Annotated in this window: 83 protein-coding genes and 2 pseudogenes; 58 read left to right on the forward strand and 27 right to left on the reverse strand. The window is 67.4% G+C overall.

Annotation, left to right across the window (positions count from 1 at the left end; genetic code table 11):
• Positions 1–67 precede the first annotated feature (67 nt).
• Positions 68–1,003 (reverse strand): alpha/beta hydrolase, encoded by a 936-nt coding sequence (locus DIE22_RS18925; RefSeq protein WP_124605855.1) that lies wholly within the window; start codon positions 1,001–1,003, stop codon positions 68–70.
• Between the two features lie 281 nt (positions 1,004–1,284).
• Between DIE22_RS18925 and DIE22_RS18930 the strand changes: the two genes are divergently transcribed.
• The gene (locus tag DIE22_RS18930; protein WP_124498864.1) at positions 1,285–2,475 is read left to right on the forward strand and encodes a helix-turn-helix transcriptional regulator; all 1,191 of its coding nucleotides are present in this window, start codon (positions 1,285–1,287) and stop codon (positions 2,473–2,475) included.
• Between the two features lie 183 nt (positions 2,476–2,658).
• Here DIE22_RS18930 and DIE22_RS18935 read toward each other — a convergent pair whose 3' ends face one another.
• On the reverse strand, positions 2,659–3,324 hold the full coding sequence (locus tag DIE22_RS18935) for a cation diffusion facilitator family transporter (RefSeq protein ID WP_124498863.1): 666 nt from the start codon (positions 3,322–3,324) through the stop codon (positions 2,659–2,661).
• Between the two features lie 382 nt (positions 3,325–3,706).
• Here DIE22_RS18935 and DIE22_RS18945 point away from each other — a divergent pair, with 382 nt between their 5' ends.
• The 12 genes from DIE22_RS18945 (at position 3,707) to DIE22_RS19000 (ending at position 17,084) form a co-directional block, all read left to right on the forward strand.
• Positions 3,707–4,684 (forward strand): chromate resistance protein ChrB domain-containing protein, encoded by a 978-nt coding sequence (locus tag DIE22_RS18945; protein ID WP_124498862.1) that lies wholly within the window; start codon positions 3,707–3,709, stop codon positions 4,682–4,684.
• Entirely contained in the window at positions 4,681–5,859 is a 1,179-nt protein-coding gene (locus DIE22_RS18950; protein ID WP_124498861.1) for a chromate transporter, read from the forward strand. The genes DIE22_RS18945 and DIE22_RS18950 overlap by 4 nt, the downstream gene beginning before the upstream one ends.
• Positions 5,860–6,119: 260 nt before the next feature.
• On the forward strand, positions 6,120–6,548 hold the full coding sequence (locus DIE22_RS18955) for a chromate resistance protein ChrB domain-containing protein (protein ID WP_124498860.1): 429 nt from the start codon (positions 6,120–6,122) through the stop codon (positions 6,546–6,548).
• A complete protein-coding gene (locus DIE22_RS18960) occupies positions 6,535–7,803 on the forward strand; it encodes an MFS transporter (protein WP_124498925.1) in 1,269 nt (422 codons plus the stop codon). Before DIE22_RS18955 ends, DIE22_RS18960 begins: the two co-directional genes overlap by 14 nt.
• Positions 7,804–7,936: 133 nt before the next feature.
• A complete protein-coding gene (locus DIE22_RS18965; protein ID WP_124605922.1) occupies positions 7,937–8,947 on the forward strand; it encodes a DNA-binding protein in 1,011 nt (336 codons plus the stop codon).
• Between the two features lie 123 nt (positions 8,948–9,070).
• Entirely contained in the window at positions 9,071–9,691 is a 621-nt protein-coding gene (locus DIE22_RS18970; protein WP_124605856.1) for a TetR/AcrR family transcriptional regulator, read from the forward strand.
• Between the two features lie 202 nt (positions 9,692–9,893).
• Positions 9,894–10,952, forward strand: a complete 1,059-nt coding sequence (locus DIE22_RS18975; RefSeq protein WP_124605857.1) for an NADP-dependent oxidoreductase — start codon at positions 9,894–9,896, stop codon at positions 10,950–10,952.
• An 83-nt stretch (positions 10,953–11,035) separates the two neighbouring features.
• A complete protein-coding gene (locus tag DIE22_RS18980) occupies positions 11,036–11,335 on the forward strand; it encodes a putative quinol monooxygenase (RefSeq protein ID WP_124498857.1) in 300 nt (99 codons plus the stop codon).
• Positions 11,336–11,464: 129 nt separating this feature from the next.
• The gene (locus tag DIE22_RS18985) at positions 11,465–11,920 is read left to right on the forward strand and encodes a (2Fe-2S)-binding protein (protein WP_124605858.1); all 456 of its coding nucleotides are present in this window, start codon (positions 11,465–11,467) and stop codon (positions 11,918–11,920) included.
• 1 nt (position 11,921) lies between these two features.
• Complete coding sequence (locus DIE22_RS18990; protein ID WP_124605859.1) at positions 11,922–14,141, forward strand: xanthine dehydrogenase family protein molybdopterin-binding subunit; 2,220 nt, start codon at positions 11,922–11,924, stop codon at positions 14,139–14,141.
• 15 nt (positions 14,142–14,156) lie between these two features.
• The gene (locus tag DIE22_RS18995) at positions 14,157–15,476 is read left to right on the forward strand and encodes a cytochrome c (RefSeq protein WP_124605860.1); all 1,320 of its coding nucleotides are present in this window, start codon (positions 14,157–14,159) and stop codon (positions 15,474–15,476) included.
• Between the two features lie 162 nt (positions 15,477–15,638).
• A complete protein-coding gene (locus DIE22_RS19000; protein WP_124498853.1) occupies positions 15,639–17,084 on the forward strand; it encodes an NAD-dependent succinate-semialdehyde dehydrogenase in 1,446 nt (481 codons plus the stop codon).
• A gap of 174 nt (positions 17,085–17,258) precedes the next feature.
• On the opposite strand, the gene tagH is transcribed toward DIE22_RS19000, so the two are convergent.
• Both tagH and DIE22_RS19010 read right to left on the reverse strand, forming a co-directional pair.
• The gene (gene tagH / locus DIE22_RS19005) at positions 17,259–18,665 is read right to left on the reverse strand and encodes a type VI secretion system-associated FHA domain protein TagH (protein ID WP_124605861.1); all 1,407 of its coding nucleotides are present in this window, start codon (positions 18,663–18,665) and stop codon (positions 17,259–17,261) included.
• Positions 18,666–18,712: 47 nt separating this feature from the next.
• The gene (locus tag DIE22_RS19010) at positions 18,713–19,099 is read right to left on the reverse strand and encodes a TssQ family T6SS-associated lipoprotein (RefSeq protein ID WP_124605862.1); all 387 of its coding nucleotides are present in this window, start codon (positions 19,097–19,099) and stop codon (positions 18,713–18,715) included.
• Between the two features lie 631 nt (positions 19,100–19,730).
• Between DIE22_RS19010 and tssJ the strand changes: the two genes are divergently transcribed.
• The 18 genes and pseudogenes from tssJ to DIE22_RS19100 form a co-directional block, all read left to right on the forward strand.
• Positions 19,731–20,246: a type VI secretion system lipoprotein TssJ gene (tssJ, locus tag DIE22_RS19015; RefSeq protein ID WP_124498850.1), complete on the forward strand. Its 516-nt coding sequence runs from the start codon at positions 19,731–19,733 to the stop codon at positions 20,244–20,246.
• Entirely contained in the window at positions 20,243–21,631 is a 1,389-nt protein-coding gene (gene tssK / locus DIE22_RS19020) for a type VI secretion system baseplate subunit TssK (RefSeq protein WP_124605863.1), read from the forward strand. The genes tssJ and tssK overlap by 4 nt, the downstream gene beginning before the upstream one ends.
• A gap of 15 nt (positions 21,632–21,646) precedes the next feature.
• Positions 21,647–22,966 carry a DotU family type VI secretion system protein gene (locus DIE22_RS19025; RefSeq protein ID WP_124605864.1) on the forward strand — a complete coding sequence of 440 codons (1,320 nt, stop codon included), beginning with the start codon at positions 21,647–21,649 and terminating at the stop codon, positions 22,964–22,966.
• Position 22,967: 1 nt separating this feature from the next.
• Positions 22,968–26,597: a type VI secretion system membrane subunit TssM gene (gene tssM, locus DIE22_RS19030; RefSeq protein WP_124605865.1), complete on the forward strand. Its 3,630-nt coding sequence runs from the start codon at positions 22,968–22,970 to the stop codon at positions 26,595–26,597.
• Entirely contained in the window at positions 26,579–27,271 is a 693-nt protein-coding gene (tagF, locus tag DIE22_RS19035; protein WP_124498846.1) for a type VI secretion system-associated protein TagF, read from the forward strand. Before tssM ends, tagF begins: the two co-directional genes overlap by 19 nt.
• 43 nt (positions 27,272–27,314) lie before the next feature.
• Positions 27,315–29,558 carry a serine/threonine-protein kinase gene (locus tag DIE22_RS19040; RefSeq protein ID WP_124605866.1) on the forward strand — a complete coding sequence of 748 codons (2,244 nt, stop codon included), beginning with the start codon at positions 27,315–27,317 and terminating at the stop codon, positions 29,556–29,558.
• Positions 29,545–30,666, forward strand: coding sequence for a type VI secretion system protein TssA (gene tssA / locus DIE22_RS19045; protein ID WP_124498844.1), 1,122 nt, complete (start codon positions 29,545–29,547; stop codon positions 30,664–30,666). The genes DIE22_RS19040 and tssA overlap by 14 nt, the downstream gene beginning before the upstream one ends.
• Positions 30,667–30,725: 59 nt before the next feature.
• Positions 30,726–31,280 (forward strand): type VI secretion system contractile sheath small subunit, encoded by a 555-nt coding sequence (gene tssB / locus DIE22_RS19050; RefSeq protein ID WP_124605867.1) that lies wholly within the window; start codon positions 30,726–30,728, stop codon positions 31,278–31,280.
• Positions 31,273–32,790, forward strand: coding sequence for a type VI secretion system contractile sheath large subunit (gene tssC, locus DIE22_RS19055; RefSeq protein WP_124498842.1), 1,518 nt, complete (start codon positions 31,273–31,275; stop codon positions 32,788–32,790). Before tssB ends, tssC begins: the two co-directional genes overlap by 8 nt.
• Positions 32,791–32,849: 59 nt before the next feature.
• A complete protein-coding gene (locus tag DIE22_RS19060; protein ID WP_057927224.1) occupies positions 32,850–33,341 on the forward strand; it encodes a type VI secretion system tube protein Hcp in 492 nt (163 codons plus the stop codon).
• A 16-nt stretch (positions 33,342–33,357) separates the two neighbouring features.
• Positions 33,358–33,906, forward strand: a complete 549-nt coding sequence (gene tssE / locus DIE22_RS19065) for a type VI secretion system baseplate subunit TssE (RefSeq protein WP_124498923.1) — start codon at positions 33,358–33,360, stop codon at positions 33,904–33,906.
• Positions 33,907–33,910: 4 nt separating this feature from the next.
• Complete coding sequence (gene tssF / locus DIE22_RS19070) at positions 33,911–35,782, forward strand: type VI secretion system baseplate subunit TssF (RefSeq protein WP_124605868.1); 1,872 nt, start codon at positions 33,911–33,913, stop codon at positions 35,780–35,782.
• Positions 35,779–36,903, forward strand: a complete 1,125-nt coding sequence (gene tssG, locus DIE22_RS19075) for a type VI secretion system baseplate subunit TssG (protein ID WP_124498840.1) — start codon at positions 35,779–35,781, stop codon at positions 36,901–36,903. The genes tssF and tssG overlap by 4 nt, the downstream gene beginning before the upstream one ends.
• Positions 36,904–36,915: 12 nt before the next feature.
• Positions 36,916–39,585, forward strand: coding sequence for a type VI secretion system ATPase TssH (gene tssH, locus DIE22_RS19080; RefSeq protein ID WP_124605869.1), 2,670 nt, complete (start codon positions 36,916–36,918; stop codon positions 39,583–39,585).
• On the forward strand, positions 39,582–41,786 hold the full coding sequence (gene tssI, locus DIE22_RS19085; RefSeq protein ID WP_124605870.1) for a type VI secretion system tip protein TssI/VgrG: 2,205 nt from the start codon (positions 39,582–39,584) through the stop codon (positions 41,784–41,786). Before tssH ends, tssI begins: the two co-directional genes overlap by 4 nt.
• Before the next feature lie 15 nt (positions 41,787–41,801).
• On the forward strand, positions 41,802–43,067 hold the full coding sequence (locus DIE22_RS19090) for a hypothetical protein (protein WP_124605871.1): 1,266 nt from the start codon (positions 41,802–41,804) through the stop codon (positions 43,065–43,067).
• 12 nt (positions 43,068–43,079) lie between these two features.
• Entirely contained in the window at positions 43,080–47,663 is a 4,584-nt protein-coding gene (locus tag DIE22_RS19095; RefSeq protein ID WP_124605872.1) for an RHS repeat-associated core domain-containing protein, read from the forward strand.
• 157 nt (positions 47,664–47,820) lie between these two features.
• Positions 47,821–47,988: pseudogene (locus DIE22_RS19100) on the forward strand (helix-turn-helix domain-containing protein); the annotation flags it as partial.
• Here the strand turns inward: DIE22_RS19100 and DIE22_RS19105 are convergent.
• The 6 genes from DIE22_RS19105 to DIE22_RS19130 all read right to left on the reverse strand — a co-directional run bounded on the left by DIE22_RS19105 (position 47,967) and on the right by DIE22_RS19130 (position 51,032).
• Entirely contained in the window at positions 47,967–48,158 is a 192-nt protein-coding gene (locus DIE22_RS19105) for a MerR family transcriptional regulator (protein ID WP_124605873.1), read from the reverse strand. The pseudogene DIE22_RS19100 and the gene DIE22_RS19105 overlap by 22 nt on opposite strands.
• A 4-nt stretch (positions 48,159–48,162) precedes the next feature.
• Positions 48,163–48,426, reverse strand: coding sequence for a thioredoxin family protein (locus DIE22_RS19110; protein ID WP_124605874.1), 264 nt, complete (start codon positions 48,424–48,426; stop codon positions 48,163–48,165).
• Positions 48,427–48,536: 110 nt separating this feature from the next.
• Positions 48,537–49,019: a DoxX family protein gene (locus tag DIE22_RS19115; protein ID WP_124605875.1), complete on the reverse strand. Its 483-nt coding sequence runs from the start codon at positions 49,017–49,019 to the stop codon at positions 48,537–48,539.
• On the reverse strand, positions 49,016–49,840 hold the full coding sequence (locus DIE22_RS19120; RefSeq protein WP_124605876.1) for a DNA-binding domain-containing protein: 825 nt from the start codon (positions 49,838–49,840) through the stop codon (positions 49,016–49,018). Before DIE22_RS19120 ends, DIE22_RS19115 begins: the two co-directional genes overlap by 4 nt.
• A complete protein-coding gene (locus tag DIE22_RS19125; protein WP_124605877.1) occupies positions 49,837–50,700 on the reverse strand; it encodes a DUF692 domain-containing protein in 864 nt (287 codons plus the stop codon). The genes DIE22_RS19120 and DIE22_RS19125 overlap by 4 nt, the downstream gene beginning before the upstream one ends.
• A gap of 11 nt (positions 50,701–50,711) precedes the next feature.
• Positions 50,712–51,032, reverse strand: a complete 321-nt coding sequence (locus DIE22_RS19130) for a DUF2282 domain-containing protein (protein WP_124495978.1) — start codon at positions 51,030–51,032, stop codon at positions 50,712–50,714.
• Positions 51,033–51,162: 130 nt separating this feature from the next.
• On the opposite strand from DIE22_RS19130, the gene DIE22_RS19135 reads away from it, so the two are divergent.
• The gene (locus DIE22_RS19135) at positions 51,163–51,813 is read left to right on the forward strand and encodes a sigma-70 family RNA polymerase sigma factor (RefSeq protein WP_124495980.1); all 651 of its coding nucleotides are present in this window, start codon (positions 51,163–51,165) and stop codon (positions 51,811–51,813) included.
• Positions 51,810–52,469 carry an NrsF family protein gene (locus tag DIE22_RS19140; protein ID WP_124495982.1) on the forward strand — a complete coding sequence of 220 codons (660 nt, stop codon included), beginning with the start codon at positions 51,810–51,812 and terminating at the stop codon, positions 52,467–52,469. The genes DIE22_RS19135 and DIE22_RS19140 overlap by 4 nt, the downstream gene beginning before the upstream one ends.
• 431 nt (positions 52,470–52,900) lie before the next feature.
• Here the strand turns inward: DIE22_RS19140 and DIE22_RS19145 are convergent, their stop codons facing one another.
• Together DIE22_RS19145 and DIE22_RS19150 are read right to left on the reverse strand one after the other, a co-directional pair.
• A complete protein-coding gene (locus tag DIE22_RS19145; protein ID WP_124605878.1) occupies positions 52,901–53,791 on the reverse strand; it encodes an AidA/PixA family protein in 891 nt (296 codons plus the stop codon).
• A 65-nt stretch (positions 53,792–53,856) separates the two neighbouring features.
• Positions 53,857–54,360 carry an inclusion body family protein gene (locus tag DIE22_RS19150; RefSeq protein WP_124605879.1) on the reverse strand — a complete coding sequence of 168 codons (504 nt, stop codon included), beginning with the start codon at positions 54,358–54,360 and terminating at the stop codon, positions 53,857–53,859.
• A gap of 643 nt (positions 54,361–55,003) precedes the next feature.
• Here DIE22_RS19150 and DIE22_RS19155 point away from each other — a divergent pair.
• Positions 55,004–56,506 carry a catalase gene (locus DIE22_RS19155; RefSeq protein ID WP_409410197.1) on the forward strand — a complete coding sequence of 501 codons (1,503 nt, stop codon included), beginning with the start codon at positions 55,004–55,006 and terminating at the stop codon, positions 56,504–56,506.
• An 89-nt stretch (positions 56,507–56,595) separates the two neighbouring features.
• Positions 56,596–57,237 (forward strand): ankyrin repeat domain-containing protein, encoded by a 642-nt coding sequence (locus tag DIE22_RS19160; protein ID WP_124605881.1) that lies wholly within the window; start codon positions 56,596–56,598, stop codon positions 57,235–57,237.
• 72 nt (positions 57,238–57,309) lie between these two features.
• Here the strand turns inward: DIE22_RS19160 and DIE22_RS19165 are convergent, their stop codons facing one another.
• The 3 genes from DIE22_RS19165 to DIE22_RS19175 all read right to left on the reverse strand — a co-directional run bounded on the left by DIE22_RS19165 (position 57,310) and on the right by DIE22_RS19175 (position 62,342).
• Positions 57,310–59,226: a serine hydrolase gene (locus tag DIE22_RS19165; RefSeq protein ID WP_124605882.1), complete on the reverse strand. Its 1,917-nt coding sequence runs from the start codon at positions 59,224–59,226 to the stop codon at positions 57,310–57,312.
• Between the two features lie 9 nt (positions 59,227–59,235).
• Positions 59,236–60,117, reverse strand: a complete 882-nt coding sequence (locus DIE22_RS19170; RefSeq protein WP_124605883.1) for a sterol desaturase family protein — start codon at positions 60,115–60,117, stop codon at positions 59,236–59,238.
• Between the two features lie 455 nt (positions 60,118–60,572).
• The gene (locus DIE22_RS19175) at positions 60,573–62,342 is read right to left on the reverse strand and encodes a hybrid sensor histidine kinase/response regulator (RefSeq protein ID WP_124605884.1); all 1,770 of its coding nucleotides are present in this window, start codon (positions 62,340–62,342) and stop codon (positions 60,573–60,575) included.
• 139 nt (positions 62,343–62,481) lie between these two features.
• Here DIE22_RS19175 and DIE22_RS19180 point away from each other — a divergent pair, with 139 nt between their 5' ends.
• Complete coding sequence (locus DIE22_RS19180; RefSeq protein ID WP_124605885.1) at positions 62,482–63,162, forward strand: response regulator transcription factor; 681 nt, start codon at positions 62,482–62,484, stop codon at positions 63,160–63,162.
• A gap of 74 nt (positions 63,163–63,236) precedes the next feature.
• On the opposite strand, the gene DIE22_RS19185 is transcribed toward DIE22_RS19180, so the two are convergent.
• The gene (locus DIE22_RS19185; RefSeq protein WP_124496029.1) at positions 63,237–65,321 is read right to left on the reverse strand and encodes a hypothetical protein; all 2,085 of its coding nucleotides are present in this window, start codon (positions 65,319–65,321) and stop codon (positions 63,237–63,239) included.
• 239 nt (positions 65,322–65,560) lie between these two features.
• Between DIE22_RS19185 and DIE22_RS19190 the strand changes: the two genes are divergently transcribed.
• Entirely contained in the window at positions 65,561–66,679 is a 1,119-nt protein-coding gene (locus tag DIE22_RS19190; RefSeq protein WP_124496031.1) for a helix-turn-helix transcriptional regulator, read from the forward strand.
• A gap of 38 nt (positions 66,680–66,717) precedes the next feature.
• Here DIE22_RS19190 and DIE22_RS19195 read toward each other — a convergent pair whose 3' ends face one another.
• On the reverse strand, positions 66,718–79,059 hold the full coding sequence (locus tag DIE22_RS19195; protein ID WP_124605886.1) for an LWXIA domain-containing protein: 12,342 nt from the start codon (positions 79,057–79,059) through the stop codon (positions 66,718–66,720).
• A gap of 286 nt (positions 79,060–79,345) precedes the next feature.
• On the opposite strand from DIE22_RS19195, the gene DIE22_RS38270 reads away from it, so the two are divergent.
• The 3 genes from DIE22_RS38270 to pal all read left to right on the forward strand — a co-directional run bounded on the left by DIE22_RS38270 (position 79,346) and on the right by pal (position 81,804).
• Positions 79,346–79,612, forward strand: coding sequence for a hypothetical protein (locus DIE22_RS38270; RefSeq protein WP_185640650.1), 267 nt, complete (start codon positions 79,346–79,348; stop codon positions 79,610–79,612).
• Positions 79,613–79,714: 102 nt separating this feature from the next.
• On the forward strand, positions 79,715–80,971 hold the full coding sequence (locus DIE22_RS19205) for a porin (RefSeq protein ID WP_124496035.1): 1,257 nt from the start codon (positions 79,715–79,717) through the stop codon (positions 80,969–80,971).
• Between the two features lie 341 nt (positions 80,972–81,312).
• A complete protein-coding gene (pal, locus tag DIE22_RS19210) occupies positions 81,313–81,804 on the forward strand; it encodes a peptidoglycan-associated lipoprotein Pal (RefSeq protein WP_124496441.1) in 492 nt (163 codons plus the stop codon).
• Positions 81,805–81,974: 170 nt separating this feature from the next.
• Here the strand turns inward: pal and DIE22_RS19215 are convergent, their stop codons facing one another.
• On the reverse strand, positions 81,975–82,454 hold the full coding sequence (locus DIE22_RS19215) for a hypothetical protein (protein ID WP_124496037.1): 480 nt from the start codon (positions 82,452–82,454) through the stop codon (positions 81,975–81,977).
• A gap of 207 nt (positions 82,455–82,661) precedes the next feature.
• Here DIE22_RS19215 and DIE22_RS38275 point away from each other — a divergent pair, with 207 nt between their 5' ends.
• Positions 82,662–82,829: a hypothetical protein gene (locus DIE22_RS38275; RefSeq protein ID WP_185640651.1), complete on the forward strand. Its 168-nt coding sequence runs from the start codon at positions 82,662–82,664 to the stop codon at positions 82,827–82,829.
• A 92-nt stretch (positions 82,830–82,921) separates the two neighbouring features.
• On the opposite strand, the gene DIE22_RS19220 is transcribed toward DIE22_RS38275, so the two are convergent.
• From DIE22_RS19220 to DIE22_RS19230, 3 genes are read right to left on the reverse strand one after another with little or no spacing between them, the layout of a single operon-like run.
• Positions 82,922–84,184 (reverse strand): cytochrome c, encoded by a 1,263-nt coding sequence (locus DIE22_RS19220; RefSeq protein ID WP_124605887.1) that lies wholly within the window; start codon positions 84,182–84,184, stop codon positions 82,922–82,924.
• On the reverse strand, positions 84,181–84,864 hold the full coding sequence (locus DIE22_RS19225) for a (2Fe-2S)-binding protein (protein ID WP_124496041.1): 684 nt from the start codon (positions 84,862–84,864) through the stop codon (positions 84,181–84,183). Before DIE22_RS19225 ends, DIE22_RS19220 begins: the two co-directional genes overlap by 4 nt.
• Positions 84,861–87,737 carry a xanthine dehydrogenase family protein molybdopterin-binding subunit gene (locus DIE22_RS19230; RefSeq protein ID WP_124605888.1) on the reverse strand — a complete coding sequence of 959 codons (2,877 nt, stop codon included), beginning with the start codon at positions 87,735–87,737 and terminating at the stop codon, positions 84,861–84,863. The genes DIE22_RS19225 and DIE22_RS19230 overlap by 4 nt, the downstream gene beginning before the upstream one ends.
• A 280-nt stretch (positions 87,738–88,017) precedes the next feature.
• Between DIE22_RS19230 and DIE22_RS19235 the strand changes: the two genes are divergently transcribed.
• The 11 genes from DIE22_RS19235 (at position 88,018) to DIE22_RS19285 (ending at position 99,335) form a co-directional block, all read left to right on the forward strand.
• The gene (locus DIE22_RS19235; protein ID WP_124496044.1) at positions 88,018–89,568 is read left to right on the forward strand and encodes a sensor domain-containing diguanylate cyclase; all 1,551 of its coding nucleotides are present in this window, start codon (positions 88,018–88,020) and stop codon (positions 89,566–89,568) included.
• Positions 89,569–89,846: 278 nt separating this feature from the next.
• A complete protein-coding gene (locus tag DIE22_RS19240; RefSeq protein WP_124496046.1) occupies positions 89,847–90,122 on the forward strand; it encodes a hypothetical protein in 276 nt (91 codons plus the stop codon).
• Between the two features lie 230 nt (positions 90,123–90,352).
• The gene (locus tag DIE22_RS19245) at positions 90,353–91,390 is read left to right on the forward strand and encodes a succinylglutamate desuccinylase/aspartoacylase family protein (protein WP_124496048.1); all 1,038 of its coding nucleotides are present in this window, start codon (positions 90,353–90,355) and stop codon (positions 91,388–91,390) included.
• A 108-nt stretch (positions 91,391–91,498) separates the two neighbouring features.
• Positions 91,499–91,795 (forward strand): type II toxin-antitoxin system MqsR family toxin, encoded by a 297-nt coding sequence (locus DIE22_RS19250; protein WP_124605889.1) that lies wholly within the window; start codon positions 91,499–91,501, stop codon positions 91,793–91,795.
• A gap of 2 nt (positions 91,796–91,797) precedes the next feature.
• Positions 91,798–92,199 carry a type II toxin-antitoxin system MqsA family antitoxin gene (locus tag DIE22_RS19255; RefSeq protein WP_124605890.1) on the forward strand — a complete coding sequence of 134 codons (402 nt, stop codon included), beginning with the start codon at positions 91,798–91,800 and terminating at the stop codon, positions 92,197–92,199.
• 309 nt (positions 92,200–92,508) lie between these two features.
• Entirely contained in the window at positions 92,509–93,069 is a 561-nt protein-coding gene (locus DIE22_RS19260) for a GNAT family N-acetyltransferase (protein WP_124605891.1), read from the forward strand.
• 56 nt (positions 93,070–93,125) lie between these two features.
• On the forward strand, positions 93,126–94,067 hold the full coding sequence (locus DIE22_RS19265) for an ABC transporter substrate-binding protein (protein ID WP_124496056.1): 942 nt from the start codon (positions 93,126–93,128) through the stop codon (positions 94,065–94,067).
• 41 nt (positions 94,068–94,108) lie between these two features.
• Entirely contained in the window at positions 94,109–95,158 is a 1,050-nt protein-coding gene (locus DIE22_RS19270) for an LLM class flavin-dependent oxidoreductase (RefSeq protein WP_124605892.1), read from the forward strand.
• Between the two features lie 7 nt (positions 95,159–95,165).
• On the forward strand, positions 95,166–96,524 hold the full coding sequence (locus DIE22_RS19275; RefSeq protein WP_124605893.1) for an LLM class flavin-dependent oxidoreductase: 1,359 nt from the start codon (positions 95,166–95,168) through the stop codon (positions 96,522–96,524).
• A 59-nt stretch (positions 96,525–96,583) separates the two neighbouring features.
• A complete protein-coding gene (locus DIE22_RS19280) occupies positions 96,584–98,368 on the forward strand; it encodes an amino acid ABC transporter permease/ATP-binding protein (RefSeq protein ID WP_124605894.1) in 1,785 nt (594 codons plus the stop codon).
• A 34-nt stretch (positions 98,369–98,402) separates the two neighbouring features.
• Positions 98,403–99,335, forward strand: a complete 933-nt coding sequence (locus DIE22_RS19285; protein WP_124605895.1) for an ABC transporter substrate-binding protein — start codon at positions 98,403–98,405, stop codon at positions 99,333–99,335.
• A gap of 114 nt (positions 99,336–99,449) precedes the next feature.
• Here DIE22_RS19285 and DIE22_RS19290 read toward each other — a convergent pair whose 3' ends face one another.
• Positions 99,450–100,544 carry an LLM class flavin-dependent oxidoreductase gene (locus tag DIE22_RS19290; protein ID WP_124605896.1) on the reverse strand — a complete coding sequence of 365 codons (1,095 nt, stop codon included), beginning with the start codon at positions 100,542–100,544 and terminating at the stop codon, positions 99,450–99,452.
• A 61-nt stretch (positions 100,545–100,605) separates the two neighbouring features.
• Entirely contained in the window at positions 100,606–101,571 is a 966-nt protein-coding gene (locus DIE22_RS19295) for an ABC transporter substrate-binding protein (RefSeq protein WP_124605897.1), read from the reverse strand.
• Positions 101,572–101,871: 300 nt separating this feature from the next.
• Between DIE22_RS19295 and DIE22_RS19300 the strand changes: the two genes are divergently transcribed.
• From DIE22_RS19300 to DIE22_RS19310, 3 genes are all read left to right on the forward strand, one after another.
• A complete protein-coding gene (locus DIE22_RS19300; protein WP_124496070.1) occupies positions 101,872–102,789 on the forward strand; it encodes a serine aminopeptidase domain-containing protein in 918 nt (305 codons plus the stop codon).
• Positions 102,786–103,217, forward strand: coding sequence for a MarR family winged helix-turn-helix transcriptional regulator (locus DIE22_RS19305; RefSeq protein ID WP_124496072.1), 432 nt, complete (start codon positions 102,786–102,788; stop codon positions 103,215–103,217). The genes DIE22_RS19300 and DIE22_RS19305 overlap by 4 nt, the downstream gene beginning before the upstream one ends.
• Before the next feature lie 493 nt (positions 103,218–103,710).
• Entirely contained in the window at positions 103,711–105,162 is a 1,452-nt protein-coding gene (locus DIE22_RS19310) for a sialidase family protein (protein ID WP_124496073.1), read from the forward strand.
• A gap of 64 nt (positions 105,163–105,226) precedes the next feature.
• Here the strand turns inward: DIE22_RS19310 and adhP are convergent, their stop codons facing one another.
• Positions 105,227–106,255 carry an alcohol dehydrogenase AdhP gene (gene adhP, locus DIE22_RS19315; RefSeq protein ID WP_124605898.1) on the reverse strand — a complete coding sequence of 343 codons (1,029 nt, stop codon included), beginning with the start codon at positions 106,253–106,255 and terminating at the stop codon, positions 105,227–105,229.
• Positions 106,256–106,710: 455 nt separating this feature from the next.
• On the opposite strand from adhP, the gene DIE22_RS19320 reads away from it, so the two are divergent.
• Entirely contained in the window at positions 106,711–108,738 is a 2,028-nt protein-coding gene (locus DIE22_RS19320; RefSeq protein WP_124605923.1) for a TonB-dependent receptor, read from the forward strand.
• Between the two features lie 482 nt (positions 108,739–109,220).
• Here the strand turns inward: DIE22_RS19320 and tnpA are convergent.
• Positions 109,221–109,631: pseudogene (tnpA, locus tag DIE22_RS19330) on the reverse strand (IS200/IS605 family transposase); the annotation flags it as partial.
• A gap of 25 nt (positions 109,632–109,656) precedes the next feature.
• Between tnpA and DIE22_RS19335 the strand changes: the two are divergent.
• Together DIE22_RS19335 and otsA are read left to right on the forward strand one after the other, a co-directional pair.
• Positions 109,657–110,859, forward strand: a complete 1,203-nt coding sequence (locus DIE22_RS19335) for an RNA-guided endonuclease TnpB family protein (protein ID WP_124605899.1) — start codon at positions 109,657–109,659, stop codon at positions 110,857–110,859.
• 253 nt (positions 110,860–111,112) lie between these two features.
• Entirely contained in the window at positions 111,113–112,519 is a 1,407-nt protein-coding gene (gene otsA / locus DIE22_RS19340; protein WP_124605900.1) for an alpha,alpha-trehalose-phosphate synthase (UDP-forming), read from the forward strand.
• Positions 112,520–112,526: 7 nt separating this feature from the next.
• On the opposite strand, the gene DIE22_RS19345 is transcribed toward otsA, so the two are convergent.
• The gene (locus tag DIE22_RS19345; protein WP_124605901.1) at positions 112,527–112,994 is read right to left on the reverse strand and encodes an OsmC family protein; all 468 of its coding nucleotides are present in this window, start codon (positions 112,992–112,994) and stop codon (positions 112,527–112,529) included.
• Between the two features lie 121 nt (positions 112,995–113,115).
• The gene (gene ftsH / locus DIE22_RS19350; RefSeq protein WP_124496443.1) at positions 113,116–115,083 is read right to left on the reverse strand and encodes an ATP-dependent zinc metalloprotease FtsH; all 1,968 of its coding nucleotides are present in this window, start codon (positions 115,081–115,083) and stop codon (positions 113,116–113,118) included.
• Between the last annotated feature and the right edge of the window lie 260 nt (positions 115,084–115,343).

Below are 115,343 nucleotides of genomic sequence, written 5' to 3' on the forward strand. Positions count from 1 at the left end.
TGCCGTTGGCCCGCGAGGATCCACCTCCTGCTTCTGCTCTCACGTTCACGGGTGGGACGCGTTCATTTCAATTCTCCGTCGCGTCGAAGGCGCGGCGCAGCGCGTCGGCGCCGAACGTCAGCACGCGCTCGGCCGCATCGAGCGCGCCGAGCATGCTCGCGAAACCGTGCAGCTGGCCCGGCCAGCGCACGAGCGACACCGGCGTGCCGGCCTGCGCGAGACGCAATCCATACGCTTCGGCCTCGTCGCGCAGCGGGTCGAATTCCGCGCTGACGATCGTGGCCGGCGCCACGCCCGACAGGTCCGCCGCGGCGAGCGGGCTGGCGAGCGGCGATGCGCGGTCGGCACCGTCTTCGAAATACTGGCGCTTGAACCAGCGCATCGCGTCCGCCGTCAGGAAATAGCCTTCGCCGAGCGATTCGTACGATGGATGCTCGGTCGCGCAATCGACGACCGGATACAGCAGCAACTGGTGCGCGATCGCGATGCCCGAACCGCGCAACTGCAGCGCGGCGACCGCGGCCAGGTTGCCGCCCGCGCTGTCGCCGGCCACGGCAATCGCATCGGCGCGCGCGCCGAGATCGCGCGCACTGGCGGCGGCCCAGCGCACGGCATCGCATGCGTCCTGCGCGGCCGCCGGGAAGCGTGCTTCGGGCGCGAGCCTGTAGTCGACCGACAGCACGAGCGTGCGCGCCCGTTTGGCGAGGCTGCGGCACAGATTCGCGTGCGAATCGATACCGCACGCGACGAAGCCGCCGCCGTGGAAAAACACGGTCAGCGGCAATCGCCCGTCGGCGTCGGGCCGATACAGTCGTGCGGATAACTGGCGACCCGGGGCGGGAATCTGCCAGTCCTCTTCGGCGGCGATCGCATCGCCGGGCGCGAAGGCGCTGCCGCCGGCGAGGCTCGCGCGGTACGCGGGCACGGTCAGTCGATCGAAATCGATCGCGGGCGCTTGGGCGAGCGCGGCGAGCAGCGCCTGCGCCTGAGGGTCGAGCGGCATGGGAACTCCTGTCTGAATCTGATGCGGTCTGAATCAGGTAAACCCGCGTCGCGGTTTTCCCTGAGCCCGAGCCGGACGCTTGCCGGCACGGCCTGACGGGCATTCCAGCGCAGCGGGCAGGGCGCCACATCATCCGATTGGACGATGGTTCGCGCGTCCGGATGGCCAAAGCTCACCATTCAGTGAATGTCCCGATGACGCCGGAATTAAGACGCGTCTTAATCATGGCGGCGCGGATGAGTCGCACCGACAACGAGTTGCATGGAGGATGGAGCGTGCTGATGGAGACGAGATGGGCTCCGCAAGAGAGCCAGCCAACAAGCGAGGAGGCCGACATCGGCGTCGCGGATTTCAGCGAGCTGATGGCGCGCATCTACCAGGGGCCGATGGAAACGCCGCCGTGGGCGGGCGCGCTCGAGATGGTTCGCCGGCTGCTGCAGGCCAACTACGTGACGCTGATCCTGCGCGCGGCCGCGAGCGACCGCCGCGCGCCGCTGTCCGTGCACGCATCGGAGTTCGGCCCGGTCGTGCCGGTCGACGGCGAGGCGTCGTACAACAACTACTACTATTCGCTCGATCCGTTCGTCGGCCTGCCGGCCGATCGCGTGGTCACGGTCGACGATGTGTTCGGCGATACGGGCTGGCTGTCGAGCGAACTGTACAAGCAGTTCCTGAAACCGCAGGACGTGCGCTACATCCTCGGCGCGGACCTGCGCACGCCGTCGGGCGTCGAGTGCCGGTTCCGCGTGTGCCGCAATCATGCGTCCAAGCAGTTCTCCGCGCGCGACAAGACGCTCTGCGCGCTGCTGCTGCCGCATCTGAAGCGCGCGGTCGAGCTGCATTCGCGGCTCGACACGGCCGAGGTCGAACGATCGATCTACGCGAACGCGATCAACCGGATGCAGATCGGCACGATCACGCTCGACGAGAACGGCACGATCATCGACATGAACAGCGTCGCCGACGAGATCCTGAAGCAGAACAACGGTCTGACGATTGCGCGCGGCACGATCGAGGCGACCGATGCGCAGGAGAACCGCACGCTCAAGCGGCTGATCCGTCACGCGGTGATGGGACACCACGGCACGGCCGCGGCGATCGTCGAGGCGATGCCGATCACGCGCGGCTTCGACAAGCCGCGCCTCGGGCTGCTGGTGCGCACCGTGCTGCTGTCCGACTGGTCGGAGGACAACAAGCGCCGGCCGGCCGTCACGCTGTTCCTGCGCGATCCCGACCGCAAGCCGCAGGGCGCGCAGGAAATCATCCGCAAGCTGTTCGACCTGACGCCCGCCGAGACCTCGCTCGCGCTGCTGCTGACGAACGGATTGACGCTCGAGGAGGCGGCGGAGGAGTCGGGGATCAGCAAGAACACGGCACGCACGCACTTGCGCGCGATCTTCTCGAAGACGGGTGTCACACGCCAGGCGACGCTCGTGCGGATCCTGCTCGGGAGCGTGGTGCCGCTGGGGTGATCGGGGGCGGTACGTCGCATGCCGCCGCATCGATATCGAATGGATTCGTCCCCAGATACATCGACTGCGGTCGACGCGCATGCGGAACAGCGATCACGGCATCATGAACGAGAGGCTCGTGCGCAGCCGATGGCAGGTATCGGGTGTGTCAGGTCATCGCGCGGGCCGATGTCGCATGCATCGTCACGACCCGCGCGTCGAACGGCTCACCCACGCCGCCAATGCCGGCCATTGCGCGCAACCGCGCCGGATGAACCCGGCACCCGTGCGGATCACGATCGCACCGATCGCAAGCGCGGCGAGATCGTCGAGACGGCCGAGGCCGACCCACGCCGCGCTCATCGCGAGCGCCGCCAGCAACGCCGACAGTGCGTCGGCGCGCACATGCCAGCCGCTTGCTTCGAGCAGGGCCGAGCCGGTTTCGCGCGCCTTGCGCAACATCCAGCGCGACAGCGCGGCCTTGCCGGTCAGCGTGAGGACGATCAGCGCGAGCGTCATCGCGCCGGGCTGCACGACGGGCGGTGCGTCGAACCGGTTTGCCGCTTGCCAGATCATCTGTACGCCCGTCGCGACGAGCAACGCGCCGAGTCCTGCCAGCGCGAGCGGCTCGTAGGTCGGGCGCCGCTCGGGCGGCAGCCGCGCGTCGAGCCGGCACGCGACCAGGATCAGCGCGTCGGCCGCGAAATCGATCGCCGCGTGCGCGACGTCCGCAAACAGGCCGGACGAATGCGCGGACCACGCCGCGACCGCCTCGGCGGCGAGCAACAGCAGGTTGATCGCGAGACTGGCGGCGAGGGCGCGGGACGTGGCCGCATAAACGTGGGGCGTGGCGCGCGACGTGCGCTGCATGGCGTATTCGTCTGTCGAAAGCGTGGGCAGCCTCGAACGCTACCGGCCGACGATTGCAGATACGTGACAGCAGCGGGCATCGCGTGTTGACCCGCTAAACGGTCGCGCAAATCCTGCTTGTTGGAGGTGTAATAGCCAACACCGTCCGGCTGCCGGCATGCACGCAAGCGGCAAGCCGACCTCGATCGATGTGAGCGAGCTCGGCCATGGCGAAATCAGCTCAAGGCGGTGACGCCCTGATAACCGACAAACAGACCCACGACCATGATCAGCGCGCTTGAGAAGTACGGCGCCTCTCGCGCGAAATCGCCGAACCCGCCCCGGGTGGCGCGCCCGAAAAGTTAACTTGTAGAGTTTGAGACACGAAAGTAGCATTTGCTACATGAACACTGTCTCCACCTGGTCGCTCCTCGTCCTGACCCTGCCTACGGAAAACGCGACGGCCCGCATGCGGTTCTGGCGTGCGCTCAAGGCAAAGGGCTGCGCGGTGCTGCGTGACGGCATTTATCTGCTGCCGTACACGGAGGCGCGCGAAAGCATGCTGCGTGAACTCGCTGGCGCGATCGCCGAAAGCGGCGGCACCGCCCACCTGTTGCGGGCGCCAAGCCTCGACGCGTCTCAGGAGCTGGAATTTCGCGCGCTGTTCGATCGCGACGAGGATTACGCCAGCTTCATCCAGGCGCTCGCGGAAGCCCGCAAGACGCTTTCCGGCCAGTCCGCGACGGAACTGACGCGCCTGCTGCGCCGCCAGCGCAAGGATTTCGACACCATCCGGACGATCGACTATTTCCCGGGCGATTCGGCAACCCGGGCCGAAGTCGCGTTGCAGGACTTCACCGCACTCGTCGACACCGTGCTGTCGCCGGGCGAGCCGCATGCCGCGGAGCGCGCGATCCGCCTGCTCGCGATCGACGAATATCAAGGGCGCACCTGGGCGACACGTCAGCGCATGTGGGTCGATCGCGTCGCCAGTGCATGGCTGATTCGCCGTTTCATCGATGCGCGAGCCCGCTTCAACTGGCTCGCGTCGCCGGCGGATTGCCCGCCTGACGCGCTCGGCTTCGATTTCGACGGCGCCGCATTCACGCACGCCGGCGAGCGCGTGACGTTCGAGGTATTGCTCGCGAGTTTCGGGCTCGACAAGGATCCGGCGCTGCTGCGGCTCGGCGAGATCGTGCATGCGCTCGACGTCGGCGGGCCTGCCGCGCCCGAGGCGGTCGGATTCGAGGCGGTGATGGCCGGCACGCGCCAACGCACCGAAAACGACGACCAGTTGCTGGAGCAGATGGGCGCGGTGCTCGACGCGCTGTACGCACACTTCGCATCGAATGGAAAGGGAGAAACCGGGGGACGTTCATGACCACGACCATCGCCACCAACGCACCGGCCTACTCGCTGGGCCAGTTGGTCGCCTACATGCTGCGGCTCGGTACCTTCGGCTTCGGCGGCCCGGTCGCGCTCGCCGGCTACATGCGCCGCGATCTCGTCGAACGGCATGGCTGGATCACGGAAGCGGACTACAAGGAAGGGCTCACGCTTGCCCAACTCGCACCGGGGCCGATGGCCGCCCAGCTCGCGATCTATCTCGGCTTCGTCCACTACCGGATTCTCGGCGCGACCCTCGTCGGGCTCGCGTTTGTCCTGCCGTCGTTCCTCATGGTCCTTGGGCTCGGCTTCGCGTACGCGCACTTCGGCGGCCTGTCGTGGATGCAGGCGGTCTTCTACGGGGTAGGCGCCGCCGTGGTCGGCATCATCGCGATGAGCGCCTACAAGCTCACCACCAAGACCGTCGGCCAGGACAAGCTGCTTTGGGCCATCTTCCTGACGCTTGCCGCCGTGACCTTCATCACGGAGTCGGAAATCGCGTGGCTGTTCATCGTCGCCGGCCTGATCGGCTGGCTCTGGCGCGCCCCGCCAAAATGGCTGCACAAGGGCGGGCTGAACGCGCTCGCCGGCGTCAACCTGCCGGCAGCCAGCGGCCTGCTGAGTGGCATCGATCTGCCGCAACTCGCGCAGATCGGCGTGTTCTTCGCCAAAGCGGGCGCGTTCGTGTTCGGGTCGGGGCTCGCGATCGTGCCGTTCCTGTACGGCGGGGTCGTGACCGAACATCATTGGCTCAACGACAAGCAGTTCGTCGACGCCGTCGCGGTCGCGATGATCACGCCGGGGCCGGTCGTGATTACGGTCGGCTTTATCGGGTACATCGTGGCGGGCCTGCCCGGCGCGTGCGTCGCCGCCCTCGGCACGTTCCTGCCTTGCTATCTGTTCACCATCATTCCTGCGCCTTACGTGAAAAAGTACGGGCACCGGCCCGACGTCAAGGCGTTCGTCGACGGCATCACGGCGGCGGCCGTCGGCGCGATCACGGGTTCCGTGCTCGTCATCGCGAAGCGCTCGATCGTCGACATACCCACCGCCGCCGTCGCCGTGGCGACCGTCCTGCTGCTGTGGCGCTTCAAGAAGCTGCAGGAGCCGGTGATCGTGACCGCCGCGGCACTCTTCGGGCTGGTGGCCTACCCGCTGCTCCACCATTGACTCGCATTTCCGGGAGTTGACCATGACGTACGAGATGAAAGCGTTGTCGTGCGATCCGACTCGTGGCTGACGATGGCAGGCTGATCGTCAGCCGCCCGGCCGGCGACGAGGACGAAGAGGACGACGACTGACCGTTCGGGCACATCGTCCACGTCCTCCGCACCGCCAGACAGGCGCAGTGCCGTGCAATGGATTGTGCGCGTGAACGACTGATGAGCGATTGCACGGGAACTTCCCTGCATTCGGACAGGAGGAGCGCCATGAAATGGATCACGCGTGAACGGCCGAAGATCGATCGAATCGCCTGCCCATGGCTGATCGCCCGGTTTATCGACAAGGCCCCCGAGTTCCTCTACGTCCCGGGGACGGACGTGTTGCGCATGGCGGAGGAAACGGGCGCGATTCCGTACGACGTGCCTGGTGTCGAACTCGGGCACCATGATGAGTTCTGCAGCTTCGATGCGTTCCTCGACAAATACCAGCTGCATGAGCCGGCCTTGCTCAAGCTTGCCACGATCGTGCGCGGTGCGGATACCGGGCGGCTCGATCTCGCGCCGGAAGCGACGGGCCTGTATGCCATCTCGATCGGGCTTTCCGGGAACTTCGCCGACGATCACGAGCAGCTACGGCACGGGATGGTGATGTACGACGCGCTCTACGCGTGGTGTCGGCGTGATGCACGTGCCTAGCGGCCGCGTGGCCATCTCGTTCGCAATGCGTCTTTCGCGCCGGCTCCTTCCGGCCGGTGTCGAGCATGCCGCGTGGATCATCCTCGCGAGTCGTGGTCTGCGCGGGTTCTGTGACGGCTTCATCGCGGTGCTGCTCCCCGCGTATCTGCTGTTGCTCGGCTTCGCGCAGGTCCACGTGGGCTTGATCAGCACCTCGACGTTGATGGGGTCGGCTGTCGCGACGATCGCGGTCGGCATGGTGGCCAGCCGCTTTCCGCACCGCCGGGTGCTGACGCTCGCCGCCGTCCTCATGGCCGCGACCGGCATCGGCTTCGCCAGCCTGTCGACCTTGTGGCCACTGCTCGTGGTGGCCTTCGTCGGCACGCTCAACCCGAGTTCAGGCGACGTCAGTCTCTTCCTGCCGCTCGAGCAGGCCCGTCTTGCCGAAGCGGCGACCGGCGACGCGCGAACCGCGCTGTTTGCACGCTACAGCCTGGTCGGCGCCGTGTCGGCCGCATTGGGCGCACTCGCTGCAGGCCTGCCGCTCTGGCTTGCCTCGCACACCGGGATGTCGCCGCTGGCCGCGATGCGCGCGATGTTTCTCGTTTATGCGGTGACGGGCCTCGCGGTGTGCGCGCTGTACGCCCGATTGCCGCGTACGGCATCGCACGCGGCCACGGTCACGCCTCCGCTCGGGCCATCGCGGCGCATCGTCACGCGGCTTGCGCTGCTGTTCAGTGTCGACGCGTTCGCGGGTGGCCTCGTCGTCAACTCTCTGCTGGCGCTCTGGTTGATGCAGCGCTTCGGATTTTCCGTGAGCGCGGCGGGCCGGTTCTTCTTTTGCACCGGACTGCTTGCCGCAGGCTCCCAGCTCGCAGCGGCACCGCTCTCACGCAGGATCGGCCTGCTCAACACCATGGTCTTCACGCACATCCCGTCGAGCGTCTGTCTGATCGGCGCGGCGCTGGCACCGTCGCTGCCGCTGACGTTGACGCTTCTGCTCATGCGCAGCGCGTTGTCGCAAATGGACGTGCCGACGCGAACCGCTTATGTGATGGCCGTCGTCACGCCGATGGAGCGCCCGGCCGCCGCCAGCTTCACGTCCGTGCCGCGCAGCCTCGCGGCCGCGATCGCACCGACGCTGGCTGGCGGCTTGTTCGGCCTTGGCTGGCTTGGCGCGCCGCTGGTCGCATGCGGTGTGCTGAAGATCGTATATGACCTTTCGCTGCTGGCCGCTTTCCGCCACATCAAACCGGACGAAGGGGGCAGGCCATAGGGGATATCCGATCAAGACATCGGCGCTCCACGAATCTCAACATTATAGAAATAATGTCAAATTCATCTCGGCTGGTGATTGGATATCAAACGGTTTACGTTATATTATTCACGAAATTCCAGACCAAACCGCCATGTCCGACCTCGTTGCCGACGAATCCCGCCTGATCGCCGAAATCGATCGCCTGAAGGCTGATTTCCCGAAAACCCGCGAGCTGTATCGCGAGGTCTGCGCGTTGATGTTCTTCCGCTTCGGCATCACGCCCACCGCGAACCGCCTGTATCAGCTCGTGCGCAAGGGCAGCATGAGCACGCCGACGGCGGTGCTCGGCGAGTTCTGGGTCGAGTTGCGGGAAAAGAGCCGCATGCGCATCGAGCATCCGGACTTGCCGGCCGATCTGCAGGCGGCGGCGGGCGAACTGGTCGCTGCGTTGTGGAGCCGTTCGAGTACCGATGCCGCCGCGGCACTCGATGCACTGCGCGCCGAAGTCGAAGCCGAGCGGACGTCGGCGAAAGCGGAAGTCGCCGCACTGCAAGCCGACCTGTCCCGCACCGAAACCGCGCTGGAGCAACGCACGAGCGCGTTGCTGGCGGCCCAGGTGCGCATCCAGGAACTCGAGCAGGCAAGGGCGGCCGACGAAGCGTCGCGCCGCGCGCTGCAAGCGGAAGTCGAACGGCTGAAGCTGGACAATGCAGAAGCCGATCGCGCGCTCGCGCAGGCGCGCGCCGATTTCACGTCGCAGCTCGACCGGCTGCGCGACGATGCAGGCCGGGCCGAGGAGCGCTTGCGCGCATCCGAGAAACGGGCGCTTCAGGAGATCGACCGCGAACGGCTCGCGGCCGCACGGCTGCAAAAGGAACTCGACGCGGCCACCACGCGCGCCGAACAGCGCGATTCGCTGCACCGCAAGGATCTCGCGGCGCTGCAGGCGCAACTGGCCGACACGCAACACCGCAGCGGCATGCTCGAAGGCCAGCTCGACGGCGCTCGCGCGGCCAATGCCGCGTATGTCGGCGAGCTCGACGCGCTGCGAGCCGAACGCGCGGCTCGCGCGCCCGTGCGCCGGGCGCCGGGTCGACCTGCCGGAGGCAGCCTGCGTGCGGCGAAACCGGTCGCCAGGAAGCGCGCTCCGAAGCCTGCGTGACATGGGCGCGACGGTGCGGCGACAACGCATCCGCGACGCGGCGCGATTCAGGTAAAGTGCCGCTCAATTCGCCGGCTCGACGTTACTAGACGACCGGTCTAATCGTTGCTAACATACGCCATCATGAATGCATCTTCAGGCGCCGAAGTCCGCCAGCACATCCTGAATATCGCGAAGCCGATCATGCTCCACAAGGGGTTCTCGGCGGTCGGTCTGAACGAGATTCTCGCCGCGGCGGGCATCCCGAAGGGCTCGTTCTACCATTACTTCGGCTCGAAGGAGGCATTCGGCGAGGCGCTGCTCGAATCGTATTTCGAAGGCTATCTCGAGCATCTCGACAACCTGCTCAAGCATCAGGCCGGCACGGGCGCGCAGCGGCTGATGACGTACTGGGGCAACTGGCTGCACACGCAGTGCGCGGACGATCCGGAAGGCAAGTGCCTTGCGGTGAAGCTCGGCGCGGAAGTGTCCGACTTGTCGGAGGCGATGCGCGCGGTCCTGCGGCGCGGCACCGGCCAGATCATCGAGCGGCTCGCGGGCGGGATCGAGGCCGGGCTGGCCGACGGTTCGCTGAGCGGCGTCGACGATCCGGCCCATTCGGCGGCGATTCTCTACGAACTGTGGCTTGGCGCAACGCTGCTGGAGAAGATTCACCGCAACCGCGCGCCGCTTGAGCGCGCGATGCTCGAAACACGGCGGATGCTGAACCTGCCGCCCGTCGAGCCAGGTGGAGCGCAGTCGTAACCCGGGCGAGCACAGGCGCGCCTTGTTTTTACGTGAGCCCTAGACGACTGGTCTACTCACGCAGAAGTCCCATTGCGTGACCCGCGAGGCTGCGGCTCCGCCGGCTGATTCGCCGGCACGGCCGCGGCCGCGCGCATCACGGTGGTCGAACGTTGATCCGATCGTGCCCGTGGCACGTCCATTCCTGTTGACGGAGGTTCCCATGCCGCAAAGCAAGGCAGCAAACCGCAGAATCATCCTGAACGCGCGCCCGGTCGGCGCACCCACCCCGAACGACTTCCGTAGCGAGACCGTGGCCGTGCCGGCGCCCGGCGCCGGCCAGGTGCTGTTGCGCACGGTCTGGCTGTCGCTCGATCCGTACATGCGCGGCCGGATGAGCGACGCGCCGTCGTATGCGCCGCCGGTCGAACTCGGCGACGTGATGGTCGGCGGCACGGTCAGCCGTGTCGTCGCCTCGAACCTGAGCGCGTATCGCGAAGGCGACCTGGTCGTCGCGGGCGGTGGCTGGCAGGACTATTCGCTGTCCGACGGCAGCGATCTGATTCCGCTCGGCCCCGACTTCGCGCATCCGTCGCAGGCGCTCGGCGTGCTCGGCATGCCGGGGTTCACCGCGTACACCGGGTTGCTGAAGATCGGCGAGCCGAAGCCCGGCGAAACCGTGGTCGTCGCCGCCGCGAGCGGGGCGGTCGGCGCGGTGGTCGGCCAGATCGCGAAGCTGAAGGGCTGCCGCGTGATTGGTGTCGCGGGCGGCGCCGACAAGGTCGCGTACGTGAAGGACACGCTCGGCTTCGACGCCAGCATCGATCATCGCGATCCGCAATTCGCGATCAAGCTGAAGGAAGCCTGCCCGAACGGCATCGACGTCTATTTCGAGAACGTCGGCGGCGCCGTGTTCGACGCGGTGTGGCCGCTGCTCAACGATCATGCGCGCGTGCCGGTGTGCGGAATCATCGCGCATTACAACGACGCGGCATACGACGACACCGCGGTGTCGAGCGGCCGTGACCGCGTGCCCGCGCTGATGGGCACGATCCTGCGCAAGCGCATCCGGATGCAGGGTTTCATCATTCTCGATCATTATGCGACCGGCTACGCGCCGTTCCTGAAGGAAATGAGCGAGTGGATCGCGCAGGGCAAGATGAAGGCGCTCGAGGACGTGGTTCCCGATCTCGCCGATGCGCCGAATGCGCTGATCGGCTTGCTCGCCGGCAGGAATTTCGGCAAGGTCGTCGTGCGCGTGGGGCCGGACGAACTGGCCTGACGCGACGCGTCCGTTTGCACGCTGGCGTCACCCGACGCCGGCCTATGGCATGCTCGATTCCATTTCCCCAAGGAGTGAAAAACATGGCGCTTTATGTGATGGCCTCGGTGTTTCCGAAACCCGAACACGCGCAGGCCGTCGAGGCCGAATTGCGCAGCATGGTCGCGGCGACCCGCGTCGAACCCGGCAACCGCCGCTACGACCTGTTCCGCGAACAGGACGGCTCGCCGGCACTGCACCTGTTCGAAATCTACGACGACCAGGCCGCGTTCGACGCGCACCTCGCGAGCCCGCACTTCACCGCGTTTCGCATCAAGTCGGCCGACTGGTTCTCGGTGCCGCCCGTCATCAAGGTGCTGTCGGGCATCGACGCGGCCGAATAACCCGCATTGAATCACCGCCGCGGCTCGTCCGACGGGCCGCACGGCAGCCGCTGCGTGCCGAGCAGTGGCGATGAACAACCCGGCGCGCCGGTCGCGCCGCTTCCCCGATACACCGGCCCCGGAGGCTGAATGGTCACCCTCAACATCAACGGCGAGAACCGCACGGTCGACGCCCCCGACGACATGCCGCTGCTGTGGGTCCTGCGCGACGTCGTCGGCCTGACCGGCACGAAATTCGGCTGCGGGATCGCGCAATGCGGCGCGTGCACCGTGCATCTCGACGGCGTTGCGGCGCGTTCGTGCGTGCTGCCGGTCGCGGCCGTCGCGGGCCGCAGGATCACGACGATCGAAGCCGTCGGCGCGACGCCGGCCGGGCAGAAGGTCCAGGACGCGTGGCGCGAGCTCGACGTCGTCCAGTGCGGCTACTGTCAGTCGGGGCAGGTGATGGCGGCCTCGGCGCTGATCGCCTCGAACCCGAACCCGAGCGACGCCGACATCGACGCGGCGATGGCCGGCAACATCTGCCGCTGCGGCACGTACAACCGGATTCGCGCGGCCGTGAAGCACGCCGCCAAGGGGAACTGACATGTCGCGAGGACTGATCGACGCAGGTCGGGCCGGCGCGGGCGTGTCGCGCCGTTCGTTTCTCAAGGCGGGCATGTCGCTCGGCGCGGCCGCGGGCGGCGGCTTGCTGCTCGGCTTCAGCATGCCGGCGGCGGGCGATGACGCGCGGCGCTCGGTGATCGGCGGCGATGCGGACGAAAGCGCGCGCGCCGGCGTATTCGCGCCGAACGCGTTCGTGCAGATCGACCGCGGCGGCAAGGTCACGCTGGTGATGCCGAAAGTGGAAATGGGCCAGGGCGTCTATACGGCGCTGCCGATGCTGATCGCCGAGGAACTCGAGGTGCCGCTGTCGAACGTCACGCTCGACCATGCGCCGCCGAACGAGAAGCTGTTCCTCGATCCGCTGCTCGGCGGCCAACTGACGGGCGGCTCGACATCGGTGCGCTACGCGTGGGAGCCGCTGCGCCGTGCAGGCGCGACCGCTCGCACGCTGCTGGTCGCGGCGGCGGCGAAGCAATGGCATGTCGATCCGGCCGCCTGCCGCGCGGAAAACGGCGAAGTGCGGCACCCGCCGAGCGGCCGGCGTGCTTCGTACGGCCAGCTCGCCGACGCCGCGTCGAAGCTGCCGGTGCCGAAGGACGTCGCGCTGAAGCAGCCGGCCGATTTCAAACTGATCGGCAAGCCGGTGAAGCGGCTGGATTCGCCGGAGAAGGTCGACGGCACCGCCCGGTTCGGGCTCGACGTGCGCCTGCCCGGCATGCTGTACGCGGTGATCGTGAACAGCCCGGTGTTCGGCGGCACGGTCGCGAGCGTCGACGAGTCGGCGACGAAGAAGATTCCGGGCGTGCGCCAGGTGGTGCGCGTCGACAACGCGGTCGCGGTGGTCGGCGATCACACGTGGGCGGCGAAGCGCGGCGCGTCGGCGCTCGTCGTCAAATGGAACGAAGGCGCGGACGCGAAGGTGTCGATGAAGGACATCGTCGCGGATCTCGCGCAAGCCGCAGCCAACGGCAAGGGTGCCGTCGCGCGCAAGGAGGGCGACGTCGGCAAGGCGTTCGCGAACGCGAAGACGCGTGTCGATGCCGTCTACGAACAGCCGTTCCTTGCACACGCGACGATGGAGCCCGTCAACTGCACGGTGCAGGTGCGCGCCGACGGCTGCGAGATCTGGGTCGGCACGCAGGTGCCGACACGGGCGCGCGATACGGTGCAGCGGCTCACGGGGCTGGCACCCGACAGGATCGTCGTGCACAACCATTTGCTCGGCGGCGGCTTTGGCCGGCGGCTCGAGACGGACATGATCGGACAGGCCGTGAAGGTCGCCAGGCAGGTCAACGCGCCCGTGAAGGTCGTGTGGACGCGCGAGGAAGACATCCAGCACGACATGTACCGTCCGTACTACTACGACCGGATCTCGGCCGGCCTCGACGCGAACGGCAAGCCGGTCGCATGGCAGCACCGGATCGTCGGTTCGTCGATCATCGCGCGCTTCGCGCCGCCCGCGTTCAAGGACGGCGTCGATCCCGACGCGGTCGAGGTTGCAAACGACCTGCCGTACGACCTGCCGAACCAGCTCGTCGACTACGTGCGGCAGGAACCGCGCCATGTGCCGACCGCGTTCTGGCGCGGCGTGGGCCCGACGCGCGGGACGTTCGTCGTCGAGAGCTTCATCGACGAACTGGCCGCGCAGGCCAGGACCGACCCCGTCCAGTATCGCCGCGCGCTGCTCGACAAGACGCCGCGTGCGCGCAACGTGCTCGACGTCGCGACGAAGGCGGCCGGATGGGGCGCGCCGCTGCCGAAGGGGCAAGGGCGCGGCGTATCGGTGATGCACGCGTTCGGCAGCTTTTTCTCGATCGTCATCGACGTCGCGGTGGAGGATGGCGAAGTGCAGGTCAGGCGTGCCGTGTGCGCGGTCGACTGCGGGATGGCCGTCAATCCGGGCACGATCGAGGCGCAGGTGCAGGGCGGCATCATCTTCGGGATCACGGGCGCGCTGTATGGCGAGATCACGATCGAGGACGGCCGCGTCGTGCAGAGCAACTTCACCGACTACCGGATGATGCGCATCAACGAGACGCCGCCGATCGAGGTTCACCTCGTCAAAAGCGGCGAGGCGCCGGGCGGAATCGGCGAACCCGGTACGGCGGCTACCGCGGCGGCCCTGTCGAACGCGATCTTCGCCGCGACCGGCAAGCGGCTGCGCAAGCTGCCGGTCGGCAGCCAGCTGAAGACGGCCTGAGGAGAGGGTCGAACCATGCGAAACCCCACCCTGAACCGCTTGAACCGCGTCGCTCATACGCTCCGCGCATCGATGATCGCGCTCTCCGCGCTGATGGCCGGCCCGGCGGCGCATGCCGCGCAATCGGCGCCGGCCGACGGCGCGCTGGTTGCACGCGGCGCGTATCTCGCGAAGGCGGGCGACTGCGTGGCGTGCCACACCGCGCCGCGCGGCACGCCATTCGCCGGCGGCCTGAGGATGGTCACGCCGATGGGCGCGATCTACACGACCAACATCACGCCCGACCCGGAAACAGGCATCGGCGGCTATACGGAAGCCGAGTTCGCGGGCGCGCTGCGCCTGGGCGTTGCGAAGGACGGCCATCGCCTGTATCCGGCGATGCCTTATCCGTCGTATGCGAAGCTGCGCGACGACGACGTGAAGGCGCTGTACGCGTACTTCATGCACGGCGTCGAGCCCGTGAAGCAGGCGAACCGTGCGTCCGAGATTCCGTGGCCGCTCGACATGCGCTGGCCGCTGGCGCTGTGGAACGCGGTGTTCCTTGACACGAAGCCGTACACCGACAAGGCGTCAAGGGATGCGATGTGGAACCGCGGCGCGTATCTCGTGCAGGGGCTCGGGCATTGCGGGTCGTGCCATACGCCGCGCGGCGCCGGCTTCCAGGAGAAGGCGCTGGACGAAGGCGGCGCGGCGTTCCTGTCGGGCGCGCCGATCGACAACTGGTTCGCGTCGAACCTGACCGGCGAGCCCAATACGGGGCTCGGCCGCTGGAGCGACGCGGAGGTCGCGCAGTTCCTGAAGACCGGCGCGAACCGGCATGCGACCGCGTTCGGCTCGATGGTCAGCGTGATCAACCACAGCACGCAGGCGCTGACCGGCGACGATCTGGCGGCGATTTCCCGCTACCTGAAGTCGTTGCCGGCGGCGGGCGGCACGGGCGCGCCGCCTTACCGCTATGATCCGAAGGCGACGCAGGTCGCGCTGGGCCGGCCGGCAAACGATCCGGGCGCAAAGGTGTATAACGCTTACTGCCTGCATTGCCATGGCGCGGACGGCCGCGGCTACGCGCCGCTGCTCGCGCCGCTCGCCGGCAACCCGAACGTGCTCGAGGCCGATGCATCGTCGCTGATCAACGTGACGCTGAACGGCAGCGAGTCGCTCGTGATCGGCGGCGTGCCGTCCGCGTACCCGATGCCGGCGTTCGCGAACGAGCTGAACGACCGGCAGATCGCCGACGTGCTGACGTTCATGCGCGCCGGCTGGAACAACAACGCGCCGGCCGTGCAGGCGGCGGACGTCGCGAAACTCCGCAAGGCGACGGCGGCCGCGCGCTGAGCGCGGCCGAACATGGCGGATGACGACGGGCAGGCGTGCCGCGTGCCCCGTCGTCGAACATTGCCGGATGCAGCGCACCCGGCAACGCGGCTCTTTCTGTCAACCGGCGCGCGGCCGTTTGCGGCAGCGCGCGTTTTATCGACGTAAAACTGGGGTGTCTGGATGGCTAACGTGACTTATACGGATACACAACTGCTGATCGACGGCGAGTGGGTCGATGCCGCGAGCGGCAAGACGATCGACGTCGTGAATCCGGCGACGGGCAAGACGATCGGCAAGGTGGCCCACGCGGGCATCGCCGATCTCGATCGCGCGCTGGCTGCGGCGCAGCGCGGTTTCGAAGCATGGCGCAAGGTGCCCGCGCACGAGCGCGCGGCGACGATGCGCAAGGCCGCGGCGCTGGTGCGCGAACGCGCCGACACGATCGCGCAGCTGATGACGCAGGAGCAGGGCAAGCCGCTGACGGAAGCACGCGTCGAAGTGCTGTCGGCAGCCGACATCATCGAATGGTTCGCCGACGAAGGCCGCCGCGTGTACGGCCGGATCGTGCCGCCCCGCAATCTCGGCGCGCAGCAGACGGTCGTGAAGGAGCCGGTCGGCCCGGTCGCGGCGTTCACGCCGTGGAATTTCCCGGTCAACCAGGTCGTGCGCAAGCTGAGCGCCGCGCTCACGACCGGCTGCTCGTTCCTCGTGAAGGCGCCGGAAGAAACCCCGGCATCGCCGGCCGCGCTGCTGCGCGCGTTCGTCGATGCGGGCGTGCCGGCCGGCGTGATCGGCCTCGTGTACGGCGATCCGGCGGAAATCTCGTCGTACCTGATTCCGCATCCGGTGATCCGCAAGGTGACGTTCACGGGCTCGACGCCGGTCGGCAAGCAGCTCGCCGCGCTCGCCGGCCAGCACATGAAGCGCGCGACGATGGAACTGGGCGGCCACGCACCGGTGATCGTCGCCGAGGATGCGGACGTCGCGCTGGCGGTGAAGGCCGCCGGCGGCGCGAAGTTCCGCAACGCGGGCCAGGTGTGCATTTCGCCGACGCGTTTCCTCGTGCACAACAGCATCCGCGACGAATTCACGCGCGCGCTGGTCCAGCATGCCGAAGGGCTGAAGGTCGGCAACGGCCTCGAGGAAGGCACGACGCTCGGCGCACTGGCAAACCCGCGCCGGCTGACCGCGATGGCGTCGGTCGTCGACAACGCACGCAAGGTCGGCGCCAGCATCGAGACCGGCGGCGAACGGATCGGCTCGGAAGGCAACTTCTTCGCGCCGACCGTGATCGCGAACGTGCCGCTCGAAGCGGACGTGTTCAACAACGAGCCGTTCGGCCCGGTCGCCGCAATCCGCGGTTTCGACAAGCTCGAGGACGCGATCGCCGAAGCGAACCGTTTGCCGTTCGGGCTGGCCGGCTACGCGTTCACGCGTTCGTTCGCGAACGTGCACCTGCTGACGCAGCGCCTTGAGGTCGGGATGCTGTGGATCAACCAGCCCGCGACACCGTGGCCGGAAATGCCGTTCGGCGGCGTGAAGGATTCGGGCTACGGGTCGGAAGGCGGGCCGGAAGCGCTGGAGCCGTATCTCGTCACGAAGTCGGTGACGGTGATGGCGGTCTGACGACCGTTCGACCGCATGCGTGCCGCCGTTTGCGCGGCGCGCACGGCAGGTTGCTCCTGGCCGGGCGTGCTGCCCGGCCTTGTTGTTTCTGGTCCTTTCTGCTTCGTTCGCTGTCGGTTTTGCCCGGTAATGGCGGTCGCCCCCGTCGAGCACGGGACACACGGCGCCCGCCGCTCAATGCCGGCTGCTGCCGCGATAGCTTTCCACCTCCGCGTCGTACGCCGCGAGAAACGCCTTGCCGAATACCGACGCGAAATCGTCCTCGATCGCGAACACCGTGTCGCGATGGGTCGCCGCGTAGCGATCCCACATCCTCGCCTTGTAGAGCGCGGGCACCCGCTTCTCGTACCAGCGCATCGCATCGTCGCGCTCGCGCAGCCGCTGCGGCGAAAAGCGCGTCAGCAGGTCCATGAGCGCGGCGCGCATGCCCGCGACCATGCCGATCTGGTGCGCATGCAGATCCTGGAACGCGTCGCTGACCGCGCTCTGCGGCGACATGAAGCCCGGCAGCGGCAGTCCGAACATCTGGCGCAGCACGGCGCCGCCGTCCGGCAGCAGCTTCAGCGGGTTGTTCTCGCGATCGAGCAGCATCGTCATGTGCGCCTTCACCTCCCGCTTCAGGATGCTGCGCGACGACAGCAGCTCGACCGTGCCGTTCGCGAACAGCGCCAGCAACTGCCCCGCGATGTACAACTGTTCAGCCGACCACTGATGCGATTCGGCGGCGGTATCGAGTCCGGCGCCTTCGAAGAACGCGTTCAGCAGTTCGTCGGGCGTCGGCACGCGGCTAGCCTGCGGTGCAGGTGCGTCGGCCGGCCGCGGCCCGGCGTGCGCTGCCGCCGGTTGCACGCGCACATGCTGCGTCCACTCGGGCGCGTGGTCGGCCTGCGTCGCGGACGATGCGTCGCGATCCGCCTTGCCGCGTTCGGCCGGTGACGCCGAACCCGATCCAACGATATCGGGCGACGACTGCGCGAACAGGTCGAGCGGATCAGTCGACAGCTGATTCAGGTCGCGCTGCGATGGCGCCGATGGCGCGGTGCGGCTTGCCGGCTGCCCAGCCTCCCTGCGCGCCGTGCCGGACCGGGTGCCGGCGTCCGCCGCCTTGCCGCGCGGGACGAGGCGATCCTGCAGCAGGCCCCACAGCCGGTTGCCGGCGCCTTTCGTCTCGCCGTGTGCGCGAGCGGCCATCTCCGGCGCGCCTGGCTGGGCGGGGCTGGCGTTGGAAGCGGAGGGCATGTCGACGACCGGCGCCTCATGTCCGTCGTCACGCTCGGCCCGCAGCACGTACGGCCCGATGCGGATGATGTCGCCGGTATTGAGCGGGCGCTCCTGCGCATAGCCGACGGGCTCGCGATTCACCTCGATCGTCGACACGCTGCTCAGGTTCTTCAGCAGGCACGCATCGTCGCCGACCTGCAGCAGGGCCTGCAGCCGGGAGACCTGCCGGGTGTCGTCGCGCAGCACGAGATGGTTGTCGGTGGCCCGCCCGATGGTGCCGCCGGGCGGGTGGAACACGACGGCGTCATAGGAGTCGCTTTCGACCGGCTCGCCGGCGTGTTCGATCACGATCAGTTGCATGTCATACGTCGCTCGGTCATGAAGCGCTCGCAGGGAAACCGGTTCGGTCAGGATGACGACGCATGTCTGCGGCGCGTGAATTCGAACGCGGGCCCCCAGATCGGATGTCCCTTCTCGGCGGGGGACAAGTCGAAGCGCGGGTTGAGGTCCAGAATCTTCGAGAATTCCGCGCGGCACGGCGCGATACGGTTCGTCACGCAGTAGCTGAACGCGAGCAGCTTGTGCGCGGCGACCTGCGTGTCGGTATCGGCTCCGTCGATTTCCTTCGCATGGCTCAGGATCGCGATCGTGCGTCCGTAGTCGCCGGCGCCGTAGGCCGCACGCGCGCTGTCGACCGCGGCGCGCGCCGCCGACTGCGTGGGAGACGTGCTGCACCCGCCGATTCCCAGCAACAAGGCGCCGAGACAAATCACGATCGATGAGCGGCCTTTCATGTTGAAATGAAATATTTGCGTAATTGGAAGGTGGCGCACAAGCGCTGTTGGATTTTAGTGCCAATCATGCCGGCCGATGCCGCCGTTACTTTTTGTTTCAATTGGCGAATTGCGTTCGAGTTACCACTCAAATCAATTCCGGATTTTCGACTTGTTAATCCATAAAATCGATTCTATAGTTCGCTGTGCTTTTGGGATTCGTCAGTTGTTTGCTCTGCGCCCGTCAATGGTCGAAACGGCGGGCCGTCCATTCGGGCAATGCAAACAGCCGCGCACGACCCACGGGGCGTAAGCCACCCACCGTCGACAGCCGGCGAGCCTGGGTTCCGCGTCCATACAGCAAGTGTCCATGCAATAGAACCGGGCCGCCGCGGCGAACCGGTCGGATTAACACGTCTTCTCAAAGTGACTGAAATCAATTCAACCCATCGTCATCTCCCCAATTTCGATCCCGGCTCGTAATTGGCGATTTGACCCGGCTTTTCACAAGAATAAGTTGCCGAATACAATTTCAGCGGAAGGGTATGCAAGCCACATAATTACCGGTCAATTAATTGTCCCCTTTTAATCAGGAACTCCGGTTTCGCGTATGGAAATCGGCGGGGGGATTATTGCGCTGCGAGGGTGAAATATGCGATGGCGGTCGAGCGGGTTCATCGTATTGGGATGTGCATTGCTGTTGCCCGGATGCGGCGCGACGGAGCGTGCCGCCGCGGTGCCGTATGCGATCACGGTCGACGTTGCGCCGGACGTCAACCCTGACCTCAACCGCAAGCCTTCGCCGATCGTGCTGAAGGTGTTCCAGCTGCGCGCGGCGTCGGCGTTCGATGGCGCGGACTTCTTCTCGCTCCAGGACAAGCCGGAGAACATCCTCGGCGCGGACCTGCTCGGCACCGATCGCGTGATCCTGCGGCCGGGCGAGTCGCGCACGCTGCACTACCGCGGCAATGTCGAGGCCGGTGCGATCGGCGTCGTCGCCGAATACCGGATGCTCGACAGGAACCGCTGGCGCCTGACGGTGCCGCTGCCGCGCGCCAAGCAGCTCAACGCATACAAGTTCTGGCAGACGTCGCCCGGCGAGCTGAAGCTGTCGATCGCGGTCAGGAACGGCGGTCTCGCGTTGAACGACGCGCGGGGGCGCCCATGACGGAACCGACCATGTCCGCAACGCCGGTCGCCGCACTGCGTCAGCGCGTGGTGTGGACCGAGGGGATGTTCCTGCGGCCGCAGCATTTCCAGCAGCTCGAACGGCACTGGGAACGCTACGTCGCGCTGCGTTGCGTGCCGCTGCAGGGGTTCTACTGGGGTTTCGACACGCTCGAGATCGACCGTGAGCAGCTCGCGCTCGGCAAGGTCGCATTGCGCGCGGCGGCGGGCGTGATGCGCGACGGCACGCCGTTCGACCTGTCGCATCCCGATGATCTCCCCGAACCGCTCGACGTGCCGGCCGATGTGAAGGACCCATTGGTCGTGCTCGCGCTGCCGCTGTGGCGCGGCGGTGGCGAGGACGTGTCGTTCGGTGCCGACGCGGCCAGCGGCGGCGGCGGCGGCCCGGACGTCGCACGCTACGTGGTGCGCGAGTACGAAGTGGCTGACGCGAACGCGGTCGCGCTCGGCCCCGCGCTGCTGCAGACAGGGCGCCTGAACGTCCGGCTGATGCTCGACACCGAGCTGACCGGCGACTGGCATGCGCTCGGCGTCGTGCGGATCGTCGAGCGGCGTACCGACGCGCGGCTGCTCGTCGACGACGGCTACATTCCGCCGCGCCTGGTCGCGCAGCGCGATGCCGCGTTGCTGGCGTACACGCGCGAACTGCACGGACTGCTGACGCAGCGCAGCGAAGCGCTGGCCGAGCGCCTGTCGGAACCGGGGCGCGGCGGCGTGTCGGAAGTCGCGGATTTCCTGCTGCTGCAACTCGTGAACCGCTATCTGGCGCTGACCTGGCATGCGCAGCAGGATGTCGCGACGCATCCGGAGGCGCTGTTCCGTGACTGGCTGAAGCTCGCGTGCGACCTCAGCACGTTCACGGCGGCCGGCCGGCGCCCGCAATCGCTCGCGGTCTACGTGCACGACGACCTGCGCACGAGCTTCGCCGAACTGATGACGGAGCTGCGCCGGTCGCTGTCGACGGTGCTGGAGCAAAACGCGATCCAGATCGAGCTGCGCGACGCGGGCAACGGCATCCGGGTCGCGACGCTCGCCGATCCCGCGCTGCGCGACACGGCCGGCTTCGTGCTCGCGGTGCGCGCGGACGTGCCGGCCGACAGCCTGCGCGCGCGGTTTCCCGCGCAGGCGAAACTCGGCCCGGTCGAGCGGATCCGCGACCTGGTGCAGTTGCAGCTGCCGGGCATCACGATGCGCCAGTTGCCGGTTGCGCCGCGGCAGATCCCGTATCACGCGGGTCATACGTACTTCGAGATCGACAAGGGCGGCGACCTGTGGAAGCAGCTGGCGCGCTCCGGCGGTCTCGCATTTCATTTCGCCGGCGAATTCCCCGGGCTCTCGATGGAGTTCTGGGCGATACGCGGGTGAGGGCGGGGCAGCGCGATGAATTCTTCCTCCGATTCGATTTCCGCCGGCGCCGGCGGATTCGTGCCGCCGAATCCGGGCGGCATGCATCCGGCCGCGGCGTCCGGCGCGGCCGGGCCGACGGCCACGCAGCCGCGCCCGGGCCGCTGGGCCGCGAGCGGCACGAACCCGCTCGTCGCGGCCGCGAACCCGCTGCTCAACCTGGTGCCGCAGATCCGCTCGACCGTCCATCATCCGAATCCGGCGTGGCTGCGCGAGCATCTCGTCGTCGAGATCCGCCAGTTCGAGGCGCGCGCACAGGAAGCCGGCGTGCCGTCGGAGGCGATCATCGGCGCGCGCTACTGTCTGTGCACGGCGCTCGACGAGGCGGCCGCGCTGACGCCGTGGGGCGGCAGCGTGTGGTCGTCGCACAGCCTGCTCGTGTCGTTCCATAACGAAACCTGGGGCGGCGAGAAGTTCTTCCACCTGCTCGAACGCCTGTCGCAGCAGCCGCGCCAGCATCTCGACCTGCTGGAGCTGCTGTATTTCTGTCTCGCGCTCGGTTTCGAAGGCCGCTACCGGGTGCTCGACAACGGCCACGCGGAGCTCGACGCGCTGCGCCGGCAGCTGGCCCACACGATCCGCTCGGTGCGCGGCGAATTCGATCCCGCGTTGTCGCCGCACTGGCGCGACGTCGTCACACGCGACGTGGCGCGCCGCTTCGTCGTGCCGCTGTGGGTGTGCGCGGCGCTCGCGTTGCTGATCGGCTTCGGCGTGTTCGTCGGTCTGCGCGTCGCGCTGGCCGGGCATTCGGACCAGCTGTTCGCGTCGATCGACGGGCTGCACGTGCCGAAGCTGCAGCCCGCGCAGGCGCCGCCGCGCCCGGCGCCGGTGCCGCGCGTCGCGAAGTTCCTGGCGCCCGAGATCGCGGCCGGCCTCGTGGCGGTGCGCGACGACGCCGATCGCAGCGTGATCGTGCTGCGTGGCGACGGGCTGTTCAAGTCCGGCTCGACGTCGGTGATCGACCGTTACGCGCCGGTGCTCGCGCGGGTCGCGGATGCGCTGAACCAGGTGCCCGGCAACGTGCGCGTGACCGGCTATACCGACGACACGCCGGTGCATACGGCACGCTTCGCATCGAACTGGGACCTGTCGCGCGAACGCGCGGAGGCCGTGCGCGGCATGATCGCCGCGCGCCTCGACCATCCGGAGCGGCTCGCGGCCGAGGGGCGCGGCACGCTCGATCCGGTCGCGCCGAACGATACGCCCGCGAACCGCGCGCTGAACCGGCGCGTCGAGATCACGCTGCTGCCGGCGCCCGGCAGCGCCGCCGTCGGCGCGACGCAGGGGGCGCACTGACATGAACCAGGCTGTCGCCCGTTTCGTCCGGCCGTTGCCGTCGCGGGAGATCTGGACCGTTGCCGGTCTGGTCGTGCTCGCGTGCTTCGTGTGGCTCGCCGGGCCGCTGTTCGCGTTCGCCGAGGTCCGGCCGCTCGAGAGCGCCTGGGCGCGCGCGGTGACGATCGCGGTGCTGTTCGGCGCGTGGGGCGCGCGCGTCGCGTGGCGAAGCTGGCACGCGAGCCGCCTGAACGCGCAGTTGCTGAACCAGCTGCGTGAAGCCGCGCCCGGGCCGGCCACCGCCGACGATCCGGCGAAGGCCCAGCTCGACGAGCTGCGCAGCCGCTTCGACGAGGCCGCGACGCTGCTGAAGAAAGTCCGCTTCGGGCAGGCCGATACCGCGCGCAAGGGGCGGGCGCGCTGGTTCGACCGGATGTCGCGCCAGTATCTGTACCAGCTCCCGTGGTACGTGTTCATCGGCGCGCCGGGCTCGGGCAAGACGACCGCGCTCGTCAATTCCGGGCTCAGCTTTCCGCTCGCCGAGCAATTCGGCCGCGCGGCGATTCGCGGCGTGGGCGGCACCCGGCACTGCGACTGGTGGTTCACGAACGACGCGGTGCTGATCGACACGGCCGGCCGCTATACGACGCACGAAGGCAATCGCGCTCTCGACGAAGCCGAGTGGAAGGGCTTCGTCGAGTTGCTGAAGAAATACCGCACGCGCCAGCCGCTGAACGGCGCGATGCTGACGATCAGCGTCGCCGACCTGGTCGGCGCGTCGGAAGCCGAGCGTACGCAGCACGCGATGGTGCTGCGCAAGCGGCTGCTCGAACTGCGCGCGCAGCTCGGCATCCGGTTTCCGGTCTACCTGCTCGTGACGAAGGCCGACCTGCTGGCCGGCTTCGCCGAGTATTTCGGCGGCTTCGGCCGCGCGGAATGCGCGCAGGTGTGGGGTTTCACGTTCCCGCTCGCGCAGAGCGAGGCGCCGGGCTTCGACCTGCGCGCCGCGTTCGACCGCGAATACCGGCTGCTGCACCAGCGGCTGAATGACGGGCTGCCCGAGCTGCTCGCCGCGCAGACCGATGCGCGCCAGCGCGAGATGGCGTACCTGCTGCCGCAGCAGGTGGCCGACCTGCAGGACATGCTCGGGCAGTTCGTCGCCGAAGTGTTTTCCGTGTCGAGCTTCGAGCCGATGCCGATGCTGCGCGGCGTCTACCTGACGAGCGGCACGCAGGAGGGCACCGCGTTCGACCGCGTGATGAGCGGCATCAAGCGCTTCCTGAAGATCGAGGGCGTGCCGCCGGTCGCACAGGTCGGCTCGACCGGGCGCAGCTTCTTCCTGAAGTCGCTGCTGCAGGAGCACATCTTCCGCGAAGCCGCGCTCGCCGGCAGCGACCTGCGCTGGCATCAGAAGCGGCGCGTGCTGCAGATCGCCGGCTACGCGCTGCTTGCGCTCGTGAGCGTGGCCGTGCTGGCCGCATGGCTGCGCAGCTATTCGAACAATCGCGCGTATCTCGACCGGATCGCGCAGCGCGTGCCCGCCGTCGATGCGCAGATCGCCGGCGCGAAATTCTCGGATGCGGCCGACGTCGCGCGGCTGCTGCCGGTACTCGACGCACTCGGCGGGCTCGCGAATGCCGGCGGCGTCGACCGGTCGCATCCGCCGCTCGCATACCGCTGGGGCCTCTTTCAGGGCGAGAAGATCGACGAGGCCGTCGACGCCGTGTACCGGCGCGCGCTCGACGACGTGCTGCTGCCGATCGCCGCGCGCCGGATGGAGGCCGCGCTGAGTGACGCGCGTCCGGACGAAACCGACTACGCGTATGCGGCGCTGAAGGCCTATCTGATGCTGTACGACAGCGCGCACTACGATCCCGCGTTCGTGCAGGCCGTCGTCGACCTGGAAATGGAGCGCTCGCTGCCGCCCGACTTCTCGCCGGCCGAACGCTCGGCGCTGCGTGCGCATCTCGCCGCGTTGTTCGGCAACCGGGTGGCGGTGTCGCCGTATCCGATGAACGAGCGGCTCGTGGCCGACGTGCGCGACCGGCTGCGGCAGGTGCCGTTCTCGCAGCGGCTGTACCGCCAGCTCACGCGCACGCTGCGGCCGGCGACTGCCGCGTTCGATTTCAGCGTCGCGCGCGCGGTGGGGCCCGACGCATCGCTGGTGTTCCGCCGCCAGGGCGGCAAGCCGCTGTCGGAAGGCGTGCCGGGCCTCTATACGCGCAACGGCTATCGCAACGTGTTCTCGCCGCGCCTTGCCGGCGAGGTCGACGCGTACGGGCGCGAGGAGGTGTGGGTGCTGAACCTCGGGCTGTCCGAGATTCCCGGGCCGAACGACGCCGCCGCGTGGGCGCGCGACATCCGGCAGCTGTACCTGAACGACTACCTGAAGATCTGGGACGACCATCTCGCCGACATCAAGCTGCAGCGCACGGCGACGCTTGCGCAGAGCATCCAGGTCGCACGTGCGCTGTCGTCGGCGGATTCGCCGCTTACCCGGCTGATGATCGCGCTTGCGCGCGACACGGCGCTCGGCGATGCGCCGGGCGGCGCGCGCAATCTCGCGTCGCGCGCACAGGACAAGGTCGACGAGGCGCGCAGCTCGCTGTCGCAGATCTTCGCGGGGCAGGGCGCAGGCGACGCGAATCCGTCCGCGGCGGCGCCCGCGAGCCCCGAGCAGGTGGTCGACAGCCACTTCGCCGGGCTGCGCGCGTTCGCGCCGGGCAGCGGCGACCAGGCGCAGGCGTTCGACGCGGTGCTGAAGTCGATCGACGCGCTCTATACGTACCTGACGGCCACCGACGATGCGCTGCGCAGCGGCGCCCAGCCGCCGCCGTCCGACGCGCCCGCGCGGCTGCGCGCGCAGGCCGGGCGGCTGCCCACGCCGTTCCGCGACGTGCTCGACGACCTGTCGAACGTCGCGAACGGCAGCGTCGCGACCGTCGAGCAGCGCAGCGTCGCGCAGCGGGCCGGCGCGAACGTCGGCGACTTCTGCCGGCAGGCGATCGTCGGCCGCTATCCGTTCGCGCGCGGATCGTCGCGCGACGTCGCACCGGCGGATTTCGCGCAGATGTTCGCGCCGGGCGGCCTGATGGACGATTTCTTCCAGAAGAACCTGCAGTCGATCGTCGATACGACGTCGCACCCGTGGCGTTTCGCGAACCGCAATGCGGATGCCGATCCGTCGGCGGCCGCGATGCTTGCGTCGTTCGAGAAGGCCGCGGTGATCCGCGACGTCTATTTCGGCGGCGGCGCACGCACCGCGCAACTGAAGGCGCAGATCCAGCCGCTCGAAATGGACCCGTCGATCACGGAGATGGTGCTCGACGTCGACGGCCAGATCGTCCGCTATGCGCACGGCCCGCTCGTGCAGAGCGCGGTGGGCTGGCCCGGCCCGCGCGGCAGCAATCAGGTGCGGCTGCAGGTGTCCGCGCAGGCCGGCGCGACCGACGGCTTCACGACCGGCGGGCCGTGGGCGCTGCACCGGCTGTTCGACCGCGCCGCCGTGTCGGCCGGGCGCGGCTCGGACCAGATGATCGCGCGCTTCACCGTCGACGGCAAACCGCTCGTGCTGCAGGTGAATGCGGGCAGTGTCCGCAATCCGTTCAGGCTGCCCCAGATGGAGTCCTTTACATGCCCTCCGAAGCAATGAGCCGCCTCCCGCCGCTCGCGCGCGCCGATGGCGACGCCCCGGCCTGGTACGGAAAGATTCCGGGCGCCGGCGACTTCGTGAACAGCCGTCTGCCGCACGCGCTCGCGCTCTGGTGGGAGCTCTGGCTTCAGCCGGGAATGGCCGCGATGCGGCAGCTCGGCCCGGACGAGATCGCGCGCCACTACACGGTCGCGCCGGTCTGGAATTTCCTGGTGCCGGCGGGCGCCGGCGCGTCGTGCGTGCAGGCGGGCTGTCTCGCGCCGAGCTGCGACCGCGTCGGGCGCTACTACCCGGTGATCGTGACGCTGCCGATGCCGGCGGCCGACGGCTGGAACGGGCTGCCGGACGCCGCCGACGCGTTCTACTGGCAGGCCGGCCATGCGCTGCTCGACGCGATCCGGCATGCGCGCGCGCCGGCCGATCTCGAGCAGGCGCTCGAGCGCGTGCGGCTCGCGCCGGGCGGCGGGCTACCGGCGGAAGGCGTCGACGGGATGCCGGCGACGCTGCCGGAGCGGCCGGCGCTCGCTGCATGGCCCGGGCTGTCCGGCTATTTCGATCCGCACGGCGGGACGAGCTTCTGGTGGACCAATCGCGCCGACGGTTCGCCGCTGCGCACGCATGCGCATACGGGTGTGCCCGACAACGCACTGTTCCTGACGCTGTTCGGCGGCTAGCGGCCGGCGGCGGGCCACACGGATGCGGTATCGCGAGGTGGACATGAAGGACCCTTCATCGAGAGACAACGAGCACGACACGGCAACCCGCGGCGACGCGCCCGAATTCACGGTGCGGCCGCTGCCGCTCGGTCATCGCCTCGGCGAGCTGCAGCTCGACGAGGTGCTGGGCATCGGCGGTTTCGGCATCGTCTACCGCGCATTCGATCGCACGTTGCGGCGCGCGGTCGCGATCAAGGAATACATGCCGTCGATGCTCGCGACGCGCGGCGGCGACTACACGGTGTCGCTGCGTTCCGAGCGGTTCGCGCAGGCGTTCGACGCGGGACGCGGCGCGTTCCTGAACGAGGCGCGCCTGCTCGCGCAATTCGACCACCCGGGGCTCGTCAAGGTGCTGCATTTCTGGGAGAGCCACGGCACCGCATACATGGTCATGCCGTTCTACGAAGGGCGCACGCTCAAGCAGCTGCTCGACGGCGGCGTGCGGATGAGCGAGACGCAATTGCGCAACATCGTCGGCGCGCTGCTCGGTGCGCTCGACACGCTGCATCGCGCGCAATGCTTTCATCGCGACGTCGCGCTCGACAACGTGCTGATCCGCCCGAACGGCAGCGCGATCCTGCTCGACTTCGGCGCGGCACGCAAGCGGATCGGCGATCTCGTCGACGACGGCGCGATGATGATCAAGCCCGGCTACGCGCCGATCGAGCAGTACACCGACGATCCCGCGTTCAGCCAGGGGCCGTGGACGGATCTCTATGCGCTCGGCGCGGTGATGCACGCGATGATCACGGGCGAACTGCCGCCCGCGGCCGTCGTGCGCAGCATCAAGGACACGTACCGGCCGCTCGCGTCGCGCGAGTTGCCGGCCGGCGAGGTGTACAGCCCGGCGTTCCTCGCGGCGATCGATCACGCGCTGCAATTGCGGATCCCGGATCGGCCGGAGTCGGTCGCGGCTTTCGCGGCGGAACTCGGGTTGCGGGATGTCGATCGGGCCGGCGGCGGGTATGGTGCGGCCGTCGCGCCGCCGTCTGCCGCACCAGTTGCCCCAGCTGCCCCAGCTGCCGCCAGCGACAAGCCGGAAGACGGCGCTTCGTCGGCGTCGAAGGCGGCTGCGGGGGCGGGGGCGTCGTTCGCTTCTTCTCCCGCTTCTTCGTCTGTATCGCAAGCGTCGTCGCCGTCCGCGAAAACGGGGAGCCCCGAAGGGCGTGAAGGTAATGGGGAACGCGCAAAGGACGCGCAGCGGGCTCAGCAGTCAGCGTCGAAGCCCGAAGCGCATGATGGCGCCGGCATGCGATCGGCAAGCGACGGGACGGACATCGGGCAGCGCAGTGCAACGGCTAGCGGGAACCTGAACGGAACGGCAGGGCCGATTGCTGGTTCTACTGGTTCTGCTGGTTCTGCTGGTTCTGCTGGTTCTGCTGGTTCTGCTGGTTCTGCTGGTGCCGCTGGTGCCGCTGGTGCATCCACATCGGCATCCTCGTCAGGCGCATCGCCCCCGTCCCGCGCCCCGCGCCGCCCGTCGTTCATCCCGGCCGGCAACCGGCGCATACCCACCTACGTGGGTGGCGCGCTGGCCGCGCTGATCGTTGTCGGCATCGCCGCAACCTATCTGTCGCGACCCGCGCGTGTCGCAAGCGAACCGGAAGCCGGCGCAAGCCAGCCGCTGGCCGGCGCCGCGTCCTCGGCCAGTGTGCCGGAAGCGATGCTCGCCCAGCATGGTCCGACGCCGATCGTCGTGCCGCCGTCGAGCCTGCCGGCCGGATCGTCCGCGCAGGTGCCGCCGCCATCGCTGGCCGCCGCGCCCGCCAGCGCGCCTGCAGTCGGGACCGCCGCGTCCGCGCCGCAGGTCGCGACGCCCGCCACGGCCGTCGCGGGCGCCACGCCGTCGCAAGCCGGTTCGAGCTCGACGATCGCGCCGGCCGGCAGCCTCGATGCGTCGGAGCGCGTCGTCAACGTGCCGCCGTCGGAGGCCGCCGCGTCGCCGTCGACCGCACCGGCGTCGCCATCGGACGCCGGCATGGCCGTCGCCGCAGTCAGCGCGCCGGCCGCAGAGCAGCGTCCGCCGAAGCAGGAAACCGTCCAGGTGCGCTTCAACGTGCGCCCGTGGGGCGACGTGTACGTGAACGGCGCACGGCGCGGCGCGAGCCCGCCGCTGCGCTCGGTGTCGCTGACGCCGGGCGTCTATCAGATCGAGATCCGCAACGGCTCACTGCCGCCGTTGCACCGCACCGTGGCGATCGACTTCGGCAGCAAACCGGTCAGCATCGACTATGCATTCGAATGACGTCAGCCAGGCGGCGCTGGCCGCCGCATTGTCCTCGCCGTCGCCCGGCCTGCCGGCGGCGACACCGCGCGCCGACCTGATCGGCCGGCTGCTCGCGGACGTCGCGCCCGATGCGCCGTGCGGCGAGAACCTCGAATACGACGCCGATTTCCTGCAGCTTCAGGAACGCGCGACCCCGCGCGCCGAGCAGCAGTACGGCGACACCGTGATCCCGGCCGAGACGCCCGACTGGCGCGCGATCGAGCGCCTCGCGCTCGCGCTGAGCGCGCGGACGAAGGACCTGCGCGTCGCCGCGTATCTCGCGCGCAGCTGGACCGAGCAGCACGGCATGCCCGGCTACGTGGACGGGCTTGCGGTCGTCGCGGGCCTGCTCGAGCGCTGGTGGGACGAACTTCATCCGCGCCTCGACGCCGACGGCGAACCAGACCCGACACCGCGGATCAACGCGCTCGCCGATGTGGCCGGCGCGCACGAGTGTGCGCGTGCGGCGCGGCGCCAGCCGCTGTTCGACGGCGGCCCGAGCGTGCGCGACGCCGAACGCGCGCTCGACGGCCGCGACGAAGCGGGCGGCCCGGCGGCAGGCAGTCGCGACAGCCTGGTCGCCGCGCTGTCGACCGCACGCGACGACGGCCGCGTGCCGATCGACGCGGTGCACGCCGCGCTGCGCGCGCTGGACGCGATCCGCGCGCGCGTGACAGACCGGCTCGGCAGCGAATGGGCGCCGGATGCGAGCGATACGGAGAAGGCGTTGCAACGCATCGTCCGCGAGATGCCGGAGCCGGCGTCGGCAGTGCAGCCGGCCGCACCGGACGGTTCGACGCCGGTTGCGCCGGCCGCGTCCGGCGCCGCGCAAGCCACATCCGCGCCGACCGCTTTGCCGAACGGACGGGCCTGGCGTGACGCCGAGGTCACGAGCCGCGACGACGTGCGCCTCGGCCTCGACAAGATGTGCCGCTATTTCGAACTGCACGAGCCGAGCCACCCGGCGCCGCTGCTGCTGCGGCGCGCGCAGCGGCTGCTCGCGCTCGACTTCTACGAAATCATCCGGGATCTCGCTCCGGAGAGCCTGCCGAAGCTGGACCTGCTGAGCGGCGAGCGGAGCGAATGAGGCAGACCGCCGGGCGGCGGCCACGTACGCGCAACCTGATCGATGTGAAGGAGTGGACGATGACGGACAGAACCAAGGCGGCAGGCAGCGGACAGAAGTTCATCGCGCGCAATCGGGCGCCGCGCGTGCAGATCGAGTACGACGTCGAGACCTACGGCGCCGAGCGCAAGGTGCAGCTGCCGTTCGTGATGGGTGTCATCGCGGACCTGGCGGGCAAGCGTGCCGAACCGCTGCCGGACCTGCCGGAGCGCAAGTTCCTCGAGATCGACGTCGACAACTTCGACGAGCGGATGAAGTCGGTCGCGCCGCGCGTCGCGTTCCAGGTGCCGAACACGCTGACGGGCGAAGGGGTGCTCAGCGTCGACATGACGTTCGAGCAGATCGACGATTTCTCGCCGGCGGCGATCGCGCGCAACGTCGACGCGCTGCGCCGGCTGCTGGATGCGCGCACCGAGCTGTCGAATCTGCTGTCGTACATGGACGGCAAGCACGGCGCCGAACAGCTCATCGAGCGCGCGATCAACGATCCCGACCTGCTGAAGACGCTCGTGCGCGAACCGCATGCCGGCGCGCAGGACGGCGACGCGACCCGACCGGAGGCCCGCGATGAATGACCCTGTCCAGTCCCGCGCCGATACGCGCGACGCACGCGACGCCGCGCAACCGGCCGCCGCACGCGGCGAATTCGCCGCGCTGCTGCAGAAGGAGTTCAAGCCGAAGACCGCCGAGGCACGCGAGTCGGTCGAACGCGCGGTGCGCACGCTCGCCCAGCAGGCGCTCGAACATACGGTCGGCATGACGACCGACGCCTACGGCAGCGTGAAGCAGATCATCGCGGAGATCGACCGGAAGCTGTCCGAGCAGATCAACCAGATCCTGCATCACGACGAATTCCAGACGCTCGAAGGCGCGTGGCGCGGCCTGCATTACCTCGTCACGCACACCGAGACCGACGAGCTGCTGAAGATCAAGGCCTTGCCGGCATCGCGCAACGAGGTCGGGCGAATGCTCAAGCGCTACAAGGGCGTCGCGTGGGACCAGAGCCCGCTGTTCCGCAAGATATACGAGGAGGAATACGGGCAGTTCGGCGGCGAGCCGTTCGGCTGCCTCGTCGGCGACTTCTACTTCAATCACAGCCCGCCGGACGTCGAGATGCTCGGCGAGCTGTCGAAGATCGCGGCGGCCGCGCACGCGCCGTTCATCGCGGGCGCGTCGCCCGAGCTGATGCAGATGGATTCGTGGCAGGAGCTGTCGAATCCGCGCGACCTGACCAAGATCTTCCAGAACACCGAATACGCGGCGTGGCGCAGCCTGCGGCAGTCCGAGGATTCACGCTACGTCGGCCTCGCGATGCCGCGTTTTCTCGCGCGGCTGCCGTATGGGGCACGCACCCATCCGGTCGACGAATTCGACTTCGAGGAAGACACCGATGCCGCGAACCACGACCGCTACACGTGGGCGAATTCGGCTTACGCGATGGCCGCGAACATCAACCGTTCGTTCAAGCAGTACGGCTGGTGCTCGTCGATCCGCGGCGTCGAATCGGGCGGGGCGGTCGAAGGGCTGCCGAGCCATACGTTCCCGACCGACGACGGCGGCGTCGACCAGAAATGCCCGACGGAGATCGCGATCAGCGACCGCCGCGAGGCCGAGCTCGCGAAGAATGGCTTCATGCCGTTCGTACACCGGAAGAACTCGGATTTCGCCGCGTTCATCGGTGCGCAGTCGCTGTACCAGCCCGCCGAGTATCACGACCCCGACGCGACCGCGAACGCACGGCTGTCCGGCCGCCTGCCTTACCTGTTCGCGTGCTGCCGTTTCGCGCACTACCTGAAGTGCATCGTGCGCGACAAGATCGGCTCGTTCCGCGAGCGCGACGACATGGAGCGCTGGCTGAACGACTGGATCATGAACTACGTCGACGGCGACCCCGTGAACTCGTCGCAGGAAACCAAGGCGCGCAAGCCGCTGGCGGCCGCGCAGGTGGTCGTCGACGAGGTCGAGGACAACCCCGGCTACTACACGTCGAAGTTTTTCCTGAGGCCGCACTACCAGCTCGAAGGGCTCACCGTGTCGCTGCGGCTGATCTCGCGGCTGCCGTCCGCGAAGGCGGCCAACGCGTGAGCGGCAAGCGTCGTTCAATCCAGCATTCAACCTGATTTCGCACCGAAACGGAGACGGCAATGGGCGTGGCAATGTTTATGAAGGTGGACGGCGTGACCGGCGAATCGGCGGACGCGCAGCACAAGGGCTGGACCGACATCGAATCGTTCACGTGGGGCGCGAGCCAGCCGGGCGCGATGGCGAGCGGCAGCGGCGGCAACGCTGGCAAGGCGAGCTTCAACGATCTCGTCGTGGCCGCCTACATGGACAAGGGTGCGCCCGCGATCATCAAGAACTGCGCGAGCGGCAAGCACTTGCCGAAGGTCGAGATCTCCGCGTGCAAGACCGGCGGCTCGCAGATCGAGTTCATGCGGGTGACGCTGCAGGAAGTGCTCGTCACGTCCGCGCAGGTCGCGGGCATCGATCCCGGCGACGCGGCCGACCGTTTGATGATGCATTACGGCTTCCAGGCTGCGAAGGTGAAGAAGCAGTACTGGCAGCAGAACGACAACGGCGGCAAGGGCGCCGAGGTGTCGGTCGGCTGGAACATCAAGGAAAACACCGAGATGTGACGGGGGGCCGATGACGATGGACGATCCCGACGCCCGCGACGGCCGGCACCACGGCATGCGCGACCGGCTGCAGCCCGCGCTGCTCGACCGGCTGACCGACGACGCACCGCAGCGCACGACCGATTTGCCCGGCACGCAATGGATCGGCGCCGAGCGCCTGCGCGCGGCCGTGCTGCGCGATCTCGCGTGGCTGCTCAATACGCGCAACGGCGAGGACGGCTTCGTCGACTGGGCCGCGTTCGCGCACGCGCAGGCGTCGGTGCTCAATTACGGGATGCGGCCGCTCGTCGGCAAGCCGATGTCGGGTGTCGAACGCATGTCGGTCGAGGCGTCGATCCGCGACGCGATCGTCCGCTTCGAGCCGCGCATCGCGCCCGACAGCGTCGAGGTCCGCAGCGTGACCGACGCACCGGGCGGCCGGGCCGGCGAACGACGCCACAACGTGCTGCTGTTCGAGATTCGCGGCACGCTGTGGTCGATCCCGCATCCGCTCGGATTCGTGCTGCGCTCCGACCTCGATCTCGAGACGGGCGCGATGTCGCTGCAAGCCGTGGCGGGGGGCTGACGCGATGGATACGCGCCTGCTCGACTACTACAACCGCGAACTCGCGTATCTGCGCGAGCTCGGCGGCGAATTCGCGCAGCAGTTCCCGAAGGTCGCCGCGCGGCTGCGGCTCGACGAATCGGGGCCGCCCGATCCGTACGTCGAACGGCTGCTCGAAGGCTTCAGCTTCCTCACCGCGCGCGTGCAGCTGAAGATGGACGCCGAGTTTCCGCGCTTCACGCAGGCGCTGCTCGATGCCGTGTATCCGGGCTATCTCGCACCGTTGCCGTCGATGGCGATCGTGCGGTTCGCGCCGATGCTGAACGAAGGCAGCCTCGCGCAGGGCTGGCGGCTGCCGGCCGGCACGGCGCTGCGCGCGCGGCCGGCCGCGTCCGAGCAGACCGCGTGCGAATTCCGCACCGCGCACGACCTGACGCTGTGGCCGCTCGAGCTGACCGATGCGGCCGTCACCGGCGCGCCGTCGTGGCTGCCGCGCGGCGCGGTGCCGGCGCGCCAGGACGTGCGCGGCACGCTGCGCATCCGGCTCAAGGCGCGCGGCGGCGCACGACTTTCGCAACTGCCGCTCGATCGGCTGGCTTTTCATCTCGCGGGCCCCGAGCGCGACGCGCTGCACCTGCTCGAACTGATCGCCGCGCATGCGCTCGGCGTCGTCTGCCACGACCCGGGGCAGCCGCCGCGCTGGCTGCACACGCTCGACGCCGACGCGATCGTCCACGAGGGTTTCGATCCGGCGCAGGCGATCCTGCCCGACGATGGGCGCAGCTTCCACGGCTACCGGCTGCTGCGCGAGTATTTCGCGTTTCCGGTGCGCTTCCTGTTCTTCAGCATCGGCGGGCTGCGCGCCGCGCTCACGCGCGCCACCGGCGACGAATGCGAGCTGACCGTGCTGTTCGACCGTCACGACGCGGCGCTCGAGGCGGCCGTCGACGCGCGCCATCTGGCGCTGAACTGCACGCCGGCCGTGAACCTGTTCGCGCGTCGCGGCGATCGCATTCGGGTGCAGCCGGGCGCGCGCGAGCATCATGTCGTCGTCGACCGCAGCCGGCCGCTCGATCACGAGGTCTATGCGGTGCAGCGGCTCGCGAGCGAGCAGCGCGACGACGGCCAGTCGCGCGAATTCCGGCCGTTTCATGCATCGTTCGCGAGCGACGACGGCAACTACGGCGCGTACTACACGGTGCGGCGCGAGCCCCGGCTGGTGTCCGCGCAGGCACGCGCGAACGGCACGCGCACCGGCTACGTCGGCAGCGAAGCCTATGTGTCGCTCGTCGACAGCCAGTGCGCGCCGTACGACGAAACGATGCGCTACCTGTCCGTCGACACGCTGTGCACGAACCGCGATCTCGCGCTGCTGCTGCCGCCGGGCGACGCGAACGCGTTCACGTTGCGCATCTCGGCCCCCGTCGAGCGCATCGTCGCGATTCGCGGCCCGTCGCGGCCGCGCCCGCCGATCGCCGATGCGCAGACGGCCTGGCGGCTCATCCGCCATCTCGGGCTGGCCCGGCAGACGATGACCGATCTCGACGACGAGGAGGGCGCGCATGCGCTGCGCGAGCTGCTCGGCCTGCACGCCGACCCGGCCGATGCCGCGATGCGCCGGCAGATCGACGGCGTGCGGCGCGTCGCGTTCTCGCCCGTGTTCCGGCGGCTGCCGGCGCCTGGGCCGCTGATGTTCGGACGCGGCGTGCAGGTCGACGTGACCGTGGACGACCATGCGTTCTCCGGCGACAGCCCGTTCCTGCTCGGCGCGGTGCTGGAGCAGTTCTTCGCGCGGCATGTGTCGATCAACGCGTTCGCCGAATGCGTGCTGACCAGCGCGCAGCGCGGCACGCTCGCGCACTGGCCGGCGCGCATCGGCAGGCGGCCCGCGATATGAAACACGGCACGCCGCCCGGCGCTCAACCGGCTACCGAGGCCGCACGCCGCGATGCGTGGTGGGCACGGCTGCGTGCCGCGCCGCATGGCTACGACCTGTTCCAGGCATTGCGCTGGCTCGATGCGCTGTCGCCCGGCCGAGCACCGTTCGGCCATGCCGCGCGGCCGCGCGACGAACCGGTGCGGCTCGGGCAGCAGCCGTCGCTCGCGTTCGCGGCGTCGATGCTGGCCGGCGCCTGCGACGATGACAATGGCACCGGGCGGCCGCGCATCGCGATTCACGGTTTCGGGTTGTTCGGACCGAACGGTCCGCTGCCGACCCACCTGACCGAATACGCACACGAGCGCGCGGCCCAGCATGGCGATCCGACCTTCACCGCGTTCGCGGACCTGTTCCATCACCGGCTGATCCTGCTGTTCTACCGGGCATGGGCCGACGCGCAGCCCACGGTGAGCCTCGATCGCCCCGGGCGCGCACGGTTCGACGCGTATGTCGCGAGCCTGGTCGGGCGCGCCGCGCATGGCGACAGGCCGGCCGCGCGGGCCGATGCCGAACGCACGGCCGCCGGCACGCTCGCGCCGCACGCGCTTTATTTCCATGCGGGCCATCTCGTACGGCACACGCGCAATCCGGAAGGGCTCGTGCAGATCCTGCGGCGTCATTTCGGCGTCGACGCGCGCATCGTCGAGCATGTGCCGCGCTGGGTCGCGATCGAACCCTCGCAGCGCTGCGTGATCCGCGCGACGCGGCCGACCTTGCGCGTCGGCGGCGTCGCACTCGGCATCGCGGTGCGCGACGCGCAGTCGCATTTCCGGATCGTGCTCGGGCCGCTGTCGCTCGACGCATACCGGCGCTTCCTGCCGGGCGGCCCGCACGCGCGGCCGCTCGCGCAATGGGTGCGCGAATACGTCGGCATCGAGTTCGAGTGGGACGTACAGCTCGAACTGGCGGCGGACGCGGTGCCGGCGATCGCGCTCGGCGCGCCGCAGGGTCTCGGCCGTACCGCATGGCTCGGGCAGCGGCTCGAAGCGGGGCCCGCACGCGATCTCGTCGTCCGTTACGACGCGCGCCGTGGCGGCCCGCCGCGCGCCGGCGCCGCCCTTCATCGAGAAACCGCCTAAACGGGAACCGTCATGTCCGATATCGGCCGCGTCAACCTGTTCGGAAAACTCAACCCGCTCCTCTACGAGACGCTCGAGCAGGCGACCGGATTCTGCCGGCTGCGCGGCAATCCGTACGTGGAACTCGCGCACTGGTTCAAGCCGCTCCTGCAGCGGCCCGACGGCGACCTGCAGCACGTGCTGCGCAGGTTCGAGATCGACGAGGCCGCCATCGACCGCGGGCTGGTTAACGCGCTCGACCGGCTGCCGCGCGGCGCGGGATCGGTGTCGGACCTGTCCGTGCACATCGACGACGCGGTCGAGCGCGCCTGGGTCTATGCCACGTTGAAATACGACGCGACGCGGATTCGCGGCGCGGTCCTGCTGCTCGCGATCCTGAAGACGCCGCAGTTGCGCAACGTGCTGTACGCGATCGCACGCGAGTTCGAGCGTATCGTGCCCGACGTGCTCGCCGACGAACTCGAATCGATCGTCGACGGCTCGCCGGAGGCGCCACCCGCCGCGCATGCCGACGCGGGCTCGGGCGCCGGCGGCGGCGCCGCGATGCGTGGCGTGGCGCCCGCGGAAGGGGCGGGCCTGGCGCGCTTCGCCGTCGACCTGACCGCCCGCGCGCGCGCCGGCGAGATCGACCCCGTCGTCGGGCGCGACGCGGAGATCCGCCAGATCGTCGACATCCTGCTGCGGCGCCGGCAGAACAACCCGCTGCTGGTCGGCGAGGCCGGTGTCGGCAAGACGGCCGTCGCGGAAGGCTTCGCGCTGCGGATCGCTGCCGGCGATGTGCCGCCGTCGCTGCGCGACGTTTCGCTCTATCTGCTCGACGTTGGACTGCTGCAAGCCGGCGCGAGCGTGAAGGGCGAATTCGAGAGCCGGCTGCGCGGCGTGATCGACGAAGCGATGTCGTCCGAGCGGCCGGCGATCCTGTTCATCGACGAAGTCCATACACTCGTCGGCGCGGGCGGGGCGGCCGGCACCGGCGACGCCGCGAACCTGCTGAAACCCGCGCTCGCGCGCGGCCTGCTGCGCACGATCGGCGCGACCACCTGGTCCGAGTACAAGCAGTACATCGAGAAGGATCCCGCGCTGACGCGGCGCTTCCAGCTCGTGCACGTGCTCGAACCCGAAGAGGCGGCCGCCGTGACGATGCTGCGCGGCCTTGCCGCGAAGCTCGAAGCCCACCATCGCGTGCTCGTGCTCGACGACGCGCTGCACGCCGCCGTGACGTTGTCGCACCGGTATATCCCCGCGCGGCAGTTGCCGGACAAGGCGATCAGCCTGCTCGACACGGCGTGCGCGCGCGTCGCCGTCAGCCAGCACGCGGTGCCCGCGCCGATCGAGGACGCGCGGCGGCGCATCGACGGCCTGCGCGTCGAGCGCGAACGGATCGGGCGCGAATGCGCGCTCGGCAGCGGCGACACCGCGCGGCGCGACGCGATCGATACCGAGCTTGCCGTCGTGCAGATGGAACTCGACCGGCTCGACACGCGCTGGCAGGCCGAGCGCGATGCGTTGACGGCGATCGTCGAGTCGCGCGCGGCGCTGCTCGACGACGATCCGTCGCACGAACTTTCCACCGCGGCACGCGCCGATGTTCAATCGCGCCTGACCGCCGCGCAGCAGGCGCTGTCCGATCTGCAGGGCGACGCGCCGCTCGTGCTGCCCGCGGTCGACACGCATGCCGTTGCCGCCGTCGTCGCCGACTGGACCGGCATCCCGCTCGGCCGGATGGTGCGCGACGAGACGCAGGCCGTGCTGAAGCTCGCCGAGACGCTCGGCGAACGCGTCGTCGGCCAGCCGCATGCGGTCGAACTGATCGCCGAGCGAATCCAGACCGCGCGCGCGAAGCTCGACGATCCGACCAAGCCGCACGGCGTGTTCTTGCTGTGCGGGCCGTCCGGCGTCGGCAAGACCGAGACCGCGCTCGCGCTGGCCGACACGTTGTACGGCGGCGAGCGCAACGCGATCACGATCAACATGAGCGAGTTCCAGGAGGCGCATACGGTCTCGACGCTGAAGGGCGCGCCGCCCGGCTACGTCGGCTACGGGCAGGGTGGGGTGCTCGCCGAGGCCGTGCGCCGCCGGCCGTACAGCGTCGTACTGCTCGACGAGATCGAGAAGGCGCATCGCGACGTGCACGAGATTTTCTTCCAGGTGTTCGACAAGGGCTGGATGGAGGATGGCGAGGGGCGCGACATCGACTTCCGGCATACCGTGATCCTGCTGACTTCGAACGTCGGCGCCGATCGCGTGATGCAGCTGTGCCGCGACCCCGACCATCTGCCCGACATGCAGACGCTCGCCGATGCGCTGCGTGCGCCGCTGCGCGACGTGTTCCCGGCCGCGCTGCTCGGCCGGCTGACCGTCGTGCCTTACTACCCGCTGACCGATGCGACGCTCGCGCGCATCGTCGCGCTGCAGTTGCGGCGCTTCGAGAAGCGGATCGACCTGCATCACGGCATCCGGCTGCACTGCACCGATGCGGCGACCGCGCTGATCGTCGAGCGTTGCCGGACCGTCGAATCCGGCGGCCGGATGGTCGACGCGATCCTCACGCATACCGTGATGCCGCGCATCGGCCGCGCGATCCTCGAGGCCACGCTCGAAGGCCGCGCGCTGGCGTCGATCGAGGTGAGTGCGGCCGGCGGCGAATTCGCGTACCGGTTCGACGAGGAGGGAACGACGTGAATCGCGTATTTACCCTCGACAGCCCGCACGGCGACGACCTGAAATTCCACACGCTCGACGGCAGCGACGAACTCGGCCGCCTGTTCGAATTCCGGATCGAGGCACTGGCGAACAGCCACAGCCTGTCGCTGAAGGACCTGCTCGGCAAGCCCGTGACCGTGCGGATCGAGCAGCAGGACCTGTCGACGCGCTACCTGAACGGGATCGTCGCGCGCGCGACGCTGGCCGGCCGGCGCGCCGAACGGCACTACGGCTACGAACTCATCGTGCGTCCGTGGCTGTGGCTCGCGACGCGCCGCTCCGACTGCCGGATCTTCCAGAACCGCACCGTGCCCGACATCGTGCAGGAGGTGCTGGCGCCGTATGGCTTTCCGATCGAGAACAAGCTGACCGAATCCTATGCGCCGCGCGAGTACTGCGTGCAGTACAACGAGACCGATACGGCGTTCGTGTCGCGGTTGATGGAATTCGAGGGCATCTATTTCCATTTCCGGCACGCGGCCGACAATCACACGCTCGTGCTGTGCGATGCGATGTCGTCACACGTCGCGTTGCCAGGCTACGAGACGATCCCGTACATCGCGCAGGATCGCACGGCAATCGCCGACGAGGAGCACATCGACGCGTGGCTGCCCGCGCAGGAGGTGAGCGTCGGCAAGCATCAGACCACCGACTACGACTACACGAAGCCGCGGGCCGATCTGTCGACGCAGAAGGTCGATCCGCGCGGCCACGATCACGACAGCTTCGCGTCGTTCGAATGGCCGGGCGGCTATCGCGACGATGCGCCGGGTGCGCATTACAGCCGCGTGCGGCTCGAGGAACAGCAGGCCGAGCATGAGCGGGCGAGTGCCGAGACGGACGTGCGGGGTGCCGCGCCCGGGTATCTGTTCACGCTCGAACACTGCCCGCGTGCAGACCAGAACCGCGAATACCTGATCGTGCGGTGCCAGTACCGCTTTCAGGAGAACGCTTATGCGAGCGATCAGGGCGCGGAGGCCGTCGTGCATCAGACGATGATGATCGTGCAGCCGTCGAGCCTGCCTTACCGGTCGCCACGCGATACGCCGATGCCGCGGACCAACGGGCCGCAGACGGCTACCGTCGTCGGGCCGCCGGGGGAGGAGATCTGGACCGACCAGTATGGGCGCGTGAAGCTGCAGTTCCGGTGGGACCGGTATGGGCAGAGCAATCAGGATTCGTCGTGCTGGGTGCGGGTGTCGAGTCCTTGGGCTGGCGGTGGGTTCGGCGGGGTGCAGATTCCGCGGGTGGGCGATGAGGTGGTGGTCGATTTCCTGAACGGCGATCCGGATGAGCCGATCGTGACCGGGCGGGTTTACAACGGCGAGAAGATGCCGCCGTGGGGGCTGCCAGGAAGTGCGACGCAGAGCGGGTTGTTGTCCCGGTCGTCGCCGGGCGGGACGACCGACCATGCGAATGCGTTCCGGTTCGAGGACAAGAAGGGCGCCGAGCAGCTGTGGATGCATGCCGAGCGGAATTTCGACGCGGAGACGGAGCTCGACCATTCGCTTTCCGTCGGGAACAACCATACGCATACGGTCGGGAACGACGAGACGATGCAGGTGAAGAACAATCGGCAACGGAGTGTGGGGCAGAACGAGACGGTGAATATCGGGAAGAATCGGGTCGCGCAGATCGGGGTGGATGAGACGCATGAAGTTGGCGGGAACCGGACACGAACGGTCGGTAAGAAGGAGACCGTGACGATCGCGTCGGATCGTGAGGCGACGATCGGCGGCAGCCACACGGAGTCGGTCACGCATGCCAAGACCGAAACGATCGGCGAAGGCAAGACGCTGAACGTCGGACAGATGTATCAGACGACGTCGAAGGACATGAAGACGCTGGTGGCCTCGGCGCACACCGAAGAGATCGGCACGCGAACGTCGACGATCACGAATGCCCATACTCACACGGTCGGCGGAGAACACACCGTCAACGTCGGCGCGAACCATACGACGAACGTGCAGCATCAGGTGACCGTCAATGCCGGCGACCAGCTTTCGCTCGTCTGCGGGATGTCCAGCATCGTGATGAAGAGCGACGGCACGATTGCGATCCAGGGCGTCAACGTCGCATCGACCGGCTCCGAGAGTCACAGCGTGCGCGGGACGAAGGTGACGTCATCGGCCACGGGCGAGCACACCGTCGAAGGCACGATCCTGAAACTCAATCCGTGACGGAGGGCCGCACGAATGCAGCACTGGCAGCCGACCAATCCGGTGGAGCGCAGGTTCATGGATGCGCACGCGGACTGGATGAGTTTCGCGAGGGACAAGGCCGCGCGGTTGATGGTCTGGCACACGGATGAAACGGATTCACCGCTCGTGCGGTTGTATTTTCAGGCTCAGGAAGACACGTCGTGCGCGGTTCGAACGATGCGCACGGCATTCGTGGCCGAAACGCACTACGCACAGGCGCTGGCCGACGAGCTGATCGCCTTCTACGACAGCCGCCGAGCCGCGTCCGACGCCGCGGGGATCCGTGCCGACTGGCAGCCGCCGCTTTTCGACGGCGTCGATTCGGTGCGTTACCTGCTCACCGTGGCCGCCAGCCTGATCGAACATCATCCGGATGTGTTCCCTGCGCTGGTATTCGTGCTTGCGCCGCCCCGGACGGATGACGAATCCGCGTGGGTGCGGTGGATGGATGGCCTGCTGTCGACCCTCGCCGCGACGCCGCAACTCGGTGAACGCGTGCGCTTCGTCGTGCCGCGTACTGATATCGAACCGGTTGCGCCGCTGGTTCAGCTTCATCCGAAGCTCGTCAGCATCGTGCACGGCCGGTATTCGATGGCGAGCGTGCCGCGCGAACTGCTCGCGGAATCGGGCGAGCGCGGATCGAGCGGCGAATTCAGGCGGTTGTTCGTCACGATGAGCGAGACGGTCAAAGACGGCAATCCGGCTCGCCTGGAGGAACTCCGCGCGGCGGCGCTGAAGGTGGCCGAGCGCGAAAAGTGGTTCGACCAGTGCGTCGTCGTACATCTGATTGCCGGTGCCGCGTATCTGAAATGGCGCGATCGCGAGCTTGCCGTCAATGCGTATCGGCAAGCAGCCGAAAACGGCACGCATGCGGTGAACGCCGGACATCCGGCCGGCCACAAGCTCGTCGCCAACGGGTTGTTCGGAGAAGCGAGCGTGCATTTGATGTACAAGAATCATGCGCGTGCGGCTTACTGTTACGAACGGGCGGTCGCGTCGACGACGGCTGCGCAGGATGCGCTCATGACCGTCGAAGCGTGGCGCATGAGCGCCGTATGCTGGGAGCGGGCAGGGGAGCGCGAGCACGCGCTGGAAGCGGGCTTCCACGCACTTGATGCTGGCTTGACGCTGGACGACACGACACGCGGCAACAGCAACCTTCAGTTCGTCGTCGAGTGGATGGTGTCGCAGGTCGGGGCGTTCGACCGGCGTCGCTCCGAACTCCGCGAGAAAGTCGCCGCACTGCGCGGCGGCCGGTGAACGGAGACGCGTATGGGATTGCCCGCGGTCAAGCATCTCGATCCGGTCGTCGGTGTCGACCTGCATTCGGTGTTGGTGGCGCCGAGCCCGACGCCCGTGTTTCTGCCGCACCCCCATATCGGGTTCATGCTGGACCTGCGCGAATATGTGAACGCCGCCTTGGGCGTCATCGGCGCGATCGCCTTCACGATCGTCCAGGAGAAGGCGGTCGAGTATCTCGAAGACCATCCGGATGACGCGAAGAAACTCGACGACACGGTCAATGACGTCTCCGGTGAGCTTCAAAAATTGGCGAAGGATCCGACTGTTGCGCAAGCGCTGAAGGGTGCAAAGACTGCGGGCGATATCGCAAACGCGGTGGGTGCGGGCGTCGGGATGGGCAGTATCGCAAGTCGGCCGATCTTCGTGAACGGAATGCTGCGTGCTACTGCCGGCACGCACGCATTCCATGCGCCTGCGCTGCATTTCCCGCTCGGCGAATCGTTCGCGCCCCCCGATCCGGACCCATCGAACGACGCGGAAGCGTACATGGGCAGCAAGACCGTGCTCGCGAACAACGACCCGATGGCGTTTCTGGCGCTGCCGGCGATGAGTTGCTGGGCGGTCGGGCTGGAGCCGCCGACGCACAACGGCGCGCATACGAAGCGCGAGCATTTGTCGTTGCCGACGTCATTCATGCTGCCGATTCCGACCGGACGACCCGTGCTGGTGGGCGGGCCGCCGATCGTCAACATGGCGGCGCTTGCGAAGGGCTTGTTCAAGGCGTTCCGCGGGTCGGAGTGGGCGAAGACGCTGGCGGACAAGCTGCATTTGAAGCCGGGTTTCTTGCGGTGCAAGGTGCTGGGCGCCGATCCGGTTGATATGACCACTGGAGAAGTCGTCACGCGCCAGCTCGATTTCTCTGTGTCAGGACGTCTGATACTCAAGTGGGAGCGATGCTATGCGAGTAATGATCGATATGTTGGCACGACGGGATTCGGTTGGCAGACTCCGGCCGACATTCGACTGGAACTGATTCGGCACGACGGTGCGATCGGCGTTGTAGCGTACTTTCCCGGCCAAGTCACTGCCTTCGACATGGCACCAGACGACGAGGGCTGGTCCGCACGTGTATATGATTGGCAGCATGGCCACGCGCTTTACCGACGAAGCGACCGGTTGGTACTGCGCACGCGCGAAGGCATTACATTCGAATTCCCGCTTCCGGCTCGCTGGCAACTTGCGACCGCCAGATTGGACGCCGATACTCGCATCCCGCTGCTTCTCGCTCGCATCGCTGATTGTCACGATAACGCATGGGAATTCGAGCGTGAACGTGATGGCGCTCTACTGCGTATCGTGGAATGCGAAGGTCACAACGCTACGGGACGCACGATCGAATGCGATGTATCCAGAGACGGAGCCGACCGGCTGCTGACGACGTTGACACTGGTTGACGCGGATCGGCGCACATATCGGCTTGTGACATACGAGCACGACTACCGGAAGAATCTGATCGCGGTAGTCGATGCGATGGCATTCCCACATCTGTTTTCGTATGACGCCAATCATCGGATGGTGCGTCACGCGAGCCCACGGGGCACCGCTTTCCATTACGACTATCGTCAGGATGATGATGAAGTATGGCGTGTCGAGCACGCCTGGGGAGACGGTGGGCTGCTCGATTATCGATTTGTCTATGATACGCAGCACATGGAAACGCGTGCGACCAATTCACTGGGTTACACGACCATCTTGCAACTCAATGAACGTAGCATGCCTGTGGCCGAAATCGACGGCCTTGGCGGCACGACCAGCTATCGATACGACGCCCAAGGGCGAACGAGTTCCGAAACTGACCCGCTGGGACGCATACTCTCGTGGGAATACGACAGGTTCGCCAACTTGCTTGTCCAGAAACATCAGGACGGCGGCGTGGTACGAACCGAGTATGACGTCGAACACCGGCCGATATGCGTAACCGCTCAAGGTGGGCGTCAATGGCGTTACCAATGGAGCGAGCGTGGAAACCTGCTCGCGCAAACATCGCCGGGTCAGGCGACTTCGCGATACGAGTACGACCTTCATGGTCAACTCCTGTCGCACACGAGCCCTCGTGGCGCGGTCAAGCAATTCAGCTTCGATCGCGACGGTAACATTTCATCAATAACGGACGAACGCGGTAATCAAACACGGTATTTTCACGATGGCCGTGGGAATTTGGTACATATCGTCAGTCCGTCGGGACAGGTAAGCGACTACGAATACGACCGTAGCGGTAACCTGTGTCGTGCAGCCGAGTCGTCCGGTCGTGAAATTCGTTGCAGCTACGACGCGAGCGGCAATCTGATTCGGCTGAGCGACTCCGGCGGCAACGTAACCGAGTTCGAATATTCCGCATTGGGGCGACCCGCCAGGCAGTTCATGCCGGACGGCAGCATGATCGAATATCAATACGACCTCGAAGGTCAATTGATTGCGGTCGTCAACGAACTCGGTCAAGTGTATCGCCTGCAACGCGACGCGTTGGGCCGAATCGTACAAGAAATCGACTTCTGGGAGCAGGCACGTCACTACGAATACGATGCGGCTGACCGCTTGATTCGCAATACGGATGCACTGGGACGCTCCATCCACTATGAGGTCGATGTGATCGGGCGCGTAACGCAAAAGCGGGTTCCCGGTGCAGGAAATGCTGGCGAATGTCGCGTCGAAACATTCCGGTATGACGCTCACGGCTGCCTGGTGGCCACCGAATGTGCCGATAGCCGTATCGATTTTCGTTACGACGAGGCCGGACGACTGGTCAGGGAATCGCATGACGACGGCTTCGAAATCGTCCATCGCTATGACTGGGAGGGCAACCGCATCGAACGTCGGACGCGCATGGAGGTAGGTGGTGAAACAGTTTCGCGCTGTGTGCGTTATATCTATGATTTGTCCGGCAATGTCGCATCGATTCAGGTTGACGGCGCGACACCCATCGTATTCGAAAGAAACGAGCGCGGACAGATCGTCGACGAACGCCTGGGTGACGCTGCACGACGAGAGTCGACATATACATCGGATGGAGCGCTCGCGAAGCAAGTCATTTCCACTCATACCGGCGCGTTCTTTGTTGCCGAATACTTCCATGATGCAAAGGGCGAACTGATCGAGAAGCGTGACAGGCGCGCCGGCATCGACCGATTTCAATACGATCCAGCAGGAAAAATCACGGCATACCTGGATCCGGCAGGGAGGATCCATCGGTTTTCCCATGATCTGGCAGGCAACCTGCTCGGAACTCAAGTTCGCGAAAGCACTGAGATGGGGGACGCCTTGCAGAGCAATGCCTGGTCTCGATACGGAAATTACGACGGCTGCCACTATGCGTTCGACAGGGCGGGGCATCTCATCACCAAACGGAGTGCAGAACAAACGCTCATGCTGCGCTGGGATGGAGATGGATTATTAACGGAGACGATCACCACACGCCACCCGACGATCGCCGGGCATGAGGCGATGACCTTCCGCGTCAATTACGAGTATGACGTGTTTCACCGACGTATCCGAAAGTCTACGTCTTTTTCGGGCCGGGGCCATGTGACCTCTCGGCACTGCCGCTTCTTCTGGGACGGGGATACGCTCATTGGCGAATCGGTGTCTGTGGATGATGATGCCAGTTCGATTCGAGAATGGATCTGCTATCCCGGAACGTCCTGGCCACTTGCATCGACGCATTTATCCACCGCACAAAACCGGGCGGATTCGGCGCAGGTCGAGCCACAGCAATCCGTTACATCAGGTCCAGTCTGGCATTACTTCGACACGGCACCCAACGGTATGCCGATTCGCGCTATCGATTCGTCCGGGCAGATTGCATGGGAGGGCGATCATGCCAGCGGATGCGGTATCAACGCTGTCGCTTCGCCTGACGATGCGATTCAGCCGCTTCGACTGCAGGGGCAATACTTCGACTCGGAAACGGGGCTGCACTATAATCGGAACCGCTACTACGATTGTCCCACTCGACAATTCATCAGTCCGGATCCCATCGGGCTTCTGGGGGGACACAATCTTTACGCGTATGCTCCGAATATCATTCGCTGGTCCGATCCCTCCGGCCTGGCTAACAATTTCGAACTGGTTCAGATACCGGGGTTTCTCTCGCATCCGCTGGGAGAAATGGGAACGCAGTGGATGCGCGATGGATGGAACTCTGGAGATCCTCGTATCCGCGAGAGCATTCTTGAGGGCTACCAGAATTTTGGCGGAATATTACGGCCCGACGGCTCCTACGAATTTACGTTCAATGTTCCTGGAGGAGACCACACGGAAAACGCGCTGAACCTGAGTAGCGGCGGAACGCTTCTGTCCGAGCGTCGGCCTTGTTTCCAAAAGGCCAGAGGCGCCCTGGAACCGTGCGATACGCTGGTACGTCGCAGTCCGGTTGAACAGGTCATACATTTGTATCGAGCCAACTACACTCAGAAGAGCTTGGATCAGGCGAAAAACAGATTAACAGTTGCACGTAACCGATTGATAGTGATGTTTCCCGACAAGCAAATTCCCACTCGCTTTTCAAGCACTTTCCTGCGCAAGCTCAAACACTGGACATGTCCCGAAGGCGATTGAGACAGAGTACGAAGCGCTCAAACAACTTGACATAACGTGAATTATCGAAGTTAAGTTTGTAGTAGCTTTTTAGAAATGTCGTGTTCTAGCCATTTAGAAATGTCGCGTTTGGACCTCGGTAAGCTTGCCGGCTCCCCGTCAGATCATGGAGCCGGCGATGCACCGAACAGCACTGGTGACATTGAACATGCGAGAACTCGACCGTCTGAAGGTAATCCAGGCTGTAGTGGATTTGGGCCTGAGGCCTGGCCGCGCAGCCGAACGGCTCGGGCTGACGACGCGGCAGATCCGGCGATTGGTCGGTCAATTGCGTGAGCACGGGCCGCGACTGGGACGATCACCATGACGATGCGTGAAGTGGATCGGCTGAAGGTCATTGAAGCGGTAGCCCGCGCCTGTTTTCGCCGCCGGCGCGAGCAGCCCCTCGCGCTCGTGATAGCTCAGCGCATCGCGGCTCGTGCCCGACTCGACGGCCAGCTTGCCAATGGTCAGCATGGCGCTACGGCTGTCCGAGCCCTGCCGCCCGTAGACTCTGCTCTTCCACACCCCGGCCGGCACAGCAACTTGCGAGTTGTCCGTCGATCACCACGGCCGGCACTGAGCGGATGCCGAGCTGACGGGCGCGGTCCGCGACCTGCGCATCGTGCATATCGAGCACCAGTACCTCACATGACGGGCAGGCAAGCCGTCGTACCATCGCCACCGTGTCGTTGCAGACGGCGCAGCCTGCGCTGAACACTTCGACCCTACGTTTGGCGGTCATTTCTCACCTCCGTGAACCGACCACGATGTCGGGAAGATGGTCCGATGAATTTCCCCCTAATCTACTTCACGATTGACTCTGGAGCACACGCCAGGGTCAAGGCCTGCAGCTCACTTTTCTGCCGGAGTCCGCTGGAGCCAGCGCGTGCGCACCACGTGATCGATCGATAGCAATCCCGCGCCGCGGCACAGCAGCACGAGTAGCATCGCCGTCCATTGAATGTGGGTGGGCCAGGCCAGCGGATAGACGAAAATTTCGATCACCGCGGTCATGCCGATCAGCACCAGCGCGGCGGGTCGGGTAGCGAAGCCCAATACAAGGAGCAACGGCATACTGAGCTCGATCGACACGGCCATGTAGGCGGCGACGTCGGGCGGCAACAACGGTAACCGGTACTCGTCCGTAAAGAGCTGCAGGGCGGCGTCCCAGTTCGCGAGCTTGGTCATCGCCGAGTTCCAGAAGATGGTGGCCACCGCGATCCGCAGCGGAATGGCGAGCAGCCAGTAAGGGACGCGCTCGAGCATCTGCACGGCGCGCAGTAGCGCGTCGCCGGCGCTCGCCCAGGTATGGGCGGTTTGGGACAGGCGAGTCATGTCGGTGATCCTCCGTCGAACAGGCAGCCGTTCGCCGACTGCGACGCTTCAGCAAAACATCCGCGCGCGAGACAGGTAGCGATCAGCGCGTGTCCGTCCGCTTCCGGAGCGGCCGCCAGTGCAGCACTCATCGCTTCGCCCGCGAAGAGCGCTGTGGTGATCCGCCATTCGGCAACACTCAAACGGAGCGTCTCCACACCTTCGGCCGTGCACTGCACGAGCAGGTGCACGGGCCCGTCTTCGAGCCGGATCGCGCGCAGGGCCGTATCGTCGTGCCCAAGCACGGCGCGCCAGATCGCATCGGCGGGAAAGTCGCAGCAGAGCAGCCGTGCAGCTGGATGGGGCCGCAACCGCAACTCGCCCAGCACGACGTCGTCGAGCCCCGCGAGGCGGGCAAGCTCGAGTATTGGATCGTCCGGCGCGTGAAGCGCGAGATTGACTTGCCATTCGAGGCGTGCAACGTCGCCCAGATACGGCAGCGAAGCGGCCTGCGGCATTCGCGCGAGAAACCCGGGAAACCGTGCGCCGTATTCGTCCAGCCACGCGCTATCCGGCGGCGCCGCACCGCAGAACAGGCGCGCGGCGCCGTCGAAGAATTCGGGGCCGACCAGACGCTGCACGGCCGGAAAGCTCAGGCGCAGCGCATTGGTCAGCACGCTCAGCGCCGTATTCCGGTAGATGTTCAGGCGCGCCTGTGGCGCCAGCCCATCGCCGAGCACCACGGCGGCGATGTCGTCATTCGCGTCGTGATCGGCATCGCGCAGCAGGTTGCGGCTGAAGATATGTTGCAGTTCAGCGAGCGAAGGCGTGTGCGGTTTCATTTCGAAAGCGCCTCCCGTAGCGAATCCGCGATGGCCGCTTCCTGGATCAGAACCTCGATCGGTGGCACGTCGGTATCCCATTCGATCAGCGTCGGCACCGGGCCAAAACGCCGCAGCGCCGCTTCGTAGAGTGTCCAGACAGCGGATGCGACGCGCGATCCATGATCGTCGATGCGCAGCGTCCGGCCGTTCTCGAGCCGCCTCGTGCTATGGCCGGCGAGATGGATTTCGCCGATCGCCGCCGGCGGCAGCGCAGCGAGATAGGTCTGCGGATCCCAGCCATGATTACAAGCGCTGACGTAGATGTTGTTCACGTCGCAAAGCAGACCGCATCCTGTGCGCCTCGCGATTTCCGAAAGAAATTCCCACTCCGGAATGGTCGAGTGGACGTAGCGCAAATAGGTGGACGGGTTCTCCACCAGAATCGGCCGCCCGAGCGCGGCCTGAACCTGGTCCACATGCCGGCACACGACCTCCAATGCCTCTTCGGTCATCGGCAAGGGCAGCAGGTCCGCCAGATAGCTGCCACCCACCGCGCTCCACGACACATGCTCGGAAACCAGATCGGGCTCAAAGCGCCGCACTGCTGCACGCACCCGTGCGAGATGCCGGGCGTCCAGCCCGTCCGCGCTGCCGAGGGACAAGCCCACGCCATGTAGTGACAGCGGGTAATCGCGACGAATCGCGTCCAGGCATCGCGACGCCGTCCCGCCGCCCATGTAGTTCTCCGTGTGCACCTCGAACCATCCGACGGCTGGCCGCTCGTCAAGGACGGGCTGATGGTGCCGGAAGCGCAGCCCGACGCCCGCCCGGGCCGGAACCGGGCGCGGCGTCGGCTGATGCGGCACGGATACGCTCATGATGCGGGTCGTCAACCGGCCTTGAGCTTGCCGCCGGCAATCTTGCTGCAGTCGCCGGCCGGCAGCAGCACGAATGACTTCGCATCACGGGCCTGCGTGGCTTGGCCCGCGCACGAATGCGCACCCTCGGCGCAGTCGTTCTTGGCGACCGCGTTCACGCCGTAGCATTTTTCCAGGTGGTTTTGTGCCATCCTGGCCATGTTGTCCTTCACGACCTGAGGCATATTGCTCATATCCTTCATACCCTGCGCCTGTCCCGGAGTGGCTTGCATGGCAAGCGCGAGTCCGATCGCGGCGGACAGGGAGGAAATGGCCGAAGCGGATTTACTCATGGTGTCTTCTCCTGATGTGGGGATCGCGCGATGCGCGACCTTGTCAGAAAATTCGCTCTGCCGCGACTAAAGGTTACGCAGCGTGCCGGATAATTTGCTGCGCCGGACCTTGTAGCGGGATACCTTGGGAATGACTGACGAAGAACGCCCTCGTGCAAAGCGTATCCGCCTGGTCCAGCCGGCGGCCGGGCCGGAAGTCGGCGGCGAACGGGCAGCGATCCGGGAGGATGGATCGCCCGACTGGTCGATGCTGATGGCGTGCGCACAGATCGGAGACCGCGAAGCCTACCGCCGGCTGCTCGAGAGCATCGCCCCATACCTGAGGCGGCTCGCGGCGCGCCACGGCGTTCACCCCGACACCATTGAGGACGTGGTGCAGGACATTCTGGTCACCCTCCATCAGGTGCGTCACACCTACGCGCCCGAGCGGCCGTTCGGGCCGTGGCTGGTGTCGATCGCGAGTCGCCGCATCGTCGATGCGCTGCGTCGCCAAGGCCGCGCCGCATCGCGCGAGATGCCGCTCGACCCCGACCACGAAACCTTGGCGGGTGACGGAGCGAATCTTATGGAAGAGGCGGCGGATGCGCAGGTGCTGCGCGACGCACTCGCCCGGTTGCCGCTGGGCCAGCGCGAGGCGATCCGGATGCTCAAACTCGAGGAGATGTCGTTGAAGGAAGCGGCCGTCGCGAGCGGCATGACGGTTGCCGCCTTGAAGGTCGCGGTCCATCGCGGGATCAAGACATTGCGCAAATTGCTGGTGAGAAAAGGGACAGGCGAATGAAACGGTCGACCTCCGAGCTGATCGAATCGCTGGTGGCGGACAGCACGCCGGTCCGCCCGCTGCGCCGGCCGCTGTGGCGAGCGACTGGCTGGCTGGCGTTCGCGGCGCTGCTGCTCGTGGCCATCGCCGTCGCGCACGGCTTGCGACCGGATCTGTCGTTGAAGTTGCACGAGCACGTGTTCGTCACCGGCATCGTGGCGGCTGCGGCAACAGGGATTCTGGCCGCCGTCGGCGCGTTCGTTGCGAGCGTGCCGGGACGCTCGCTGCGATGGGTGTTGCTGCCGTCGCCGGCCTTGCTCGTCTGGCTCTCGACGATCGGCTACGGTTGCCTGACCAATTGGGTCGAAATCGGCCCTGACGGCCTGTCGCCAGGTGAAACGGCCCGCTGCTTCGCGACGCTCGCGCTCACCGGCGTGCCGCTTTCGTTGACGCTGCTGATCATGCTGCGCCATGTCGCACGCCTCGCGCCGGTGCCGGTGGCCATGGCAGGAAGCCTGGCCGTCTCTGCGATGACGGCGGTGGCGCTGTCGCTCTATCATCCGCTCGACGCCACGATGATGCTTCTTGCGTGGAACGTCGGACTGACAATCGCCCTGTTGATCGCGAGCGCATCGTACGGTGCGCAGTTGTTCCGTTGGGTCGGAGTGGGCGCGTGATTGACAGATGATTGTTCACACCGCGCTGAGCTACTCGGTACTACGCGAAGAGACCGGAACTGTGATTCGCCCCGTTACTATCTTCACGCCCTGAGCCACACCGGGTTTGGTGGAGGCTCCAACTCTTGAGAATGGAGCCATGAACAAGAAGCCAAAAATGCCGCTGACGTACCTGCATTGACTTAAACCAACCAGCCTCCACGATTCCCGGCGCGGTTCGCATGCCTCGGCGAACTGATCCGACCGGCGGCCGCGACCATCGATAATTCAAGGAGCGCACGCCAGCCTGCCCGCTCCTGAACGCACGCGCCCTGCAACTTCAAATGCTGCCCGTCAACGCAACCTGGCCGGACAGCCGACGGGACATGCGACATCTGCATTGGGCTGGCTCGAGCACCGGATCCCGATCCTTCCAGCGCACACACGAGGCATCAGCTGATCGGCCATTGCAAGATGACGATGCCATCGTTGAAGTCGGCATCGACACCGTCCTCGGCGCCGAGCCAGCCCAGCCAGGCCCGATCACCTGCCGACAACGGCGCCAATCGCGCATCCACTGCGGATTTTTTGCCATTGGCCGACGCCTCGATCCGGATTTTTCCGCCGCTCGAGTTCAAGATGAACAGCCTGACGCCATCGTCGCTGTTCCCCAGGAACGATGCAGCCGGTTCGGTCGCGTCGTCGATGAACAGTTTGAGGTCTTGCTTGAACGCGGCATTCGCGTAGAAGATCGCCTTGAAGCCGGTATTGGGCGGCAGGTTGAAATTGCCGTCGCGGTCCGACGACGGCTTGAAGTCCGGCTGCTTCGAATCCGGCTTGCCCCTGTCGATCTCGATCGACGTCTCCCAGCGGAAATAACCCGAAACGGCACCGTCGCGGTCAAGTACGGCGAAATCTGCCGTACATGAAGTGGCGCCCTCAGCCAGCACGTCGCTGCGCCAATAGTGGTCTTGCCTCGGGCCGCATTCCGGTTGGAGCGGATCATCGGCATTCGGCACCGGCATCGTGGCGTCGCGCAGCTCCGCGACGATCGGCGCGACGATGCCCGCGTCCTTCAACGTGAACCGGATGAACAGAACGCTCACCTCGGCGCGCAGCGCCAGCGCCGTTTCGCGCAGGTTGAGCTGGTCGCCCGGCTGCAGGCCGGCAAAGAGCCGGCTGTCGTTGTGGCCGAGCTGTCCGGTGTCGCCGGGGCTCACGACGTAGATGTGCCGGCCGTCGATCACAGTCGGCTCATCGGCGTTCCGGCTCGCATCGGGGTAAGCCGACAGCAACGTGACGGCGTCGACGATCGCGAGTACATCGCAACGAAGTCCAGACATGGGCGCTTCCTCCGGAACAAGAAAATGACACGGGCGACCGCCGTGCGGCCGCCCGCCTGCCGCGATCAGTTGTGGATCGAGATGAACGGATCCCACTGATAGCAACCCAGCGACTGGCAATTGCGGTCGATGATCTGGAAGTAGAAGTGGTAGGTGACGCGCCCTTCCGACAGCGTTTCCGACGACCAGTAGTAGTTGTCGACCTTCTGGCAGGTCGGCGTCGACGGCGAACTCGGGTTCGGAATCGGGATCGATGCGGTGGCCTTGCGCGGCGTCGGCGTCGAAATCAGGTCCTTGCCCTGATTGGCGATGAAGCCATAGAAGATCACCTGCTTCTCGAAGCCCAGCGACAGACTCGTTTCGCGCCAGCGGATCAGGTCGCCGACCTGCGCTTTCAGATCGAGTTCGCCGCCCGCCTGCCCGGAAACCACATTGTCCTGGTTCGTGACCATGTACACGTGCTTCCAGTCGATCAGCGTCGGATTTCTTGGATCCCGGCTGGGGTTCGGATATTTCTGGAGAATTGTTTCGGTATCGATCGAGACGAGCACATCGGTAACGCGTGACATAGACGCTCCAATTGAAATAAATGGGCCTGCCATTGCGCGGACTTTTCCAAACGACCTTCGATCACCGAGCGGTTGACGATTCGCATGGAAACTTGAGCCCTCAAGTTGTCCCGCGATTTGAATCTACACAGAATGGTTAATCGAATAAACCTGTAAACCCTGACAGCCAATCGCTTGACTTCATTAATTTTAAATCCATAAAACAATACCTCAAATTGAATCAATATTTATCTCAATTTTCAGAAAAATAAATCCATTCGTTTGAATGAAAAATCGCTGCCGAGCCGAACCGGAGTGCCGTCTGGAATGGCGACATTATTTCAACTTTCGCTCCATCAGGCGTAATTGAAACGAAATCCGCACCCAAACACCCAGAGTCTGACCGTGCAAACGCCGGGTGCGGACGTTCAAGACCGGTGCCGGCAACAGATCAAGAATCCCGATCCCCATGACCGCCTGGCAAGGCGTCAGAGAATAGTTCAGTCAACCGAAATATTCGCGCAGATATACGTCGACCTATCACGGAATTAGTGAGATTCAATTGGCCTGCCCCATGCCGGCAAGATTAAATTTCGTCGGCATTCCCCCTCAGCCAAGGAACCTCATCGATATGTCCTACCCCGCGAATCGTTTTTTGCAGAGCATGATTGCCGCGGCCTGCGTCGCACTGGCCTCTTCCTCGCATGCCGCCGAGCTGACGCGCGACAACGGCTCGCCCGTCGGCGACAACCAGAATTCCCAGACGGCCGGACCGAACGGGCCGACGCTCCTGCAGGACTCGCATCTCATCGAAAAACTCCAGCGCTTCGATCGCGAACGCATCCCCGAGCGTGTCGTGCACGCCCGCGGCACGGGCGCGTTCGGTGAATTCGTGCCGAGCGCCGACATCAGCGACCTGACGACGGCCAAGGTCTTCACGCCCGGCACGAAGACGCCCGTGTTCGTACGCTTCTCGACCGTGATGGGTTATCGCGGCTCGCCCGAGCAGGCGCGCGACCCGCGCGGTTTCGCAGTGAAGTTCTACACGGAACAAGGCAACTGGGATCTGGTCGGGATCAACCTGCCGATCTTCTTCATCCGCGACGCAATCAAGTTCCCTGACTTCGTTCATGCGAACAAGCCGAGCGCCGTCACGGGCGTACAAGACCCGAACCTCGCGTTCGACTTCTTCGCGCATGCGCCGGAGGCGACCAGCATGCTGACGCGGCTGTATACGACCGAAGGCATGCCCGATTCGTACCGGCACATGGACGGCTACGGCGTGCACGCGTTCAAGTTCGTCAACGCCGACGGCAACTTCACGTACGTGAAGTTCCACTGGAAGAGCCAGCAAGGGATGCACGGGCTGCGCCCGAAGGACATCGCGGGTTCGATCGGCGCCGACTGGAACCTGATGACGAACGATCTGTATGGCGCGCTGAAGGCCGGCAACGCGCCGAAGTGGGATCTCTACATTCAGGTGTTGAAGCCGTCCGAACTCGACGCGTTCGATTTCAACCCGCTCGACGATACGAAGGTATGGGCCGGCGTTCCCGAACGCAAGGTCGGCACGCTCACGCTGAACCGCGTACCGGACAACTACTTCGAGTCGACCGAGGAATCCGCGTTTGCCCCGTCGCGGATGGTGCCGGGCATCGAGCCGTCGGAAGACCGGATGCTGCAGGGCCGGATGTTCTCGTACGCGGATACGCAGATGTATCGCCTCGGCGCGAACTTCAACCAGTTGCCGATCAACCGTCCCCGCGTGGCCGTCACGAACAACAACCAGGACGGCGCGATGAACTTCGGCGACCGCAAGGGTGAAGTGAACTACGAGCCGTCGACACTGAACGAACTCGCGCAGAACCCGCGCTACAAGTCGGTGGCGACGCCGCTGTCCGGCACGACGCAGCAGGCCGCCATCCACAAGACGCTGAACTTCCGGCAAGCGGGCGAGTATTACCGCATGCTGCCCGCGCAGGAACGGCAGGACCTGGTGACCGCGCTGTCGGGCGACCTGAACCACGTGACGAACGACGCGAACAAGTACGCGATGCTGTCGTACTTCTACAGGGCCGATTCGGATTACGGCACGCGCCTGGCGCGCGCGACGCACGCCGACCTGTCCCGCGTGAAATCGCTCGCCGACAAGCTCGTCGAGAACTGATCGGGCAATCTCGCGAAGGCTGCAAGCGCGGCCTTCGCGCCCTGACCTACCTGATTGCGCCGCGCGGCCACGCGCGGCGCGCATCGCTGATGAAGAACCGACTCCGAACCGCCCTCTCCCGCACGCTCGCGATCGCGGGTGCCGCCGTGCTCGCGGCCTGCGCGCAGACCGCGCCGCCCGCGGCCGTTCCTCGCCCCGACGCGCACACCGACCTGCGCCGCTACGACGATGCGTGGTTTGCCGCCGCACGCGTCGGCCGCATCGACATCCTGCAGTCGCTCGCCGACGCGCGTTATCCGGTCGACGCGACGACGCGCGAAGGCTATACCGCCGTCATCCTCGCAGCCTACCGCGACCAGCCTGCCACGCTCGACTATCTGCTGCGCAACGGCGCAGACCCGTGCATCGGCGACCGTCACGGCAACACGGCACTGATGGGGGCGCTATTCAAGGGCGAGACTGCGATCGCGAAGCGGCTGGCCGATACGCACTGCCCGATCGACCAGACCAATCACGCCGGCGAAACGGCACTGTCGTTCGCCGCGCTGTTCGGCCGCCTCGACATGCTGCCGGTGCTCGTCGCACATGGTGCGAACCCGGATCACGTCGACGCGCTCGGCCGCACCGCGCTGCAGAACGCCATCCTGCAAGGCAACGACGCGGCGGTGGCGGCGCTCGAAAAGGTTGGCGCGACACCGAATGCCGATGTGACGTTGCGATCGAGGCCGTAAGCGCTTGATCTTGACGTTGCCTGCAAGGTTAGCCGGCTCGATCGTCGCTCATCGCGCCCGTCCCCCTGGTTCTCACGCTCGCTGGCACAGCCATCCGGAAGCTGCCATCGTCTCGACGTCGTTCACGTTCGTCATGCTGATTTCGAACAGATCGCGGCCGGGCATGACCGGGATCCTGACGGTCATCCCGCAGCGGTCGTCGGCCAGCGGCTTCAACAGCTGGTAGCTGGTGTGGACGCCACCGTCGGTGCTGTAGGCGAACACGACATAGCCCGGCAGCGCGTCGAGGCTGCCGAGCGAGACGCGCAGCTTGCCGCCAGAGAACACCGACTGCGCCGATTCGTTGATCACGTTCCACGACGTGTTCACGCGCGCCTGCCATGCGGCGTCGAGCGCCGGCAACGCCTGCAGTTGCTGCGCGTACGGCGTGACGCGGAACACATAGCCGGAGCCGTCGACGACACGCTTGGTCAGATACCGGTTGCTCACCGCGTTGCCCGCGTCGTCGGTGCCGGGCAGGATATCGAACCGGTACGACACGGTATCGCCGTCACTCCACCACCAGCCGTCGCTGCGGTACACGTACGGCGCGGTACTCGGGCCGACGTCCGTCCACGTCGTGCCGTTCCATTTCGTCAACGCCAGGGTGCCGTCCGCGTTCACGGCCACCTTCATCGGCACCGATTCGTTGCCGTAGATGCCGCTGACCGCGGACACGTCCGGCGACGAAGCCGCCGCCGGCGCGCCGACATTCACCCTTGCGGGGGCGCCGGCGATGCTGCCGTCCTCCCGCAATGCCTGCAGCAGGATCGCGGGCGCGATGCTGCCCGCGTCATAGCCCGTGTTGCCGGTGATCATCAGCGCCATTTGCGCGGCCGGCAGCACGTAGAAATGACTCGAAAAGAACTGCGTGCCGCCGCTCTTGTACGCCCCCGCCGCGCCGGCAGCGCGCAGGACCGGATCGTCGACGTCGTCCCAGCCGAGACCATACGCATACGAATAACCGAGTTGGGTCGACTTGATCAGCCACCGGTTGGTCTGGTCCGTCAGCATGTCGGCGATCCCCGCCGCCGACGCGATCCGCTGCCCCTGGAACAGGCCGTTGCCGATGAACAGTTGCGCGAGGTTCATCATGTCGAGCGGCGTCGTCGACAGGCCGCCCGTGGCGTACGGATTCGCGAATTCCTGTCCGTACTGCGTGCCGTTCGCGTACGCCAGCGCGAATTGGCCGCGCGTCGGCACGCTGGTCAGAAAGCCGGAGTTCGTCATGTTCAGCGGCGCGAGGATGTTGCGCTGAACGAAATCGGTGAAGCTCAGTCCCGTGACTGCTGCGACCACCTGTTCGAATAGCGTGAAGCCGTCGTTGCAGTACACCGCGAACTGGCCCGGCGGATGATTCAGATGCTCGTTGGCGAGCACCTTCTGCGCGGCCGCCGCATAGCCCGGAATCGGCGCATACCCGAACATGTCGTCGACGTTCTGGCCGGGCAACCCCGACGCGTGCGACAGCAAATGACGCGACGTGATCTGCGCGTACTGCGGCGACAACATCGAAAACGACGGCACGTACCAGACGATCGGCGCGTCGAGGTCGATCAGCCCGCGATCCTGCAGGATCACGCCGGCCAGCGCCGCGATCACCTTGGTGACCGAGCCGATGTTGTAGCGCGTCGTCGGTGTGGCAGCCACCGCCGGGTTGACCGCGGCATTCCCGAACGCCTGCGCCCACACCACCTGATTGCCCTTGAGCAACGCCACCGAGATGCCGGCAAGGTTCTGCGGCTGTGCGTCGAGCGCGGCCTGGATCGTTTGCCGCCCCGCCGCGATGGTCGCGCCATAGGTCGGCTGCTGGATCGTATCCGCGCCGCCGCATCCGGGGAGCACCGCGGACAACAACCCCGCGCCCGCGTATTCGAGGAATTGCCGGCGGCCGGCGCTGGAGGGCGCCGCGTCGTGGCGCCGTTCGTGTGGGTCGCGTGTATGGGCCATATCGCCCTCTCAGGAAACCTGCTGTGCGGCACGCCGCGCATCGCGCGTCGTCAGGGAACTGCCGTCGGGGCTCCAGCCCGGCGGCCGGATCAGGTATTGGATCGCGGTGTGCACGCTGTCCGCCTTCGCGAGATCGCGCGCGATGTTGCGCCACTCGTAGAACGCGATCCTGAACGGATTGTCGGTGCCGATACTCGACGTCAGCCCGTAGTGCGGCGTGAATCGCTCGGGCGTGTACGACCGGAACAGCCGGTCCCAGATCATCGTGGTGCCAGCGTAGTTGGTATCCAGATAGTCGAAATCGCTGCCGTGATGGACGCGATGCTGCGACGGCGTGTTCAGCAGCGCCTCGAACCAGCGCGGCATCTTGCCGATCGCTTCGGTGTGGATCCAGAACTGGTAGATCAGGCTCACGGACTGCATGAACAGGATCATCTTCGGATGGAACCCGACCCAAGGCATCCACGCCCAGAACAGGAACGATCCTGTGATCGTGCCCGTCCACGTCTGGCGCAGCGATACCGACAGGTTGTATCGCTCCGACGAATGGTGGACCGAATGCGACGCCCAGAACCAACGCACCTCGTGACTCAGGCGGTGGAACCAGTAGTAGCTGAAATCGTCCGCGAAGAAGCACAGCACCCACGCCCACCAGACGTTCGTCGGAATCGTGAAGATCCGGTGCGCGTACACCCAGCTCAGCACCGCCAGCACGAGTCCGCCGGTCAGCACGCTGGCGACGAACGCGCCGATCGCGAGCGCGAGATTCGCCAGCGTGTCGCGGGTCCGGTACAGCGACCGGCCGAGCACCGCCGCGAGACCGATTTCCACCGCGATCAGCACCGCGAAGGCCGGGAACGCGGCCACCATGATATTGGGCAGATTTTGCATAACCGTTGCGCTCCAGGCCGGCGGGCGACGAGGCCACGCCATGACCGTTCAGGAATTCGACCGCGAGAAGCCGGTCGGCTCATGCGCAAGGTGAGCGCGATTCAGGGTGCAGGCACGGCACCCTGTCGCGATGCTTTCAGAAAGGACGACGCCCGGAAAAGGATCGGCCGCATTGTGACCGATCGGTTTTTCCGCGATGTCAGGCCGTGCCGGCGCCGTGCCGATTCGATCGGACGTGCGGCCCGAACCGTGGGTTGGTCTCCCCGGCTGTCCAGGCTTTCTTCGATACCCCGCGCAACTGTTCTTTTACGATTGCCAGCAGGTGCGAAGGTACTGCACCCGTTTCGTTTGGGAAATACCGCATATGCAGTAGTGCAGTCGTCGCCGCACCGGCTGCCGTCGCGAACGCGTCGCATTCGCGTGTCGGCGCAAACGGGCACGATGCCATCACGCCATCACGCCGACGCATCGATCAAGGTCTGCATTTCCTGCGGGTCGAGCGGCTTGTGCATCACGCTGAAGCCGCTCGACGAAGCGGCATGGATGCCCTCGGGCGACGTATCGCCGGTGATGATGATGGCCGGTATCTCGCGTTCGATGACACGAAACACACCGTGGACGACATCGGCGCCGGTCACGTGCCCCGCCAACCTGAAGTCCGTCACGATCATGTCCAGTTCCGTGCGACGGGAGGCGGCAAGCTCGATCGCGCGCTCCAGCGATGGCGCGGCGATCACGGCATGCCCCCAGGTCTGGAGCAGCGTCTGCATGCCGGCCAGCACGTCGCGATCGTCGTCGACGACCAGGATGGTTCTGCGCGTCCGCCCGCGCCCGATGTCCGCGCCCTTGCCCGGCCGATTCGCATCGGCGTCGCGCGACCGCACCGGTTCGGCCATGGCCAGCCGCACCGAGAACAGCGAGCCGCGGCCCGCGACGGAGCGCACCTGGACACGCGCATGGATCAGCACCGCCGTGCGCTGCACGATGGCCAGCCCGAGCCCCAGCCCCTGCTCCCGGTCCCGCGCCGCATTGCCGATCTGGTAAAACTCCCGGAAGATGTTCGGCAGTTGATCGGCCTCGATGCCGATACCGGTGTCGAAGACCTGGATCTCGACGTCGTTGCCGCGCCGCCGGCAGGCCAGCAGGATGCCGCCGCCCGGCGTATAGCGCACGGCGTTCGACAATACGTTCGACAGGATCGTGTGCAGCAGCACGGCATCGGTTTCCAGCCAGATAGCGGTCGGCCGGATCCGGAGCGTCAATCCCTTGGCCTGCGCGGCCTGACGAAACTGGTTGTCCAGCGCATCGAGTTCCTGCTGCAGCGGAAAGCGGCGCGGCTCGACGTCGATCACGCCCGCGTCGAGCCGGGAAATGTCCAGCAGCACGTTCAGCAATTGCGACATGCCTTTCAACGCGGTCCGAAGCCGTTCGGCGATGTCGTCGAGCGCGGTTCCGTCGACGCTCGGCGCGCGTGCCATCGCGCGCAGCGTCGCGATGTAGAGACCCAGCGCATGCGTCGGCTGACGCAGGTCGTGGCTGGCGGCGGCCAGGAATTGCGATTTGCTGCGATTGGCGAGTTCGGCGCGCTCCTTCTCCTGCGTCAGTTGCCGGATCAGGTCGACGTTCTCGAAGCGCAGCGATACGGCATCGCGCACGGTACGCTGCAGCGTCCGGCTGAACGCGAGATTGACCGCGAGCAGGAAGAGCGACAGAAAGCCCAGCACCGAAAACAGCGCACTGCCGTACATGAACGACCGGATCGCGAACGGCAGCACCGTCGGCAATGCGTAAGCCACGTAGGTCGGCCACCACGACGAGAGCGACGCCACCGAGCCGCCGGTCATGCCGGCCAGCACGATGCAGATGAGCGCCGTCACGATCGTGTTGTCCGGCGAAAAGAACAGCACGCCCATGGCGCCCCACAGGCAGCCGGACATGCCCGCGAACAGCATGTATTTCCGGGCGCGGCGCGTGGCCGTCCCGGCAGGATGCTCGCCTGCGCGGCGATCCCGCCAGACCATGACCGTGCGGATGGCGGTCAGCACGCAGATCGCCGCGGCCCACGCGAGCAGCGCGTGCCGCGACACTTCGTTCCACAACAGAAAGGTGGTCAGGCTGACCACGGCGATGTTGCCGAACAGGATCGGCGGAGACTGTCGGTACAGCGTATTGACCAGCTCCAGCTGCACATGGGCACGATATTCTTGCGCTATCCTTGTTGCCATTTCAAAATCGCGTAGCGGATTCGACGTTGGACGGGTCGGGCGTCGATCTTGCCCGCCGCGTGACCCGTCGCAACGGGGTTGCATCGTATTGTCGCAAAGGAATGAGCTTCCGGGTGCCCCGGGAGAAGGCGAAAGAAAAATGAAAAAAATCGTGCTTGCCGAAGACCACGCCATTATTCGCGACGGGCTGAAGTTGTTGCTGAGGACGCGAGCGAACTGGATCGTCGTCGGGGAAACCGGTGACGGCCGAATGGTCGATCAGCTGGTGCGCGACACGCAGGCCGATTTGCTGCTGCTCGACCTCGATCTACCCGGCTTCCCCGGCATCGACCTCGCGAAACGAATCAAGGCGCAATCGCCGCAGACCCGAATCCTGGTGGTCACGGGCAGCCAGAATCCGGCCACGGTCCGGGCGGCCGTGGCGATCGGCGTCGACGGATACATGCTCAAACACGAAGATGGCGACGAGCTGCTGCGTGCGGTCTCGCTGGTGCTGTCGGGTATCCGCTATGTCAGCGACTCGCTCGCCCATGTCCTCGAGAACACCGGCGGTAGCGCCGTGCCACCGGTGACGGCGCGAGAGAAGGAAATCCTTGTGCTGATTGCCAATGGACACTCGAGCAAGGAGATCGCCATCAAGCTGAATCTCAGCGTGCTGACGGTACGCAAGCATCGACAGAACCTGATGTCGAAACTGTCGTTGCACAACGTCGCCGAAGTGATCGCGTATGCGCTGCGCGACGGCCTGACCGTGCTGCCGCTCTCCGACGATGTCGGCGCGGAGGAAGGTGTGATTCGCGCGCTCTCGCCCGCGCCGTGACAACAACGCGCCGGCGGAACAGCGAACCGTTCCGCCGGCCAATTGTTCGCCGGCCGTACCCGGCCAGCCGCCCGTTACCGGTCGTATTCGAGCGATTCGGTGAAGAGCGTGTCGACCGTATCCGTCCAGTTCAGGTTCATGAACGAGAAGTCGGTGCTCCCCGTCCAGCCGGCCACCGCCGGGAACGCCACGCCTTGATCGCCCGGCACGTCGAGCGTGACCGCGGCGCCCGGCTGCGCCGGCAACGCTCGCGCGGAGCCGTTGACGAACACCGGCGACGGCTGCCCTGCCGCGGTTGCGCGAATCTGCACGTTGCCGCGCTTGACGAACGGCAGCCCCGCTTTCGACGTCCAGCTCAACCGGAACGTCGTGCCGCCCGCAAACGTGCTTGCGGTACCCGGCGTCAGCGCGTCGCGTGTCGACTGCGCGACGTCGTGCCACGCGTACTGGCGCAACGCATCAGGCAACGGCGACGGCGTGCGCAGCCGGACCGTATAGTGTCTGGCCGGCGCCGCGGTGTTGCCGTTCTGGTAAACGTCGATCGTGTACGCGCTGAACGGCTTGATGTCGGCGAGCTCGGCGGCGCTCAACTGCGGCTTCGCCCAGGCGGTATTGTTGCGCGGCGCATCGCCCGGCCACGAAAACAGGCCCTGGTTGGCCGGATCCTGCGCGACGCCCGCCAGGCGGAAATTGTTGCGGCACTGCGCATTCTTCGCCAGCGCGGCAAGCTGGGCCGGCGTCTGCCCGCTCGCAATCTGTGCACGGATATTCAGCGTGTCGCAGGTGCCGCTCGACGGCTGCAGGAACACGCCATTGCGCAACCCCGGGCCGTTGACGATCGCGAAGTCCACCGCGGTGCCCGCCGCATCGACGGTTCCTACCTGCAAGTTGAGCGAATCGACGAACGCGTTCGTGCCCGTCGACGGATTGGCCGCATTCAGCCAGTCCCACTTCTGCGCGTTCGCGTTCACCTTGCTCAGCACCGCGCGTTGATTGCCGACCACGCGCCAGCCGGTATCGCCGCTCGCGAGGCTGCCCGCCCGGACGGCGAGCTGCACATGCTGCTGCATGCCGTCGCGAATACCGTCGGTGCGCGTCCATGCAAGCTTCACCCACATCGTATCGCTGGCGACGACGCGGATCACCTCCGGCACGCTGAAGCTTGCGTTGTTCATCGCATCGTCGGCGACGATGCCCGGCGTGCCGCCGCCGGCCGGCGCGCCGAACTCCTGATCGACCGACATGCCGTTGTTGAGATAGGCAGCGGGCACGCCGGTGTTCAACGCGCCCGCCGCGACGTCATCGACGAAGAGCAGCCCGCACGCCGACACCTTGCCACCCGTGCGCGAAGCACCGGTCGAGCCGGCAAAGCACTGGTTGAGGGCGCTCTGCAGTCCAGCCAGATCGCTGGCGCTCGGCAGGTTCGACACCGCCGCGCCGTTGATGGTCGCGACGGCCGGCAGGCTGGCCTTGTCGCTGGCCTGCGGCGCGACGCCCGGCGCGAGCTCGAGTTGCACGGGCGTATCGCTGGACGCCCCTGCCACCGAACTGATCTGGACACCGCCATTCGGCAACACGCTGATCTTCACCTGATCAAGCAGCCGGTCGAGCCCCGGCGCACCCGCGGTCAACGGACCGGAAATCAGGTCGACGCCCGTATTGCCGGTCGCGGCCAGCAGGTCGGCCAGCACGGCGGAATACGCCTGCACCGTGCCCGCAACGGCCTGCGCCGTGACCTTGCTCTGCAGCAACCCCGTGTCGCCCAGCAGCTTCGTCGGGTTGTCGCCGACGATCGTCGCGGCGATCGCGTTCGTGATCGGCGTGATGTTGATCGTCTGCGTGCCGCCGGTGGCGCTGAGCGCGATCAGGGTGGCTTGCGAATCGGCGACGTTGCCATACGCGGACAACGCGAAGGGCGCGGTCAAGCCGGTCACGGTGCAATGAAACGCACCGGTCGCGGCGTCGGCCGGACAGTCGACTGATTTGCCGGTCGCGTCGACCAGCTTCACGGTCGCGGCCTGCATCGCCGCGCCGGCCGCCGCGACACCGCTGACCGTCTGCGCGGCAGGTTCGGGCGGCGACGAGGACGAACTGCCTCCGCCTCCACAAGCCGACAGCACGAGCGCTGCAATACCGGACATGACAGGTTTGAGTTTCATTGCTTTTCCCCGAGAGTCTTCTGGTTGTCAGGTGCGCTACGCACCGCGCATGCACGCTGTTGTCGGGGATTCTCGCAAAGGCGTTTTCTTCGATCATCATTCAGGTGAATGAAAATCGCAAAACAATGCGACCCTGAATGCAATCGACCTGTGTTAGCCTGAAAAAAATTCGGCATTCAAAATAAATATCATCAGACAAAAACGCCATATACGAAGACCACGATTCGGCGGGGGTGTGCATGCTACGGGACCAACTTATCGGGGACCTCTATGAGGCCGCGATGCAGCCTGACGGTTTTCTCGAGACATTCCATCAGGTATCCGAAGCGCTTGGCGCAAACGTTTTTCACATGTTCAGCTGGGATACCGCACGCAACGCGCCGAAGTTCTCGATCTACTCGCCGCGCGCGGAGCTGGACGGCGTCGTCGCACTCTACGACCAGTACTATGGCGCGCTCGACCCGCGCCGCGGCTTTGTCGAGAGTGCCCCGCTCGGCGAATTCGTGTGCTGTCAGGATCACCTGACCGACCGCGACGTCGAGCGCAGCGAGTTCTTCCAGGACTACCAGATTCCGTCGGGCATTCGCTATCTGATGGGGGTGCGCCTCGCGCGTCCGGGCAGCGACGACATTCTGCTCGGGTTACTACGCGCCCACGGCCGACCGCCCTATTCGTCCGACGAACGCGCCACGCTGGCAGGCATGGCGGGACATCTGCAACGCTCGATCAACCTGTGGCAGGACGCGCGCATCCTGCATCGCGACGCCATGCTCGGTGCCGAACTGATGGAGGAACTGGGCTTGTCCGTCTTCGCGCTGGACCGGCATTCGCGCGTCGTATTCGTCAACGGTGCGGCCGAAGCGATGCTGCGCGCGACCGCCTGCCTCAAGCTCGAACACGGGCACCTGAGCGCCGCGGGCGCGCCGCAGAACGATGCGCTGAAGGCCGCGCTGTCCCGCGTCGCGAAGACCCGAAAGAGCGAGAGCCTCGCGCTGTCCGGCACCCTGAGCGACGCGCACGAAATCTTTCTCGGCATCGCGCCACTGTCGGGGCAAGCGCTGCAGGCGACCTTCGGCGACGCGACGATGCTGGTCACGGTCAGGCAACGCAGCACCGCCCCGCTCGTCGTCGCGCAACAGTTGCGACAGGCGTTCGGCTTGTCGAGCGCCGAAGCAGCCGTCGCGGAAGCGCTGCTCTGCGGCAAGACGCCGGACGAATGCGCGGCGAATACCGGCGTAGCGCTCACGACCATTCGCACCCAGTTGCGCGCGATCTACGAGAAGACACATTCGCGGAATCAGGCCGAGGCCGTTGGACGCATGCTCTGGGTGCTCCCGCAGCGCAAGCGCGAAGGCTGACCCGCCGATGTTGCGGGCTAGCCTTCGCCGCACCGCGCTCACCCGACAATGACCTGCTGCCCGGGATCGATCTCGCCCGGATGGCTCGCCAGGTTCCGGTTGAGCTGCAGGATCTCGTTGAACGCGGCGTTGATCCGCTGCCCCTCCGACATCCGCTGCTGTTCGTCAGCCGGCACCTGGGCCGCGGCAAGCAGCGATCCTTCGTGACTTTCGGCGATCGTCCACAACGAATCGCCGGCGACCACGTTCACCGTCAGCGGCGTCGGCGTTGGCGTCGGGCTGGGCGAGCTCGTCTGGGTCGGCGCCGGTTGCGATGGCGCGCTCGACGGCTGCGTGCCTGCCGTCGCCGACGGTGTCGCGGACGCACTCGGCTGGGCCGGCGCCGTCGTCGTGCCGGGCGACGGCGCGAACGATGCGCCCGGCGCCGGTGTCCCGGGATTCGAACCCGACGGTGTCGGCGGCGAACCCGGCGGCTTGTGCTGATCGTCCGGCGCGGTCGCCGACGTGTACAGGTTGATCCCCTGCATGATCCCGAAGATCGCCACCGGCGCCAGCGCGATGCCGGTCGGCAAGCGCTCCATCCACGGCGTCGCATTCGGGAAATGCGAATGCAGCCGCCCGGCGCCGAGCAGCGCACCGGACATCGCGGTCAGCGAGCCGGTCACCGGATCCTGCGTCAGCGCGGTATGAACGCCGGTTGCGATGCCGACCGCCGATGTCAGGTAGTCGCCGGTCGCGCTGGCGATCCGCGCGAGTTGACTGCGGTTCTCGGCATTCACGCCGCGCAGGCTGCCCCTGTAAACGATACCGGTGTAGGCGGCGCTGAACACGCCGCCGATCGCCTGTCCGCCGGCCAGCCAGTCGCCGTGCGTGAACGCCCTGAACGCATTCATCGTGATCGACCCGCCGTACCCACCGAGCGCCAGCACGCGGCCGACCCGGCCGATCGAATGCCGCGGGCTGCCGTGGTGCAGCAGCTTCAGCGACGTCCCGCCGACCACGCCCTGCATCTGCGCGAGCATGTCGGCGGCGATCGCCTTCGTATGCGTGACGGTGTCGTCGAACGACAGCATCCCGTCGTCGTTCAGCGCACGAAGCTGCGCGGCCATCGCCTTGCCTTCGTGCGCGATCTGCTCAAGCTGCGTGCCGCGTGCGGCCACGTCGAAGCCGTTCGCCTTCAGTTGCGCCTGCAGCCCGCGCACGAGCCGGTCGACGACGCGGTCGAACACGCGCGGATCGCCGTTCTTCAAGCTCGCGACCGCGCCGTGATGCAGCGCCTGGAACACGCGTCCGACCCGCAGGCCCGCATACAGCGAGTTCGTCGCGGTGCGCACCGACTCCCGGCCGACCGCGACGAGCACGCCCGCCCCCGCGCCGCCGGTCACGGTGGCCGCGGCGATGTCGCCGGCAATCCGCCTGGGCGACGGCGGCGGCGTGTTCTCGCCGATCGGCGCGTCGTGCACCCGCAGCGCATGCAGTTCCGCCTGCGCGCGCTTCGCGTCGGGAATGTCGACCTTCGCGAGCTGGGCGGCTTCCCGGCGGCTCGCACCGATCGGCTTGGTGCCGTCGTTGATCAGCGCCGGGTCGCGCACGACCGCGCGCCAGTGCTCGACCGGGTCGGCGGTGGACGGCCGCTTGCCGGTGGTCACCCGGTCGGGCACGCTGCCGCCGTAGTCGGCCAGCCAGCGTCCGCCGAACGTGCGTGCGCCCTTGTCCGTCGTGGTACGCGGCTGGTTGCCGTCGTCGTCCCACAGCTTCGTCGCATGCTCGATCGTCGCCTTGCGCGCCTGGTTCAGCCAGACGGTCGTGTTGCCTTCGTAGAGCTTCTGGCGCAGCGCGGCCAACTCGGCGGGCGCCATCCCGTCCGCGGCACCGAGCCGCTCGACTTCCGCGAACAGCAGTTGATGCTGGTTCGCGAGCGTCTGCCGGTCGACGCGCTCGAACACGCGCGTCAGCGCATCGGCGCCGTGCAGGCGGTTGATGACCTCGGGCCGGTTGCGGTTCTCGACGATCAGCTTCGCGAGCGCGCCGGTGAGATCCTGGTTGCCGATGAAGTCCGCGCCGTGCGTGCCGTACGACAGCCCCATGTGCACCCATTCGAGCCCCTTGTGCTCGAGCACCGCGCGCAGCAGCTTCTCGTGCCCGCCGCCCGGCACCGATTCCGGCACCGCGTCCCAGCCGTGGAACGTGATCATCACGTTCGGCGCCGTCGTGTCGGGATGCGCGTTCGACCAGCTTTCGAGCGCGCTCATGACCCGTACGTAGTCGTGATACGTGTCGTTGGTGCCCGACTGGAACCGGTAGTCGGTGCCGGACACGAGCGCGCGCGACGGTGCGGTCTCGAGCCGGATCGCGAAACCGGTCCGGGCGGCCTCGTCGAGCCAGCGATGCAGATGGGCGAGATCGTCGAGCGGGAGCGCGGTCCCGTCCGAATCCGGCGCGGGATGGATCATCCCGTTCTCGCCGTCGAACACGGCGCGCTTCTGGTCGCCGAGCGCACGCACCGCGCTCAGGAAGTCCGGATCGTGCGCCTTGCCGAGCACCGCGGCGAGCGAATGCGGATCGATCACGAGCGTGGCGACCGGCATCACGCCGCCGTACCGCTCGACGAGCGCACCCATCAATGCCGGATCGTCGCTCAGCGAGAACGAGCGCGCCATCGGCACCATGCGATCCTGCAACGCCGCGTCCGAGCGCGTGAAGATCTGCCGGATCCGCTTGTCGGCGACGGTCGCCGCGCCCAGGTTGCGCGTCCGCGCGCGCAGCTTGCCCGGCACCGGCAGGAACCGCGACGCCGACGTCGACACGTCGCGCGCGACGTACAGCTTGTTGAGCAGCGTGCGCCACATGCCCACGTCGACCATGACAGCCTGCGGCTCGCCCTTCAGCACGAGGTTCACGTGGCCCGGCCGCTGCGCCTGCTTGTTGTACGCCTCGATCTGCTCGTGCGTCGGTAAGTACTGCTCGGGCTTCGCCGCGCCGTTGCGCAGGCTGAACGCGACGGAGGTCGCCGACGACAGCCCCGGCTGGTACGGTTCGATCGACAACGGCTCGGGCGCGGCACCCTTGCGCCTCAAGCGCCGCAAGTCCACGAGCACCTCGTTGTAGCCGTGCCGCGTGCGGGCCGCGAGCGCGCGGAACGGCGCCGAGTTCAGGCCGCGCGCTTCCGCATCCTTCCATTGATCGTGCAGCGCCTTCGCGCGCGCTTCGAGCGCGGCGACGCGCGTCGGCCGCGCGCTGCTCAGGAAATCGCCCGGCGACAGCTGCGTGAGCAGGAAATGCACGTCCGTCCCGAAACGATCGTTGCCGATCGGCATTTCATCAAGCGGCAGGCCCGGATGATTCTGGTTGCCGGCCTGCGGGAGCTTGTCGAACCAGCGCATCTCGCCGTTGCGCGCGGCGATCACGCCGAGCGGGTCGCCGAGCGCCTCGGCCACGGCGCCGTCGGTCCTGAACACGTAGATCACATGGCGGCCGCCGTCCAGCGCGCCGTTCCGGATCGCGGTCAGCAGGTGCGGCACGCTGTTGCCGCTGAAGTCGACGGCGTTGAGCGCGGACTGCTCCGACGGCAGCAGATGCGGGTCGACCGGCGGCAGCGGCGCCGCGTTCGCATCGTCGCCCTGCTCCGCGCGCGCCAGCGGCCGGCGCACCGGCACGATCGACTGGAACAGGTCGCCGGCCGAGCGGAATGGTTTCTTCTCGACGGCCGGGGCCTCCTTCGCCGGCCGGAACCCGCCGATGCGATCGACGGTCGCGGGCGCCACGTCGCTGACGATGAAGCGAATCCCGCGGCGCGGCGACCGGCCGACCGGAATGCCGCCGCGGCGGCGTCGCCGGAACACCGTGCGCAGATCCTGCTCGGGAATCTCGGTATCGCCGAGCGGCGCCTTCTCGACGTACTTCCACTCGTGGTTCGTGTTGCGCTGCGCGTAGCCGAGCACCTTGCCCGTCTCGTCCTCGACCACGTGAATCCAGCGCTGCTCGCCGGAGACCGCACGCACGGCCTGGCGCGGCCGCTTGAAGACCGGCGCGTCCTGCAGCTTCGACACGTCGGCCGCGAGCGTCTTCTCGATCGCCTGACCCGTGGGCGTCACGGACCACGACGTCTTGCCGTCCGGCGTCTCGATCTTCGACGGGCCGCCGAACGCCACCAGTTCGTCGTGCGCGACCGGCGACACATGGAAATCGAACTTGCCGCGGGCGCGTCGGCCGCTGTTGTCGGCCCGCTCCAGCGCCTTGCTCAGTGCATGCGGCACGCGCTTGCCGTCCAGCATCCGCACCGGGCCGAGCACACCGTTCGCGTCGGTCTCGAGCACCGCGATGAACGCCGGTGCCGCGTGAGCGCCGGTGCCGGCGGGCGGTTCCGCATGCGCGGCGACCAGCACATGCGCGTTGGGGCCAAGCTGGCGAGCGAGCCCGTCCAGCGTCGGCACATGCCGGCCGTCGACCCGCGTGAGCGTGCGCCGTCCGAGGGTGTCGAGCCAGGACGCGGCGCGCGTCTGCTGTTCCGCCTCGACCACGGCGGCACTGCGCGGCGCGGCGGGCGCGCCCGCATGGCCGGAAACGGCGGCGGGCGGCGTCGCACCGGACGGGTCGCCGGCCGTGCTCGCGAGGCGGCCGGCCGGCCCCGCCGGCCCGAGCATCGGCCAGGTCGGGCTGCCGTCGACCGCGCCGACAGCGCGCGTACCGCCGGCATGCACGGCCGCATAGCCCTCCGGCAAGCCTGAACGATCGATGCCGGCGAGCCGGTACGACACGTCGCCGGTCGCCGCATCGCGGGTTCGCACGACATACATGTCGACGCCGGCCGGCTTGAACAGCGTGCCGCCGTCGGGCGTGGCGATGCGCAGCGCGCTCGCCGGATCGTGGCCGAGCGCCGACAGCAGCACGACGTCGGTCGCTGCCGCGGCGTCGACGGCGGCCAGGTTCGCGGTGGCGCTGGCCGCGACGCGATCCGCCGGCGTGAGGTCGCCCTGCGCGAACGCGCTGTCGGCCGGCAACGTCTCGGCCGGCACGTACGCGTGATTGCGCGGCCCGGTATGCGCGGTATCGAGTGCCTGCGCAAGCTCGTCGTGCGAGACCGTCCGCACGCCTTCCGGCAAGGCGAGCCGGGCATCGACACCCGCGTGGCCGGGCGCGTGCGTTGCGGCCGCCGCCGTCGCGTCCGGCACCGTGCCGCTGAACCGGAACCAGCCTTCCTCCGGGTCGAGCGCGCCGAAATCGGTGCCGCTGCCGAGCACGACGCTGCCGTCCCGCGTCACGAATTCGACGCGCAGGTTCGTCAGGCCCGCCGCGTCGAACGCCTGCATCACGTCGTCGATCACGCGGGTCGGTTCGGGGCCGTCCAGGAAATAGCTCGGCCAGTGCTGGCTCACGGTGCCGCCGGCTTGCGTCACGCGCGCGGCGTCGCCGATCACGCCCGGCCGGTCGGCCAGCGCGGTGCGGAACGGATGGTCGAGCGTGACCGATTCGAACGTGCCGTCCGGGATCGCGCCGAAATCGTAGCCGGGATCGGCAAAGGTCGGATCGGCCACACGCGGCACCGTGGGACGCGGCGGCGGATCGGCGATCGGCCGCGACGCGGTGCGGGTGGTCGTCGGTGCCGGTTCCGCGTCCGGCCCTGCGGGGAGCGCCGGGCGGCCGGCGCGCGCCGGGTCGCCGCGGAAACTTTGCATCGGCAGACGATCCTGGTCGACCTGGCCCGTCAGCCGCGTTCCGCGTACGGTGGTCGAACCGTCGGGTTCCACGAGCAGGATATCCGGCGGCGCCCAGACCGAGGTCGGCCGTCCGGTGATCTCCGACAGACGCTGGGCCAGCGCTGCCGCGAACGTCGTGCTCGCGGCCCGCACCTGGCCCGGCGCAACGCGCAACGGGTCATGCTTGTTCGACCCGCCGAAACAGGAATACAGCGTCACGTCCTGCCCCGGTTCGAGATGCGGCGCGACACGCTCGGCCACGTCGTCCGGCGTGAGCGGCCGGCCTTCGGGGCCCAGCATCGCGTCGGCCGACATCCCGTGACCGAACACCACGTGATGACCGGGCGGCGACATCAGCCCGCGCGCGCCGATCGCATGCAGCGGGTCGGTGCCAGGCATCAGCAGCGTGTCGGCCGGACGCAGGAATTCGGGATGCTGCGTCGCGTCGACGCCGGTCACGTCGTCGAAACCGGGCTGCAGCACGGACTGGCCATGAATCGTCGTCGTGACGACGCCTCCGTTGGCGATCTTGCGGTCCGTATAGACCCGGCTGGTCTTCGGATAGATTTTCTGCGTTTTCCCCGACAGGCCGTCGTCGGCTTCCGCCTCGGCGGCCTGCTCGGCGCGCGCGGCCCATTCGTCCGCCGTGAAGATCCGCCCCGGCTCGACCTCGACGAGCGGGGCCGGCTCGTAGACGGGCGGCTCGCCCGCGTCCGGCTCGGGGGCGAGCCGCGGATGCGCGGGCACGCCGGACGTCACGCCCTGCCGGCCGGCCTCGCCCGGCGCACCGCCATCGCCGCGCCGGCCGCTGTCCGCGTCCGGATCGATCTGCGTGTCGATCGGCCGCACCGGCTCGACCGGCGCATCGCCATGCGCGGCCGTGCGCGCCACGGGCTCGCCCCGCTGCGCGAACACCATCGGCGGGTCGCTGGCATCGGGCGCCTCGGGCAGGTGCAGATAGAGCCGCGTCGCGACGTCTGGATCGTGTGCCGGCAGGACGATGTCGTCGTCGATCGGATACAGTTCCAGCGCACCCGTGCCGCGCACCGAGTTGGACGTGATCGACGCGATCACGGGTACCTGCAGTTCGTACGCAAGCTCCTGTGCGAACGAATAGCCGCCTGCGCCGAGATAGCATCCGGTCAGCAGCACGCCGTTGCCTTCCGTATAGGCCGGATCGTCGAGCAGCTTGCGCGCGAATTGCCGCGGCGAAATCGTGCCGCCTTCGGTGATTGCGGCCGCGCTATCCAGGCTCACGTCGCGCGGCTTGGTGCCGTGCGATTCGGCGATGTCGAAGCCGGACACCTTCAGGAACTGCCGCGCGGTCGCGTGGCCGAGCAGGTTCACGACGTTCGAACCCGGCACGGGCCGCAGCTCCAGCGGATTGATCCGGACCGGTTGCGCGCCGCCCGGCGAGAACTTGCCGTTCACGTCGGGCTCGATCTCGAAGCGCGCGAGACGGCGGCCCGGATTGGGGAGCGCACGCCGCCATCCTGCCGCGTCGTCGTCGCCCAGCCGGCCGAATACCGGCGCCTGGATCAGGTCCGCGAACGCCTGCAGCAACTCGGGATTGGTGCCGCTGTGCGGCCCCTCCAGCGCGATCGGCGTGCCCGGCGTATAGCCCTTCCACGCCAGCTCTTCCAGCGCGTGCGTCATCTCGAGCGCGCTGGCCGAACGGCCGCTGCGCGGATTGATGATCGACCCGCGTTTCGTCAACAGGCGCCACACGTACACGCCGATCGGCACGCGCGCGTCGCCCGTCGTCGCGCTGCCGCCCCAGTGATTCGACACCGGGCGCGGCGCGACGCCGCTCCAGTTGACCGGATGCGCTCCCTGGTCGATGACCGCCAGCGCCGGCGAGAACCGGTAGGTGCGCGGTTCGCCGCGGACCGAATGGTCGGGCACGCCGGCCTGGTCGGGCGCGCCGGGCTCGATCAGGATGCCGCTCGTATAACCGGAATCGGGACTGCCGTCGGCGCGATAGCGCGGCGAACGCCATGCGACGAAGCCGCTTGCGCCGTACACGTCGACGCCCAGCACGTTCGCGAGCAATTGCGCGAGCGGACTCACGCGCGTGCCGGCGCCGCACGCGTAGAGGATCACCGGCGATTTGCCGTCCCAGCCGCTCTGGCGCACCATCTCGGCCAGGTCTTCCGCGCTCATCGCCTTGCCGGTCGCGCTCGCGAATGCATCGGCCCACGCATGCGCGTACACGGCGAAGTAACCGGGCGGCACCGGCATCAACGGCCGCTCGCCCGGCGGCAGCCGGTTCTCGGGCTGGTCCGGGTGGTTCGAATAGATCGCGAGGTCGGCCTCGCGGCGCGGATAGGCGGCCCACTGCGTTTCGCTCATGCCGAACGACGCGTTGATCACGTCGACGCGCCGGCCGTCCTCGCCGCGGATCAGCGGCTTCTGCGGATCGAAGCCGCGCGGGTACAGCACGCGCACCGTGCGGTCGTACGCATCGTTCATCGACAGCATGAACGCATCGCCGGCGTCGGTCAGCCCGACATGGCCGACGACCGCTTCGGGCGGCACCGTGCCGTCCGCGGCGAGCGCCCCGTGATCGACCAGCGCGATCCGGTAGCGGCCCGCCGCGACGCCGTCGGCGCCGACCATCAGCGCGTCGTGGTACGTCGAGTAGCGCGTCACGCCGATCGTGCCGCCCTCATCCGGCGCAGCGGCCGCGCGCGCCGGCGCATCGTCGAGCGCATTCGCGCGCCGCCCGTCCGCCTTCGCCGCGTTCATGTCGTCGAGCAGATCGCCCTTTTTGGTCGCGGGCAGCCCGTCTTCCTCGGGGTTGCGCACGTTGCCTTCGGCATCCTCCAGCGCATACACGTAGTATTCAACGTCCTCGAGCCGATTGCCGCTCTCGATGATCCGCCCGACCACCTCGCTCAGCATCGCCCGATCGGCCGCGATATGCGCGGGAATCGCCCACGACGCGGGGTGCGCGCCATTTGCCGGCCCACCGGCCTTGGCAGGCGACGACGCATCCTCGCCTGCCGATGCGGCGGCGACGGCCGGCGTCGCTTCGCCGTCGATCGGTTCACCGTCGGGCGCGAGCCGCAATGTCACCGCGTCGTCGTCCGGCGTGCCCTGCGTGCGGCGCCCGCGCAGCCACGCGGAGACGCGCGCTCGCAGCCCCTCGTCGGCCGGCGCGACCGCGCCGCCGTCGTCGGCCGGTTCGCCGAAACTGTTCGCCTGCTCCTCCGCGTGCCGCCACGGGTTGCCGATCTCGCCGACCGCGAGACGCTGGTTCGCCAGCCCGTTGCCGAACATCGTGTCGACGACGTCGATCGCGACCGGCCTCGGCATCGCCGGCGGCGCGGGCGTCCTGGTGATCGCGCGGATCGGCCGCTCCATCAGCGTGCGCGAGCCGAGCCCAATCTGCGCGATGCCGATGCCGAGGTTCAGCAACTGCTGCGCGCGGTCGGAATCGGTCATCGCATCCCAGTTACGGATCAGCGACACGCCCTGGTCGGCCATCTGATAGCCGCCGATCACGCCGCCGCTGACATTGAGCACGCCGGCCGTGCGGCCCGTCGTCTGCGCGAGCGACTGGAACGCGTCGGCTTCCTGCGTGAAGCGGCCGAGACCGGCCACGTCGGCCGCGGCGCCGTCGCCGCGCGATGCCACCGTGAGCAGGTCCGAGACCTGCCCCGTCGTCCGCAGCAGCGACGATGCCTCGGCGAGCGACTTCGCCGCCACGCCGAGCCCGCCGCCGGCGATGCCCGCGCCGCTGCCGATCAGGCTGATCCAGTCGCCGCGCGCCTGTGCGTTGCCGAAACCGATCGACTGGCCGTGATCGCTGAGGTTCTTCAGATCGCCGATCGCGGCCGGCACGCCGACGGCCATGCCCGCGCCGACCGCCGTCCACGCGGCGCCGAGCAGCACGCCGCCGACCGGCGCCCCGATGCCGCTCGCGACCAGCACGACGCCGCCGGCCGCGGCGAGAATGCCGGTGCCGATCTCGAGGTAGTGTTCGACGTGCTGGTACCACTCCGTCTTGTGCGCGTCGATCGGCTCGTATTGCGAGAAATCGCCGGACGCCCCACCGCTCGTCAGGCTCTTCGGCACGTACAGCTTGCCGTCGTCGGACAGCGCGTTGTTGTGCTGGTAGTTGTCGAGGCTGTCGTACTGCCAGCCACGATCGTCGATCAGTTTGTACTGGTCCGGATGGCCCTCGACCTGCACCTTGAACAGCGCGCTCGGCGCGGTACCCGTTCCCTTCGACACGTAGTAGATCGGCACCAGCGACACGACCGCGTGGTCGCCGCCGACCTTGCGAATCTGGTCGACGACGGCCTGGATCATCTGCGACGCGGCAGAATTCTTCGCGTACAGCGACTGGCTGTTGACCGCCGTGCCGCCCTGCAACTGCCCGTTGCTGACGATCAACTGCTCGAGCAGCGCCATCGACGGCACGTCGTTCCGGTCGGTCGGCACGGCGCCGGGATCGTCCGGCTGGATCCCGAGCCCCGCGCCGACGAAATTCCTGAGCTGATCGGAGCCGGTCGTGAACGTGTAGGACTTGTCGCCGAGGTTCTTCTGGAAGTCGTTGAAATACGCGCTCAGCTGCTTGCCGGGATCGGCCTGGAACAGCTTGTAGCTGACGCTGGCGGCGTCCTTGTTCTGCTTGTCCTGCGCATTCTTCGTGCCCTGGTCGTAACGCAGCTGGAAGTCGTTCGCGAAGCCCGAGCGGAACCGGTCGTCGTTCTGCATCTTCGACAGCAGCGCCTTCGACAACGCCGGATCGACGCCCGACGACAGCGCCTGGCGCACGCCGTCGAACCCATAGCCGGCGTCGCTGCCGCGCAGCGTGTAGATGAGCGTCTTCGCGTTGCCCTTGTCGTCGAGCAGCCAGTTCGCGACGTCGTCCTCGCGTTGCACGGGCACGCCGCTCGCGGTCGGCTGCTGGTCGGCGAGCCCGACCGCCGTGCTGAGGCCCTTGTAGAACTCGATGCCGTCGCCGTAGGGCTGCGGCGTGCCCGTGTTCGACTGCGTCCACTTGTTGCTGAAATCCTTCTCGACGGTATCGAGCACGACGCCGGCGAATTCGGGCGGTGCATTGGCGAGGATGTCCTGCATCCACTTGCCGGCCTTGTCGGCATTCATCCGGCCGTCGTAACGCGCCTGCATGCTGGCCTGATCCGTCGCCTGCGAATCGGGCTTCCGCATCAGCGGATCGATCTGCGCATGGATGAACTTCGCGTCGAAATGCGGCTGGCCGGCCTGCGTCCACAGCGCCTGGCGCTCGTCCAGCGAGAACGACGCGTTCATGTTGGTTTTCAGCACCTGGAGCGCCGCCCCCGGATTGCTGCCCGGATCCTGCATCAGCTGCGCGACCTGCTGCTTCGTGTACTGCAGCCGCACGTCGGGCGCCGCCGCGAGCAGCGTCTGGATCTTCTGATAACCGGGATTGTTCTTGTCCGCCTGTGCCTTCGCCATCGCATACGCGAACACGCCGCCGGCCTGGTCGATCTGCGCGTTCAGCGCCTTCGCGTCCGCGTCGCTCAGGCCGTTCGTGCTCACCGGGATGCCCGTCATCTTGACGAACGCTTCCGCGAGCGGATTCTGCTGCGCGAGCGCCTTCTCCTGCGTCGACAGCTTCGGGTCGTTCGGATCGACGCTCACACCGGTGTCCTGCAGCAGCGCGAACGTGACCGGATCGGACTGCGCGAGCTGCTTCATCTGCGGCGACAGCGACGGATCGTCGGGATTGATCGTCGCGATCGTGCGCTTGAGCTGGCTTTCCTCGCCCAGCGCGTCGACGAGGCCGGTGTACCACATGCCGTCGTGATTCTGCTTCACCGACGCGACGACCTGCTTCTGCTCGTCGGCCGTCACGTAGGTCAGCGCGGTGTCGTCGCCGCCCGTCACGACCTTGTCGTACTGGCTCTGCGCCTGCGACAGCTCCCGCGTGATGTCGGCCTCGTCGGCACGGCGCAGTCCGCCCGGCTCCTTCTGCCACGCCGCGTAATCGGCCTTCGCGTCGTTCAGGCGCAGCGTCGCGGCCGACGTGCTGTATTCGTGGCGCAACGCGGTGGTGAGCGCCGTGTACGCGTTGTTGGCATTCGTGTCCGCCGTGCCGGCCGCCTGGCGCAGTTGCGCGCCGACTTCGGGATCGGCCCGCCGGATGCCGCCCGGCAACGCGTTGTACTGTTGCACGTCGGCGTTCGCGGCCTGGTCCTTCTGCATCGCCATCGCGAACTGGAACGCCTTTACGTTGGTCGCCCGCTCGGGCGCCGATTCGGCCGACACCGCCTTTTGCGCATCGTCGAGGACCGAGCCGAGCACCGGATCGTTCGGCGACGCATTGCGCAGGTCCGAGGCCACGCCCGCGATCGCCTTGTTCGTGTCGCCGCCGCCGTCGGCCGCGACGCGCATCTGGTTCTCGACGGCCGCCTGCACCGCGCCCCATGCGGCTTCGGCCTTCTTCACCTGGTTGTCGAGATCGGCCTGCGACGCGCCCTGGTCGTGCAGGCGCTTGAGCGTCGCCATCTCGGCCTGGGCAAGCTTGAGCAGGCGCTGCGTCTCGGCCTGCGCGGCCGCGAGGGCCTGCTGTTCCGGCGTCTGCGCCGGCGGGGCGCTGCCGGCCCCGTTCCCGGGCGCCGGATCGTTGTCATCCTGCGGCTGCGGCACGTTTACCGGTCCGCCCCCGCCCACAGCCATCAACACCATGTCCGTTCTCCCGCGGCATGCGTGGCGTGCCGGCACAGCGGCAGTCGGGCCACGCGCAATGGTCCATTGTGCCGAACGCTCGCGCGTGAAAAAGTCGCGCATTACGTAGTCGTCGACCGGGTTGCGGCGGCGCGGGGAGACGCATGCTACGAACGTGCCGCCGGCCGCGATTGCCTTCAGCGGCAAAATTTGCCGGTTGCGCCGGTGCGCGTCATAAATACAGGCCGTGTTCAATCGGCAACCCGCGATCCGCGCGATGCACGACCACCCCGACGAGCTCCGTCGCATGCTGTCGAGCGTGCCGACGCTCCCGCTGAATCGGCCCGGCCCTGTGGCATCGCTCCTGCGTGCCCTCGTCGACACCGGCGCGGCGCCCGCACACGTGCCACGCGACAATCCGCGCGTGAGCGGCCAGCCGCTCGACTTCCACGACGTCTGCCAGCAAACACGCGCATCCGTGCAGGTGTTCCGTACGTTCGCCGTACCCGGGCTGCGGCGCGAGGCCGCGATTCCACGCGATTTCGCAGAGGACCTTTCCTGTGCAGCGCCTTAATCGACGGTCGCACGATCTCCAATAATGGCCGCTCGATCCGTCGGCCCGCGCGCCGACGCGCCCCACCGGCGATCGAGCCGGAGACCAACGATAAAAAATCCTATGCATTCCTACCAACCGGGCCAGCGCGCCGGCGCGCGCGCTGCCGCGCCGCATGCCGTCCGTCGCGGCCGCCGCACCGTCGCACTCAAGCCGGCCGTGATGGCCGCCTGCGTGGCCGGCTTCGTTCCGTGCGTCGCGCACGCGCAGAGCAACGTGACGCTGTACGGCCTGATCGACACGTCGGTTACCTACTCGACCAGCCAGCGTACGCACGGCGCCGGTTCGCCGGGCAGCGGCAGCGTCGCGCTGACGAGCGGCGCATTGAACGCATCGCGCTGGGGGCTGCGCGGCCGCGAGGATCTCGGCGGCGGGATGGCGGCGGTCTTCACGCTCGAAAACGGCTTCTCGGGCACGACCGGCAAGCTGTCGCAGAAAGGCGTCGACATGTTCGGCCGTCAGGCGTGGGTCGGCGTGAGTTCGCGCACGGCCGGCACGCTCACGTTCGGCCGCCAGTACGACCTGATCCTCGATTTCGTGACGCCGCTCGGCGCGTCGGGCCCCGGCTGGGGCGGCAACCTCGCGGTCCACCCGTACGACAACGACGACTCGAACCGCAACCTGCGCATCAATCATGCGGTGAAGTACACGAGCCCGACGTATCGCGGGCTGACGTTCGGCGCGCTGTACGGGTTCTCGAACACGGCCGGCGCGTTCTCGAACAACGCCGTGTGGAGCGCGGGACTCGGGTATGCGAACGGACCGCTGAAGCTCGGCGCCGGTTACCTGAAGATCAGCCGCGACCGCCACGCGCCGAACCCGGACGGCGCACTGAGCACGGTCGACGGCTCGGCGACGATCACCGGCGGCAACCAGCAGATCTGGGCCGTGGCCGGCCGCTATGCGTTCGGCCCGCACTCGGTCGGCGCCGCGTGGTCGCACTCGGCCACCGACGGCGTGAGCGGCGTGCTGCAGGGCAGCGGCATCACGCCGTTGAAGGGCGAATCGCTCGTCTTCGACAACTTCACGGTCGACGGCCGCTACTTCGTCACGCCGGCGTTCAGCCTGTCCGCCGCATATACGTATACGATGGGCCGTTTCGACACGCGCACGGGCCAGACGCGCCCGAAGTGGAACCACGTGGTCACGCAGGCCGGCTATGCGTTCTCGAAACGCACGGACGCCTATCTCGAAGCCGTCTATCAAAGCGTGAGCGGCGGCAACGGCAATCCCGCGTTCAACGCGACCGTCTGGACAATGACGCCTTCAGCCAGCAGCAACCAGGTGGTGGTCGCGCTCGGATTGCGGCACAAGTTCTGACGACACGGCGGCGCGCGACGCGCCCGCGGGAAAATCGCGCGTCACGCATCGCTGCGCATCCCGCGGCGTTTGCGCAAGCAAGAAGGCGTCCTGCGTCGTTTTCGCGCGAAATAATCGGAGAAACTGGTCACGCAGTGACATTTTTCCTAATCTGGTTGCAGTGGCGCCGTGATTCGGCGGTCCGGCCGAGACAATCTTTCATGGGGCACATCGCCGGCTTACGAAAGCGCATCGAATTGCGCACGGGAGCCTGCACCACTTTCGTGCCGTCTCCGCCGGTTCGTGACGTGCCGGTTCGCACCCGCGACGTATTCCACGCAGTCAACCGCAGGAGACGCACAATGAGCAAAACAAACCGATTTGCGGTCATGGCGGTCTTCGCCCTGCTGGCGGGTTGCCACCACGCGGCGAAAACACCCGAGAATGCCGGGATGGCACCGGCGCCCTCGAGCGAGGCGGTCGCCACGGTGGCGGCCGACGATCTCGACAATCCGAACAGCCCGCTTGCGAAGCGCAGCGTCTATTTCGATTTCGACCAGTACTCGGTGAAGCCCGAATACCAGTCACTGCTGCAGGCGCACGCCGACTACCTGCGCAGCCACCCGTCGCGCCGCGTGCTGATCCAGGGCAACACCGACGAGCGCGGCACGTCCGAATACAACCTCGCGCTCGGCCAACGCCGGTCGCAAGCCGTGATGAGCGGGCTCGAAACGCTGGGCGTTCAGGCCTCGCAACTCGAAGCGGTGAGCCTCGGCAAGGAAAAGCCGGTCGCGCTCGGTCACGACGAGGATTCGTGGGCGCAGAACCGCCGCGCCGATCTCGTCTATCGTTGACCGGATGCCGCCGCGACGGCGGCATTCCGGCCACGCATCACCCGCACCCGCCATACAGCGAATCGCCGGGGCACCACTCGCCCCGGCTGTGCGTTGCCGTACGACCCGGCGCGTCCGGTTCATGCGCACCCTCATCCCGGACGTCACGCACCGGTCGCCGGCGCCCCGCTTCAATTCGAACGCGCGCGTTCGAGCCGTCGATGCAGCCAGCGCGACATCACGGCCGACGTCACGATCGAATCGAGTATCGCGATCACGTTGATCCCGCCGATTTCGTCGTCGTTCAGCAGATGGGATTGCAGCAGCACATAACCGACCATCAGACCGGTGCCGACGATCATGCCCAGCAGCACGAACCAGCGCCGCCCGATGCGCGTGCCGATCGCGCCCATGATGCCGCCCGCGAGCGTCGCCGGCAGGACATAGCCGAACACGAACGACGCGCCAAGGATCATCAGCACCATGCTTGCGCAGAGTTTCAGCGTGTCCCACTGCGGGCCGTTGATCACGGACCATGCAACCAGCATCACGGCCGGCCACACGAGCGCCGCGACCAGCGGCGCGCCCAAGGTAAACGACACGCAGCCGAGCACGACGGGATTGGACAGGCGCGACGATTGGCGCGGTGGGCGCTCGAGCGTGGTGTGCATGGTTCTTGTCGTCGGAATCGGAATGGCGGCGAGCCGGAGTGTACCAAGCCGCAGTGTCGGGCAGCCGATCCGGCACCCACATGCGACGCACGCCGACCCGGGCCGATACGCAAAAACATGGAATAAGCCGCCCACCTCGAACGTTTCGTCATCGCGCGCTCGCCGGTTCACGCGAACCGCGCTGCCGCGCAGCGAAAGGAGTGTGAAATGAAATCGACAAGACTGGCCGCGGCACTGCTCGCGGCGCTGATGCTGGTGCTGTCAGCGGGATGTACGTCGTCGGGCGGCGGCGTATCGCAAGGATCCGGCATGAGCCGGTATGGCGGCGCGGGCGGCAGCGGAGGGGGCGGTGGCGGAGGGGGCGGCGGCTACTGAAGCGCCGCCGGACAGGTTCGGGCGGGGCATCGTGCGCGAGCGCAGCCGGAAGCCGGCCGCGTCGTGCGCGACGCCCCGCTCCACCGCACGCGTTATCGACGCATGGCCGTCACGTCGGCCGGCGTGACGTTCGCGGGCTGGCCGCCCCACGTCGCGCGCAGGTAGTTCGCGAGCTGCGCGAGTTCGTCGTCGCTCAGCGTGTGCGCGAAACCCGGCATCGGCTGCAGGTTTTCGACGCCGGCAAACTTCTGCTCGTCGATGCCGTCGAGCATCGCGACCAGCAGGTTGCGCGAGTCGCCCTGACGCAGCGTCGAATTGCCGTTCATCGGCACCGCCACGTGCGGCTTGCCTTCGCCGTCGAGGCCGTGACAGCCCGCGCACACCGCCAGGTACACCGAGCGGCCGGCCGCGAGCTGCGCGGCGTCGGCCGACACCGGCTTCACCGGCTGCGGCGCGGGCGGCCTATCGCCGAGCAGGTACACGGACAGCGCGCGCAGGTCGTCCTTCGTCATGTATTGCGTGCTCAGGTGCACGACCGGATACATTTCGCCGAACGCGGAGCCTTGCGGCGCGATGCCGACGCCGAAGAACGTCTGCAGGTCGGTGCCCGTCCAGCCGCGCGCGGCGAGGCCGGCCGGCGTGATGTCCGGCGCGGCCACGCGGCCGAGCGCGGCGCCCGCGAACGGCTTCGCGCCGTCGAGCTGGCCGGTGAACGCTCGCGGCGTGTGGCATTCCGCGCAGTGGCCGAGCGCGCCCGCCAGGTAGCGGCCGCGCTGCCAGTCGGCGGACTGGCCGGTCGACGCGTCGGGCAGGCTGTCCTTCAGGAACACCATGTCCCAGAACACCATGCCGAAGCGCAGGTTGTACGGGAACTTGAGTTCGTGCGCGCGGTTTTCCTGCGCGACCGGCTTCACGGTCTTCAGGTACGCGTACATCGCGTCGGCATCGGCGCGCGTGAGCTGCCGGTACGACGTATACGGCATCGACGGATACAGGCGCTTGCCAGGCGCCTTGCCGTCGTGCAGCGCCGCGTAGAAGTCGTCCGCGCTCCAGCTGCCGATCCCGTGATCCCTGTCGGGCGTGATGTTCGAGCCGTAGAACGTGCCGAACGGCGATTCGAGCGGCGCACCGCCGGCGAACGGTGCGCCGTCCTTCGCGGTGTGGCACGCCGCGCAGTCCGCGGCCTTCACGAGATAACGGCCGCGCGCGACCGGGTCGGCACCGGGCGCGCCGGCAGCCGCGCTCGCTACCGGCGCGTCCTGGCCGCCGCAGGCGGCGAGCAGCAGCGCGCAGGCGGCCGCGAGTGCGGGCAAGCCTGCGGCCCGCGCGGCACGATGGGCGAATATGCGTTTCATGCGGCGTCCTTCACGAGTCCCGGCGTCGTCAGGATCACGTCCTTCACGGCTTCGTAGTAGCGGACGTAACCCGTGCAGCGGCAGATGTGCGCGTTCAGCGCGTCGGTGATGGTGCGCTCGACGTCGGCCTTCGCAATCGGCTCGCGCTTCAGGCGCTCGATCAGCACCGTCGCCGCGTTGACGAAACCCGGCGTGCAGTAGCCGCACTGGAAGCTGAAGTGCTCGAGGAACTTCTGCTGGATCGGCGACAGTTCGACCACTTCGCCCGCGTCGTTGCGCTTCGCGTGGCCCTCGATCGTGCGGATCGAACGGCCGTGGAAGAAATGCGCGCCGGTGATGCAGGTGCGCATTTCCTCGCTCGTGCCGTCCGGCTTGTCGACGATCACGACGCATGCGTGGCAGATGCCCTGCCCGCAGCCGAGCCGCGAACCGGTGAGGCCCGCGTACTCGTGCAGGAACTCGATCATCATCAGCCCCTCGGGCACCGGCATCGGACCGACGGACTTGCCGTTGATGTTCACCGACAGCGGTTTCTGCTGGAAGCGGACGAGCGGGCGCGCGACGGCGGCCGGCGCAGCCGGTGCGGATGCCGGGGCGGCCGACGCCGCGTTCGGCGCGGACGCGCCGGTCGCAGCCGCGCTGGCACTCGCGGCCGAAGCCGCGGTTTGGGCGGTCGTCATGCGAGCACCTCCTGAATCTTTTGCGGTGTCACCGGCAAATCGGTGAAACGATGGCCGATCGCGTGCGCGATGCCGTTCACGATCGCGCCGACCACGGGAATCATCACCACTTCGGCGACACCCTTCGGCGGATCGGTCTCGGACAGCGGCGGCAGGATGTCGCCCGTCTGCGACCACACGGCGACATCGGTCGCGCGCGGCAGCTGATACCGGTTGAAGTTCCACGTGCCGTTGCCAGGGCCGTCTTCGTAGAGAGGCAGATACTCGTGCAGCGCGTGGCCGATGCCCATCGCGAGGCCGCCCTGCAGCTGGCCCGACACGAGCTGCGGCGAGATCTGGTTACCGCACTCCATGATCGAGTGGTGCGTGAGCAGCTCGACCTTGCCGGTCGCTTCGTGCACGGCCAGCTCGACGAGCGTGCCGACCGCCGTGTAGTACGTGACGGCCGCGTTGTTACGGCTCGTCGGCGGGATGAACACGCGCTTGCGGTCCAGCACGCGATAGCCGTTCGCGGTCGGTGCCAGCGTGCCGCGCATCGCGGTCGCGCCGGCCGGCGCGGCGGTGCCCGGCATCGGCCCGTTGTCGCCGGTCTTCGGCGCGCCGACGCGCAGCGACAGCCCGTCGATCGGCAGGCGATCGACCGCGCCGCCCACTTCGAACTCGGCGTCGGTCCATTGCCAGCGGTTGAACACGTGCACGACGGCGCCGGTCGGCAGGCCGAGCGCATGCGCCTGCTTCGCGAGCTGCTCGAACGTCAGCGGCTCGAGGCCGTCGGCGGTCAGCCTGCCGTCGACCCAGCGCGCGTCCTCGATGCGGATCGCGTACGGCGCGGCCTGGCCGCCGCCGAGACCGCGCGTCCAGATCGACATCGCGGCCGGCCACAGCCCGTAGCGGAACACCGCGCGCGCGGCTTCGCGCGTGCTGTGCGTGAAGTAGTACGCGGAGTTCGTCGCGCTCGACGGCGACGCATAGCCCGGCGACCAGCGCGGATTCGCGCTCAGGCGATCCTGGTCGGCCTGCGACATCAGATACGGATCGCCGCTCGTCTCGACCGGCAGGTCCGGCCATTCGGTCAGCGCGACGCGCACGTCGGTCGCCGGGCGGCCGAGCCACTTCGCGACCGCGACGGCCTGCGACGTCGACATCCCGGTGCCGATCTCGGCGGCCGTGTGATGCAGCGACACCCGGCCGTTCTCGTCGAATTCGACCTTCGCGAACGATGCCTCGGCACCCGTGCCGAAATCCTTCTGCACGCACGCGAAGCCGACGCCGTAGCGCTTGCCCGGGTTCGATGCCTCGAATTCGGCCTTGCGCGCCGCACGACGCGTCCACAGCGGATGCTGCCGCGCGCGCTCCAGCACTTCCTCGACGCGCAGCGCGCCGGCGGGAATCGCGCCCTGCGTGTTCTTCATGCCCGAACGCAACGCGTTGCGCAGGCGGAACTCGATCGGGTCGAGGTTCAGTTGCGCGGCGATCTCGTCGACGGCCATCTCGGTCGCGGCCATGCTCTGCAGCGTGCCGTAGCCGCGGGCCGAGCCGGCGTCGATCGCGCGCGACGCGATCGCGACCGCCGCGAGGTCGCTCTTCGGGAAGTAGTAGATCGATTGCGCGGCCGTCGCGCCGACCATCGCCACCGACGGCGAGAAGTTCGAGCGCCCGCCGCCGTTCGCCTCGAAGTCGCCCTTGAACGACTGCAGGAGGCCCGTGTCGCGATCGACCGCGATCCGGTAACGCATCCTGAACGCGTGACGCTTCAGCGACGTCTGGAACTGCTCGTAGCGGTCGTTCGCGAACCGCACCGGACGGCCGTCCGCGTACAGCGCGCAGACGAGCCCGTAGAACGGCACGTTGCAGTGATCCTTCGAGCCGTAGCCGACCGTGTAGCACGGATGCACGAACAGCTTCTTCACCGGGAAGCGGCATTTCGCGACCATCGCGGCCGCGTTCTCCGCCACCTCAAGCGGCGACTGGGTCGGCACGACGAGGTGCAGCGACTGCGTCGCGGCGTCGTACCAGCCGTTCGCGTTGTCGGGTTCGAGCGCGGCGGTATCGACCGACTGCGTGTTGTACTCGCGCTCGAACACGAGCCAGCCGGCCGGCGGATGATCGAGTTCGGCGGCGATCCGGCCGGCCAGGAACATCCCCTGCTCGTCGAGCCTGCCGTGCTCCCGGCCGTCCGGCCAGACCGGCAGGTGCTTGCGCATCATGCTCGGGAAGATCGGCGCATCCTTCAGGCTCGAGTAGACATCGTCGTCATAAGCCGTCTTGCCGCCCACGCGTACGTAACGGAACGTGCCCCACGGATCGCGCTCGAGCGGGCCCGTGACCGCGCCGTAGCGGATCACGTCGTCGCGGAACTTGAGCGCGTTCTTCGCGAAGCGAAAGCGCGCGAAGTCGTGGTAGATGAGGATCGCGACCGCATGGCCGAGATACGCGGGCGTCTTGCCGGCGGGCAACAGCATGTCGTCGCCGTAGAACGCCGGGAACGCGACGCCGTCGCGCGCGAGGTCGTCGGCCGTGACGACGCGGTCCGGCTTCAGTTCGTCGCCGAGCAGCGACAGGTCGAAGCCTTCGTACGTGCGGTCGGCCTGCGTGACGCGCAGGATCAGCGCGTGCGACTGCTGCTGCGGCCAGTGCGGCATGTCGGCCGCGCGCACGTCGCGGGCGAACACTTTCGCGCCCGTGACCTTCGCGATGCCGTCGATGCGGAACTGGGGAATGCCGGTGACGCTATCCCATTTGACCGGGGTGAGGCGTTTTTCTTCGAAGAGCGCCGCGAACGCGCGGCTGCCGATGGGCGCGACGTAGACCGCGACGCCCGCCAGCACGCTGGCTTTCAGAAAACCCCGCCGTGACAGGCCGTGGTTTTTCATGTGGGGGGAACCTCCTGATGCCGCCCGGACGGCGATCGGGTGTCGCGGCGTTCGAAGCGGCGCGCATTCTGGCATTGTTTTGGATATATCGCCTATAGTATTTCTCACATGAAATACTTACTGGATTTCTTATGACGGGATTCGGACGGGCCGCGGCGCCCGGTCGCGGGCGGCCGATGTTTCATGGTAATGTCGTGCGCATCCGGCTCGCCGGTCATCCCGCCACGTGCCATGCGGGGCGGCCGGTGATGAATCGCATCGTGTCGAGGTCAAAATAGCCATGGCAGTCAAGGCACGCCTCCTGAACGCCGTTCTCGCCACGCCCCCCAGCGGCAATCACCGCGTGACGGCCGCGCTGCGCCCGTCGATGCTCGTCACGCTGTTCGAGGACGTGCGCCCGATGGCACTGTCCGGCCTCGCCAGCGCGTTCGTCGCGGCGATCGCGCTGATCCGGCTTCAGCAACTGTGGTGTTTCGTGTGGCTCGTCGTCGACGTCGGCCTGCTCGCCGCGCGGCTCGCGATCGCACGCGCGTATGCGGTGCGCCGCGACGCCGGCGACGATCGCGCCGAGTACTGGGCGCTGCGTTACGCACCCGTGTCGCTCCTCGCATGCTACGTGCTCGGTCTCGGCGTCATGGGTTGCGTGGACTCGTCCGACCCCGAGCTCGGCACGTTGTCGGTGATGGTCGCCGGCGGCGTGTTCGGCGGAATCGCGTCGCGCAACTCGGCGCTGCCCAGGCTCGCGATGACGCAGGTCACGCTCGGCGTCGTGCCGATCGGCCTCGGGGCGATACTGGCCAACAGGCCGGGCGCATGGCTGCTGCTGCCGCCACTTGCGATCTATCTTGCCGCCATGCGCACGGTCGTCCAGCGTCATTACCGCGTGCTGGTCGCGCTGATCGCCGCACGCCAGCGCAACGCCGAGCTCGTCGCACGCTTCGACGCCGCCCTCACCTACATGCCGCACGGCCTGTGCATGATCGACGGCGAGAGCCGCGTGATCGTCGCGAACCGTCGCACCGCGCAACTGTTCGGCTCGCCGCGCGAGATCATGCTGGACGCGCCGCTGCCCGACGTCATCGCGGCGCTCGGCGCGAATACGGTCACCGACCCCGACGGTGCAGGCCTCGCCGTGCAATGCGACGTCTGGCTGAACCATGACGAACCGGACCCACTCGACATCGCGCTTGCCGACGGCCGCCAGCTCGAACTGACACGCCATCGCGTACCGGACGGCAACGCGGTGATCATCGTCGAGGACGTCACCGCGCGCCGCCGCACCGAGCAGCACATCCGGCACCTCGCGCGGCACGACGCGCTGACGGGATTGCCGAACCGCCACGAACTGCATGCCGAACTCAAGCGCATGCTCGCGCATCGGCCGCGGCTGCCGGGCGCCGCGCTCGCCGTCATGTATCTCGACCTCGACGGCTTCAAGGCGATCAACGACCGGTTCGGCCACCAGGCCGGCGATGAAGTGCTCATGCAGGTCGCCGAGCGGCTCGGCAAGACGCTGCCGCCCGGCGAGCTCGCGGCGCGGATCGGCGGCGACGAGTTCGTCGTCGCGCTCGACACGACCACGATGCACGCATGCTCGCTCCTCGCCGCGCGGATCATCCGGCAGATCTCGGCGCCGTATACGCTGTCGATCGGCGAAACCGTCAGCTTCGGGATCAGCATCGGCATCGCGCTGGACGACGGGCACGGCTCCCCGGACGAACTCATCCGCCAGGCCGACAGCGCGCTGTACGACGCGAAGTCGTCCGGCAAGGGAATCTACCGTTTCTATTCGGCCGGAAGCAGCCGCGTGACGCCCGTGACCGCGAGCTGACCGCACGCACGCCTGTTTCCGCCGGCCGCCGCCGCGCTTCCCTGCCTGCCCTTCGGTGTTCGCGTTTCATTCCGGAAACGCTTTGCGTGGTCCGACGCGTGCGCGCATGTGTTTCGCCTCGCCCCGCCCGTGTCACGTGACGTGTTCCGTAACATCGGCCCGCGCCGCGCGTCACGATCGCCGCAAAAGCCCGCACGATCGCAGCGGTGCGCGGTACTTCACGGCTGGCACTCTTATTGCTCCTTGACTGGGAAACAGGATGTTCAGGGAGGCCACACATGAATACCGTCGAAGTCCTCAGCCGCACGGAAACGATCGATCAACTGGACGTGATCGACGGCGCCTCGCTGATCCGGCGGCTCGTTTCCGAGCGCCGCACGCCAGCCGCACGTGAAGCCGCGTGCGTCGACAACCCGCCGCTGACGCTGTACGGCGCATTTCGCCAGGGCGTCACCGATCACGCGGCGCGACGCGCGAATCCGTATCGTGCCGGCAGCCGTTTCTGGGCGCTCTGGGAAGAAGGCCGTATCGAAGCTGAAACATCGGGTCGTTGACGCGATCACGCGCGCCGGCCCTGTCGCGGCAAGGGGCTGACGCGCCACGCGGCGCGCCCGTACGGGCGTGCGTATCAGCGCTGCAACATCGCGCGGCTGCTCCGGCTGCGCATGCCACGCGTTAGCGCGCAGGCTGGTGGACGGTGTTCGGCATCGCCGGCACCGCGCCCGCCGCGCGGCGGGCGTTTCCCGATAAGATGGCGGATTCCCGTTCGTCGAACGATGCCGCCATGACCGCCTCCTCCGCACACCGAAATCCCATCCACTGCGAAATCGATCTCGATGCGCAAGGCAAGCATGCGGGCTACCTGCGCCTGCCGCATTCCGTGCATCGCTCCGCATACGGCTGGCTGCCGATCCCGATCGCATCGATCCGCAACGGCGACGGTCCGGTCGCACTCGTGATGGCCGGCAACCACGGCGACGAATACGAAGGCCAGATCATCGTGTCGCAGTTGATGCGCGAGATCGGCCCGGAGATGGTCAGCGGGCAACTGATCCTGCTGCCGATGGCGAATTTCCCCGCGGCCGATGCGGGCCTGCGCGTGTCGCCGCTCGACGAGGGCAACCTGAACCGCAGCTTCCCCGGCGACCCGACCGGCACGCCGACGCAGATGATCGCGCACTACATCGAGCATGCGCTGCTGTCGCGCGCGCAGTATCTGGTCGACCTGCATTCCGGCGGCAGCTCGCTGCTGTACCAGGGCGGCAACATGCTCGCGATCGACCCGCTCGACGACGACGAGGCCGCGAAGCTCAACGGGCTGCTCGTGGCCTTCGGGTTGCCGAACGCGCTGCTGCATGCGCCGAACCCGGTGCATTCGGCATCGGCCGCGCGCCGGCAAGGCGCGATTTCGATCGTCACCGAGCTCGGCGGTGCGGGGATGGCCGATCCGTCGCTGATCCGGCTCGGCCGCCACGGGCTGCTGCACTACCTCGGCCATATCGGCCTGCTGCGCGGCGCGCTCGTGCCCGACGCGCCGCCGACCGTCACGCGCTTCCTGCGCGTCGACGGCGATCGCCACTTCGTCTATGCGTACGAACGCGGGCTGTATGAACCGCTCGTCGAACTCGGCGACCAGGTGAAGGCCGGGCAACCGGCCGCGTGGGTGCACTTCCCCGATACGCCGCTGCGCGAACCGGTGCTGCATCGCTTCAAGGGCGACGGCGAAGTGGTATGCAAGCGCGTGCCCGCGCAGGTGCGGCGCGGCGATTGCCTGTTTCAGCTGGCGGAGGCGTCGACGCCGCCGCGTGTCATCGGCCAATAGGCCAAATCCGGATCCCTCTCCTTTCCGTGCTGTCTGCCGGTAATGGCGGACGGTACGCGTGCGCCATTAACCAACTTGACAAATTAACCCTTTTGGTTATGATCGCAGATGGAAAAGAGCACGCCTCATTGCAAGCTGTCCCGGGTCAAGGCACTCATCGAAATCGGCAACGTCCGATTGACCACGAGTGCGGTGTTCGGTGCCCGGCAACTGGGTTTCACGGAAAGGGAGGCGATCGGTGTCGTGATGTCGCTGGACACCGCTGATTTCTACAAGAGCATGACGACCTACGCCGACCACACGATCTGGCAGGACGTCTATCGGCGTCGCACAATGAACGGTGACGTGTATCTGAAACTGACCGTGGTAGACGACGTATTGATCGTGTCGTTCAAGGAGCGATGAAAATGAAGTGCCCTGCGTGCGGTGCCGCGAAGCTGGTCCGTGATACCCGAGACATGCCTTACACGTACAAGGGCCGCTCGACGGTCGTTCGCGATGTAACCGGCGACTTCTGTCCGGCTTGCGGCGAGTCTGTGCTTGATATCGACGAGGCAACCCGCCTCGGTGACGCGATAGGCGAGTTCAACAAGCAAGTGAATTCGACCATGGTCGACCCGAGGTTCATCGCGAAGGTCCGCAAGAAGTTGATGCTGGATCAACGCGAGGCGGCCGAGCTATTCGGCGGTGGCGTCAATGCGTTCTCGCGCTACGAAACCGGCAAGACGAACCCGCCGCTTGCCCTTGTGAAGTTGCTCAAGATTCTGGATCGCCATCCCGATCTGCTTGCCGAAGTGCGCGCGGCCTGACACTCCGTTCGGCATTGCGCATGCATCGAACAGGAAATTCGACGCATGCGCACCTTCCTCATCACCACCCCACTCCCCCTGCAAGCCTTCTGACCTCCCCCGCGAAATCCTTATCGAAATTGCTTCGTTCGCCTTTGCCGTCCGCACCGCTAACGTGTTCCAAACGGCGGCGGCACGCCGGATGTCTCGCAGGATCCCCGGCGGCCGCCGCCATCACGACAACCGCGTCGCGATAACGGAACAGACCGGACGGGCCGTGTGCCCCGCCCCCGCCAGGACCGTCCGCATCGCACGCCTCTCGCGGTGCCCATGGCCACGAACGACCGCATCATCGACACGACGCCGCTCGACATCCGCGCCCAGCCGCTGATCGACGCGCTGATCGACGAATACGCGACGCGCTACGACGCGTACCGCCCCGACAGCCGCGCGTCCGCACGCGACGAGCTCGCGCGCTACCCGGCCGAGCTGTTCTCACCGCCCGAAGGCGCGTTCGTGCTGCTGCTGCGCGACGGCGAGACGATCGGCGGCGGCGCGTTCAAGCGCTACGACGCGCAGACCGCCGAACTCAAACGCATCTGGACCCGCGCGAACCTGCGCCGCCAGGGGCTCGCACGCCTGATCGTCGACGCCCTCGAACTGCGTGCCGCGCAGCAGGGCTATCGACGCGTGTACCTGACCACCGGTTTTCGCCAGCCCGAAGCGTGGGCGCTGTACGACCGCACCGGCTATACGCGGCTGTTCGATTCGTCGATCGACCCGGAAGCGTACTTCCACCTGCGCTTCGGCAAGGATCTCGCCGATCCGTCGCGCAGGTCGACGCTCGCCGACCTGTGGGCACCGCTGCCCGAAGCCGTGCTGCCGCGCTGAACCGGCCGCCTCATCCGACTCCGTTCCCCAAGACACGACAACAACAGGACGCATCCATGCAACGAGCCATCCCCTTCACGCCGCGTGCGCTCCGCACGCTGGCCGCCGCGCTGATCGGCGTGACCGCGATCGCCGCGGCCGCCGCGACCTTCGACCTGAGCCCCGAGCAGCGAGGCCGCCCGCGAGGCTCGGCCGACGCGGCCGTCGAGCGCGCGGTGCCCGCGTCGTTCAAGTTCGCCGAAGCCGGCACGCTGACGATCGGCGTCGCGCCGAGCCTGCCGCCGATCAGCTCGTATGCGACCGACGCGCGCACGGTGATCGGCTTCGACGCGGACGTCGGCCAGCTCGTGTCCGACAGCCTCGGCCGCAAGCTGAAGATCGTCCCGCTCGCGTGGGCCGACTGGCCGCTCGCGCTCGAATCGGGGAAGGTCGACGCGGTGATCTCGAACGTCACCGTCACCGAGGAGCGCAAGCAGAAGTTCGATTTCTCGACCTACCGCAAGGACCAGGTCGGCTTCTACGTGCGCAACGACAGCAAGATCCAGTCGATCCGCGAACCGAAGGACGTCGCGGGGCTGCGCATCGTGACCGACGCCGGCACCAACCAGGAAAAGATCCTGCTCGCGTGGGACCGCGAGAACGTCGCGCACGGCCTGAAGCCCGTGCAGGTCCAGTACTACGACGACCAGGCGATGCGGATCGTCGCCGTGCAGTCGGGCCGCGCGGATGCCGTGTTCAGCGTGAACTCGGTGCTCGCGTACCAGAGCGCGCAGCAAGGCAAGACGCGGCTCGTCGGCGCGATCAGCGGCGGCTGGCCGCGCACGGCCGACATCGCGATCGCGACGCGCCGCGGCAGCGGGCTCGCCGATCCGCTGACCGTCGCGCTGAACGGGCTGATCAAGAGCGGCCGCTACCAGCAGATCCTCGAGCGCTGGAACCTCGCATCGGAAGCGATCGACCAGTCGCGCACGAATCCGCCGGGCTTGCCGAAGAGCTGAGCGTCGCCCCTTCCACGCCTTGCGCAGGAACGCCGAACACCATGTCTTATTCGCTTTCGTTGCTGGACAAGAGTCCGATCGCCGACGGCGCGACCGCCGCCGATGCGCTGCGCTTCACGACGACCCTCGCACGGCGCGCCGAACAGCTCGGCTACGCGCGCTTCTGGGTCGCCGAACATCACGGCACGCCGGGCTTCGCGAGTTCCGCGCCCGAGATCGTCGTCGCGCACCTGCTCGCGCATACGTCGCGCATTCGCGTCGGCTCGGGCGGCGTGATGCTGCAGCACTACAGCCCGTTCAAGGTCGCCGAAACGTTCAAGCTGCTCGCCGCGCTCGGGCCGGGCCGCGTCGACCTCGGCATCGGCAAGGCGCCCGGCGGGCTGCCGCTGACCACGCGCGCGCTCCAGTGGTTTCACGACAAGGCGACGAAGCCCGACTTCGCGGGCCAGCTCGCGGCGCTCGACGCATTCCTCGGCTGGGGCGTCGCCGAAGATCATCCGCTCGCCGGCGCGGTCGCGATGCCGGTGCCGCCGCACGCGCCCGAACGCATCCTGCTCGGCGGCTCGCCCGACAGCGGCGCGCTCGCCGCGCGCCACGGCTGGCGTTTCTGCTACGCGGGGCACTTCAACGGCGACGACGCGAACCTCGAACGCTCGCTGGCCGCATACCGCGACGCGGGCGGCACGCGAGCGCTCGTCGCGCTGTTCGCAGTCGCCGCACCGACCCGCGACGAGGCCGAGCAACTGATCGGGCCACTGAAGATCTTCAGGCTGCGGTTCGCCGGCGGCCAGAGCTTCAACCTCGCGAGCGCGCAGGCCGCCGCCGAATTCGCGCGGCAAAGCGGCGCATCCGACTACCGGATCGACGAGCTGCGACCGACCGTGCTGGCCGATACGCCGGAGCGCGTGCACCGCGCGCTCGACTCGCTGAGCCGGCGGCTCGACGTCGACGCGTTCGTGATCGACTCGCCGGTGACCGATTACGCGGCGCGGCTCGCGTCGGCCGAATGGCTCGGCGGCGCGCAGTCGATCACGCCCGTGCAGGCGGCCCTGTCAGCCGAACCTTCCCTTTCCCCCGACCAGAACGCGTGACGCTCCCATGACGACCCGACGATCGATTCCCTTCGGCCTGATGCTGCAAGGCGCAGGCAGCCACATGAACGCGTGGCGGCATCCGAGCAACCCGCCGGACGCAAGCATCAACCTCGACTTCGCGATCGGCATCGCGCGCAAGGCGGAAGCCGCCGGCATCGCGTTCGCGTTCGTCGCGGACGGCCTCTACATCAACGAGAAGTCGATCCCGCACTTCCTGAACCGCTTCGAGCCGCTGACCGTGCTGTCGGCGCTCGCGGTCGCGACCAGGAAGATCGGGCTCGCCGGCACGATCTCGACGTCGTACAGCGAGCCGTTCACGGTCGCGCGCCAGCTCGCGTCGCTCGACGCGATCAGCGGCGGACGGGCGGGCTGGAACGTCGTGACGACGCCGCTCGAAGGCACCGCGAAGAATTTCGGCAAGGCGCATCCCGACCATGAACTGCGCTACGAGATCGCCGACGAATACCTCGACGTCGTGCAGGGGCTGTGGGACAGCTGGGACGACGACGCGTTCGTGCGCGATCGCGCGACCGGACGCTTCTTCGATCGCGACAAGCTCCATACGCTCGACCATCACGGCCGCTTCTTCCAGGTTGCCGGCCCGCTGAACATCCAGCGCTCGCCGCAGGGGCAGCCGGTGATTTTCCAAGCCGGCTCGTCCGACACGGGCATCGGGCTCGCGGGCAAGTATGCGGATGCCGTGTTCACGCATTCGCCGTCGCTCGACGAAACGGCCGCGTTCACGCGGCGCGTGAAGCAAAGCGCGGTCGGGCACGGGCGGCAGCCCGGCGACGTGAAGATCTTCCCGGGCGTCGGGCCGATCGTCGGCCGCACGGCCGCCGAAGCCGAAGACAAATACCAGGCGATCCGCGACCTGCTGACGATCGACGAGGCGCTCGCGTATCTCGGCCGCTATTTCGATCATCACGATTTCACGCAGTACGCGCTCGACGCGCCGTTCCCCGAACTCGGCGACGTCGGCCGCAACAGCTTTCGCTCGACCACCGACCGGATCAAGGCCGACGCGAAGCGCAAGAACCTCACGCTGCGCGAGACGGCGCTCGCCGTCGCGACACCGCGCCCGAACTTCATCGGCACGGCCGAGCACGTCGCCGACGAGCTGATCCGCTGGCACGACGCCGGTGCCGGCGACGGCTTCATCCTCGGCTTCCCGGTGCAGGCCCAGGGCGTCGATGACTTCGTCGAGCTCGTGATTCCCGTACTCGAGGCGCGCGGCCGCTACAGCCGCGACCTGCCGGGCAGCACGCTGCGCGACCACCTCGGCCTGCCGCGCAAGGCGAGCCGCCATGCGGCACCCGGCACGTTGCACAAACAGGACGACGCGGCCGAAGCGCACGCGTAAGACCGATGCGCCGCCGCGCGCGGCGCGCCCGACCGACCCGATCGACGACCTTCACCGACATGAGCGACACGACCCATCTCGGCGGCGCGCTGCCGCCACTCACTTCCCCCGGTGTCCGCGACGCCGGCACGCGCCTGCGCATCGTGCCGGCCCGCCACCGGTCGCGCACGGCCGGCACGGTGCTCGCGCTCGTGCTGATTGCACTCGCGCTGCATTCGATCCTCGGCAACCCGCAATGGGGCTGGCCGGTATTCGCCGAATGGTTCCTGTCGCCGCCGGTGCTGTCGGGACTCGCGCGCACGCTGGTGCTGACGCTGCTCGGCGCGGTGTTCGGCTTCGCGCTCGGCGCGTTCGTCGCGCTGGCCCGGCTGTCGCGCTCGCGCCTGCTCGCCGCGAGTGCGTGGACCTTCGTGTGGCTGTTCCGGTCGATTCCGCTGATCGTGCTGCTGCTGATCCTCAACAACCTCGGCTACCTGTACGAACACGTGCGGCTCGGCGTGCCGTTCACCGACATCGTGTGGTTCGACACGCCGACCACCGACCTGATCAGCCCGTTCCTCGCGGCCGTGCTCGGCTTGACGCTGAACCACGCGGCGTTTTCCGCCGAGGTGATTCGCGGCGGGATTCTCGCGGTCGACCAGGGGCAGCTCGAAGCCGCCGCGGCGCTCGGCCTGCCGAGCGGCCGCCAGACCGCGCGGATCGTGTTGCCGCAGGCGATGCGCGCGATCCTGCCGACCGCGTTCAACGACCTGATCACGCTCGCCAAAGGCACGTCGATGGTCTACGTGCTCGCGATGCCCGAGCTGTTCTATACCGTGCAGGTGATCTATCGCCGCAATCTCGAGGTGATTCCGCTGCTGATGGTCGCGACCGTCTGGTACCTGATCATCCTGACCGTGCTGTCCGCGATCCAGGTGCAGGTCGAGCGCCACTATGCGCGCGGCGCGCTGCGCAACCCGCCGCCGTCGGCGCTGACGTTCGTGCTGGCGCGCGTCAGTGCGCTGCGGCGGCGTGCCGCGGCACGCAACGCGACAGTCGCCGCGACGGCCCGCGACCACGCCGCGGCCGCGCCGGTGCCGCACGCCGGCGGCGAAGTTGCCGTGCACCACGTGTCGAAGCAGTTCGGCATGCAGCGCGTGCTCGACAACGTGTCGTTCGTCGCGCCGCGCGGCAGCGTGACGGTGATCGTCGGGCCGTCCGGCTCCGGCAAGTCGACGCTGCTGCGCACGATCAACCATCTCGAACGCGTCGACGACGGCTTCATCGACATCGACGGCGAGCTGATCGGCTATCGGCGCGACGGCGACGTGCTGCACGAGCTGAAGGAGCGCGACGTGCTGAAGCGGCGCACGGCGGTCGGGATGGTGTTCCAGAACTTCAACCTGTTTCCTCACCTGACGGTGCTCGAGAACCTGGTCGAGGCGCCGGTCGCCGTCGCGGGCGTGACGCGCGATGCCGCCGAGCGCACCGCGCGCACGCTGCTCGCGCGCGTCGGCCTCGCCGATAAAGCCGATGCGTATCCGCGCCAGTTGTCCGGCGGCCAGCAGCAGCGCGTCGCGATCGCGCGGGCGCTCGCGTTACGCCCGAAGGTGCTGCTGTTCGACGAGCCGACGTCGGCGCTCGATCCCGAACTGGTCAACGAAGTGCTCGACGTGATCAAGGAGCTCGCGCGCTCGGGCACCACGCTCGTGATCGTCACGCACGAGATCGGTTTCGCGCGCGAAGTCGCGGACAACGTGCTGTTCATGGAGCGCGGCCGCGTCGTCGAGTCGGGGCCGCCCGCCGTCGTGCTCGACGCGCCGACCCATCCGCGCACGCGCGCGTTCCTGTCGCGGGTGCTGTGATGCGCGCCGCTCCCCACCTGCGAGGCAACCGGCGATGATCGACCGACGCCAGTTCATGACCGCCGCGCTCGCGGCCGCAGCCGGCCTGCGGTGGCACGCGGCCGAGGCCGCCGCCGCGACGGCGGACCTTGATCCGCGCCAGGCCGGCCGGATCCGCGCGTCGCGCGACGATGCGGCGATTCGCGCGGCAAGCCCCTACCGCTGGGTGCGCGACGGGGCCTTCACGGTCGCGATCTCGCCGCACGCGCCGCCGGTGTCGACCTACGCGACCGACGCGCGCACCGTGGTCGGGGCCGATCCCGACTATGCGCAGCTCGTCGCCGACGCGCTCGGCCGCACGCTCGTGCTGGTGCCGATCGCGTGGGCCGACTGGCCGCTCGGGCTCATGTCGCGCAAGTACGATGCGGTGATCTCGAACGTCGGCGTGACCGAGAAACGCAAGGAGAAGTACGACTTCACGACCTACCGGCTCGGGCTGCACGGCTTCTATGTGCGCACCGCGAGCCCGATCGCGAGGATCGCCGAACCGAAGGACGTCGCGGGCCTGCGCATCATCACGGGGGCGGGGACGAGCCAGGAGCGCATCCTGCTGGAATGGAGCCGGCGCAACGTCACGCAAGGATTGAAGGCAACCGAGCTGCTCTATTTCGACGACGATGCGGCGGCCCGCATCGCGCTGCTGTCGGGCCGCGCCGATGCCGAGCTGAATCCGAATGCATCGCTCGCGTACGAGGCCGCGCGCGACGGCAGGATCCGCCGGGTCGGCGTCGTCAACGCGGGCTGGCCGGCGAATGCCGATGTCGCGATCGCGACACGTCGCGGCAGCGGGCTCGCGCCGGCGCTGACGCTCGCGACGAACGCGCTGATCGGCAACGGCCGCTACGGGCAGGCGCTCGCGCGCTGGGGGTTGCAGAGCGAGGCAGTCGCGCGCGCGGAGACGAATCCGCCCGGGTTGCCGTCGTTCTGACTGGATTTTTGACTGGCTGGACCGGTGTGTCGATGCGTCGATGCACGAAAGCAACTCGCCCCGGCATATCGTTGTCGAAATACCGGGGCGAGTTGAAGGATCGAGCGTCGTCGCCTATGCCGTCACCGCCGCATCCTGCCGGTCGAGTTCCGCCACGTGCGCATGAATCGCCGGAATCAGATCGCGCCCGTAGGCCGACGCATCGTCGAGCGGATCGAACCCGCGAATCAGGAAGGTCGACACGCCGAGCCGGTAATACGCACCGAGCGCCCGCGCGACCTGTTCGGGCGTGCCGACGAGCGCGGTCGAATTCCAGCGCGCGCCGGTCAGGTTCGCGACACCCATCCACAGCCGCTCGTCGAGCACATCGCCCTGCGCGGCCGCGGCCATCAGCCGCTGCGAGCCGGCATTCTGCGGCGCATGGCCGGCGATCGGCTGGCCGTTCGCGACGCGCGCCGCCCGCACGCGCTCGCGGATCGCCTCGGCCTTCTCCCACGCGGCGGCTTCGGTGTCCGCGACGATCGGCCGGAACGACACGCTGATGCGCGGCGCGCGTCCGAACGGCGCGGCAGCGGCCCGCACGCGTGCGATCTGCTCGCGCACCGCGGCGAGCGGCTCGCCCCACGTCATGTAGACGTCCGCGTGCTGCCCGGCCACGGCCAGCGCGGCCGGCGACGAACCGCCGACATAGATCGGCACGTGCGGCCGCTGCGCGCCCTTGACGACCGGCGACGCGCCGCGCAGCCGGTAGAACGCGCCGTCGTGATCGACCGGCGCGTCGGCGAGCCAGATGCGTTTGAGCACGTCGAGATATTCGCCGGTGCGGCGGTAGCGCGCGTCGTGCGGCACGAAATCGCCGTCGCGCTGCAGGTCGGTGTCGTCGCCGCCTGACACCACGTTCAGCGCGAGCCGGCCGTTGCTGAAGGCGTCGAGCGTCGCGATCTGCCGCGCGGCAGCCGACGGCACGATGACCCCCGGCCGGTGCGCGAGCAGGAGGCGGATGCGTTCGGTCGCGGCGGCCGCGAACGACGCGACGATGAAACCATCCGCCGCGTTGCTGAAATGGCCGACCAGGATCTGGTCGAAGCCGGCGGCTTCGTGCGCCTGCGCGAAGCGCCGCACATAGTCGGGCTGGACGGCGGCGCCGCCCGGTACGTCGACCTCCGCGCCGGGCGTCGCGGTGATCATGCCGATGATGTCTACAGGCATGTCGGACTGTCCTTCTCGTGGTTCTGGCGGTGAATCGGAAATGGCGTGCTCAACGGCACGGTCACTGCGCGGCGACCGTCTTCTGCACGGGTGCCGCGAACGCACCGGCATACGAGCGGTCGAGCAGCTTCGCCGTGTCGTAAGCGGCCGGAATCACGCCGGCCTTGTGCAGGAAGTCGGCGGTGTTCTGCGCATCCTTCGCCGCCGTGTCGTCGACGGGGCCCACGCGCTGGTGCGCATTGTCGAGCCAGCGGTATGCGACGTCGGGCTCGAGCTTCGCGCGCTTCGCCCACAGGTCCGCGTACTCGCGCGGATGACTGTCGACCCACTGGCGTGCCGCCACCACGCGCTTCAGGAAATCGGTGATCTCCGCCCGCCTGGCCGTCGCCGCCTGCTCGTTCGCGGCGACGAAGCTGAGCGCGGGCATCAGCCCCTGCGCGGTCGTCACGGGCCGTGCGCCCTGCCGCAGCGCGAGCGTGCTGACGAACGGCTCCCACAACGACACGGCGTCGACCGAGCCGTTCGCGAGCGCGTTGGTCGCATCGATCGGCATCAGGTACGCGTACTTGACCGAATCCGCGCGCAGGCCGGCGTGCTCGAGCGCGCGCAGCACGAGCTGCTGGCTCCACGCGCCGCGCCAGACGGCGATGGTCTTGCCCTGCAGGTCGGCGACGGTGCGCACCGGCGAGTTTTTCGGCACGAGGATCGCGACGCCATCGAGGCTCTGCCGCGACACCGCGACGACCTTCACCGGCGCGCCGCGCGCGGCCAGCGTGAGCAGCGCGGAATCGCCGAGGAAGCCGAGATCGATCGCGTTGCCGTTCAGGCTCTCCGCGACGGGCGCGGCGGCCTGGAAATGCTTCCACTCGATCGTGTAAGGCAGGTCCTTCAACACGCCGGACGCCTCCATCGACGCCTGGATGTTGAAGTAGTTCTGTTCACCGACGCGCAGCGTGACGGTGTCTTTCGCGATGCCCGGCTGCGCGGCGAGCGCGAGCAGCAGCGTCGTAACGATTCGGCTCAACAACGTGATCTCTCCGGAGGTTGGCGGGCAGCCGCGCGACGACGGCGCCCTTGGGTCAGCCTGGCCCGACGGCCGGCGGACGGAATGGAACCGGTGAAGATACGTCGATCCGCTTCATGAGACAAACGCAATATTCTGCTTTGCAAAGATGCAAATATTTTATGGAAACGCTGCCGCGAAACGGTGCCGTCCGCCGGGTTGCGGGGACGCCGTTCGAATGATTCCTCGACAGATATTTCGTACGCGAAATACATCGCGAACTATATTTCGCATACGAAATAACTACCCGAAACGAGGACAGCGATGAGCTCAGAACCCATCGAATTTTCCGCCGCCGACGGCTATACGCTGCACGGCACGCTGTGGTCGCCGGGCGTGCCGCCGCGCGCGCTGGTGCTGATCCATCCGGCAACCGCCGTGCCGGAGCGGCTGTATGCGGGCTTCGCGCGCTTCCTGACCGGGCGCGGCTTCGCGGCGCTGACCTACAACTATCGCGGCATCGGCGCGTCGCGGCCCGCGCGGTTGAGCGCGCTGCCGGCCCGCATGCGCGACTGGATCGAGCTCGACGTGGGCGCCGCGACCGCGTGGGCGCGCGAGGCGTACGACGGGCTGCCGCTGCTGGCGGTCGGGCATAGCGTCGGCGGCCACGCGATCGGGCTGTCGGCCGGCACCGCGCACCTGCGCGCCGCCGTGCTCGTCGCCGCGCACGCGGGCAGCACGCGGCTGATTTCCCGCGCGGCGGAGCGGCTGAAGGTGCGGCTGATCCTGCGCGTGCTCGGCCCGCTTGCGTCCGCGCTGCTCGGCTACGTGCCCGGCAAGCGGCTCGGGCTCGGCGAGGATCTCCCCGCCGGCGTGTTCCGCGAATGGAGCCGCTGGACCACGCTGCCGCGCTACTTCTTCGACGACCCGACGCTCGGTGCGGCCGAGCGTTTCGCGAAGCAGCGGTTGCCGATCCTCGCGCTCGGCTTCGACGACGATCCATGGGCGAACCCGCCTGCGATCGACCTGCTGGTAAGCTACCTGACCCGGGCGGCCGTCGAACGCCGCCAGATCGATCCGCACGCCGCAGGCAGCGGGCCGGTCGGGCACATGGGCTTCTTCCGCAGCCGGCCCGGCGCCGTGCTGTGGCCCGCGGTCGCCGACTGGCTCGCGCAGGCGCTCGATGCGCCGCGCGAGGCGGGCCGTCCGTCCCTTTCCATTGCTGCCGGGAACCGAGCTTGAGCGAACACCGACGACTGTTTTTCCTGTTGAACATCGGCCAGCGGCGCGTGCAGCGCTGGGTCGACCGCAAGGCCGAGACCGATGCGCGCGCCAGTGCCGCGCAGGCCGGCGTGCTGTTCTGCCTCGCGAAGCAGGATGGCGCACTGATCGGCGAAGTCGGCACGGTATTGCAACTGGCGCCGTCCGCGATGACGGGGCTCGCCGACCGGATGGCGAAGGCCGGCCTGCTCGCGCGTCACGCCGATTCGGACGACGGGCGCGCGACGCGCCTGTTCCTGACCGACGAAGGTCACGCGGCGCTCAAGCGTGCGCGCGTGCTGCTGCGCGAGTTGAACGGCAAGCTGTGCGACGGGTTTTCCGACGACGAACTCGACGTCGTCGCGCGCTGGCTGCACGCATTGCAGGAGCGCTTTCCGGCGGAGCGCTGAACCGCGCCGGCGGCGCAGCGCATCGATCGCAGCAGACAGCGCCGTATCGACACGGTGCGACGCGATCGTCACGATCGAAAGCGATTGTGATTCGCGCTTCCGATTCGTCTCGCGCGCACGCGCCGCGGCAAATTTTGCGTTCCGCGCGCACCGTTTTTCGGCAACGCTTTCCGACTACGCTCTGTTACAAAAAATTACCTCCCGCGCTGCATAGGGTCGCCTACATTGCAATCCACTTCGACGCATTCGTCATATGCACCGACCGGCCTTCCTGTCGGGTCCGCATCGCCTGACCCACCCGACAAGCAATGAAAACGAAGAGGAGTCTTGACCGACGTGCTGGCGGCATCCAGCACACGCGGATTGCGATGACCGTAACGGCCCCCTGAACGACCCGCCCCGGCGCGTGCACGGCATCCGTGCCGCCGCGTACCGGTGCGCGTCGCGCCGCCGTGCCGCGCCATCGCCGCCGCACGTCAACGAGGAGCAGTCCATGCGACGCACGATCGTGTCCCACTTGCTTGTCACCCGCCTGTCCGCCGCAATGGCGATGGCGATGGCCGCCACCGCGGCGGCGCATGCCGACCCGGTGGTCGTTTCGGGCCCCAGCCCGTTTGCCGCCTGCACCATCGGCGGCCCCGGCACGAACTACGTCAATGCCGAGGTCGAACCGTGGCTCTCGGTCAACCCGGCGAACCCGACGAACATGATCGGCGTGTGGCAGCAGGACCGCTGGTCGAACGGCGGCGCCCACGGGCTCGTCGCCGGCTACACGTTCGACGGCGGCGCGACCTGGGCGCGCACGCCGCAGCCGTTCAGCGCCTGCGCGCCCGGCGGGCTCAAGTACGAACGCGCGTCCGATCCGTGGGTGTCGTTCGGGCCGGACGGCACCGCGTACTCGGTGTCGATCTCGTTCAACCAGTCGAACAACGCCAATGCAGTCGGGGCGTCGGTGTCGACCGACGGCGGACAGACGTGGAGCAGCCCCGCCGTGCTGATCGCGAACGACGAGCCGACGACGCAGTTTTTCAACGACAAGGAATCGGTGACGGCGAACCCGGTGAAGGCCGGCACCGCGTATGCGGTGTGGGACCGCCTCGAGCTGCCGAACGGCAACCCGTACGCGAACCTGCACACGGCCGCATTCCGCGGACCGACGTTGTTCTCGAAGACGGTTGACGGCGGCAAGACCTGGAGCCGCGCGAAGGTGATCGTCCACGTGCCGTCGCGCCAGCAGACGATCGGCAACCAGATCGTCGTCGATCCGAAGACGGGCACGCTCTACAACTTCTTCGACCTGATCCAGCCGCCGTTCAGCAAGGCGGCCGGCAAGGTCGCGTTCATCAAGTCGACCGACGACGGCGCGACGTGGACGCAGCCGCAGGTGATCGCCGGGCTGCAGACGGTCGGCGTGACCGATCCGAACACCGGCGAACCCGTGCGCACCGGCGACATCATTCCGGAGCCGGCGATCGATCCCGCGTCCGGGCAGCTCTACGTCGTGTGGCAGGACAGCCGCTTCAACGGCGGCAACTACGACGAGATCGCGCTGTCGACGTCGAAGGATGGCGGCGCGAGCTGGAGCGCGCCGCTGCAGGTGAACACGCCGACCGGGCGCCCGGCGTTCAATCCGTCGGTGCGCGTCAACAACGCCGGCTCGGTGATGGTCAACTACTACGACTTCCGCGACCTGCAGGCGGGCAACACGACGACGCTGCCGACGGGGTTCTGGCGCAAGATCTCGCAGGACGCCGGCGCCACGTTCGCCGACGAGCGGCGCGTCGGCGGCCCGTTCGACATGAAACTCGCGCCGAACGCGGGAGGCTTCTTCATCGGCGATTACCAGGGGCTCGACGTGGGACCCTCGTCGTCGTTCCACCCGTTCTTCGTCCAGACCAGCGCAGGCAACCTGACGAACCGCACCGACGTGTTCTTCGCGCCGTGATGCGCGCATGAGCCCCGCGCTGCCGCGACGTCCCCCGCGTCGCGGCAGCGTGCCCGAGTGCGCGTCAATGCATGTCGGTCAGCACGACGCGACCGTCGATCTTCCCTTCGCGCAGCCGCGCGAATATGTCGTTGATGTTGCCGAGCCGGTCGCGATGAATATGCGCGCGCACCAGCCCATCCGCCGCGAAATCGAGCGATTCCTGCAGGTCGCGCCGTGTGCCGACGATCGAGCCGCGCACCGTGATGCCGTTCAGCACGGTCGAGAAGATCGGCAACGGGAAATCGCCGGGCGGCAAGCCGTTGAGCGCCACCGTGCCGCCGCGCCGCACCATCCCGAGCGCCTGCGCGAACGCGCCGCGCGACACGGCCGTGACCAGCACGCCGTGCGCACCGCCGATCTCCTTCTGGATGATTGTTGCCGGATCGTCGACCGACGCGTCGATCGTCAGTTGAGCACCGAGTTGCCGGGCAAGTTCGAGCTTGGCCGGGGAAACGTCGATCGCCGCGACGTGCAGGCCCATCGCGCGTGCGTATTGCACGGCCACGTGGCCGAGCCCGCCGATGCCCGAAATCGCGAGCCACTGGCCCGGACGCGTGTCGGTGACGCGAATGCCCTTGTAGACGGTCACACCCGCGCACAGGATCGGCGCGATCTCGTCGAACGCAACCTGTGCCGGCAAATGGCCCACGTAATCGGGATCGGCCAGCACATATTCCGCATAGCTGCCGTTGACCGAGTAGCCGGTGTTCTGCTGCCCGTGGCAAAGGGTTTCCCAGCCGGTGTGACAGTACTCGCAGTGGCCGCATGCCGTGTAGAGCCAGGGCACGCCGACGCGGTCGCCCTCGCGCACGTGCGTGACGCCCGCCCCGACTGCGGCGACGATGCCGACGCCTTCGTGGCCGGGAATGAACGGCAGCGTCGGCTTCACGGGCCAGTCGCCGTCGGCGGCATGCAGGTCGGTATGGCAGACGCCCGACGCCTTGATGTTGACGAGGATCTGGCCGGGGCCCGGCGTCGGGACCGGCACTTCCTCGATGCGCAACGGTTCGCCGAACGCGTGTACCACGGCCGCTTTCATGGTCTGGGTCATAGGTCGCTCCTGTCTGGTGGATGACTGCGCCAGTATCCGGCCTCGAAACCGGAACGCATTGATACGCATCAACGGGGCAGGAAACGCGTGCGACGGCGGCGGATTCATCGCGAGACATGTTGCGCAGGCCGTCGGTCCGGGTTCGACTGCCCGCCTCTGCTTTCGCAGCCATTTCAGCCATTTGTCGGAAACCCTGCGGCGCGCCGCCGTTTCGCTTGGAATTTGAAATGATATAACATATCATTTCGCGACCTCGTCCATCCGAAACCGTTCCATCCGGGTGGCCGGGCTACGCCGAGTCATCTCCCAACGGGTCACTGCGCGCCGCAGATGCAACAATATATCGTATCCAGCCTTGACCCGCATGGCTCGCTTTCCGATCCGATTCCAACGATTCACCGACCATGCGCGACCTCCCTCGTCTACCGCTTCGCCCGCTCTCGCCCGTTTCGCTGATGCTGTTCGCCGCCGTCGCGCACGCGCAGGCCGATACGCCCGCCCCGTCGACACCGGCGCAGACCACGCCGCTCGCGCCGATCTTCGTGACCGCGAACCCGCTCGGCGACACCGAGCTGATCGCGCCGACCGCGCAACTGTCCGGCGACGCGCTGACGCGCCGCCAGGCCGACTCGCTCGGCGAGACGCTCAACGGCCTGCCCGGCGTGTCGACCACCACCTACGGGCCGATGGTCGGCCGCCCGATCATCCGCGGGATGGACGGCGACCGGATCCGGCTGCTGCAGAACGGCGTCGCCGCGTACGACGCGTCGTCGCTGTCGTACGACCATGCGGTGCCGCAGGACCCGCTGTCGATCGAACGCGTCGAGATCGTGCGCGGACCGGCCGCGCTGCTGTACGGCGGCAACGCGGTCGGCGGCGTCGTCAACACGATCGACAACCGGATTCCGCGCGAAGCGATCGAAGGCGTGACGGGCGCGCTCGACGCGCGCTACGGCGGCGCGAACTCGGTGCGGGCGGGCGCGGCACAGGTCGAGGGCGGCAACGGCCGCTTCGCGTTCCATGTCGACGCTTTCGATCGCGAAACGAGCAAGCTGCGGATTCCCGGCTACGCACGCAGCAGCCAGCAACGCGCGATCGACGGGCCCGACACGCCACAACCGTCCGGCAACGTACCGAACAGCGACGGCCGCGTGCATGGCGGCGCGGTCGGCGCGTCGTACACGTGGGCCGACGGTTTCGCGGGCCTGTCGTACAGCGGCTACGAGTCGAACTACGGCTCCGTCGCCGAGGACGGCGTGCGCCTGCGGATGCGCCGGGAACGCCTCGCGTTCGCGTCCGAGGTACGCAACCTGAGCGGCCCGTTCACGAAGCTGAAGTTCGACTTCGCGTACACCGACTATCGCCACAAGGAAGTCGACAACGGCGAGACGGCGACCACCTTCCGCAACCGCGGCTACGAGGCGCGCATCGAGGCGCGGCATCGCAGGATCGGGCCGTTCGAAGGCGCGATCGGCGTGCAGTTCGGCCAGAACACGTTCTCGGCGCTCGGCGACGAAATGCTCGTGCCGTCCACGCGCACGAACAGCGTCGCGCTGTTCGGTCTCGAGGAATGGCAGGTCGTCCCGGCGCTGAAGCTGAGCCTCGGCGGGCGCTTCGAGCACGTGAAGGTCGATCCCGATCCGGCCGGCGTCGAGAAATTCGCGGGCGCGCAGCCGCGCGACTTCAACGCCGGCAGCGTATCGGCCGGCGCGCTGTTCTCGCTGACGCCCGTGTGGTCGGTCGCGGCGAACGTCGCCTACACGGAGCGCGCGCCGACCTTCTACGAGCTGTACTCGAACGGGCCGCACGATGCGACCGGCCAGTTCCTGATCGGCAACCCGAACGCGTCGAAGGAAAAGGCCGTGTCGACCGACCTGTCGCTGCGCTACGCGAGCGGCCCGAACCGCGGCAGCGTCGGCGTGTTCTACAACCGCTTCTCGAACTACCTGGCCGAGTACAACACGGGCCGCATCGTGAACGACGACGGCGAGCCGGTCGCGCCCGGCGCCGACGGTACGCTCAACGAAGCGATCTATCGCGGCGTGCGGGCCGAGTTCTACGGCGTCGAACTCGACGGCAAGTGGCGCGCGTTCTCGCGGCGCGGCCACACGGTCGACCTGGAACTGACCGCCGACTACACGCATGCACGCAACGTCGACACCGGCCAGCCGCTGCCGCGCATCGCGCCGCTGCGCGCGACGCTCGCGGCCGACTACGGCTACGGCCCGTTCGGCGCACGCGCGCAGGTCACGCACGCGTGGTCGCAGCACCGCGTGCCCGACAACGACTTCTCGACGGACGGCTATACGACGCTCGGCGTGATGCTGAGTTACAAATTCCGCGTCGGCGCGACGCACTGGCTCGCGTATCTGCGCGGCGACAACCTGACGAACCAGGAGATCCGCTATGCGACCTCGGTCGTGCGCGGCTTCGCGCCGGAAGGCGGCCGCAGCGTGATGGCCGGCCTGCGCACGACGTTCTGATCGCCGGACGGCCCGCGGCGCGGTCGCGGGCCGGTTCTGTCGGGCGAAGATCCGCACGCCCGTTTCACGGAGTCGAATCGCGCACAAATAAAAACCAATGACCAGACAATTTGAGTGGCCGCCCCGAATTTATTAAATTCCGGCAAAAAATCGGTTTCCAAATCCGCGTATGAACGCGAGAATCATCGGTGATTCCCGAGCCTTTATCCGAATCTGAAATACTTTCCTTCTCGTGAATGGGCCCGGACTTGCGCCGCGCGGCGCTGCCCTGGGTTCCTTCGCGACACGCCCACGTCGTCATGCCCAGTACGCCGAGTGGCAAACCTTCCGGACTGACCGCTAGGAGGCTGTGCATCAAGAACCCGCGTTCATTGCCACCGGAACAGCGCCCCAAACCATCTGTGGCAGGCAGATGCGTCAAGTTGAATTCGGTTGTGGGGACGGATAGCGCGGACGCCGTAGGCGTCCTTTCCGGCGGCTGAGTGCGGCGCTTTCTGCTGTTCGATGTATTTGCGGACGATTTCGATAGGCGTTCCGCCACTGCTTCCGGCAAAGTAATACGGAGACCACAGCGCACCGCCCCACAACTTTTTGCGAATGCTGGGGTAGCGCTTCTGCCGGATCATGCGACTTGAGACGCCTTTGAGGCTGTTCACCAGCGACGACACAGAAACCTTGGGCGGGTAGTTCGCCAGCAGGTGTACATAGTCATCCTCACCATCGAACTCCACCCGTTCGGATTCGAAATCCCGGCATACGCTGGCGAAAATGCCGCGCATGTCGTTCAGAATTTCCGTGGTGAACACGTCGCGCCGGTATTTGGTCACGAAGACCCTATGCGCATGCATCAGAAAGACGCAATGGCGACCACGTCGAATGGCTTGACTCTCGATTGTAGGCCAAGCATACAATGGCCCGATGCAACGACTCCAGGCTTTCAAGTTCGAACTGATGCCAAACGGTGAGCAGCAGCGCAAGATGCGCCGCTTCGCCGGGGCATGCCGGTTCGTTTTCAACAAGGCGCTGGCGTTGCAGAAGCAGAACTACGAGACGGGCGGCAAGTTCATCGGGTATGTGGCAATGGCAAAGCACCTGACGGCGTGGCGCAACGGCACGGAAACGCCCTGGCTCAAAGATTCCCCGGTGCATCCGCTCCAACACGCACTCAAGAATCTGGAGCGAGCCTACAAGAACTTCTTCGCCAAGCGTGCGGCGTTCCCGCGCTTCAAGAAGAAAGGGCACAGCGACAGCTTCCGCTACCCCGGCTCGAAGCAGATCAAGCTCGATCAGGTCAACAACCGCATCTTTCTGCCCAAGCTTGGCTGGCTCCGTTATCGCAACAGTCGGGATGTGTTGGGCGAAGTGCGTAATGCCACCGTGTCGCGACACGCAGGCAAATGGGTCGTGTCGATTCAGACCGCGCGTGAAGTCACGCAGCCGGTGCCACTGGCCACCAGCGCGATCGGCGTCGACCTGGGCATCGCACGGTTTGCCACCCTGAGCGACGGCAGCTTTCTCGCGCCGCTCAATAGCTTCAAGCGGCACGAAGCCCGGCTGCGCCACGCGCAGCAGGCGATGAGCCGAAAGGTCAAGTTCAGCAACAACTGGAAGAAGGCAAAGGCCCGCATCCAGCGTATCCATGCCGGCATCGGCAACGCTCGCCGCGACTACCTGCACAAAGCCACGACCACGATCAGCAAAAACCACGCGATGGTGTGCATCGAGGACTTGCAGGTACGCAACATGTCGAGGTCGGCGGCTGGCAGCCCCGATGCGCCGGGCAAAAACGTTCGGGCCAAGTCCGGCCTGAACAAAGCCATCCTCGATCAGGGGTGGTTCGAATTTCGTCGTCAGCTGGACTATAAGCTGGCGTGGAACGGCGGCTGGCTCATCGCCGTGCCGCCGGCCAATACGAGTCGCACGTGTCCGGTCTGCGAATACGTGAGCGCGGAAAACCGGCAGACGCAGGCCGTATTCCGCTGTGTCGGGTGCGGGCATGAGGACCATGCCGATGTGGTCGGTGCGATCAACATACTGGCGCGGGGACACCGCGTTGCAGCCTGTGGAGAGCTGGTGCAGTCGGGCCGCTCCGTGAAGCAGGAACCCACCGAGGCGATCTGAGATAAGCATCATCGTTTCAGACGCGGTAGGAATCTCCCGCCTTCAGGCGGGGGAGGATGTCAACCCGGTCATGCACTTTTAAATCAGCCGAATGACGAGTATGCTTAAAAAAGCACTCCATGTTCGAACGGCGAATCGCGTGCCCTGATTCCCGTCCGCTCGTATCGCGGCCCCATCGCGCCTCGCGTCGATGGTGGCGTCCGCCTCGCGCCCTGGCCGCACGAACCTTCCCCAACCATTCGCAGGAGAGCTGGTGAGCCGACTCGTCGTCGTATCCAATCGCATCGCAGATCCCCGTAAAGCCGCGGCAGGCGGGCTTGCCGTGGCCGTGAAAGACAGCCTGCAGGAATCGGGCGGCGTCTGGTTCGGGTGGAGCGGCAGGCTGCGCGGTGAAGGCGAGCATCCCACGCACGGCGATGATGTGCAGATCCAGAACGTCGGCGGCATCCAGCTCGCGACGATCGATCTCGATCCGCAGGATTACGACGCGTACTACCTCGGCTACTCGAACAACGTGCTGTGGCCGGTGTTCCATTACCGGCTCGATCTTGCACAGTTCGACCGGCGTTTCGCGGACGGCTACCGGCGCGTGAACCAGCTGTTCGCGCGCAAGCTGAGCACGCTGCTGCGCCCCGACGACACCGTCTGGGTCCACGACTACCAGCTGATTCCGCTCGCCGCCGAGCTGCGCGCGATGGGTTGCACGAATCCGATCGGCTTCTTCCTGCACATTCCGATGCCGCCGCCGCCGATCATGGCCGCGATTCCGGAGCACGAGTGGCTGATGCGCTCGCTGTTCGCGTACGACCTGGTCGGCTTCCAGACCGAATCGGACCTGCTCCACTTCGAGCACTACGTCGAAGCCGAAGCCGGCGCCGCGCGGCTGCCGGACGGCCGCCTGCGCGCGTTCGGCCGCACGCTGTCGGCCGGTGCGTTCCCGATCGGCATCAACGTCGACGAATTCGCGGCGCTCGCGGAGAATCGCGACGGCATCGACATGTTCGAGCGCATGCGCGACGAGTATTCGCGCCGCCAGCTGCTCGTCGGCGTCGACCGGCTCGACTACACGAAGGGGCTGCCGCAGCGCGTGCATGCGTTCCGCCAGCTGCTCGAACAGTATCCGGAGAACCGCGACCGCGCGACGCTGATCCAGATCGCCGCGCCGAGCCGCGAGGATCTCGGCGCATACGACGACCTGCGACGCGAGATGGACAGCCTGTGCGGCGCGATCAACGGCGACTACGGCGAACTCGAATGGATGCCGATGCGCTACATCCACCGCACGGTCGCGCGCAAGCGCTTGCCGGGGCTCTACCGCGCGAGCCGCGTCGCGCTCGTCACGCCGCTGCGCGACGGGATGAACCTGGTCGCGAAGGAGTTTCTCGCCGCGCAGGACGAGGCCGACCCGGGCGTGCTCGTGCTGTCGCGTTTCGCTGGCGCGGCCGAGCAGCTGAAGTCCGCGCTGCTCGTCAACCCTTACGACACGCAGGGCACCGCGCAGGCGATCCAGCGCGCGCTCACGATGCCGCTCGAGGAACGCCTACAGCGTCACGACGCGCTGATGGCGATCCTGCGCAAGACCGACGTGCACTGGTGGCGCACGCGCTTTCTCGACGCGCTCGCCGAAGCGGCGGAAGTCGCCGCCGCGACCGAGTCCTGACGCACGCTCACACGCCGGTCCGCTCGCGGTCGAGCACCGCGCCGTTCACGTCCTGCACCACCACCGAGATCGGAATGCCTTCGCGCATGCTCTCGGTCACCACGCAATAGGCATCGAACCGGTCGAGCATGCGCGTCGCCGCCGCGAGATCGGCCCACGCCTTGCCGACCGACAGCGTCACGGCCATCGCGCCTACCCGTACCCTGCCCGCCTCGTTCTGCACCATGTCGACGTCGATATGCGCGGTGACCGGCTGCGGATCGGCGCGCTGTTTCTCGAGCGCGAACAACAGGCTCGCCGCGAGGCAGCTCGCGACCGCCGCGGCCAGCAGCCGGACGGGGTTCGGACCGCGCCCGGCGCCGAGCGGTGGCGGTTCGTCGGTGAGCACCGGCGAAAGATCGGTGCCGGCAAACGTGACTTCGAAACTGAAACGCGCATGCTGCGCGACATCGACCGATACGTGCGCCTCGCTCATGGCGACTCCGGGACGGGAAAGCGGAACAGGACGGCCGGCGCAACACCGCGCCGGCAAGGTTGAATCGCAGCGACGGTGCGACCGGTCGCGGCCGCCCGCGGCTGCGCGCGCGATCCGCGCTTCAGCGCTCGGGTTCGCGCGGCGGCCCGTATGCGACGAAATCGCGCTCGACCGCCGACGCCTGCTCCGGCGCATTCGCGCCCGCGCACGGCGCGCGATCGGTCATGGACGGCACGGACGCGGGCTCCTCGCGTCCGTCGATCAGCGCCTGCAACGCATCGCGTTCGAGCACCTCGCGCTCGAGCAACCGCCGCGCGATCCGCTCGAGCGCGTCGCGACGTTCGCCGAGCGTCGCCGCGACGCGCGCATGCGCATCGGTCAGCAGCGCATGCACCTCGTCGTCGATCATCCGCGCGGTGTGCTCGCTGCAGCGGCCCTCGCCTGCATGCCATACCCCCGGGATGCCGGTGCGTGCCTCGCCGTCGTCGAAGCTCACGAGCCCGATCTTCTCGCTCATCCCGTACTGCATGACCATGTGGCGCGCCATCGCGGTCGCGCGTTCGAGATCGTTCTGCGCGCCCGTCGACACGTCGCCGAACACGAGCTCTTCGGCAACGCGCCCGCCGAGCAGCGCATCGATGCGATCGAGCAACTCGCTGCGGCGCAGGACGTAGCGATCCTCGGTCGGCACCTGCTGCGTGTAGCCGAGCGCCGCCACGCCGCGCGGAATGATCGACACCTTCTTGACCGGATCGCAGTGCGCGCGGCTTTCCGCGACGAGTGCATGGCCGGCTTCGTGATACGCGATCGTCAGCTTTTCCTGCGCGTTCATCACGCGGCTCTTGCGCTCGAGTCCCGTGATCGCGCGATCGATCGCCTCGTCGAAGTCATCCATCCCGATCGCCGGCTTGCCGAGTTCGGCCGCATGCAGCGCGGCCTCGTTGACGACGTTCGCGAGATCGGCGCCGACGAAACCCGGCGTGCGCGACGCGAGTTCGCCAAGGTCGACGTCGGCCGCGAGCTTCACGTGCTTCACGTGCACGCCGAGGATCTGGCGGCGCCCGTTCACGTCGGGCCGGTCGATCGCGATGTGCCGGTCGAAGCGGCCCGGGCGCAGCAGCGCCGGATCGAGAATCTCCGGCCGGTTGGTCGCGGCCATGATGATCACGCCGGAGCCGGCCTGGAAGCCGTCCATCTCGACGAGCAGCTGGTTGAGCGTCTGCTCGCGCTCGTCGTTGCCCGACATCGGGCCGACGCCGCGCACCTTGCCGAGCGCATCGAGCTCGTCGACGAACACGATGCACGGCGCCTTCTGCTGCGCCTGCTCGAACAGGTCGCGCACGCGCGCTGCGCCGACACCGACGAACATCTCGACGAACGCCGAGCCGCTGATCGAGAAGAACGGCACGGCCGCCTCGCCGGCCACCGCACGCGCGAGCAGCGTCTTGCCGGTGCCGGGCGCGCCGACCACGAGCACGCCTTTCGGGATCTTGCCGCCGAGACGCTGGTAGCGATCGGGGTTGCGCAGGAACGCGACGATCTGCTGCAGCTCGGCCTTCGCTTCGTCGATGCCCGCGATGTCGTCGAACGTGATGCCGGTTTCCTGCTGCACGTACACGCGTGCGCGGCTCTTGCCCATCCCGGTGAAATCCTGCAGCCCGCCACGCTTGCGCAGCATCAGGTTCCAGATGAACACGAACGCGACGAGCGGCACCAGCCACGACGCGAGCGACGTGATCCAGCCGGTGTCGGACGTGCCGTGAAAACGGATGCCGGCGGCGGTCAGCGTGTCGATCAGCTGCGGGTCGGTCACGCGATTGGTGGCGAAGCGCGACGGCGCGCCGTCCGCCTTCACGGCCGCTGCTTCGGATGCCGGCAGCATCGCGCCGGCCTGCGGCATCGTCAGCGTGCCCGTGATCGACGTCGCGCCGATCTCGAGATCGTCGACGAGCCGCGCGGCGACGAGCCGATGGAAGTCGCTGTACGCGATCAACGTCGACGCCGGACGCAGCATCAGCAACTGCGCGGCGAACAGCACGAAGAAGCCCGCCGCGATCAGCAATCCTGCGTAGTCGAATTTCCTGTCCATGGCATCGGGCCGGCCGGTCACGCCGTGCGGCGCGCGCTTATGCGTGCCCGCGCGCGCGACCGGCGCGCGGCATCGGCAGCCACGCGCACCCGGAATGCATCCGCGCCATCGTCGCCTCGTTTCGTCGCATGAAAGACACCGCGAAGGCGCCGCCGGGCGCCATTCGCGCGGACAGCGCGCCGTAACGCGCCACCCGTGATTCAAGTCTAGTTCGCGCGCACGCGTCGCGCATCGTCCGACAAATACCTTTCATCGACGCC

Origin of the sequence: Burkholderia sp. Bp9142, from assembly GCF_003853415.1 — a bacterium.
Classification (GTDB): Bacteria; Pseudomonadota; Gammaproteobacteria; order Burkholderiales; family Burkholderiaceae; genus Burkholderia.

Coding starts and splice junctions, on each gene's coding strand:
- DIE22_RS18925 (WP_124605855.1), bottom strand. CDS start 1,003: ATGCCGCTCGACCCTCAGGCGCAGGCGCTGCTCGCCGCGCTCGCCCAA.
- DIE22_RS18930 (WP_124498864.1), top strand. CDS start 1,285: ATGGAGACGAGATGGGCTCCGCAAGAGAGCCAGCCAACAAGCGAGGAG.
- DIE22_RS18935 (WP_124498863.1), bottom strand. CDS start 3,324: ATGCAGCGCACGTCGCGCGCCACGCCCCACGTTTATGCGGCCACGTCC.
- DIE22_RS18945 (WP_124498862.1), top strand. CDS start 3,707: ATGAACACTGTCTCCACCTGGTCGCTCCTCGTCCTGACCCTGCCTACG.
- DIE22_RS18950 (WP_124498861.1), top strand. CDS start 4,681: ATGACCACGACCATCGCCACCAACGCACCGGCCTACTCGCTGGGCCAG.
- DIE22_RS18955 (WP_124498860.1), top strand. CDS start 6,120: ATGAAATGGATCACGCGTGAACGGCCGAAGATCGATCGAATCGCCTGC.
- DIE22_RS18960 (WP_124498925.1), top strand. CDS start 6,535: ATGCACGTGCCTAGCGGCCGCGTGGCCATCTCGTTCGCAATGCGTCTT.
- DIE22_RS18965 (WP_124605922.1), top strand. CDS start 7,937: ATGTCCGACCTCGTTGCCGACGAATCCCGCCTGATCGCCGAAATCGAT.
- DIE22_RS18970 (WP_124605856.1), top strand. CDS start 9,071: ATGAATGCATCTTCAGGCGCCGAAGTCCGCCAGCACATCCTGAATATC.
- DIE22_RS18975 (WP_124605857.1), top strand. CDS start 9,894: ATGCCGCAAAGCAAGGCAGCAAACCGCAGAATCATCCTGAACGCGCGC.
- DIE22_RS18980 (WP_124498857.1), top strand. CDS start 11,036: ATGGCGCTTTATGTGATGGCCTCGGTGTTTCCGAAACCCGAACACGCG.
- DIE22_RS18985 (WP_124605858.1), top strand. CDS start 11,465: ATGGTCACCCTCAACATCAACGGCGAGAACCGCACGGTCGACGCCCCC.
- DIE22_RS18990 (WP_124605859.1), top strand. CDS start 11,922: ATGTCGCGAGGACTGATCGACGCAGGTCGGGCCGGCGCGGGCGTGTCG.
- DIE22_RS18995 (WP_124605860.1), top strand. CDS start 14,157: ATGCGAAACCCCACCCTGAACCGCTTGAACCGCGTCGCTCATACGCTC.
- DIE22_RS19000 (WP_124498853.1), top strand. CDS start 15,639: ATGGCTAACGTGACTTATACGGATACACAACTGCTGATCGACGGCGAG.
- tagH (WP_124605861.1), bottom strand. CDS start 18,665: ATGCAACTGATCGTGATCGAACACGCCGGCGAGCCGGTCGAAAGCGAC.
- DIE22_RS19010 (WP_124605862.1), bottom strand. CDS start 19,099: ATGAAAGGCCGCTCATCGATCGTGATTTGTCTCGGCGCCTTGTTGCTG.
- tssJ (WP_124498850.1), top strand. CDS start 19,731: ATGCGATGGCGGTCGAGCGGGTTCATCGTATTGGGATGTGCATTGCTG.
- tssK (WP_124605863.1), top strand. CDS start 20,243: ATGACGGAACCGACCATGTCCGCAACGCCGGTCGCCGCACTGCGTCAG.
- DIE22_RS19025 (WP_124605864.1), top strand. CDS start 21,647: ATGAATTCTTCCTCCGATTCGATTTCCGCCGGCGCCGGCGGATTCGTG.
- tssM (WP_124605865.1), top strand. CDS start 22,968: ATGAACCAGGCTGTCGCCCGTTTCGTCCGGCCGTTGCCGTCGCGGGAG.
- tagF (WP_124498846.1), top strand. CDS start 26,579: ATGCCCTCCGAAGCAATGAGCCGCCTCCCGCCGCTCGCGCGCGCCGAT.
- DIE22_RS19040 (WP_124605866.1), top strand. CDS start 27,315: ATGAAGGACCCTTCATCGAGAGACAACGAGCACGACACGGCAACCCGC.
- tssA (WP_124498844.1), top strand. CDS start 29,545: ATGCATTCGAATGACGTCAGCCAGGCGGCGCTGGCCGCCGCATTGTCC.
- tssB (WP_124605867.1), top strand. CDS start 30,726: ATGACGGACAGAACCAAGGCGGCAGGCAGCGGACAGAAGTTCATCGCG.
- tssC (WP_124498842.1), top strand. CDS start 31,273: ATGAATGACCCTGTCCAGTCCCGCGCCGATACGCGCGACGCACGCGAC.
- DIE22_RS19060 (WP_057927224.1), top strand. CDS start 32,850: ATGGGCGTGGCAATGTTTATGAAGGTGGACGGCGTGACCGGCGAATCG.
- tssE (WP_124498923.1), top strand. CDS start 33,358: ATGGACGATCCCGACGCCCGCGACGGCCGGCACCACGGCATGCGCGAC.
- tssF (WP_124605868.1), top strand. CDS start 33,911: ATGGATACGCGCCTGCTCGACTACTACAACCGCGAACTCGCGTATCTG.
- tssG (WP_124498840.1), top strand. CDS start 35,779: ATGAAACACGGCACGCCGCCCGGCGCTCAACCGGCTACCGAGGCCGCA.
- tssH (WP_124605869.1), top strand. CDS start 36,916: ATGTCCGATATCGGCCGCGTCAACCTGTTCGGAAAACTCAACCCGCTC.
- DIE22_RS19090 (WP_124605871.1), top strand. CDS start 41,802: ATGCAGCACTGGCAGCCGACCAATCCGGTGGAGCGCAGGTTCATGGAT.
- DIE22_RS19095 (WP_124605872.1), top strand. CDS start 43,080: ATGGGATTGCCCGCGGTCAAGCATCTCGATCCGGTCGTCGGTGTCGAC.
- DIE22_RS19105 (WP_124605873.1), bottom strand. CDS start 48,158: ATGCTGACCATTGGCAAGCTGGCCGTCGAGTCGGGCACGAGCCGCGAT.
- DIE22_RS19110 (WP_124605874.1), bottom strand. CDS start 48,426: ATGACCGCCAAACGTAGGGTCGAAGTGTTCAGCGCAGGCTGCGCCGTC.
- DIE22_RS19115 (WP_124605875.1), bottom strand. CDS start 49,019: ATGACTCGCCTGTCCCAAACCGCCCATACCTGGGCGAGCGCCGGCGAC.
- DIE22_RS19120 (WP_124605876.1), bottom strand. CDS start 49,840: ATGAAACCGCACACGCCTTCGCTCGCTGAACTGCAACATATCTTCAGC.
- DIE22_RS19125 (WP_124605877.1), bottom strand. CDS start 50,700: ATGAGCGTATCCGTGCCGCATCAGCCGACGCCGCGCCCGGTTCCGGCC.
- DIE22_RS19130 (WP_124495978.1), bottom strand. CDS start 51,032: ATGAGTAAATCCGCTTCGGCCATTTCCTCCCTGTCCGCCGCGATCGGA.
- DIE22_RS19135 (WP_124495980.1), top strand. CDS start 51,163: ATGACTGACGAAGAACGCCCTCGTGCAAAGCGTATCCGCCTGGTCCAG.
- DIE22_RS19140 (WP_124495982.1), top strand. CDS start 51,810: ATGAAACGGTCGACCTCCGAGCTGATCGAATCGCTGGTGGCGGACAGC.
- DIE22_RS19145 (WP_124605878.1), bottom strand. CDS start 53,791: ATGTCTGGACTTCGTTGCGATGTACTCGCGATCGTCGACGCCGTCACG.
- DIE22_RS19150 (WP_124605879.1), bottom strand. CDS start 54,360: ATGTCACGCGTTACCGATGTGCTCGTCTCGATCGATACCGAAACAATT.
- DIE22_RS19155 (WP_409410197.1), top strand. CDS start 55,004: ATGATTGCCGCGGCCTGCGTCGCACTGGCCTCTTCCTCGCATGCCGCC.
- DIE22_RS19160 (WP_124605881.1), top strand. CDS start 56,596: ATGAAGAACCGACTCCGAACCGCCCTCTCCCGCACGCTCGCGATCGCG.
- DIE22_RS19165 (WP_124605882.1), bottom strand. CDS start 59,226: ATGGCCCATACACGCGACCCACACGAACGGCGCCACGACGCGGCGCCC.
- DIE22_RS19170 (WP_124605883.1), bottom strand. CDS start 60,117: ATGCAAAATCTGCCCAATATCATGGTGGCCGCGTTCCCGGCCTTCGCG.
- DIE22_RS19175 (WP_124605884.1), bottom strand. CDS start 62,342: ATGGCAACAAGGATAGCGCAAGAATATCGTGCCCATGTGCAGCTGGAG.
- DIE22_RS19180 (WP_124605885.1), top strand. CDS start 62,482: ATGAAAAAAATCGTGCTTGCCGAAGACCACGCCATTATTCGCGACGGG.
- DIE22_RS19185 (WP_124496029.1), bottom strand. CDS start 65,321: ATGAAACTCAAACCTGTCATGTCCGGTATTGCAGCGCTCGTGCTGTCG.
- DIE22_RS19190 (WP_124496031.1), top strand. CDS start 65,561: ATGCTACGGGACCAACTTATCGGGGACCTCTATGAGGCCGCGATGCAG.
- DIE22_RS19195 (WP_124605886.1), bottom strand. CDS start 79,059: ATGGTGTTGATGGCTGTGGGCGGGGGCGGACCGGTAAACGTGCCGCAG.
- DIE22_RS38270 (WP_185640650.1), top strand. CDS start 79,346: ATGCTGTCGAGCGTGCCGACGCTCCCGCTGAATCGGCCCGGCCCTGTG.
- DIE22_RS19205 (WP_124496035.1), top strand. CDS start 79,715: ATGCATTCCTACCAACCGGGCCAGCGCGCCGGCGCGCGCGCTGCCGCG.
- pal (WP_124496441.1), top strand. CDS start 81,313: ATGAGCAAAACAAACCGATTTGCGGTCATGGCGGTCTTCGCCCTGCTG.
- DIE22_RS19215 (WP_124496037.1), bottom strand. CDS start 82,454: ATGCACACCACGCTCGAGCGCCCACCGCGCCAATCGTCGCGCCTGTCC.
- DIE22_RS38275 (WP_185640651.1), top strand. CDS start 82,662: ATGAAATCGACAAGACTGGCCGCGGCACTGCTCGCGGCGCTGATGCTG.
- DIE22_RS19220 (WP_124605887.1), bottom strand. CDS start 84,184: ATGAAACGCATATTCGCCCATCGTGCCGCGCGGGCCGCAGGCTTGCCC.
- DIE22_RS19225 (WP_124496041.1), bottom strand. CDS start 84,864: ATGACGACCGCCCAAACCGCGGCTTCGGCCGCGAGTGCCAGCGCGGCT.
- DIE22_RS19230 (WP_124605888.1), bottom strand. CDS start 87,737: ATGAAAAACCACGGCCTGTCACGGCGGGGTTTTCTGAAAGCCAGCGTG.
- DIE22_RS19235 (WP_124496044.1), top strand. CDS start 88,018: ATGGCAGTCAAGGCACGCCTCCTGAACGCCGTTCTCGCCACGCCCCCC.
- DIE22_RS19240 (WP_124496046.1), top strand. CDS start 89,847: ATGAATACCGTCGAAGTCCTCAGCCGCACGGAAACGATCGATCAACTG.
- DIE22_RS19245 (WP_124496048.1), top strand. CDS start 90,353: ATGACCGCCTCCTCCGCACACCGAAATCCCATCCACTGCGAAATCGAT.
- DIE22_RS19250 (WP_124605889.1), top strand. CDS start 91,499: ATGGAAAAGAGCACGCCTCATTGCAAGCTGTCCCGGGTCAAGGCACTC.
- DIE22_RS19255 (WP_124605890.1), top strand. CDS start 91,798: ATGAAGTGCCCTGCGTGCGGTGCCGCGAAGCTGGTCCGTGATACCCGA.
- DIE22_RS19260 (WP_124605891.1), top strand. CDS start 92,509: ATGGCCACGAACGACCGCATCATCGACACGACGCCGCTCGACATCCGC.
- DIE22_RS19265 (WP_124496056.1), top strand. CDS start 93,126: ATGCAACGAGCCATCCCCTTCACGCCGCGTGCGCTCCGCACGCTGGCC.
- DIE22_RS19270 (WP_124605892.1), top strand. CDS start 94,109: ATGTCTTATTCGCTTTCGTTGCTGGACAAGAGTCCGATCGCCGACGGC.
- DIE22_RS19275 (WP_124605893.1), top strand. CDS start 95,166: ATGACGACCCGACGATCGATTCCCTTCGGCCTGATGCTGCAAGGCGCA.
- DIE22_RS19280 (WP_124605894.1), top strand. CDS start 96,584: ATGAGCGACACGACCCATCTCGGCGGCGCGCTGCCGCCACTCACTTCC.
- DIE22_RS19285 (WP_124605895.1), top strand. CDS start 98,403: ATGATCGACCGACGCCAGTTCATGACCGCCGCGCTCGCGGCCGCAGCC.
- DIE22_RS19290 (WP_124605896.1), bottom strand. CDS start 100,544: ATGCCTGTAGACATCATCGGCATGATCACCGCGACGCCCGGCGCGGAG.
- DIE22_RS19300 (WP_124496070.1), top strand. CDS start 101,872: ATGAGCTCAGAACCCATCGAATTTTCCGCCGCCGACGGCTATACGCTG.
- DIE22_RS19310 (WP_124496073.1), top strand. CDS start 103,711: ATGCGACGCACGATCGTGTCCCACTTGCTTGTCACCCGCCTGTCCGCC.
- adhP (WP_124605898.1), bottom strand. CDS start 106,255: ATGACCCAGACCATGAAAGCGGCCGTGGTACACGCGTTCGGCGAACCG.
- DIE22_RS19320 (WP_124605923.1), top strand. CDS start 106,711: ATGCTGTTCGCCGCCGTCGCGCACGCGCAGGCCGATACGCCCGCCCCG.
- DIE22_RS19335 (WP_124605899.1), top strand. CDS start 109,657: ATGCAACGACTCCAGGCTTTCAAGTTCGAACTGATGCCAAACGGTGAG.
- DIE22_RS19345 (WP_124605901.1), bottom strand. CDS start 112,994: ATGAGCGAGGCGCACGTATCGGTCGATGTCGCGCAGCATGCGCGTTTC.
- ftsH (WP_124496443.1), bottom strand. CDS start 115,083: ATGGACAGGAAATTCGACTACGCAGGATTGCTGATCGCGGCGGGCTTC.